This window comes from Exiguobacterium sp. UBA5002 (assembly GCF_002396765.1).
GTDB lineage: Bacteria > Bacillota > Bacilli > Exiguobacteriales > Exiguobacteriaceae > Exiguobacterium_A.
Genome location: NZ_DGYQ01000021.1, coordinates 493 through 95,794, shown reverse-complemented (window position 1 = coordinate 95,794; position 95,302 = coordinate 493). Strand labels below are relative to the sequence as shown.

Sequence of the window (95,302 nt, the reverse complement as noted above, 5' to 3'; positions counted from 1 at the left end):
TGGACACGAACGGGAATCGATCTACTGGCACATATACGAGGATATGCTGCATCTGGTATCCGCCCCTTTCTATTAAGCGGAAGTTATATGGTTCCACCGGTCTTCCTGACGCAATCGACAGGACATGATATCGTCCTCATCAATGAAGTGATCGGTATCGGGGAAATTGCCATCAACGATCATCGGTCGACACAACCGACAGCCCATGAACTCGCACGATTAGCGTCAGAAGCCCGAATTGCCGGCATGGTCAAAGGCGTGTCGGGAACGATGAACGTCCATATCGGAGACGGGAAACAAGGACTCGATCTATTACATGAAGTGATTGACACGACTGATATCCCCATCGGACAATTCCTTCCGACGCATATCAACCGGAGTGAACGTATTTTTGAAGCGGGACTCGCCTGGGCGAAACGAGGAGGAAGGATCGATTTCACGACGTGTACGACGGAAAGCTTCATTGCGGAAGGCGAAATTCCAGCAGGACAGGCTGTCGCCCGTGCTTTAGCAGCAGGAATCCCACCTGAACAGATTACGATGTCGAGCGATGCTGGTGCCAGTCTTCCGGCATTTGATGATGCAGGTCGTCTAGTTCGGATTGATACAGGAAAGCCTTCTTCTCTGATACAAGCCGTGCGCGATGCAGTGGCGCATGGTGTTGCTTTTGATCAGGCAATCACGACGATCACGCGACATGTCGCGGATGCATATGGTATACCGGGCGGGCGAATAGCGGTCGGAGAACGAGCGGATCTGTTACTGATTGATGACGCTTTGCAAATCGATACGATTCTTGCGAATGGTCATGCTATAATGGTTCAGAAAAAATGGCTAATACCAGAATGACGGAGGGATAGACGTGTCAAAGAAAACAAAACGTAAAAATACGAAAAAACCGCAATCCAAGGCGAATTGGATTACAGCGGGAGTCATCGGCTTAATCGTATTGGTGGGAGGATTACTTCTTGTCTTCACGGATCGAGAAGATTCTGCATCGAAGAACGGCAACCTAACGGCTACAGAAGTCGCAAATAAAGTAAAATCCGGTGATGAATTCTATACGTATTTCTATCAAACGGGTTGTTCCCACTGTGAAAAAGTAAAACCATATCTCGTCCCGCTTGGTGAAAAACAAGATATCCCATTCGAACAGATCGACCTTGCTGTCGAACAGTCGGCTTGGGATACGTTTGGTATCGAGGGTACACCGACTGTCGTTCACTTTAAGGACGGTAAGGAAGTTGGACGTGTCGCAGGTGAGCAAACGGAAGACAGCTATAAAGAGTTCTTCGCTGGAAAAGACGTAGAGGACTCAAAAGAAGAATCATCTGGTGATCTCAATGATTAAAAAATGGTTTTACTCTCGTGTGTTCGAATTAAATGGACACCCGCTTGTTGCCAAACAACTGAAACGTTTTGCGGTGAGCCGTATCAGTCGTCCGTTTATCCGTCCGTTCGTTCAGGCATACGATTTAAATATGACAGAAGCGACTCAGAATTTAGAAGCGTATTCGAGTTTACATGACGTTTTCATTCGTCATGTCAAACCGGAAATGCGACCGATTGATCAATCAGAAGGCGCATTCGTCAGTCCGTGTGACGGTGTGCTATCCGTCGTTGACGACTTGACGGCTGATAGCCGCTTTACTGTCAAAGGACAATCGTATACGGTATCTGAGTTACTCGGCTCCCATCACGAGGCACAGCAATATGTTGGTGGACGTGTGATGATCTTTTACTTAAGTCCGCAAAACTACCATCGTGTTCATGTGCCGATGGATGGAACAGTCCGGACGAGCTATACGCTCGGTCGCGATTCAGCACCGGTGAATGAGATTGGTCTTACCCATGCGCTTCGTCCATTGACGCGGAATTACCGTCGCGTGACGCGCATCGTCCAAGGAAAACATGCACTTGAACATGTCATGGTCGGCGCACTGAACGTCAACTCGATCGTGCGGACGAACGAGTCGAAGGACCTTCGTCGTGGGGATGAGTTTGGATACTTCTCATTCGGTTCAACGGTCGTCCTGATTTGTCCGAAAGATGCATTGACGTTAGACAGTCAGGCGGTTGGACCAGTTTTAATGGGGCAGCGCCTCGGACAATGGCATTCATGAAAGCGAGACGCCCGTTTTGGGCGTCTCCTTACGTTTAGGAGGAATGAATCATGCCGGCACTGGCATTAGCAGAAATCGGAAGTACACAGGTCCAAACGTATATCGCACTCATCATTTTTTTAGTGACCTATGGCTTCATCATCAGTGAAAAAGTAAGTCGGGCAATCGTCGCCTTGCTTGGAGCGCTCGCGATGGTCATCATCGGTATTGTGGATCTTGAAACCGCATTGTTTGAATATATTGAATGGGGAACGATCGTCTTATTGATCGGCATGATGATTCTCGTCACGATTGCCAACCAATCTGGATTGTTCGAATACATCGCAATCCGCGCTGCGAAGACGACGAAAGGTGATCCGATCAAGGTACTGATTCTACTGTCCGCATTGACGGCACTTGGATCTGCATTCCTTGATAACGTCACGACGGTTCTATTGATCGTTCCGATCACGTTTTCGATTACGAAGATACTTAAAATCGCGCCGTTTCCATTCTTGCTCGCAGAAGTCCTATTTGCGAATATCGGTGGGACGGCGACCTTGATTGGGGATCCACCGAATATCATGATTGGTGCCGCAAATCCACATTTGACGTTCAATGCCTTTTTAGTGAATCTTGCACCGATCATCCTCGTCATCACGGTCGTGACGATCGGCATCCTGTATTTCATCTTCCGGAAGCAGTTGCATGTCGAAGCGGAAGATCGACAAAAACTGATGGAAATCGATGAGAAGAGCTATATCGTTAGTCGAAAATTGGTCACGCGAAGTAGTATCGTTCTCGTCAGTACGATTGCGTTGTTCGTGTTACATCCGCTGCTTGACCGGATCGGACTCCATCTCGAAGCACCAGCGATTGCGATTCTTGGAGCGACGGTTCTGATGTTGCTGACGATTGAAAATGATCATCAGCTCGAAGGGATTTTTGCCCGCGTCGAATGGACAACGATCTTCTTCTTCGCCGGACTGTTCGTGCTCGTCGGCGGGATCCAAGAAGCGGGCATCATCCGCTACCTCGCTGAAAAGACGATTGATTTGACAGGTGGCGATATTCAGACGACAGCGACTGCTGTTCTTTGGTTGTCTGGTATCGCCAGTGCGACGATTGATAACATCCCGTTCGTCGCGACGATGATTCCACTCATCAATGATGTAGCTGCTGGAATTGGATTATCATCAGCAAATGCGAAAGTGGACGTGTTATGGTGGTCCCTCGCACTCGGTGCCTGTCTCGGTGGTAACGGGACATTGATCGGTGCATCGGCGAACGTCATCGTCGCGGGTCTCGCGACACGACAAGGTGAAAAATTTACCTATATGCGCTTTTTGATTTATGGAGCACCGATCACGATCGTAACGTTGATTCTATCGCAACTCTATCTGTGGATTCGATATTATTAAGAAAACGGAAGGTGGACCTTCCGTTTTCTTTTGTGCGTCGCTCTTACTACCTGATTGTGCTATAATCGAACGATAAGAGCATAACTGTTTCTTAAACTTAACTATAGAGCTAGACCATTATCTGGAGGTTTTATTCTTGTTCAAACGACTTTATCCGAAACATTTCGTGGCTTCGATCTACGATATCGACCTTGAAATGCTCAAACGAAACGGTGTCAAAGCGATTTTGACCGATCTTGATAATACGCTCGTCGCATGGAATATCGCAGATGCTCCAGACGAATTGGTTGCTTGGCTGGATATGGTGAATAATCAATATGGTTTCGACGTCATCATCGTATCGAACAATAACGGAGACCGCGTCAAGAAGTTCGCGGATCCACTCGGATTGCATTATATTGCGCCTGCTCGAAAACCGCTTCCTATCGGGTTTAAACGAGCATTGACGGAATTCGGTTATCATGCGAAGGAAGTTGTCTTCTTAGGAGACCAACTCTTTACGGATGTACTCGGTGCAAACTCCGTTGGAATCGAAGTCATCCACGTTCAACCTGTCGTTAAGACGGACGGTGTCGTCACGAAATTCAATCGCCTGATGGAACGTGTCATTTTCCGCCGGATGAAACGCAAAGGAATCTATAAATTGACACAACGCGTCAAGGAAGATCCTTCTGCACTGGAGCATCCGATCGAAACACTTCGTCAGGATAAGCAACAATAACCCTGTCAGATCGGTAGATGAAAGGGAAGGCAGCAGTCGCAACATGTACGGCGAGAGGTCGGAAGTTACGCTCTTGGAGTAGCGAGCAGGGCGCTACGGTGAAAAGAGAAGGGATATCGTTCCCGCATGCGGCTCAACATAATATGATCGAAGAAATCCACTGCGCTGGCTGTGGTGTCGCCATTCAAACGGAAGACACGAAAGCACCAGGATACGCACCTAAATCTGCACTTGATCGTGAAATGGTCATTTGCCAACGTTGCTTTAAATTAAAGCACTACAATCAAATTCAAGATGTATCGTTATCGGACGATGATTTCGTTAAAATCTTAGACGGAATCGGTCAAAAAGATGCACTTGTCGTTAAAATCGTTGATATCTTCGATTTTAATGGAAGCTGGTTACCGGGATTACATCGGTTCGTCGGTAAAAACGACGTTTTACTCGTCGGGAACAAAGCCGATTTATTACCGAAGTCACTCAACCCGAACCGTCTCATGAACTGGATGCGTCAAGCATCGAAAGAACTTGGATTACGTCCAGTCGACGTTCATCTGATCAGTGCGAAAAAAGGGCACGGAGTCGATGAACTCGCTGAAAAAATCGATTATTATCGAAAAGGTCGCGACGTCTATGTCGTTGGTTGTACGAACGTCGGGAAATCGACGCTGATCAACCAAGTCATCAAACGCTTCGGCGAAGAAGATGAAGCCGTCATCACGGTCAGTCACTTCCCAGGAACGACACTAGACTTGATCGACATTCCACTCGACGATAACTGTAACCTGTATGATACACCGGGGATCATCAATCATCATCAGATGGCTCACTATGTTGATGCAAAGGACTTGAAGCTGATCACACCGAAAAAAGAGATCAAGCCACAAGTCTTCCAAATCCATCCGCAACAGACACTCTTCTTCGGAGGTCTTGCACGATTGGACTATATGGAAGGGAACAAGCGTTCATTCGTCATCTACATGTCGAATGAATTGAAAGTTCACCGGACGAAGCTTGAAAAGGCAGACGATTTATACGCGAACCATAACGGTGAGCTGTTGTCTCCGCCAAACGAAAAGACGCGTGAGATGCTACCGCCGCTTGTCCGTCATGAATTCAGCCTCCGCGACAACATGAAGACGGATATCGTCTTCAGTGGACTCGGGTGGGTTGCGGTTCACGGAAAAGGTGGACGTGTCGCTGCTTACGCCCCGAAAGGTGTCGCTGTATCCTTACGTGAGGCGCTCGTCTGATGCGCTTTGCCGTCATCGGTCATCCGATTGCCCATTCACTTTCACCTGAGCTGCATACAGCTTGGCTGGAAGCGGCTGGGCTTTTCGGCTGTTATGACCTCATCGATGTAACGGAGCAGCAATTGCCGCAAATCATTACGAAATTACGCACACATCAGCTAGACGGAATCAATGTGACGATTCCACATAAAACAGCAATCATTCCGTATCTGGATCGACTAGAGCCGGCAGCTCAAAAAGCAGGCGCCGTGAATACGGTATATCGGCAGGATGGGCAGTTGATTGGTGCGAATACAGATGGAATCGGATTCGTCCGCGCGTTGACAGAACGTCGTCCGTCATTTCAAAAGACGCTCGTTCTTGGTGCGGGCGGTGCGGCGCGAGGCATCATTGCTGCGTTGCCCGGAGATGTGACGATCACGAATCGTACAGAAGAACGCTCTAAGGCAGTTGCCGATGAATTCGGAGCAACCGTTCTACCATGGCAAGAAACATTTGATTTAACGAGTTACGACGTCATCATCAATACGACTTCTGTCGGGATGGCGCCACATATCGAGGCACGTCCGATCGAATTGACGGAGACGCACGCCTTGATTTGTGATATTATTTATCGACCGACGCCGACCCGTCTATTGCGTGAAGCGACCGAAAAAGGTCTTGACACACTTGACGGCGTCCCGATGTTCGTCTTACAAGCGGCTGAAGCATTTGAACGCTTCACCGGACAAGCACCTGACCTTGCACTTGGCGAGCAGGTGATACGAAAGCAATTGGAGGAATTTTAATCATGTTAACAGGTAAACAAAAACGTTTTTTACGCGCGACAGCTCACGACTTAAACCCGATTTTCCAAGTCGGTAAAAATGGAGTCGGAGAAGCGATGTGCGCTGATTTGATGGATGCGCTCGAAAAACGGGAACTCTTGAAAGTACAAGTATTGCAAAATTGTGCGGACGCACCGAAGGATGTCGCACAAGAACTCGTCGCAGGAACGAATGCTGAACTCGTTCAAGTCATCGGAAAAGTCATCGTTCTCTATAAAGAATCAAAAGAGAACAAGACGCTCGAATTGCCACGATGAAAATCGGACTGATGGGCGGAACGTTCGATCCTCCGCATATCGGTCATCTCCTGATTGCCGAACAAGCGCAGGAACAACTCGAACTCGATGGGGTCTGGTTCGTACCAGCGAATGTGCCACCGCATAAACAACGTACAGTCACAGACGCAACCAAGCGTTTACGCCTTGTAGAAGAAGCAATTGCATTGAATCCGGCTTTTTCCGTCTCGGCAATTGAGTTTGAGCGGAAAGAGCCTTCCTATACGTATGATACGATTCGTGCACTCAAGCACCGGTACCCGGAGCATGAGTTTCTATTTCTCATTGGAGCAGATTCACTCGTGAGTCTCGATACGTGGTATCAAGCCGAACAGTTATACGAGGAAGTCGTCTTTGGTGCCGTCGCTCGACCGGGCAGTCGGTATCTGATTCCGCGTGGTGCCCATGTGAAAGCGGTCGATATGCCATTGCTAGAAATTTCTTCGACGGATATCCGGCAACGGGTCGCGCGTGGACGGAGCATTCGCTACCTTGTACCGGAAGCCGTTCGACAACGGATTGAGGAGTGGAATCTATATGCGCCTTGAAGAAGCACGTCAAATCATTGAGCGTACGTTGCCTGAGCGACGCTATGTGCACACATTAGGTGTCGTTGAGACAGCACGACACTTGGCTCTTAAATATGGTGTTGACGAAGAAGAAGCAACACTTGCTGCTATGCTTCATGATTATGCGAAATACCGCGATACGAATGAGATGCGTTCGATTGCCGTTGAATTGAATCAACGGGTTTTACTCGATTATGATGACGAACTGCTTCATGCGCCAGTAGGTGCGGAGCTTGTCCGTCGAGAACTTGGTCTTGATTCAGACGTGATTTATCAAGCGATCGCAAATCACACGACGGGGGCACCCGGTATGCCGTTGCTCGATCAAATCATCTTCGTCGCGGATGCGATTGAACCAAATCGCAGTTATCCAGGTGTCGAAGCGCTTCGTGAAGTAGCGGAGCAGGATTTGACGGACGCCGTCATCGCAACACTCAGTCAGACGATTCATTTTTTATGTAAAAAACAAGCCATCATCTTTCCGCGAACGATTGAGACCTATAATGCCTTCGTCGCGGCCAAACGAAAGGGGACCGTCCTATGACAGTCGAACAAGAACTACAATTAATCGTAAATGCCATCGACGATAAACGCGCTGAAGATATCGTCGTCCTGAATATGTCGAGCATCTCACCAGTTGCCGACTACTTCGTCATCTGTGAAGGGAATTCAGAAAAACAAGTACAGGCAATCGCACGTGAACTCAAAGAAGTCGCGCACGAACATAACCTGCCGATCAAACGTCTCGAAGGATTCGATGCGGCACGTTGGGTGTTAGCGGATCTTGAAAACGTCGTCGTTCACGTCTTCCACCGTGACGATCGTGATTACTATAATCTCGAAAAACTCTGGGCAGATGCTCCAAAGGTTGAAGTCGAGGTCAACTAATGGCATACGAACAGTTCGCCTACATCTATGATGAATTGATGCAAGACGTCCCGTACGATCAATGGATCGACTGGGTCAAAGCATACGTTCCGACTGGCAGTACGATTGCTGATATCGGATGTGGAACGGGTACGGCGACGCTTGCATTAGCGGCACACTATGAGATGCTCGGAATCGATTTATCGGAAGAGATGCTCGAAGTCGCGCAGGAAAAAGCGATGGAAGAGGGATTACGCATTCAATTCTGGGCGCAAGACATGCGCGAAATCGAATTGCCGACACCTGTCGATGCCGTGACGATCCTATGCGACTCCTTGAACTATCTCCGGACGGAAGAGGATGTCAAACAGACGTTTACACATGTAGCAGCAATCCTCAAAGAGGGTGGACGTCTCTTATTTGATACACACTCTCCATACAAGATGGAAACGTTGTTCAATGGAAAGACATATGCGACACATGCGGAGCAAAGTTCGTATATCTGGTTCGCGGATCCTGGTGAAGCACCGCTTTCTGTCGTCCATGAACTGACTTTCTTCATCGAGGAAGAGGACGGTCGCTACGAGCGTGTCGATGAAACGCATCATCAGCGGACATATCCTCCAGCACAGTACGTGACGTGGTTACGCGACGCCGGATTCCGGGTTCTTGCGGTCACAGGCGATTTTGGACCGGATGCTCCTTCTGAGACAGCCGAGCGGATTTTCTTCGTTGCTGAAAAAATGTAAAAGTGATCTCATCCGTCTTCTTTAAGCGATACACGTTCGTGTTGCTTGAAGGAGACGGATTTTTTGTTCGTCAAACAGATGCTAATTCAAAGTAACGGTATGGATGATATGACCTTTATCCGACATAACACACCGTATCATGTTGTAAAAGAGTGGTTAGTGCGTATTCCTTCGTTTCCTGAAGTCCGTAGCGACCTGTTAGAGTCGTGGAAAAAGGAGGGATTCGTCTTGACCGTTCCACGTTTGCAACAAATCGCAGGTCTCGTCGTCGTCCTGCTACTCATCATTTTATTATTCGTACCATTACCCTCTTGCTCGAATGAAGCGATGGTCGATCAACCGTCCTTAACGGATAAACAACAAGAGGCAAAAGCAGAGCCAGTAGAAAAAGATACCTCGATTCGTGACAAACTCATCATGGTCGACATAAAAGGGGCGGTAGAAGCACCTGGACCCTATCAATTCCACCTCGGTGATCGAGTGAAGGATGCAATCGAAAAAGCAAAGACGACTGAGAAAGCTGACATTCGACAAATGAATCTCGCGGCACGTCTCATTGATGGACAGGAAGTCATCGTGCCGGTAAAAAAGACGAAAGATCAGCCGAAACCAACGAAACGCTCAAAAGCAGAGATACCAAAAGGACTGATTGACCTCAATGCGGCAACGGCGGAACAGTTGATGGAGGTTCCGGGAATCGGTCCTGCCAAAGCAGAAGCGATCTTAGCCTATCGTGAGGAGAAGGGAGGATTTGCGACGTATGAATCACTCGGAGATGTAAAGGGCTTTGGGGAAAAGACGTTAGAATCGCTTAAATCCTACCTGATCGTCTACTGATGCCGCTTCATGCGCTGTTCGTTCTCTTACTCATTGTCGCCATTAAAGAATCGATCTGGTGGTTAGTAACGCTGATGCTATTTACTGTCATGAAGTCATGGTCTTTTTCAATCGGTCGTCTTTTCTTTTTGTTCATTCTGAGTTGTCTATTCATCGGAATGGGTCATCTGTCACCTGAACCGCACGACGTCTCGTCTGTTGACATCTTATCAGGTAAGCGTAATGGGGATCGAATTCGCTATGATGCGGAGAGCAACGGTCAATCGATTCTATTGACGGCAACGATTGCAGAAGATGAGACAGGATACGAACGAATCGGTTACTCCTGTCACGTCGATACGGAACCGCTCGATGTCCGTCAACAATCGAATGCGGGAGGTTTTGACGAACTGCAATTCATGCATACGAATCGTTACGCTGGAAAGTGGGAAGTCCGTTCGTTTGATTCCTGTCATCCGACACTTGGATATGCGGCAGAAGGAAGACGGGTACGTGAAGCATGGTTGAAACGGATAGAAGACTTGTTACCACAAAAGCAAGCATTCTACGTCGAAGCACTTGTATTTGGTGAGGATCGATTAATGGATCAAGTGACGCTCGAACGGTTTAAGAAATTCGGCTTATTACATGCGATCGTCATCTCAGGATCACATATCGCTTTTTTAGTGTTTAGTCTGCTGTACGTCTTACGAAAAATCAGAATGACAAAAGAAAAACGACTTGATATCGTTCTGATCTTACTGCCGATTTACGGATGGTTGACGGAGTGGAGTCCACCGGTCACGCGAGCTGTGCTCGTCGCGATGATTCTGTTGCTCGGTCGTCGTTTCCACAAACCGTTAGATCCGGTCGAGGTCATTGCGGGGGTCGCAGCTTTTCAATTAGCGATTCAACCAACTGTCATTTACGATATCGGATTTCAATTGACGGTCGGACTGACGCTTTTTCTTGTGATGTCGAGACGACTCATGGGTTCGGTTCGTCGTCCTTGGAACTGGCTGCTTATCAGTGCTTGGGCACAGATTGGAACACTCCTCTTTTTACAGGGGATTGAACAGACGACGGTTTCAATTTGGTCGCCATTCTTGAACTTATTGATTGGTGGCTGGATTGAATGGGTGATTCTGCCGGGATCGTTCATTCTGGCGACGCTTCCATTTTTACCGCTCAGTTCGACGTTTCAGATCGCGCATCAGTACGCGATTCAATGGATGGACCAAGCGTTACGACTGGCGGAGGATCTACCGTTGGCGATGGTTGCCGTTCCAGCATTTTCTCCGATCGTCTTGACAATCGTCGTTGTCGGAACAGTAATCGCTTGGTATATTGCTGAGCGGAGATGGTGGGGGCATGCTCTACCGTTGATCCTTTTACTTACGGCATGGGGCTACACGGAGTGGCACGCACCTGAACAGATCACTTTTTTAGATGTCGGGCAAGGCGATAGTATCGTGCTTGAGAAAGCAGGAGAGACATTCGTCGTAGACACAGGTGGTGTTTATCAGCAAACGACACATCCACTGCTCCGTCCGTTCGATCCGGGTAGTCATATCGTCGCGCCCTTTTTATTCACACGAGGAGAAGCAGAAATCGATGGTCTCATCGTGTCGCATGCTGATCACGATCACGTCGGTGGACTTCTAGGATTACTGCGTCAAGTTCGCGTGAAAACCATTTATTTAGGTGCGTATGACAACATGGATGAGAAGCGAAACGATTTGATTCGTTCGATCGAAGCAACTGGGACGCGTGTCGAGTTCGTTCAAAAGGGGCAAACGATTCGTCCTTGGTTACATGTACTTGCACCGACTGGACGAGAAGAAGAAGAGAACGATCGGTCTATTATATTACTTGCACAGGTTGCCAAACAACGTGTTTTACTGACGGGTGACGCTGGCCTAGCAATCGAGGACGAATTAAGCGTTGGACCAATCGATATTCTAAAAGCAGGTCATCATGGTTCGAACACGTCGACCGGTGAAGAACTCTTGCAGAAGACGAATCCGAAGATTGTCATCTTATCAGTCGGACGAAAAAATCGATACGGGCATCCGCATCCGGACGTGCTTGAGCGGATCGGGACAGATCGGATCGTCTTTCGAACGGATGAGGACGGGAGTGTAACTTGTTCTTCAGCGGGCTGTGAACCTATGATAAAATAAAAAAACAGCAACCCCCCAAGGTTGCTGTTTTACTGATTATAGACTTAAGAACTTAATTGCGACACCGATGATGAACAAGACTGCGAAGAAGCCGAATGATGCACCAAAACCAACGGCAGAGTCGAGCGCATCGTTGCGTTTTGATTGAATATCGTTCTCGAACGCATTTTCACTTGGTGGGCGTACTGAATGTGCCATGCTGCATTCCCCCTTAATAGATTCCGCTTCTAGTATAGCGGAATAAAAGAGGATTATCTATGATGAAGTTAAGAACAAACTGTGAAATGTGGTGGGAATGATGAAAACTCCTTGGCTCGTCAACGGAAAATTAGCGAATTTATACTTATTATATGGAACAGAACGACACTTGTTAGAAGAATGGGAACGTGAAATCGTAAAAGCGGCTCTTCCGGACGGAGAACGCTTTGATTATATGAAAATCGATTTGAACGACCAACCGCTTGATGCGGTACTCGATGAAGCGGAGACGGTACCCTTTTTAAGCGACTACCGTGTCGTCGTTGCAAAACCTGCAACGTTTCTGACAGGAGCGAAAGATAAAAAACAACATAATCTCGAACGGTTAGCAGATTATATCCTACAACCGGCAGACTACGCGGTCGTTGTCTTGATCGTCGAAGCAGAAAAGCTCGATGAACGAAAAACCGTCGTCAAACGATTGAAGGAGCGCGCGACGGTACTAGAGGCAAAAAAACCGACGACCGAAGAGTTGTTCCGCTTCGTTCTGGATGCTGTCAACGACAAAGGATACCGGATGGAACGTCCGGCAATCGAGCGACTCATTTTCTTGACTGCTGAGATGTGGGGAACATTAGCCCATGAACTTGAGAAGTTGATGTTGTTTGCAGGGGACCGACCAACAATCGAAATCGAGGATGTCGATTTGCTTGTTCCGCGGACATTAGAGGACAACGTCTTTCAATTAACGGACTACTTGATGAAGCGTCAACTCGAACCAGCGATCCGCTTGATTCGCGACCTTGAAAAACAAGGACAGGAAGTGTTGGCTCTCCTTGGACTGATGGCACGCCAATACCGGATGATGTTGCTGTCGAAACGATTAGCAGAACAAGGATACGGAGAACGACAAATCGCATCAAAAGTCGGAGCTCATCCGTATGCGATCAAATTGGCACTCCAGTCTGCCAAACGGTTTACGTTTGCGCAGCTCGAGCAAGCACTCATCGCCATCACGACGACAGATGAAGGTATGAAAACAGGACGCGGTGATAAGAAGATTCTATTCGATGCGTTGATCGTTCGCTTAGCGACGCTATAAGAGGAGGCAGACGATGATGGAAGTCCAGATCATTACAGCAGAAGAGGTCATCCCATTACGGCATGATGTGTTACGTCCGCATCAACCACGTGAAGCATGTATCTACCCAGACGATGCCTTGCCATCGACGTTTCATCTCGGCGGGATAAAAGCACAACAAATCGTTGCAATCGGTAGTTTCTCGGAACAATCGCATGCACAAGCGCCGGGAGCGACGTATCAGCTTCGTGGTATGGCGTCGAGTGAAGAGGTGCGTGGTGAAGGGTATGGTCGGGCGCTGATCGAAGAAGCCCGTCGTCTATTGAAAGAACGACAAGTGACAGCATGGTGGTGTAACGCCCGCGTCACGGCACTTCCTTTTTATGAGCGTCTTGGACTAGAACGTGTTGGAGAACCGTTCCTCATTGAAGGGATCGGTCTTCACTATGTCATGATCGATCGTCTAGACGACAAGTAAGACAATAAAAGGATCGACTCGAAAGTCAGTTTTCACAAAGATAAAAGTGGCAGATGAGTATTCTGCCACCTTTATCTCGTGACAAAAAGAATGACGCGTTTCACGCCACTCCTACAGGAAAAAGCGCATCTTTGCGCTGTCAGAGACAAACAAGACCCGCTTTCCTGCTTGAATAAGGCAGGAAAGTTGGCTTGTGTCTCGCCTGAGGAAAGGGCGTGAACTGACGCGTCATTCTTTTTTGAGCCAACCTTTTTTAAATCCTATAAAAAAATCGCCACTGGAGAACCCTCCTAGTGGCGACCCATCACCGTATTCTTCGGAAAGAATTAAAGTGCGTTTACGAGTTTAGCGAGACGTGATTTGTCACGACCAGCTTTGTTGCTGTGGATGAGACCTTTAGCAGCAGCTTTGTCGATTTTTTTAGAAGCTGTAGCGAAAGCAAGGACCGCTTGGTCTTTGTTACCTTCAGCTGCGAAAGTTTCGACTGCTTTAATCGCTGAACGCATTGCCGATTTACGTTGTACGTTAGCGACGCGGCGTTTTTCAGCTGTTTTAACGCGTTTGATTGCTGATTTAATGTTAGCCATGGATGATTCACCTCCAATAAAACTCATTCGAGATTTATATTCGCATATCTGCAGTTATCGTTCAACAGAACAAACACAATTGTAGCAAACGTTTTTCTTAAAAGCAATACGACGTCTAGGGAATCTTCACATTTTGTTTTTCGGGTAAAACAAAACGAGATAGTACAGTGAAGCGCTTTTTGGTATAATGAACCGTATGTACGTTTGAAAATAAGGTAAGGTGACTCTAAACATGACGAATGAAGACCGTTTAAAGCGGCAGAAGAGTATTCGTAACTTCTCGATCATTGCCCATATCGATCACGGGAAGTCGACACTCGCTGACCGAATTTTAGAAAAAACTGGCGCGTTGACATCGCGCGAAATGAAAGATCAGACACTTGATGCCATGGATCTTGAACGTGAGCGTGGCATCACGATTAAACTCAACGCTGTTCAATTGAAGTATACAGCAAAAGATGGGGAAGACTACATTCTTCACCTCATTGATACACCTGGACACGTCGACTTCACATATGAAGTCTCGCGTTCACTTGCAGCTTGTGAAGGGGCTGTCCTCGTCGTCGATGCGGCGCAAGGAATCGAAGCGCAGACGCTTGCGAACGTTTACTTAGCACTCGACAACGATCTCGAAATCCTTCCGATCATTAACAAAATCGATTTACCTTCTGCGGATGTCGAACGCGTCCGTCAAGAAATCGAAGATGTCATCGGACTCGATGCGTCTGAAGCCGTTCCGACATCCGCGAAAGCCGGAATCGGGATCGAAGAAATTTTGGAGCAAATCGTCGAGAAAGTACCAGCGCCGACGGGTGATCCGTCTGCACCACTCGAAGCATTGATCTTTGACTCCTATTATGACGCTTACCGTGGTGTCGTAGCATCGATTCGAATCGTCAACGGAACAGTTAAAGTCGGCGATAAGATTCGGATGATGTCGACAGGCAAGGACTTTGAGGTTCTGGAACTTGCCGTTGCCACACCAAAACCATTACGTCAGCAAGAATTGACGGTCGGTGATGTTGGGACGTTGTCTGCTTCGATCAAAACGGTCGGCGACGTACGTGTCGGGGATACGATTACGCTTGCGAAACAGCCGGCTACTGAAGCACTGCCAGGATACCGTAAGATGAATCCAATGGTATACTGTGGACTCTATCCAATCGATGCTGCGAAATACAACGATTTACGAGAAGCGCTTGAAAAACTACAACTCAGTGACGCGGCGCTTGAGTTCGAACCAGAGACATCACAAGCACTCGGATTCGGATTCCGTTGTGGATTCCTCGGGATGCTCCACATGGAAATCATCCAGGAACGCATCGAACGTGAATTCAACATCGATATGATTACGACGGCACCATCGGTTATCTATCACGTGACGACGACAGCGGGTGAAGTCTTGCACGTCGATAACCCATCGAAGATGCCGGATCAGCAAAAAGTCGAATTCATCGAAGAGCCGTTCGTTAAGGCTGCTGTCATGACACCAAATGACTACGTCGGTGCGATCATGGAGTTGTGCCAGAAGAAGCGTGGGACATTCGTTGACATGCAATATATCGATACGACACGTGTCAAAATCACGTATGAGTTACCGTTATCTGAGATCGTCTACGACTTCTTCGATCAGTTGAAATCGAGTACGAAAGGGTATGCGTCACTTGATTATGAATTGATCGGCTACCAACAGTCGCGTCTCGTCAAGATGGACATCCTGCTCAACAACGAGAACGTCGATGCGCTCAGCTTCATCGTTCACCGTGACTTTGCGTACGAACGCGGGAAAGTCATCGTTGATAAGTTGAAAGAATTGATTCCGCGGATGCAGTTCGAAGTGCCGATCCAGGCCGCTGTCGGAACGAAGATCGTTGCTCGTTCGACGATCAAGGCATTACGGAAGAACGTTCTCGCGAAATGTTACGGGGGAGATATCTCTCGGAAACGGAAGTTGCTCGAGAAGCAAAAAGAAGGTAAGAAACGCATGAAGATGGTAGGCTCAGTAGAGGTACCGCAAGAAGCCTTCATGTCCGTTCTATCCATGGACGAAGATTAAACAGGTGGGGGGCGCTTGCGTCCCCTTTTTGGTTTTTATAGAGAAAGGATGAGGCGAAATGGGAATACGCGCCGCATATGTCCACATCCCTTTTTGTGAACATATTTGTTATTACTGTGATTTCAATAAAGTCTTTTTAAAGAATCAGCCCGTCGATGAATACCTCGATGCGCTCGAACGCGAAATCGAACTGACCTTGAAACAATACCCGACGGATCATCTCGAGACGATCTTCATCGGTGGCGGCACACCGACCGCTTTAAATGAACCACAGATGCAACGGTTGATGGAAATCATCCAGAAACACTTGTTGCCCCTGACAGGCGATGATTTAGAGTATACGGTCGAGTCGAATCCGGACGGTGTATCAGAAGAGAAGCTCGATATCATGAAGGCGGGCGGTGTCAATCGCGTCAGTTTTGGTGTCCAATCGTTTGATGACGGTTTGCTCGAACGCATCGGTCGGACGCACCGGGAAGCGAAAGTCGCGCAGACGCTCGACGCAGCAGCGAAGCGGTTCGATAACATCTCCGTCGACTTGATGTTCGGCTTACCGAATCAGACGCTCGATCAGGTCCGCTACGACGTCACGCGGGCACTTCAATTACCGATCACGCATATCTCCTCTTATTCGTTGATTTTAGAACCGCACACGGTCTTTGCGATTCAAGAGCGAAAAGGAAAGTTACCGCTACCGACGCAAGATCTCGAGGCAGAGATGTATCAAGTGATGATTGATACGATCGAAGCAGGTGGATATGCGCAGTATGAGATCTCGAACTTCGCGCAAACAGGAAAAGAGAGTCGTCATAATCGCGTCTACTGGGAAAACGATGAGTACTACGGATTCGGTGCAGGATCACACAGCTACATCAATCAGACGCGTCGTGCGAACATCGCACCAATTCCGCACTATATCAAGGCGGAAGGGTTACCGGTTCGAAAAGAGACGCCGTTGACGAACGTAGAGCGGATGGAAGAAGAAATGTTCCTTGGACTTCGAATGAAGGATGGCGTATCACTCGAACGTTTCCAGACGAAATATGGAGTAGCGTTTAAAGATGTGTTTGGTGAAGTCATGAAACGTTTATTGCCAAACGGTCTCGTCGAACAGACGGAGACACATATCCGTTTAACGCCTGCTGGGATTCCGTTAGCGAACGAAGTCTTTGCGGAGTTCATCGGTGAAGCGCAGGTTCAATGAATCTTGAATAAATGAAAAGAAGCGGTGTTCCCTTAAAAAAAAGGAATACCGCTTCTTTTCATTTTTTGGATTTCCTTAAAAAATAGGCAGTCGTTCCGATGACCGCGATGAACAGCCAGACAAAGACTCCTGCCATTGCCAATAATTCAATCATCCGATTCATCCTTTCCGTTCTTTGTTTCACTGTATCGCAGAATGGGAAACTGTTCAAAGGGTCACGCAATTCGGTTGACATCGGACGGACAATTCCTTATAGTAAAAGATGTAATTAGCACTCGTTAAAAGTGAGTGCTAACAAAATAAGGTGGTGAAGAAGGTGCTGACGGATCGTCAATTGTTGATTTTACGTGCAATCGTCGATGATTACATCAAGACTGCTCAACCCGTCGGCTCACGGACGCTCTCCAAGCGAGACGACGTGACGTTCAGTTCCGCGACCATTCGTAACGAGATGGCGGACCTCGAAGAGATGGGTCTGATTGAAAAGCCACACACTTCCGCAGGACGGATTCCTTCCGAACTCGGATATCGTTTTTATGTCGACCATCTGATTCGTCCGGAAAGCATCACACCAAAAGAAGCGCAGGCATTGAAATCACTCTTTGCCCATTCCGTGAATGAGAATGATCGGTTGATTCGGCACACAGCAGACCTGTTGAGCGATTTAACCCATTACACGACGCTTGTACTTGGACCAAAAGAAGAAGGACAACGCTTGCATCATCTGGAATTGATTCCTCTTGCCGAAGGTCGTGTCGTCATCGTTCTCGTCACGGAGACGGGACATGTCGAACACAAGACCTTGCAATTGAGTCAAGCGTTGTCCCAGGAAGCAGCGAGCCGACTGATGGAACGTCTGAATCAGACGTTACGCGGTACGCCGCTCTCAGCCTTGCGCAGTCGTCTGCTCGAGGAAATCCGTCGCTTCCGTTCAGAGCATTCTGAACAGACGGTGTTGCTTTCGAAGGCACTTGATCTCGTCTTGACGGATCAAGAGGAGCGACCGTTCATCTATCTGGGCGGGAAAGCCAACATGTTCGATCAGCCTGAATTTCAGGACGTCGCAAAACTACGACCTGTTCTCGAGTTGATCGAACAGCAAGAAGCCGTTCTCGACTTCCTACGACCGAATCTCGATAATCAAATCCTGATCACGATCGGGAGTGAGAACAATGTGGATGCATTAAAAGATTGTAGCGTCATCCGGGCCCATTATTCGGTCGACGGTGTCTCGATCGGGACACTCGCCTTGATCGGACCGAAACGGATGGATTACAACCGGGGAATCAACTCGATCATCCATCTACTTCAAGCATTCCAAACCGAATTGCATAAGAACAATTTGGATTGAATATAGAAAGGGGCTCGATTCAGAGTGGAAGAAAAAGAACAGAATCAAAACCTCCAACAAGAAGAAAACGTGACAGAGCCGACTGAAACCGTCGAAGTCACAGAAGAAGAAGTCATTCAAGCGGATCTCGTCGAAGACGAGAAACCAGACTTCGAAGCACAACTCGCAGAAGCAAAAGCTTCAGAATTACGCCTCCGTGCGGATTTTGAGAACTTCAAACGCCGCAACCGTGTCGAAGCAGAGAATCGCGCGAAGTATTCTTCACAAGCGATCGTCGAAAAGCTATTGCCACTCGTCGATAACTTGGATCGTGCGCTCCAAATCGAGACGGAAAACGAAGAAACGAAATCCGTCTTGACGGGTGTTGAGATGGTGAAACGTCAACTCGTCGAAACGCTTCAAAATGAAGGCGTCGTCGAGATTCCAGCTGTCGGTGAAGCATTCGATCCGAACTTACACCAAGCAGTCGTTCAAGAAGCGAGCGAAGAACACGAATCAGGTGTCGTCATCGCTGAATTCCAAAAAGGGTACAAATTGCACGATCGTGTGATTCGTCCGAGTATGGTTAAAGTAGCTGAGTAATCAGCTTGCAATTTATTATTCCAATCATTGAAAGCGAGGAAATAGATCATGGCAAAAATCATCGGTATTGACTTAGGTACAACGAACTCATGTGTTGCAGTAATGGAAGGTGGCGAACCAGTCGTCATCGCTAACGCAGAAGGAAACCGTACGACACCATCTGTCGTCGCATTCAAAAACGGCGAGCGTCAAGTAGGGGAAGTCGCAAAACGTCAAGCGATCACGAACCCGAACACGATCATGTCAATCAAGCGTCATATGGGTACGGACTATAAAGTAGAAGTTGAAGGCAAAGACTACACACCACAAGAAGTCTCTGCGATCATCCTTCAAAAACTAAAAGCGCAAGCAGAAGACTACCTCGGTGAAAAAGTCACAGAAGCTGTCATCACAGTACCTGCTTACTTCAACGATGCAGAACGCCAAGCGACAAAAGACGCTGGTACGATTGCTGGTCTTGATGTAAAACGGATCATCAACGAGCCTACAGCGGCAGCACTCGCATACGGTCTCGAAAAAGGCGAAGATCACACGATCCTCATTTATGACCTTGGTGGCGGTACGTTCGACGTGTCGATCCTTGAACTCGGTGATGGCGTCTTTGAAGTTGTTTCAACTGCTGGTGACAGCCGTCTTGGTGGAGATGATTTCGACCAAAAAATCATCGACCATCTCGTAGCAGAATTCAAAAAAGAAAACGGCATCGATCTTGCTCAAGATAAGATGGCGCTTCAACGTTTGAAAGATGCAGCTGAAAAAGCGAAAAAAGACCTTTCAGGTGTTTCTTCAACACAAATCAGTCTTCCGTTCATCACAGCTGGCGCATCAGGTCCACTTCACTTGGAAATGACACTTTCACGCGCGAAATTCGACGATCTTACAGCAGATCTCGTTGAACGTACGATGGAACCAACACGCCGTGCTATGAACGATGCAGGTCTGACACCAGACAAAATCGACAAAATCATCCTCGTTGGTGGTTCGACTCGTATTCCTGCAGTTCAAAAAGCAATCCAAGACTTCACTGGTAAAGAATCGTTCAAAGGGGTTAACCCGGATGAAGTCGTTGCCCTCGGTGCAGCGGTTCAAGGTGGCGTGTTGACAGGAGACGTTAAAGACGTCGTTCTTCTCGACGTAACTCCACTCTCACTCGGTATCGAGACAATGGGTGGCGTGATGACGAAATTGATCGATCGTAACACAACGATCCCAACTTCGAAATCACAAGTCTTCTCGACTGCAGCAGACAGCCAACCAGCTGTTGACATCCACGTCCTCCAAGGGGAACGTCCAATGGCAGCAGATAACAAAACACTTGGTCGCTTCCAATTGACGGACATTCCACCAGCACCACGTGGTGTGCCACAAATCGAAGTTAAATTCGACATCGACGCGAACGGTATCGTTAACGTTTCTGCGAAAGATCTCGGAACGAACAAAGAACAGTCGATCACGATCCAATCATCAAGCGGTTTGACTGAAGCGGATATCGAGCAAATGGTCAAAGATGCAGAAGCAAACGCGGACGCAGACAACAAGCGTAAAGAAGAAGTCGAATTACGCAACGAAGCAGACCAACTCGTCTTCGCAACAGATAAAGCAATTAAAGACCTCGGTGAGCAAGTCGCTGACGCTGATAAAGAAAAAGCAGAAGCTGCAAAAGAAAAAGTAACAAAAGCTCTCGAAGGAACAGACATCGAAGCAATCCGTTCTGCAAAAGACGAATTGTCGACAGTCGTCCAAGAGTTGACACAAAAAGTCTACGAGAACATGGCACAGCAACAAGCTGGCGCTGAAGGCGCACAAGCTGGTAGCCAAGACGACGACGTCATGGACGCTGAGTTCGAAGAAGTCGACGAGAAAGACAACAAGTAATTCATCCGACCGATTTTTCGGGCGCTAGAGAGAGCCAAAGCGTATCCGCGCTTTGGCTCTTTCCATGTCGCACGAAGTTCGGTAAAATCAAACAGTATGAAATGAATCGGAATAGAGAGAGGAAGACTGCACGTGGAAAAACGCGATTATTATGAAGTACTAGGCGTCGCGCGCGATGCCTCATCAGCGGAAATCAAACGCGCGTACCGTAAGCTTGCCCGGACGTACCACCCAGACGTCAATAAGGAAGCCGATGCGGATGCAAAATTTAAGGAACTATCGGAAGCGTATGAAGTGTTATCCGATGACAATAAACGAGCACGTTACGACCAATTCGGTCACCAAGATCCATCACAAGGTGGCGGTGGATTCAGTGGAGCAGAAGGATTCGGCGATATCTTTGACATGTTCTTCGGTGGCGGACGTCGTCAAGATCCAAACGCACCACGTAAAGGACAGGATTTACAATACGTCGAGGAAATCGACTTCATGGAATCGGTCACAGGCGTCGAGAAGACGATCACGATTCCAGTCGAAGAAGATTGCGGTACTTGTCATGGTTCAGGTGCTAAACCAGGAACACATCCGGAAACATGTAAACGATGCGGTGGTTCGGGGCATATCAACGTCGAACAAAACACGATGTTCGGTCGTGTCGTCAACCAAACGACATGTTCGACATGTCATGGCCGTGGACAAATCGTCAAGGAGCCATGTGAAACATGTCGTGGAGCCGGTCGCGTTCGTAAAAACAAAGATGTCCGTGTCAAAATTCCAGCAGGGATCGACAATGGGCAACAAATCCGCTTAGCAGGAAAAGGGGAAGCCGGTGTCAACGGTGGACCAGCGGGTGACTTGTATGTCGTCGTTCGTGTCGCAGCACATGAATTGTTCGAACGTGTCAACGATCATATCGTCATGGATATGCCACTGACATTCGCGCAAGCAACACTTGGCGATGAGATCGAAGTGCCAACTGTTCACGGTAAGGTCAGTCTGAAGATTCCAGCCGGAACACAGACAGGATCACGATTCCGTCTCCGCGGAAAAGGGATGCCGAACGTTCGGTCCGGTCACCATGGCGACCAGTACGTCAATGTCGTCGTCATTACACCGAAGAATCTGACGGAACGTCAAAAAGAACTCTTACGGGAATTCAATGAAATTAGCGATGAAAAAGGTGTCGAAGAGCAACACGAAGGTGTCTTCAGCCGGATCAAGACATTCTTTACAGGGTGATCACTACAGAGGAGCGTGACAAGAAATGAAATGGTCAGAGATCTGTGTCCATACGACACAAGAAGCCATCGAAGCAGTTTCAAACATCTTACATGAAGCGGGAGCAAGCGGAGTCGTCATCGAGGACGTCGAAGATTTCGAGATGATGTCCCACCGCGAAGATAACTTCGGTGAAATTTGGGATGAGACGAAACGAGACGAGTATCCGACACAAGGTGTACTCGTGAAGGCGTATCTTGCAGAAAGCAGCGATTTGACGGACACGATCAAAGGCATCGAACATGACATCCAACAGTTGACGAACTTCGGTCTGTCGATTGGCACGGGTGCTGTCACGCTGACTCAAGTAGATGAAGAAGATTGGGCTCATTCATGGAAACAATTCTATAAGCCAGTCAAGATCAGTCGCCATTTGACGGTCGTCCCGATGTGGGAAGACTACACGCCACAGCCGGATGAAAAAATCATCGAGCTCGATCCAGGTATGGCATTCGGAACGGGAACACACCCGACGACGGTTCTCTGTATTCAAGCGATTGAGAACTACTTGCAAGAGCAAGACCGTGTCGTCGATGTCGGAACGGGATCCGGTGTCCTCGCGATTGCAGCAGCGAAGCTTGGAGCAAAGGATGTCTTTGCACTCGATTTAGACGAAGTCGCTGTCAAATCAGCGACGGAAAACGTCGCTTTGAACGAAGTCAGTGAGCAGATCACGGTTCGCCAAGGCGACTTGATGAAGGAATTGAGTGAGCCGGTCGAGTTGATCGTCGCGAACATCTTAGCGGAAGTCATCCTCCTTTTCGTCAAGGATGCCTATACTTTGACGTTACCAGGTGGTCATTTCATCGCTTCCGGTATCATTAGTCAGAAGAAGGATATGGTCGTCCAAGCGATGCAAGAAGCAGGATTTACGATCGTCGAGACGACGAAGCTTGAGGACTGGGTCGCGATCATCGCGAAACGGGAGGCGTAAACACATGCAACGGTATTTCGTCGAGCCCTCGATGCGTCAGGGAGATGTGTTTCATCTCCCGAAAGACGACGCACACCATATGAAAAACGTCATGCGGATGGAAGTCGGCGGAGAGATTCTCGTACTCGACGGGACAGGTCTTTACCGGTGCCGTCTGGAAGCACTCGATAAACAAGCGGCTTCTGCCCGGATCGAAGAGACTCTACCGATCGAGACGGAATTACCGATTCGTGTGACGATCGCCCATGGATTGCCAAAAGGCGATAAGATCGAACTCGTTGCCCAAAAAGCAACGGAACTCGGGATTCATCACCTACGGATTTTCGAAGCCGACCGTTCCGTCTCGAAATGGGATCAAAAGAAGGTTCCGAAAAAGATTGAACGACTCGAAAAAATCGTCAAGGAAGCAGCGGAACAATCGTACCGTGCCCACTTGCCGACAGTCGACTTCGTGGCGTATGATGAAGTCTTACAGGATGCATCGAACTATACGGCTTGTCTGGTTGCCTATGAAGAATCAGCAAAACAAGGGGAGGCCTCCGTCCTCGCTACGACGCTTGCTGGGCTGCAAGAGGGTGATTCCCTTCTTGTCGTCATCGGACCTGAAGGTGGGTTCGCTGAAGCAGAAATCGCACGTTTGACGGATGCCGGTTTTAAAAAAGCCGCTCTAGGGCGCCGCATCTTACGGACGGAAACGGCACCATTTTATGTCCTTTCCGCTGTCTCGTATCATTTTGAATTGAAAGGGTGAACGAAATGGCAACTGTTGCCTTTCAAACGCTTGGCTGTAAAGTCAACCATTACGAAACAGAAGCTGTATGGCAACTGTTCAAGGACGCTGGATACGCACGCGTTGATTTTGCTGATCATGCGGACGTGTATGTCGTCAATACATGTACGGTCACGAATACCGGAGATAAGAAAAGTCGCCAAGTCATCCGACGGGCGATTCGCCAAAATCCGGATAGTGTCATCTGCGTAACGGGTTGTTATGCTCAAACGTCTCCTGCTGAGATCATGGCGATTCCTGGCGTCGATGTCGTCGTCGGAACACAAGATCGGCATAAAATGATTGGATACATCGAACAATTCCGTGAAGAACGCATGCCAATCAATGCGGTCGGAAACATCATGAAAGCCAAAGTCTATGAAGAACTGGATGTACCGGCCTTTACGGACCGGACACGGGCTTCGCTGAAAATTCAAGAAGGTTGTAACAACTTCTGTACGTTCTGTATCATCCCATGGGCGCGTGGTCTCATGCGGTCTCGTCAACCGGAAGATGTCTTGAAGCAAGCACAACAGCTCGTTGATGCGGGTTACAAAGAAATCGTCTTGACGGGAATCCATACAGGTGGATACGGTGAAGACTTGAAAGACTACAACTTAGCGAAACTACTTAAAGCACTTGAATCCGTTAATGGACTTGAACGCTTACGGATTTCGTCGATCGAAGCGAGTCAAATCACGGACGAGGTACTCGATGTCCTGAAGGACTCACCGATCGTCGTTCGTCACTTGCACGTTCCGATCCAGTCTGCATCCGATACGGTCCTTCGCCGGATGCGTCGTAAATATACGATGGCGGAATTCGGAGAACGGATCACGCGTCTGAAGGAAGTCCTGCCTGACTGTGCGATCACGTCGGATGTCATCGTTGGTTTCCCAGGCGAGACGGAAGAAGAGTTCATGGAAACGTTCAACTTCATCAATGATCATAAGTTCAGTGAATTGCATGTCTTCCCGTACTCGAAACGGACGGGAACACCGGCTGCGATGATGGACGATCAAGTCGAGGAATCAATCAAAGAAGAACGCGTCGCGCGTTTGATTGCCTTATCGGATCAACTCGCGAAGGAATATGCTTCGAAATATGAGGGAGAACTGCTTGAAATCATTCCGGAAGAATTTTCGGAAGAAGCAGGCGGTCGTCTCGTCGGTTACACGGATAACTATCTACGTGTCGCAATCGAAGGCGATGAGTCAATGATCGGACAACTCGTTCGTGTCAAAATCACGAAAGCGGGCTATCCGATGAACGATGGTCAATTCGTCCGCATCATGCAGACACTTAAAGACGCTGCAGTCTAATCGAAAGGGCAAAGGGAACCCCTGGTTTTCTTTGCCACTTTTTTTGTTTTCATTTCAGGAATGCGCTACACTGAATACAGTTCAATTAAGGAAAGAGGACATCATTCATGCGAATCAACAAATTCATTAGCGAAACGGGCTTTTGCTCAAGGCGTGCTGCCGATAAATTAGTCGAAGCAGGTCGTGTAACGATCAACGGTCTGACAGCAGAACTCGGCTCGCAAGCTGAAGAGACGGACGTCGTCGAAATCGACGGTCAGCCGCTCCAAACGAAGCCAAAACCTGTATACATCGTCTTAAATAAACCAGTCGGCATCACGTGTACGACAGAGCTTGACATCGAAGGAAACATCATCGATTTCGTCAACCATCCGAAGCGGATTTTCCCGATTGGTCGTCTCGATAAAGATTCAGACGGCTTGATTCTTTTGACGAATGACGGTGATGTCGTCAACCGGATCCTTCGAGCAGAAAACAATCACGATAAGGAATATATCGTGACCGTTGATGCACCAATCACGGATACGTTCATTCAAGGTATGGCGAGTGGTGTCGACATTCTCGGTACGACGACGAAGGAATGTATCGTTGAGCCGCTCGAGACACGGACGTTCCGGATCATTTTGACGCAAGGATTAAATCGTCAGATTCGCCGTATGTGTAAAGAGTTCGGCTATCGGGTCAAACGTCTGCAACGCGTTCGGATCATGAATATCGAGCTCGGCGATTTACCGATCGGTTCTTGGCGTGATTTGACAGAAGAGGAATTACGCGAATTGTTTACGACGCTTGATGGGCAATAAGGTTCAATGAAAGTCGCCACCCGGCGGCTTTCTTCTTACATAAGGGGGATGACCGTGGATAAACGGGGTATGAGTGCGACATTCGTCGCCTACGTGATTGGTGGACTGTTGCCGATCTACAAAGTATTTGCTGCTGGTATTCCAGCATGGACGGTCGTTTCAATTCGGATATTGAGTGCGTTCATCTTCGTGACGTTGTTACTACGCCTGACGAAGAAATTCCAATTCGTTCGTCAATTATGGCAAAACAAACGCCAGCGCTATACCGTGCTTGCGGCAGGGCTCGTATTAGGTGGGAACTGGTCGCTCTATCTGTATGCCATCGGGGAAGGCTATATCGTTGAGTCGTCACTCGGGTATTACATCAATCCGCTCGTCAGCGTCTTGTTCGGCCTGATCTTTTTTAAAGAACGATTGACGCGTCCGCAAGTGATCGCGATTTTATCAGCAATCACCGGTGTGATGATTTTAACGCTCGGTTATGGTCAATTTCCGATCATCGCCTTCTCACTTGCCGTTTCGTTCGCGTTTTACGGTGTACTAAAGAAAAAGGCAGCAGCCGAACCATTATCCGGATTATTTTTAGAGACACTCGTCACGCTTCCGTTCGCTCTCTTGACGCTTGGTGTGACAGATAGTCAACCGCTTGCGATGCCGACGAGTGCATTGATTGCGATCATCATGCTCGGAATCGCAACAGCAATCCAATTGATGTTATTCGGATACGGAATGCCGAAAATCCCGTTTGTCTACGTCGGGATTCTCCAATACATTGCCCCGACGCTGACGCTGCTCCTTGGAATTTATCTATTTAATGACGTCTTTACGACGATTCACTTCATCGCTTTCCTGTTCATTTGGATTGCTGTTGCTCTCTTTACGATCAGCGGTTTATCGGCAGGAAAGATGCGAATGAAGAAGGTATCATAATGAAAGAAGGGATTACGTGAATCTACCAGGATTCTTTGCGACACTTGTCGCGTATATCATTTGGGGACTCTTACCGCTCTACTGGAAGATGCTCGCCAATGTACCGAGTGAAGAGATACTGGCTCATCGCATCATCTGGTCATTCTTATTTCTGCTCATCTTATTATCATTTCAAAAAGCACTTGGGAAGTGGAAGACGGCGCTGCGCGATCCGTTCACGCGCCGACTCTTTTTCTTAAACGGACTGATCATAAGTCTGAACTGGTTCATCTATATCTGGGCCGTCAATCATCAATTCATTGTCGAAGCGTCGCTTGGTTATTACATCAATCCGCTTGTCAGCATCGTCTTTGGTGTCTTCTTCTTTCGCGAAAAGCTTTCACGGATCGAATGGATCTCGATTGTTCTTGCAACGATCGGTGTCTTGATTTTGACGATTGGCTACGGCGAGTTTCCGTGGATTTCGATCGCGCTTGCCTTAAGCTTCGGCTTTTATGGCGTCGTCAAAAAGCGACGACCGCTCGAATCAACGGTCAGTCTGACGCTCGAGACGATGGCGCCGCTTCCGCTGGCTTTGATTTTCCTAGGGTATTGGCAAGTACAAGGGACGTCTTCGATGACCGAATCTGTCGGTACGACGACCGGACTTATCTTGACCGGGATCGTCACCGCTGTTCCACTTTTGTTATTCGGATTCGGGGCACAACGGATTCCATTCACGTGGGTCGGGTTCCTCCAATTCGTCGCACCGACCTTGTCACTTGGACTCGGTGTATTGCTCTATCACGAGCCGTTTACTAAAACGCACATGGTGGCGTTTACATGTATTTGGACAGCAGCGATCGTCTTTACGCTCAATGGTGTCTGGATTCGGAAAAAACAGCTCCGAAAAGTCGCGTAAAAAGATAGAAGTCTGACCTCTTGCGTGATAGAATAAAAACAGAGTCTAAGGGATACCCTTAAGGAGGACAACAAACATGAATTTAGCAGGAATGATCGACCATACGGCACTGAAGCCAGAAACATCACGTGCTCAGATCGAAACACTCTGTAAAGAAGCATTAGAATACAAATTTGCAAGCGTCTGTGTTAACCCAACATACGTCGCGCTAGCAGCAGAACTCTTAAAATCAGATGATGACGTCAAAGTATGTACAGTCATCGGCTTCCCACTTGGAGCAAACACACCAGAAGTGAAAGCATTCGAAACAAAAGATGCGATCCAAAACGGTGCAACAGAAATCGATATGGTTCTCAACATCGGTGCGTTAAAAGATGGCGACCTTGAGTTAGTAGAACGTGACATTCGTGCGGTTGTCGAAGCGGCAAACGGTACACTCGTTAAAGTCATCTTCGAAAACTGCCTTCTTACAAAAGAAGAAATCAAAACAGCTGCTGAACTTTCAGTTAAAGCAGGTGCTAACTTCGTGAAAACATCGACTGGTTTCTCAACAGGTGGTGCAACTGTCGAAGACATCCGTCTCATGCGTGAGACAGTTGGTCCTGACATCGGTGTTAAAGCATCTGGTGGCGTTCGTGACTTCGAAGGTGCAAAAGCAATGATCGATGCAGGTGCATCACGCATTGGTGCATCAGCAGGAATCGCAATCGTTACAGGTGGTACATCTGATAGCGATTACTAAGAATATCTGACATGTCCCTCTTTTTTAGAGGGGCATTTTTTTGTTATGGGACTATTCTGAATTTAAATTTTGTATTAAGAAGTCAGACATCGCTTCCGATAATCAGATGTAGAATGTCGGAAGGATGTGGAATGAATGAAACGGTGGAGCGGAATCATACTGGCATCGACACTTAGCCTCGCAGGGTGCGGCAGTGTCATTGATGATCCAGAACGGGCAGTCAAGGAGCGAAAAGAAATGGCAGTCGTCTTGTCGGACGTTGGTCTTGGCGATCAATCATTCAGCGATGCGGCGATGAGCGGTATGGCGTTGTTACGGGAGAAGGAAGGTTGGTCAATCGATTACCGAGAGTTGAACGAAACGAAGACCTATAAAGTAGCATTCGAAGTGTTGGCGAAAAAGAAACCGACCGTCATCGTCGGACTCGGATTCATGGGGCAGACGGATCTTGAAACGGTTGCAAAAAAATATCCGAAACAACAATTCGCCTTGATTGATGCTGTATCGACGTTACCGAACGTACTCTCGGTTACGTTCAAAGAGGACGAAGGAAGCTATTTAGCGGGTGCGGCTGCAGGTATCCAAACGAAGACGAATACGATTGGTTTCGTCGGTGGGATGAAGTCGCCGCTGATCGAGAAGTTTGAAAAGGGATACATAGCTGGCGCTAAAGCCGTCAATCCAAAAACGAAAGTACTCGTCGAATATGCAGAGGACTTTGCAGCTCCGGAAAAGGGACGGACGCTCGCAAACGAAATGATGCAGAAAAAGGCAGACGTATTATACGCAGCTGCTGGATTGACGGGAAGCGGTGTCCTGGAGGCAGCGCAAACGAAAGGAAAAAAAGCGATTGGTGTCGATAGCGATCAAACCCCGATCGCACCTGACGCTGTCATGACGTCAATGCTAAAACAAGTTGATCTTGCGATTACGAAAATCGGACAAGGTGTGGCTGCGAAGGGTCTACAGTCCGGACAAGTCGTCCTGGGTGTCAAAGAAGGGGCAATCCAGTTGGCGCCAATCCGAAACACGAACTTTACGGACGGGGAACGAAAAAAATTAGAGCAGCTACAACAAGACGTGCTCGAAGGTAAGGTGACGATCCAATGACGTTACGGAAACGATTTTTACTCTCCACGTTAGTGACGATTTTGAGTGTCGTCATCTTGATGGGATGGACCTTGTTCCAACTGCGTCAAATTCAGTCCTACAACGAAGATTACGGGAAACAACTCGTTGAGATCTCAGAGCTTGAAACGAAGCTCTTATACGAACAGGCAGCATGGAACCGACTGGCAAGCCAACCGTCTGAAAGTCAGGCGGAGCAAGTACAGGCACTTAGTAAAAAGAACGAACAAGCCTTGAATCAGCTACAGAAGACATATTTGATTCCAGCATTTCAAGAAGAGTTGAACCGGGCGGATATGAAATACAAGACGCTCGCTGCGAAACGGACGGAACTGACGGACGCAATGAATCCGATTGAGATTCGTTCCCATGCCGCACGAATCGAAGGTGTCCTCAGTGATCTCTACACGTTACATACGAAAAATGGAGAGTTTTATGATGTCTTACAACGTGAAGCGAAAGACGAGACATTGAATTTGACACGGACCGTATTGATTGCGACATTCATTCTCCTGATTGGTCTTGCGTTATACAACTGGTACTTCGCACGTAGCATCACACGACCGATCAGCCGTGTCGTTCGGACAGCAGAACAGATTTCGGACGGAGACTTATCGCAGGAATTAGTCGTATCCGGTCGAAAAGATGAGATTGGTCGACTCGAGACAGCGGTTGCGCAGATGCAAGGAACATTGCATGAGGTCATCGGAACGATCAGTCGTTCGTCGAATACGATTCGTCAGATGAGTACGGAAGCAACGACAGAGAACGCAAACATCGTTGAAGTTTCTGGCAACATGACCCATGCGATCAATGAAATGGCAAGTGGTACTCAAACGGTGTCGGACGATATCCAGACGACAGTCAGTACGATGTCCGATATGCAACAGCTCTTTGAAGAGAGTGAACAACGCGCGCAAACCGCTTATGCAGAAGGACAGGCGGCCGATCACGTGATGGTTCAAAGTAGTTCCGTCATGGAACAGCAAGCACGGTCACTTCGCGCGTCAACAGAACAAAATCGCGAACTTGGTCAGAAACTGGAAGGTTTCTTAGAACAGACGCAACAAATCGAACAGATGGCGCAACTCGTCGCCGGAGTTTCCGCGCAGACGAATTTATTGTCACTCAATGCGGCCATCGAGGCGGCACGGGCTGGAGAAGCCGGTCGTGGATTTGCCGTCGTGGCAAGTGAAGTTAAAAAGTTAGCGGATGAGACAAATGAGGCGACGCGTTCGATCTTCTCACTCGTTCGTTCGATTCGTCAGGACGGGGCTGTCTTACAAGAAGCACTTGTGCAAGCGGAGCGGGAGCAGACGAATCAGGTCGAGAACTTTACGCACGTCCAGCAAGCTTTTGGTGAGACACGTCAAAAGGTAGCAAGTGTGACGGAAACGCTCGATTACGTGACGAAACAACTCGTACATTCGAAACAGCAAGCCCGCCATGTCGTTGGTCAAGTCAGTACAGTCAGTGGTGTCATGGAAGAACTTGCAGCCGGAAATGAAGAGATCGCTGCTTCGATGCGTGATCAACAGGCCTCGTTCGAACAGATTCATCAATTGATGCAAGAACTCGAATCGACGACGACGTCGCTTGACAGTCAGACACATCAATTCAAAATTTAATGAACACAGCAAAAAGTGCACGCCTTCTTGGGAAGAGAAGGCGTGCACTTTTTCTTGAATCGACTTAGAAGAAGCTTTCTGGATCGAGCTCATTCGTCCGTCCATTCGCATCATACTGGTATCCACCATCGTGGATTTCAAAATGCAAGTGTGGACCAGTCGAGTTACCGGTGCTTCCGAGAACACCGATTTGCTGTCCTTGTTTGACTTGTTGTCCCTGTTTAACGTTTAAGGCATTCATATGGGCATACACGGTCGTATATGTTTTCCCGTCGATATTATGAGAAATATAGACGTGGTTGCCGTAAGGACCACCTGAACTTGCTAAGATGACTGTCCCGCTTGCAGATGCAACGATTGGCGAGTTGAGTGGACCAGCGAAGTCGGTTCCGTTGTGGTACGCATAACCATTACTTCCGCTTGCTGCACCCATTCCTTGCGAAACAGAACCTTGAGCAGGTTTGATGAATTTACCTTTTGCTTTTGAGATGACTTTCGTGCTGGCTTGACTGACTGATGCTGGTGCTGCGGATTGTTTCGCGGCTTTTGCGGCAGCTGCCTTTGCTGCTCGTGCTGCTGCTTTTTCAGCTGCTTCCTGTGCCTTCAGTTGGGCCGATGCCTCTTTCAGGCTGAGGATGTTGGATTCGATTTTTTTCTTTTGCGACGTCAAACGTTTCAACAGTGCTGTGCGTTTTTGTTTTTCTTGTTTTAGTTCACGTTGTTTCTTTTTTAAAACATTACGATCTTCAATCAAGTCTTGGCGTGTCTGCTTCAGTTCTTCTTTCGCAGCTGCCAGTTCCTTTTTGTTTGATTCGTAATCTTTTAACAAAGAAGCATCGCTTTCCGCAATCGTATTGAAGGCATTGAAACGGCTAATCATATCACCGACATCTTTTGCACCGAAGACGGCTTCAAGTAGAGGGGCATTATCGGCTTTAGACTGACGAACCGCCAGACGATCACCGAGCATTTTTTCTTGTTTCTTGATTTTCTTTTGCAACTTCTCAATCTTATCTTCTAATCGAGCAATCTGTTTCGTGTTTTCGTCGATTTTCTTTTGATTCTCGACGACTTGTAATGTCAGCCCGTTAATCTGTTGATCCAGGGCGTAGACTTGTTGCTGTGCTTTAGATAATTGATTATTTTTTTGAGACAACGCCTCGCGTTGCTTCGATTGTTGTTGCTGGTTTTGTTGTTGCTTTTCTTTATATGAACTTGCCGCGTCGACGGGAGTTGTCGTCATGAGCGGACTTGCGAGTAAAGTGAGTGTCATGAGCGATAGCCCGAGTGACTTTCCGAAAGGTCGTTTCATAAACTAAGCGTCATTCCTTTCCCTTGTAAAGTGTTACCTTTCCCACTCTAACAAGAAAATCGGAAAATCCACTTTACAATTCTTTTAAAAAAATACAAGAGAAGCTAGCAGAAAGTATGAAGAATTTATGAAAATAATGATGCGTGAACAGAAGGATAAATAGAAAATGTTGATATGAAGGGAAAAATCATTGTGTAATTGATTGATTTCCGAATGATGTCAGAAGATATATTTTTGTAACATCGTATAAATAGAAGGTTTATTAATGTTTGAAAAAGGTATAAATATAGTTTTTATAAAATGAAAAAGTGCCCCGAAAGGCACTCCATCCGCATCATTCTTCATAAATCATCTTTCGTGTCATCCCACCGTCTAGGATCAATGTTTCGCCCGTCAAGAAGTCGTTATCTGGATGCGTTAGATAAAGAGCTGCACGTGCGACATCACTTGGTTTTCCGACGCGACCAGCTGGATGCTGACTATGGTCTTCAGGTGATAATTCTTGATAGTCACCGGTTTCGATCCAACCCGGAGCAATCGCGTTGACAAGAATTCCGTCTTCCCCGAGTGAGACAGCAAGTGCATGGGTCAGTGCAAAAATGCCACCTTTCGTCGATGCATACGATTCTGTATGCGGTTCCGACATGAAGGCGCGTGTCGAAGCGAGGTTGACGATCCGACCACCACTTTTACTTTGTTTTAAATAGGGTGTAGCCGCCTTGGTCGTTAAAAAGATACTACGCAGGTTCGTATGATGAACCCGATCCCATTCCTCAAGCGATAATTCAAGTAGCGGTTTTCGGATCATGATACCGGCATTATTAATGACAATATCGATGCGACCAGTATGTTCAATCGCTTTCTCAATCAACAGTTGAACGTCTTTTTCGTGTTGGATATCGAGGTGATAGAAGTAAGCCGTCCCTCCATCTTCTTCGATTTGTTGGACCAGTTCGTCTCCTGTCATCTGATCGATGTCAGCAAGAACGACATTTGCGCCATGCGCAGCGTAGGTGCGGGCGAGTTCTGCACCAATTCCATTCGCGGCTCCCGTAATGATGACGGTTTGATTAACATGATTCATAAAAATCATCCTTTCTGTAACGCTTCTCTCCCTTTTTTACCGTTCCATCATATCCTGAAACCTGACAGGATTATCATCCGTAGGAACAGGGAAATAGAAAAGCGTTGAAGTTACTTTAGAATGGGGGAAAATAGGAATGAAATTCTCGAATCAACAATTAGAAAAACAACAAAATCAATATGCCGAAGATGCAAAAGATTATATCGATCGCCCGAAAAAGACGAACTCGCTGTTACAACGAGCAACTGCAAAGGTAAACGGTAACTCTCGTTTGTCCGTCGTCTTCTCACCGTTGACGTTGTTCGTCGATATGATTCGCGCGTATCAGTCAGGTGAATATCGCAACATTCGTCGTACAACGATCTTAAAAGTAATCGGCGCGTTGATTTACCTCGTGTCACCGATTGACCTCGTACCTGATTTTGTACTCGGATTCGGTTTCGCAGACGATATCGCGGTCATCCTCTTCGTCACGAAAACAGTCTTCGAAGAATTGACACGTTTCAGCGACTGGCAGGATGAACAACAAAAGCGTCGTACACAACCAGTACAAAGTGAGGACGCGTATTAATTAAATTAGATGATCCGAGCGACTTCACACCAGAAGTCGCTCTTCTTTGTCCACAAAGAGCCGTTTCCTGTACGCCTTCTTGAAATTTCGATACACTAGAAATAGTTGGTAAAGAGAGAGGAGGGACGAAGATGGGACATCACTGGATGGAATCATACGGTTATATTGGAATCATGATGACGCTCATGTTTCCATTCATACCGAGCGAAGTACCGCTCGCGTATGCCGGATATCTCGTGCATACCGCACAGGCGAATCTTTTATTCATGTTGTTCCTCGCTGTAGTGAGCTTCGTCATTAGTCAGAACCTCTTCTTTACGATTGGTCAGTTCGGGAGTGAACGGTTATTGAATCGTTTGTTCAAATGGTTTCGGATTTCGGAAACAAAAATGCTTCAGTTTCAGACACAAATGGAGACGAAGGGACGCTATATCCTTCTTCTGTCTCCAATGTGGCGGATCGGATTTGCAATTGGTGCCGGTCTGACTGGTGTTTCACGCTGGACGTTTACCGTCGTGACGACGATTTCCTTTTTCCTTTGGTCAGCGATCTTCATTTGGGGCGGGAAAGCCGTCGGGCATGAATGGCGAAAATTGCACCATCTCAATCATCCAATCGTTTGGATTGGTTTAGGTGTGTTGATTACGGTTGGCTACTTGATTCAAAAAAAGAAAAAAGCAAAAAAAGAGATCTAAAAGGAGTGGGAACATGGCAATTATCTTATTCGATATTGACGGTACATTGATCGATTCAACGGAACAGATGACAGAAGCAATCCATCGGGCGATGGAGGACATGCCGCATCTTCCAAAACCTTCTCAAGCAAGTGTACAAGCAAGCTATGGTTTAGCAGGAAGTGCCTTTTGGCGTAAGGCGATTCCGGAAGCCTCAGAAGAGGATATTCGGTTGATTCGTAAAAAAAGACATGGTCATCTAGAAGTGACGATGGCAGAACAGAACGTCTTGTTCGACGGAATTCGATCTTTATTAGAAGCGCTAGTGTCTGCGGGACATACCATTTCAACTGCGAGTAATTGTGGCAACCACTATCTAAACCTTGTGCTGGATAGCCAAGACATTCGTTCGTTCTTCACGAGTCCGAAATGCTTGGAATCCGTCAACGGGAAAGAAAAGGCGGATATCTTGCGAGCGCACCGTGAGGAGTTTGGGGAAGAGTCCTACTGGATGATCGGGGATCGGTCTTCCGATGTTGAAGCGGCCCGTAAGGAAAAGATGCCGGTCGTCTTATGCCAGTACGGTTTTGGAACACAATCCGAGTGGGATTCGGCGGATCATGTCATCGAAACACCGCTTGACTTACTATCAGTAATCAAATAAATGTACTAAAAAGCCAAGCTCGATCCGTCTATTTTTTAGACGGTCGGCTTGGCTTTTTTTGTGCTAAAAGAGCGATTACGATGAACTTACTCGAAATCCAGTCGGTATGGCTCTGCACTCATCCATGGACGGAATCTTCGGAAGAGTAGGTGGAACAATAGACAAAGTATGACCGGTAAGACGATGAATAATCCCAAAACGAATGTCATGTTAAACACTGTCCAGCCTCCTGACATCAGATGTAACGCATTGATCGGACCGATTAATCCAGACATTCCGAAACCGGCACTGAACGGTGTACCTTGGACGCCGAGCATTCCTGCTAGTGCGCCAAGGATAGCAGCACTACACATGACAGGAAGAATCATCAAGGGATTACGGATGAAGTTCGCCATCTGGATTTTAGGAGAACCAAGAAAGTGAGCAATCGACGTTCCGCGCGAATTGGCCTGCCATCCGGCAATTGCAAGACCGAATCCGGCGGCACAGACGCCTAGATTTGCAGCTCCGGCGGCAACACCCGACAAACTGATGGCTGTAGCAATACCGACCGTTGAAAGCGGAGAGACGATCAGTACGGAAAAAGTAATCGCAATCAGAATACCCATTAAGACAGGTTGAAGTGCTGTAAAGTCTGAGATGACATGTCCGATCGCTGTCGTGATCCGTGTCACGAACGGATACGTCAATACACCAATCCCACCGGCACCGACAATCAAAATCGTTGGCATGACAAGCACCGTATACGTCTTGAAACGTTCACCGATCAATAAGACGATTGCCGTCGCAACAGCTGCCGTCAGTCCGGCATTGATGACGTCACCCGTACCGACGAAGACGAACGTCGCATCTGCACGAGTCGCAACACCTGAGCCAACGACCGTCGCGAGTCCAATCGAGGTGGTGGCAATCGGTGTCACTTTAAATTGCATGGCTACGGCAACACCAATCACCATCGGCAAAAGGCGCATCGCGAGTGTGGTGGCATCTAAAACATGTTGGGCTCCGGACGCATATGGCAACAATGCCTTAGCGAGTTCACCGAGTAGTGCTCCTGGAATAAGGGCAACGAGAATTCCGATACTGAGTCCGTTTAAAACATGAACGGCAAATTGACGTGGCTGACGCAAAATAGATGAATCCATACAAGTCCTCTCCTTATGTAACGCTTTTGTGCATAACAGTATAAAAGTTATGAATTGTGTTTTATCTTACGGTAAGAACAGAAGGACGTCAAGGAAAAGTTAGAAAATTCCAAACAAGCAAAGGATTCGTCTTTCAGAAACGGAATTGTTACAGTGAAGAAGTATATTGAATGAGGAGGTCATGAATCATGTCAGAACAACGTATCGTATTAGCAGCACGACCAGACGGAAAACCAACAGGGGAAACATTCCGCTATGAATCATTTGAGTTAGCAGAGCTGAAGGAAGGACAAGTCGCATTAGAGTCACTCTATATCTCGGTCGATCCATACATGCGGGGTCGTATGAACGATGCACGTTCTTATTCGCAACCATTTGAGATTGATGAACCGATTCACGGAGGTGTCGTAGCACGTGTCATCGAGTCTAAAAGTGAAGGTCTCAAGTCAGGTGATGTCGTTGTCGGGATGCTCGATTGGGCAACAAAAGCAGTCGTCGATGCGAAAACCGTTCGTAAAATCGATGAGCAGATTGCACCGATTTCAACAGCACTCGGTGTTCTCGGAATGACAGGGATGACAGCGTATTTCGGATTGCTTGATATCGGGAATCCACAACCAGGGGAAACGGTCGTCGTATCGGCAGCAGCGGGGGCTGTTGGATCGATCGTTGGTCAAATCGCTAAAATCAAAGGCGCACGTGTCGTCGGAATCGCAGGAAGTGACGAAAAGCTACAACACTTAAAAGCAGATCTTGGTTTTGATGAAGTCATCAATTATAAAACGGAAGACATCCGGGAAGCGTTAGACCGGACATGTCCAGACGGCATCGATGTCTACTTTGAAAACGTCGGTGGGGAAATCGGTGATGCAGTCCTGGATCGACTCAATCCATTCGCACGGGTACCAGTCTGCGGTGCCATTTCCGGTTATAACGCACAACAGGACATTGGTCCACGTGTTCAATCGAAATTAATCATCGCGCGTGCGCGCATGCAAGGTTTCTTAGTGGGCGATTATGGCAAACGATTCAAGGAAGCGGCTGAGCAGCTCGGTCAATGGGTTAGTGAAGGGAAGTTACAATACGAAGAGACGATCTTTGAAGGATTCGATCGTGTACCAGATGCTTTCCTCGGATTGTTTGATGGGTCGAACACGGGGAAACTATTAGTAAAAGTGAAGTAAACATGCCAAAAGAGGTTGCGGAATCATTTCCGCAACCTCTTTTTCTATGGCGTAAGATTCATGAATCTTTTCGATCGCGCTCGAGCTCTTCAGGATCAGGATCCGGATGTTGTGTCTCCGCAGGCTTGATGCCGGGATCGGATGTCTCAGCTGGATCAGGATCCGGGTGAAGACCAACGTCTGCCTTTTCATCTGGTAAATCTGCCTTTTCATCTGGTAAATCATGATTTTTTTCGTTTAACATGTCCAGTCATCTCCTTTTATCAGTACGTAGTAATGTTTCCCCGTTTTTTAAATACAAAACAATCAGGGTGCATAGGATTCGTTTTTGAAAACATGTGAATGACTTCCACGGACAAGAAAGCGAAAGTGGTCGATTTCCTAGGAAATACAGGTTGACTGAAATGGAATGTAAGGAAAATCCAAAAAAGCTTCATGAAGTCTTTACAAAAACCTTGCAAGTCCTTCAAGTAGACTTTGAATTGCTTCCGTAGACTAAGAAAGAGTTGAAAAGAGGAAGGGTGTTTACGTGTGAGTGATCAAAAATGGAAACGACAAATCATGCAACAACTGAACTGGGTCCGCGAAGAGAAAAAACGGCTGACGAGCGCGACGACAGCAAGTAAAGAGGCACTCGAAAAACTCCGTCAGTTAGAGGTCTTGCGACTGCCGACGGTTCGAACTTCTAATAACACGACGACACGTTACCGACAAAATAGCCAAGCATCACTGCTGAACCAATTGGATGTATCGGAGATTCCGGTCCGGACGACGACGCGTTACTATGAAAAGCGACCAATCGAGATGGCGATTGTTTGCTCGGAATTCATGTACGCCTATTATGAAGATGCCGTCCACCTTCATTACGTCAATACGCATACATTTGAAGAAGTTTTCGAGCGCGAGATTGATCTCTTTTTAGTCGTCTCTTCATGGAAGGGATTACGAGGAGACGATTGGAAAGGTGTCGCCACACCGAATTCAAAAAAACGCCAACGGTTGCTTTCGATGATGCAGGAAGTCAAAGCTAAAGGAATTCCAGTCGTCTTTCAATCGACGGAAGATCCGAGCAACCATGAACGGTTTCAAGACGTGGCTCAAGCTGCCGATTATGTCCTGACTTCAGATGAGGCGATGATTCCTGAATACCGCGTCTTATGTGGACATGACCGGATCATGGCGATGCCGTTTGGTGTCAATCCATTGATTCACAATCCGATTGGAGCAACGCGTAGCCGAAAGAAGGGCGTTTTATTTGCCGGTAGCTGGATGGCGAAATATCCGGAGCGTGTCAAAGACACGGAGATGTTGTTTGATGGGGTGATGCAATCCTCGCACGAACTCGATATCGTGGACCGGAATTATCATCTCGATTTACCAGCCTATCAGTTTCCGGAACGCTATCAATCACGGGTCGCACCAGCGATTCCTTATGATGCCTTACAACAAGTCAGTAAATGTTATGACTGGGTCTTGAACCTGAATAGCATCAAATACAGCAAAACGATGTGTGCCCGTCGCATCTATGAATCACAAGCACTCGGGAATTTAATCCTGTCGAATTACAGTATCGCCGTCAACAACGAGTTTCCGAACATCTTCACCGTGCATGACGCACAGGAGGCGACAGCGATCGTGGAACGTACGTCGCAAGAAGAGATCGAGCGGTTACGAGCAGAAGGGCTTCGTGCCGTCATGACGGAACATACAGTCTTCGAACGGATGGATCAGATTCTAGCGTTCATTGGACGAGTACCTGAGACACGGAAACATCGCTTATTGATCGTCGTTGCCCAAGATGGAGAAGCCATCCGTGACGTGATCAATCGACAAAGTCTCACACCGGACGAAATCGTCTCAGCGGATGCGCTGACGGAGCAAACATACAATCAAGCCGATCTCGTGGCTTGGATGGATGGAAAGGAATCTTACGGCGAATATTATCTTGAGGACCTCGTGAATGGTTTTAAATACAGTGATGCGATCATCGTCCGAAAAGGAAGCGAGCATCCGTATCATCTACAAGAGATGAGCGGTAGCCGGAACGGCGCGATCGTCTGGCGGTCAGCTATCGGATATGACATGTTCCAGGCAGATGAACTGAACGGAAAAACGCTGTTGCTCGATCAATTTGAGTGGAACGAGCAGGCAGTAGCTCCGACGAATCAGATTCCGCAACTGTCGGTCGTCGTTCCAATCTATAACAATGGAAAACACCTCACGTATAAATGTTTCGCCAGCCTTACACGGATGGATCGATTCATGGAGTCGGAGATTTTACTCGTAGATGATGGATCAACGGATGTTGCGACACGTCAAGCGGTAGAGCGTCTCGCACGACGCCACGGAAATGTCAGAACCTATTTCTTCGAGACAGGCGGAAGCGGTAGTGCTTCACGTCCGCGCAACAAAGGTGTCGAGATGGCGCGGGCTGACTACGTGACGTTCCTTGATCCGGATAACGAGGTGCTCAGTGATCGCTATGCCTTTTTGCTTCAGGAACTAGAAAAAGATCCATCACTTGATTTTGTGGCAGGGCACATGAAAAAGCTTGCCGAGAAGACGAGCATCATCGCCTTACCGACGATTCGTAAACAGGGACGAACCGTTTGTGAGGATCCGAAAGCTTTTCTATTGAAACATCGGTTTGCGGTACAAAGCATTCAAGCACTCGTCGTCCGTCGTACCTTCTTGCTTGAACATCAATTGGAACAGGTCGTCGGTGCGGTCGGTCAGGACTCCTTGTTCTTCCAAGAATTGATGCTTCGCGCGAACCGTGTCTTACTCGTCAATCGAGTTATCCACTATTACTATGCAGCCGTTGCAGGATCAACCGTGAATGCATTGACGGTGAAGTTCTTCGAACGAAGTGTCGTCCGAGAGCGGGCACGCGCTGAGAAATTCGCTCGTTATGGAGTGCTAGAGGAATACAAGGAAACTCGATTCGAACATTTCTTTGAGCATTGGTATCTTGTCAAGTTACGCTACTGCAGTGATAAGGATTTCGCACCGAGTGTCGCATTGTTACGTACGATCATCAGTTTCTATGAACCGATCACGTTGACGAACCCGTTGATTCGTCGATTCATGGAGCTTGCAGATCGCCAGGAGACGGATCGAATTCAACATCTATTACTCGAGGAGGTGCAGAAATGACGGCATCGATGAAAACTGCACGACCAAAAGATCAAATCCGGGCTGCCTACTACGATCAGTTAGGCGGTGGATTCGGTAAAAAAGTCCGCGCACGTGTGCACTGGATTGTTCGACAAGCAAAAGGGGAGCACATTTTAGATATCGGTTGTTCAGGTGGAGTCGTCCCGATTTTGCTCGGACGCGAAGGGAAACATGTCGTCGGGATCGATGTATTACCGGAAGCGATCATCGAGGCCAAACAAGCGTTACTGGAAGAACCGGTATCCGTAAAAGAAAAGGTGGAATTACATGAAGCGAATGTCATGACGTACACACCTGACATTCAATTCGATACAGTCTTGATGACGGAAGTACTGGAACATATCGGAGAGCCGGAGCGCTTTATCGCCCGTGCCGTCTCCTTCATCGCACCAGAAGGACGACTCGTCATCACAGTCCCATTTGGAGTGAACGATTATGCGGATCACAAACGGACGTATTATTTAAACCGACTGCTTGAACAGTTAACACCCTTCGGTAAAATCGAGACAGTCGAGCGGATTGATAAGTGGCTAGGGATCACGATTCAAGTCTATCCGGAACCTCGAGAGGGTCGAGCGATTTTACCAGCGGAAGTCGAATGGCTAGAAGACGCTTTTGAAGAGGTGGAGCGATTGCATCTCGCAACGATCATTGATTTAAAGCGCAAGCAACAGACTCTAGAACGAAAAGTTCAGCGGTTAGGGGAACAAGCAGATGTAGTAGAGCAGGCACAAGCAGAATCGTTACGTCATGAACAGCAATTACAGGAACAGCGTGAACAATACAAGATGCTCGAAGAACAATATGCCGCACTGCTTGATCGGTTCGAAGGGGCATTGGTGACAAATCTGGAATTGCTGGAGGCGAATGCATCATGGAAATCAAAATACCGCTCACTCGCGCGATCAAAGCTCGGAAAAATCGTCGTCCGCTACTGGAAGTTCCGACGTCAACTCAAGCAGCGCCGGAGTCGTCGATGAACGTCTTGATGATTTGTCAAAATTTCTATCCGGAAATCGGGAGTGCGGCAAACCGAATGAAGAATATCTTCAAGCGGATGGAACAAGCGGGAAGTGACGTCCATGTGCTGACGTCAGAACCGCTCTATCCGACGGCAGAACTTTATACGGATTCAATGTTCTGGGATGAGCCGAGCTTGGATACGGCACATGTAACCCGTATCCAACCACGTGACGTCCGGGCGACGAACAATTTATGGCGGCGCCTTCGCTTGTTCGTGGAACAATTCGTGCTCGCCGTAAAAGAGGTGCGACATGACCCGAAATCCTACGCCTACATCTATGCGACGACACCATCCATCTTCATGGGACTCGTCGGGGTCGTCGCGAAACATGTCAAAAAGGCGCCATTGATTCTCGATGTACGCGATTTATGGCCGGAGTCGCTGATTGGCGTCGGCATCACGAATTCGCGTTTGTTATTGACTCCGCTCTACTGGCTTGAAAAGTGGATGTACCGTCAGGCAGATCAATTGGTCATTAATAGTGAAGGGTTTCGATCGTACATTGAAGGGCGTGGTGTCGCACCGGAAAAAATTCATTACATTCCGAACTCGATCGAGGAAAACGAGTGGTTAATCAAACGGCGAAAAGTGTCGGAACAAGTACGTGTCGTATATACGGGGAATATCGGACTCGCGCAAGATGTGTTTTTGTTGCTTGACGTCGCACAGGAACTTCAACAAGAGCAGGATATCTGCTTTCAAGTCGTCGGTTACGGTTATCACAAGCAAACGTTCGAACGACTCGTCAAGGAACGTGGATTGACGAACATCGAGTTTCTTGACGCGATGCCGCGTTGGGATGCGTTGAAACAACTGGCAAAGAGTGACATCGCCTTTGCGACACTCGTCGAAAGTACAGCATTCGATACGGTGACACCCGGTAAAATAATTGACTACATGGCGATGGGGTGTGCCATCGTCGGAGCGGTATCCGGACACGCAGCGCATGTCATTGAAGAGGCAGGAGCTGGTTATGTGTCTGTCCAGCGGAAAAAAGAGGAGATCGTCAATCATATTCTCGAGTTATCACGAAATCCAGAGAAACGTGCAGCGATGGGACGCGCAGGTGTGGCATACGTCCAACACCATTTTGATTGGGAACAAAATGAACAGCGCTTGTTCGAAGCCATCGAACGAACACAGGCGCGAAAGGCGGTCGCAGAATGAAGCGCATTGGAATGTTTGTTTGGAATCCCTTTACGAATGACGCCCGAGTCTTACGTGAATGTACGGCACTCGTCGAAGCAGGGCACCGCGTGGACCTATACTGTCTCAATGACGGCACACTTCCAGAAGTCGAATACCCGATGTCAGGGTTTCGCGTCATTCGAATCGACCGGACGCCACCTTTTGCGAGGTGGCTCCCGTTCTTTCGCAAACGGAAAAAACGGACCCTTGTCATCGGCGTGATGGGTGCGCTTCTTGCGCCATGGCTGATTCCCGTGATACTCGTGCTCTTTTTACTCACGCGAAGTCGGTTCATCCGTTACGCCCTGTACAACAGTTTCGGCATTCTGCGTATGACACGTGCTGCTAGGAAGCATGATTATGACGTCATGCATGCGAACGATGTCAATACGTTACCACAAGCGATTGGGGCGGCGCGTGGGACGAAAATCGTCTATGATTCGCATGAAGTCCAGACCGATCGGACAGGATACGGAAGCATGCAAGGGAAATTAGAACGCTGGTTGCTTCGATTCGTCGACCAGACGATCGTTGAAAATGATACGCGTGCGGATTACCACCAAAAGTTATACGGAACACGACCGTCTGTCTTGCACAATTATCCGTTTTACGAACCGATTGTTCCGCAACCGCGACCGTTACGCGAAGAGTTAGCACTCGCTCAAGATGAGCCGATTTTGTTGTATCAAGGCGGAATCCAAGAAGGACGCGGACTAGAGCGACTCATTGAAGCGATGCCGTTCATCGATCGAGGAACATTGATTTTCGTCGGGGACGGAAAATTAAAAGGAAAACTGATGCAACTGGCTGCCCAATCATCGGAAAAGTCTCGCATTCGCTTCATTGAGAAGGTTCCGCTTGCTGAACTACCAAGTTACACGGTAGCGGCAACGGTCGGCTTTCAAGTCCTCCAGAACGTCTGTTTCAATCATTATTCTGCTTCTTCGAACAAACTATTCGAATACATGGCGGCGTTGATTCCTGTCATCGCAGCTGACTTACCAGAAATCCGTCGTGTCGTCGAAACAGAAAGAGTTGGATTAATCGTCGATGTCGAATCGCCGCAGAGTATTGCTACAGCAGTCAACCGTCTAGTGAAGGATGAGAGCTTGCGACGGGCGATGCAGGAGCGAGCAAGCGTAGCAAGGACACAATACAACTGGGAGCAAGAAAAAGGTCGACTTCTTGCTGTCTATGATTCGATTTTCATGGAATCTGACGCAAAATAAGAGAAATAGTCAACGACTCGAAGGGAAATCCACGTGCAATGAAGGCGGATTCCTGACGAGTCGTTTTGTTTCATTCAAATAGACACGAAGGATTCGCGAAAGCTTCATAAGATTTACAAAAACAATAGAAAACGCTAGAAATGTAAGGTCTGTGAAGAATGGTTTAAGAGATGGTTAGAAGCATTGGAAAGCAAAGGAAATGTCGTTATGGTCTAGTTACAGCCAAGCCACAGACCGTTCGTTGGCTAGTATGACTAACTCGATGGAGGAATGACAAAATGAAACTTTGCACAATCGGACTAGGATATATTGGATTACCTTCTTCTGCGATGTTCGCGGATCATGGCACGGAAGTCGTAGGTGTCGACATCGATCCACAAATCGTCAATCTTCTGAACACGGGAACGATTCATATTGAAGAACCAGGACTCGAGGATGTCATCAAACGGGTCGTCGCGAACGGAAAATTCCGAGCGACACTTACGCCAGAACGAGCAGATGTCTTTTTAATCGCCGTTCCAACTCCTAACTTAAACGATACGTATAAATCGTGTGATTTGAAATATGTCATTTCAGCGGTTAATAACATGCTGCCATTCCTTGAAAAAGGAAATGTCGTCATCGTCGAATCGACGATTGCGCCACGTACGATGGATGATCATGTCCGTCCATTGATTGAAGAAGCCGGATTTACGATCGGTGAGGACATTTATGTCGTCCATTGTCCCGAGCGTGTCTTGCCAGGACAAATCTTACATGAACTTATCCATAATAACCGAATCGTCGGTGGATTGACGCCAGCGTGTGCGGAGGCAGGGGCTGCCGTCTACGAAACATTCGTTCAAGGTGAAATCGTCCGGACTGATGCGAAGACAGCCGAAATGTCGAAGTTGATGGAGAATACGTTCCGCGATGTCAACATTGCTCTCGCAAATGAATTGACGCAAGTATGTCATCAGCTAGAGATCAACGTCTTAGATGTGATCGAGATGGCGAACATGCACCCACGGGTGAACTTGCATCATCCGGGACCGGGCGTTGGTGGTCACTGTCTCGCAGTCGACCCGTACTTCATCGTCGCAAAAGCCCCATCGCTTGCACGCATCATTCATACGGCACGACAAACGAACGTTCAGATGCCACAATTCGTTGCCGAACAAGCAGCGCGTCTCGTCGGTTCGCGTGTCCGTCCGAAAATCGCTGTCTTTGGTGTCACGTATAAAGGAAACGTCGACGACATGCGCGAGAGTCCAGCTGTCGAAGTCATTGAACAATTGCTCGACCGTGGACTTGACGTTGCTGTCTGTGATCCACACGTCGAACGCTCGATTTCGACACGTTTCGAACTCGTCGATGAGCTGGAAGCGATTCAAGGCGCTGATCTAGCACTCGTCTTAGTCGATCATGATGAATTCAAACAATTCGATTCACGTCGTCTCGCAAACTACATGCGGACGCCGTTACTCTTCGATACGAAAGGGATCGTCAATGAGCTCGACGTTGTCAAAGTCCTGAACTTCGGTAATTTGCATACGTACCGCGTGACGGAAGTGGATGCGAAAGCGATATGAACGCGTTACGAACGATTGGGGGAGAGTTGAAGGATCATCTATATCTGATCTTTCGGCTCTCGCTTTATGAAACAAAGAGTCAATATAGCATGCAATACCTTGGTTGGTTTTGGGAGATCATGACGCCGCTTCTCCAAATCGGTGTCTACTGGGTCGTATTCGGCTTCGGGATTCGTGGTGGGCATCCAGTCGATGGAATTCCGTTCGTCTTTTGGCTCGTCAGCGGATTGATTGCTTGGTTCTTTATCAGCAGTACGATTCCAAGTGGTTCCCGGTCGATTTATGGTCGAGTCGCGCTCGTCTCAAAGATGCATTTTCCATTGAGTACGATTCCAGCGTACGTCATCTTGGCGCAATTCTATCGCCACTTAGCGATGATTGCCTTAACGATCATTTTAGGATGTGCCTTCGGTTACTTTCCGGGATGGCATACGCTTGAACTCTTGTATATCGTACCGGCGGGTGTCGTGTTCCTCTATGCGGTCTCCTTATTGTTGTCCGCGCTTGCAACGATGATTCGAGACGTGCAAAACATGGTGACATCTGCCATTCGGATGTTGATGTATTTAACGCCAATCATGTGGATTCCGCCAGATCACTCGTTATTCAAGATGTTGTTGATGCTAAACCCACTCGTTTATTTGATTGAGGGGTATCGCTCAGCACTCATCGGAACGGGCTATCTGCTCGATCATATGTGGTATGGCGTGTACTTCTGGTGTATGACGCTCGCAATCTTACTTGTTGGAGCATCGATTCACATTCGATTCCGACGCTATTTCATCGATTACGTATAGGAGGGAGAACGATGGGTCATGTCGTGTTTGAGAATGTATCGAAACGGTACATGCTCTATGCCCGACCGATCGACAAGCTAAAAGAAGTGTTGTTCGGTAAGGTGAATGGAAAATCGTTTTATGCTCTGAAGAACGTCTCCTTTTCTGTGGAAGAGGGAGAAATCGTCGGTGTCGTTGGCATTAACGGAAGTGGGAAATCGACACTATCGCATCTGCTTGCTAACGTGACACCACCGACGTACGGTCGGGTCACGTTGGGTGGGAAGTCAGCCTTGATTGCCATCTCTAGTGGATTGAATAGTCAACTGACAGGGCGAGATAACATTGAATTAAAAGGGCTGATGATGGGCTTGACGAAACGCCAAATCGAGACGATTACTCCAGAAATTTTAGAGTTCGCTGATATTGGGGAGTTCATCGATCAGCCAGTCAAGACATACTCGAGCGGCATGCGAGCTCGGATTGGTTTTGCCATCTCGATTCATATTAATCCAGATATCTTGATCATCGACGAAGCGCTCTCAGTCGGAGACCAAACGTTTACTGAAAAGTGTCTCGATAAGATGCGTGAATTCCGCGATCAAGGGAAAACGATTTTTTTCGTCAGTCATTCGCTCAGTCAGGTAAAGAGTTTCTGTACAAAAATCCTTTGGTTGGAATACGGGGAAGTACGTCTATTTGGTCCGACGAACGAAACGTTGGCTGAATACAATAAATATCTATATTGGTACAAACAGTTATCAAAAAAGCAAGCCTCCCATTACGTAGCTAAGAAACGAACGGAACGGATCGGTTCCGTGGATCAACAGATGATGGGCGAGACGATTGAACGATCGTCATGAAATGAGATAGGGGATGAAGTAAATGAAACGTGTCATGCTTGTATTCGGAACACGACCAGAGGCGATCAAAATGGCGCCGGTCGTCAAAGCACTTGAAAATCGTCAGGACGTCGAACCAATCGTCGTCGTTACAGCACAACACCGAGAAATGCTCGATCAGGTCCTTGAACTATTCGAAATCACTCCGGACCATGACTTGGATTTGATGCGTCCGCGTCAGACGTTAGAGGAAATGACAGCGCGTATCCTAAACGCGATGCGTCGTGTCCTCGAAAAGGAACAGCCGGATCTCGTCCTTGTCCATGGGGATACGACGACGACGTTCGCTGCTTCTTTAGCGGCGTTCTATCAACAGATTCCAGTCGGTCATGTGGAAGCAGGACTACGGACATATGAAAAGTATGCGCCGTTCCCAGAAGAGATGAATCGTCAATTGACAGGTGTGCTGGCGGATTATCATTTTGCACCGACTGAACAGGCTGCCATGAACTTACGTGCTGAGAACAAGCAGACACCGATCATCGTAACCGGCAATACGGTCATCGATGCGTTGAAGACGACTGTATCATCGACATATACGCATCCTGTCCTAACACGCCTCGAGAAGTCGGGACGAAAACTTGTCTTGCTGACCGTTCATCGCCGTGAGAATCATTTACAACTGGCAACGATTTTTGATGCGATTGAACGGTTAGCAAATGATCATCCGGAAATCGAAATCGTCTATCCGGTTCATCCGAATCCGGTCGTACTAGAAGCGGCAGCTCGCCTGAAACATCATCCGCGGATTCAATTGATCGAACCACTTGATGTCTTTGATTTCCATAACCTTGCAGCGCGCGCTTCCTTCATCCTGACAGATTCAGGCGGGATTCAAGAAGAAGCACCTTCACTCGGTGTTCCCGTTCTTGTCTTACGGGAGACGACGGAACGACCTGAAGGCGTCGAAGCAGGAACCTTGAAACTGGTTGGTACGAATCCAGAGCGCATCTATGCGATGAGCCATCAATTATTGACGGACGAAGTGTTCTATCAATCGATGGCACAAGCGGCGAATCCTTATGGCGATGGACAGGCAGCAGAGCGAATCGTCGATGCGATCATGAGTGAGGTACCCGTATGAGTCAACGTATTCCTCCAGCGATTTATCAATTCTTTCCATTCGGAACGCAGGAAAAAATTTTGCTTGAGGATGCTACAGATGGTGTCTATTTTGATTTTCAAGAAGCGACGGCAGACGACAAATTGTACATTCAGTTGTTTGATCAAGGATTTCAACATCCGCCTTCAAAGTTATACCGAACAGACGCCACGATTACAGGAGATCTCATCGAGGTGACCTGTCATTTCGAAGTCGATGCACCGTGTGTCGTTCAGTTATTCAAGATGCAGTATGGACAGAAGAAACGGATGGGGTCGGAAACGGAAACCGTCACACTGATGAATGAAACAGTCGTTCAGGTACAGATGAAACGAGTACCAGGAGCGAAGTATTTCAAAGTGGCATGGAAGTTCTTGCAAGAGGGGAGCTTCCGGGTCCATCTCCGGGACATTCAGATTGTGCAGCATGTCACGGCAGGGGAGGAAGCGACGTATGCTATTTAGTTCGACGATATTCTTATTTCTGTTCTTACCGACTGTCTTGATCGTCTATTACCTACTACCACGTAGCTTCCGAAATGGTTGGCTGCTAGTGACGAGTCTATTCTTTTATGCATTCGGGGAACCACGCTTTGCACTGCTGATGTTACTGAGCGTTACGATCAACTATTTCTTCGCCTTGTTCGTCGATCTGTATCGACAGCGAATCGGCGTCAAATGGATCATGTTTAGTATGATTGCAGTCAATTTAGGATTACTCGGCTGGTTCAAGTACAGCGGATTTTTCGTTCGTTCGGTCAACGAGACATTCGGATTAGGATGGTTCGTACCAGAAGTCGTCTTGCCACTCGGTATCTCGTTCTATACGTTTCATGCGATGAGTTATGTCATCGACATCTATAAAGGGAAGGAAGCGGTGCAAAAGAATCCGCTTGACCTCGCCCTTTATATCGCGTTCTTCCCCCAACTCGTCGCGGGTCCGATCGTTCGTTATAACACGATTGCGAGTCAAATCGAATCACGAGAAGAGACAGTTTCCGATTTTGCCCGAGGGGTTCGTCGGTTTACGATCGGCTTAGCTAAAAAACTGATTCTTGCCAATGGATGTGGTCAGGTCGCGGATGCCATCTTCAATATGAAAGATCTCTCGATGGGGCTTGCTTGGATTGGCATTATCGCCTACGCCTTACAAATCTATTTCGATTTTTCAGGATATAGTGATATGGCGATTGGACTAGCTTTGATGTTTGGATTTCATTTTCTTGAGAATTTTAACTATCCCTACATTTCAAAGTCCGTTTCTGAATTTTGGCGTCGTTGGCATATTTCGCTCGGATCGTGGTTCCGGGATTATGTCTACATCCCGCTTGGTGGAAATCGTGTCTCACCGTGGTTACAGTATCGCAACTTAGCAATTGTCTGGATGCTGACGGGTCTTTGGCATGGTGCTAGTTGGACGTTCGTCGCGTGGGGAGCGTATTACGGAATCTGGATCATGCTCGAGAAAGCATTTCTCGGGAAATGGTTGGAGAAAACGCCAGTCTTCTCGACCGTTTGGACACTCGTACTCGTGTTGGTCGGTTGGGTATTCTTCCGTTCCGAGACGTTCCCGGAAGCCGTTACGTACATTCAAGCGATGTTCGTACCAGATGTGATCTGGGATGAACGCGCGAGCTACCAGCTTGTCCAAAATGGTGTTCTACTGCTTGTCGCGTGCATCGCAGCGACACCGATTCCGAAAATCATCGGAGAGCGATTAGTTGTGTCACTCGGAAGAATTGGTACGACGATGCAGTATGGATATGCGATGTTGCTACTATTTTTGGCGACATCAGCACTTGTTGCAAGTACGTTTAATCCATTCATCTATTTCCGCTTCTAAAAAGGAGGTCTACTGATGGCACAGCCACTTGAAACAGAAAATAAGCAGGGACAAAAACGGACGACTTCTTTTGAACGGATCATGATGTGGGTGACGACGATCAGTTTTTTACTCATCTTGTTAACGATTGGTATTGGTACGATCGTCCGAGAAGACCGTGTGCGTTCTCAGCTAGAAAATCGTACACTCGCACAATCGGTCGATCCGACGATCGAAGGAATCGCGACTGGAAAAGACATGCTGAAGATGGAGACGTATTTCACGGACCAACTACTTTTGCGAGGGACGTTCGTTGAGATGCAGGCGCTACTATCGAAGGATGTCTTCAGACAGCCTTTTCGTAATGGAATCTATACAGCTAAAAATGGCTATATGATCGAACCGAGTGCCTCGACTCAAGTCCAGATTCCAAACGCGTTTCAGCAATTCGTGCAAGAAGTCGATCGACCCGTCTATATGGCGCTAGCTCCATCGAAGACGGTCATTGCTGAACGCGATCAGTTGATCCCATCGTATGTTGCTTCGAATGCACGGACACGTTACGCAGGAATGATTCGTGACTTCAAGGCTGCGGGGATGACGAATTTGTCACTTGATCAATTAAAACTAACGGACTACTTCAAGACGGACCATCACTGGAATATCGACGGAGCAGCGTCAGCATATCAGACGATTACGAAGGGGATGGACTTACGACCAGTCATGCCATCAAAAGCAAATCGTAAAGAAGATGAGCATGCCTATTATGGTTCATTAGCGCGAAAGACGACGCTTGCGTATGCGACGTCTGGTGATCAGTTAGCCTATTATGAACCAGCATTTTTCAAAGGAATCAATGTCTGTTACGACGGTGCATGCGATCGCCCAGTCATTGATGAATCCTTCGTTCAGCAAGAGGGAGATTACGTCGATCGGTATGAAGTATTCTTGCGCGGGAATCATGGCATCATGTCGATGAAGGAGCAGACGAAGAATGATCGACCAACGATTCTCGTCTTAAAGGATTCATTCGCGAATCCAGTCTTACCGTTCCTTGCTAAAAGTGCCAATCTCGAAGTCGTCGACGTTCGTTACGTCCCAAAATCATTCGATGTGTCGCAGTTCGCTAAACAAAAACAAGTCGACTCCGTGTTGTTCCTGCATAACTCGAACATTGCTGGATTGATGAAGACGTATGAAAACACACTATGAAGGAGTTCATGACATGAGATCCCGAATGGCGAAAAGAAAACCACGCCTTGTTTGGCGCGTATTGAGTGCGCTCCTACTAGGGTTCGTTCTGATTGCTAGTGCATCAGCTGGTTTAGCTTTTTTAAAAGTGAAGCAAACGGCAGACGCGTTCTTAACACCGTTAGATGGAGAGCAACCTAAGCCACTCGAATCGATGAAGCCGGTTAATGTCTTGTTACTGGGCGTGGATGAACGGAAAAATGATAAGGGACGTGCCGATGCCATCATGCTTCTTTCATTCAATCCAAAAACAAAACAAGCGACTTCCCTGTCCATTCCAAGAGATATGCAGGTAACCGTGCCGTCTGGCGAAAAGACTAAAATTAATCATACCTATGCCTATGGGGGGGTGAAAGAGACAGTCGAAACGGTGGAGCAGACGTTTGAGACCGATATTCCTTATTATGCGAAAATCAACATGGATGGATTGATTGAGTTGGTCGATGCTGTTGGGGGTGTCACGGTCGACAATCCATCTGCCTTTAGTTGGAACGACCGTCGTCTTCAAAAGGAGTATGATAAAGGGAAAATTCATCTGACGGGTCTTGAAGCGAGTGGTTATGCTCGGATGCGAAAGCAAGATCCACTCGGCGATATGGGTCGACAAATTCGTCAGCGTCAAGTGCTAGAAGCAGTCGGAATGAAGCTTGCTGGACCACAGTTGTTGACGCAACTCGAAAAGATCACGGATGTCATGAAAAACAACTTTACGACGAATATCGGACTTGATGTCGCAGCGCAGCTAGCACAGGAGAATCAGCGTGGGTTCGAACAATTGAAGCCGCTGAAAATCGAGGGAGAAGGATATATCGCAAGTGATGGTGTCTGGTATTTCTTTGCATCGGACGAATCAATGGAACAGACGAAGCAGACGATCGCTAAACTTCTCGCACGATCGTAAGTCATAATTAGTATTACCATCAAATAAACAAGGTTGAGCGTCTCTAGCAAATGATTGTGGAGGCGCTTTTTCCTATCTTTCTCTTAAGTAACGCATCATTCTTTTTGAAAAAAGTGCTTGGTTCAAAAGTCTTATTTTCGATCAAATCGATGAAATAGGCTTTGACAGGACTTGTAAACGGATGCAAAATGAAAACGATTACATACCAAAAGGAGATGGCTACCGTATGAAACGCATGAGATTCGTTTGTATCGTTGCGCTAACGTTTGCACTGATATTTAGTGGACTCTCTTTATCCGGTCAAGCACTGGAAAAAGGGAAGTCGACATTAGTCATCATTCACTACAAGGAAGACCCGAATGCCACAAAAGATTGGAATCTATGGTTATGGGCAAATGGGCCGGATTATTTTCCGAATAAAGCCCACGCTTTTAACGGTGAGGATGCTTACGGAAAAATCGCAGCTTATGAATTTCCAGTTGATCAGCCGGAAAAAATCGGCTTCATCGTTCGAGATGACAACTGGAACAAGGATGGGGGATCTGAGAATGATCGCTTCATTACGAAAGACATGATTAAAAATGGTGTTGCTGAAATTTGGATCGAGTCGGGAAGCAAGGACATCTCGACAGTCAATCCAAGCAATGGAGCAGATGTCGAAAAAATTGATACGAACATCCACTATTACCGGTATGACAATGATTACGAAAAGTACGGTGTCTGGTCTTGGCCGGAAGAGCAAGATGGCAAGCGTTTCGAGTTCGATCAGCAGGATGAGTTCGGTACCATTGCCAAGGTAACGCTCGATAACCCAACGAAAGCACGTCTTGCAGGCGTCATTCCTCATCTTGAGGGTTGGTCGGAAAAAGACGGAGCTGATCGTTTCTTTTATGCAGGGGCGAAAGACATCTGGTTGATTGAAGGGGATCAGACGGTATACTACAGCAAACCGGAAATTGATCGCACACCGAAAATCACAAGCTTTTTAGCAGATGACTTCCGGATGATGACATTAAAAACGAATGCACCGCTGACGGAAGAAGACTTAAAGGCATTTACGTTTGAAGGCGTGACGAATCCAGTCGTGTCAGCAATCGATGCCAAAACGGTAAAAGTCGAAGTCACTTTAGATATCGATTTAGCAAAAGTCGTCCGAGCATCTCATCCTGTTTTTGGAGAAGCAATTCTTGAAGCAGGTAAAGTGCTCCGTTCGAAAGCATTCGACCAAAAGTATGCCTACGATGGAAAACTCGGTGTCGACTATCAAAAATCGAAGACGACGTTTAAAGTCTGGGCACCGACAGCACAAGCCGTCGAGCTCGAATTGTATCGCTTACCAAAACAAGAAGCTGCTACGACAAAAGATATCACGCGCGAAATCAAGATGGAACGAACGGATCGTGGTGTGTATCAAGTAACAGTCAAGGGCGATCTTGACGGTGTCGGATACACATACGAAGTCAAACACGCCAAAGAATCAACGCGTGCTGTTGATCCGTATGCGACAGCAGTCGCCGTCAATGGCGACCAAGGTGTCGTCGTCGACTTACGCGAGACGGATCCAAAACGCTGGACGAATGGGAAAATGCCACTTCGCCATGCGACAGACGCGATCATCTATGAATCACACGTCCGTGATTTATCGATGTTTGATGTGACGAACTCAGGTTACGATTCAGGTATCAAACAAAAAGGGAAGTATCTTGGCGTCATCGAGCCAGGTACACGTTTGACGAAGGATGGTAAGAAAACGAAGACGAAGACGGGACTTGATCATCTGAAGGAACTTGGCATCACGCACGTTCAGTTCATTCCAGTCTATGATTTCAACACAGCGTCCGTCGATGAGACGAACCCGCTTAAATCGTACAACTGGGGTTATGATCCGAAGAACTATAATGCACCAGAAGGTTCGTATGCGACAAACGCCTATGATCCAAAAGTCCGAATCACAGAAATGAAGCAGATGATTCAAGGACTACATGACAATGGACTTCGTGCTGTCATGGATGTCGTTTACAACCACATGTTTGACGCAAAGGCATCAAACCTTGATAAAATCGTTCCTGGTTATTACTACCGTTATACAGAAGGCGGCGATTTAGCGAACGGAACGGGTGTCGGAAACGATACAGCGTCTGAGCGTCAAATGATGCACAAATTGATCGTTGACTCGGTCTCCTACTGGGCGAAAGAATACCACTGGGACGGATTCCGCTTTGACTTAATGGGTATTCACGACGTCAAGACGATGAATGCTGTTAAACAGGCGACAAAACGAATTGATCCGTCGATTCTCGTATTCGGAGAAGGGTGGAGCCTTGGAACACCGCTTCCAGATTCAGAGAAGGCCAACCAAACGAATACAAAACAAATGCCAGGAATCGGACATTTCAATGACAATCTACGCGATGCGCTCAAAGGTAGCGTCTTCATCGATTCAGATGCTGGTTTCATTAACGGAACAACCGGTCTTGAAACGCGCATCAAACGCGGAATCGTCGGAGAGATTGCTTATGACAAAGAGATTCAAGGATTTACGCAAGAACCAGATCAAGCCATCACTTACGTTGAAGCACATGATAACCATACGCTTTGGGATAAGTTGAACCTGACGAATCCACAAGACAATGACGCAACGAAGACAAAGATGCATCGTTTGGCTTCAAGTATCTTGTTGACGTCACAAGGAACGACGTTCATCCATGCAGGGCAGGACTTCATGCGGACGAAGGGCGGAGACCATAACTCGTATAAATCACCGGATTCTGTCAACCAGCTCGACTGGAAACGGAAGATGGACCGTCAACAAGACTTTGATTATATGACAGGATTGATCGAGTTACGTAAAAAGAATCCAGTACTTCATTTAGCAACAGCAAAAGACATTCGTCGTTACCTGACGTTTGAAACAGCACCGGCACAAGTCATCGCTTATCGATTAGATGATGCTGCGCCACAACAAAAGGATGATCTCTACGTCATTCATAATGCGAATCGGACAGCAGTCGATATGAAGTTACCGACAGGGAAATGGAAGTTGCTTGTAGACGGTAAACAAGCAGGAACCAAAGCAATCCGTAAAGTATCAGGTACGGTTCGTGTCGAAGGACTTAGCTCATTCGTCTTATCGAAATAAGTGAACAGATAAAAAAGGACGTTCCGCAGTTGGCGGAACGTCCTTTTCGTCAGTCGAGAAACGTGCAATCAAGCGTAACGCTCATCCGTTTCTTCGTTCTCTTCTTCTTTCAGATTACCTTCTTCCGATTTCGAGACGATGACGGCACATGCTGCGTCACCAGTGATGTTGACGGCTGTCCGCATCATATCAAGAAGACGATCGACACCGATGATTAAAGCGATCCCTTCGACCGGTAGATTGACCGATTGAAGAACCATCGTCAACATGACGAGACCGACACCCGGTACACCGGCTGTTCCGACCGATGCAAGAACAGCTGTCAGGACGACAGTCGCAAGTTGACCTGGCGTCAAGTCAACAGCGTAGACTTGCGCGATGAAGACAGTCGCGACACCTTGCATGATTGCTGTTCCATCCATGTTGATCGTCGCACCAAGAGGCTGGACGAAACTTGAGACGGAACGCGGAACCTTCAACTCTTTTTGAGCCGTTTGCATCGCAACAGGAAGTGTTGCGTTCGACGAAGACGTCGAGAAAGCGAACAGCATGACAGGTGCGAACTTCTTAAAGAAGAAGAACGGGTTCATCTTCCCAAGAAGTGAAACAGTCGAACCATACGTCAATACGGAATGGACGAATAGTGACAAGATGACGACACTCATATAAAGTCCCATTGCTTTTAGCGAATCCCACCCTTGAGAACCGACGGCTGATGCGATCAAAGCAAATGCTCCGAGCGGTGCCATTTTCATAACAAGCGTGATCAAGTACGTCATTAAATCATTACCCTGCTCGATGAACGTCCGTAGTGTCGAGACTTTTTGACCGAGGAACGTGATCCCAAAACCGATAAAGACACTGAAGACGATGATTTGTAACATGTTGCCTTCTGCCATCGACGTGATCGGGTTCGTCGGGAACATACCGACGATTGTGTTGATTATGCTTGTATCTGGTAGATTTCCGTTATCATATTCAAGACCTTGCGTCTCGAAGTTACCGAACGTACCCGGCTTGATCAGTAATGACAAACCGAGAGCGATGACAATTGCGACAGCCGTCGTCGTCATGAAGTAGCCGATTGCCTTTCCGCCGACACGACCAAGCTCTTTTGGATTCCCGAGACCCATGACGCCGAGAGCGATCGAGAAGAAGACGATCGGTACGACGAGCATTTTAATCAGGTTCAGGAAGATTGTCCCGATGGGTTGTAAAGCATATTTATTCAATCCCTCATAAATCGACTTATCCGGTAAGGTTGCAAGAATGATTCCGAGGATCACCCCGAGAATCAATCCCCAGATGATGCGCTTTGCTTCTTTCATAAGTGATGTCACACTCCTTTATTTGATAATTGTCTATATTTTGACACATCATCACCCATTTTGACAAAACATTTTAAAAAATACATGATAGCGCTTACAAAAAAGTTTTTGGATTTTGATGCAGGAATGACTAGATTTTGTTGTCAAACGGATGCAACCATGAGAGGATAGAAAAGAACAAAAAGGAACAGCGTAGGGTATAGAAAAGTCGCTAGAATCAACTGTTGACCAAATTGTATATTCCTACTATAATGTTGTATGACGTGTCTGACACGTTTCCTTTAGTCGGTAATATCGGAGGGAGGGAAAACTAGTGGAAACTCGTGTACGTAAAAATGAATCACTTGAAGACGCACTTCGTCGCTTCAAACGTGGTGTTTCAAAAGATGGTACGCTTGCAGAAGTTCGTAAACGTAAACACTACGAAAAGCCAAGTGTAAAACGTAAGCTTAAATCGGAGGCTGCGCGTAAGCGTAAGAAGTTCTAACGTTAGAGAGGGTGTATCCTCATGAGTCTTCAGGAGCGTTTGACAGCGGATATGAAAGAAGCCATGCGTCTACGTGAAAAAGATCGTCTTACGACGATTCGGATGGTGAAATCATCGCTGCAAAATGAAACGATCAAACTCGGTAAGCAAGAATTGACGGACGAGGAAGAATTAACGATTCTTTCACGTGAAATGAAGCAGCGCAACGACTCCCTCCGAGAATTCGAAAGCGCTGGTCGTCACGATCTCGTCGAGAAAATTCAAGCAGAGATTGTCGTGCTCGAAGCTTATATGCCAAAACAGCTTTCCGAGGAAGAAGTACAGGAAATCGTCGACGCAGCTATTGCGCAGACGGGTGCCTCTGCTCCTTCAGATATGGGGAAAGTAATGGGTATCGTCATGCCACAGCTTAAAGGCAAGGCAGACGGTGCGTTAATTAATCGACTCGTCAAACAACGGCTCGCTTAATACATGAAAAAGGTGTCCTTCGGGGCACCTTTTTTGTCGTTCCTGTCACAATTAAAAGTTTCTTAATGAATTCAGAATAGTCATGAAACCTTTTTGTTTTGAAAGCGTATATAATTATAGTAACGAATCAAAGTGCAAAAGAAGCAGCTTCTGACACGAATGAAAAGGGGTGAACGTACGCATGACGTTTAGCTTAGGGATGATTTTGGCGGTCTTCATGATCGGGGTCCTCATGTTACTGGTCGAAATATTCGTCACAGGGTTCGGAATCTTTGGAGTCCTCGGAATCGGCGCTGTCCTTGCTAGTCTGATCATGGCAGGTGCTACAGTTGGTCAAGTAGGCATAGCGGTTGGACTTGCTGTATTTCTATCACTTGCGACCGGATACTGGGCATATCGCAGAATTAAATCGAATCAATCCTTATTATGGAGAGGTTTGATTTTGACAGATTCCACATCGTCTGAAAAAGGCTATCTTTCTCATCAAGACAAAGTGCAACTGTTAGGACAAGAAGGAGTCAGTCTGACACCTCTCCGTCCGTCAGGAACAATTGAAATCGACGGAAATCGAATCGATGCCGTTACGGAAGGGACCTTCATTCAAGCGGGGGAAACGATCGTCGTAAAAGAAGTGACGCATGGACGCGTCATTGTTAGAGTCCAACATACGAAGGAGGAGTCCCACACATGACACCTGAATTATTGACTGTATTACTCATATCCGGAGGAATTTTAATTTTCCTCGCCATCTTCTTCACGCTCGTTCCGATTCCACTTTGGATTAGCTCGCTCGCAGCGGGAGTGCGCGTATCGATCTTTACATTAGTCGGGATGCGTCTTCGTCGAGTAACACCGTCTAAGATCGTCAATCCGTTGATCAAGGCGGTTAAAGCGGGATTGAACTTGAATACGAACCAACTGGAAAGTCACTTCCTTGCCGGTGGTAACGTTGACCGCGTCGTCAATGCCTTGATTGCAGCACATCGTGCGAATATCGAGTTGAGTTTCGAACGCGCAGCGGCGATTGATCTTGCTGGTCGTAACGTTTTGGAAGCTGTTCAAATGTCGGTTAACCCGAAAGTCATCGAAACACCATTCATCGCCGGTGTGGCGATGAACGGGATTGAAGTGAAAGCGAAAGCCCGGATCACGGTACGTGCGAACATCGATCGTCTCGTCGGTGGTGCTGGGGAAGAAACGGTCATCGCACGTGTTGGTGAGGGTGTCATCTCAACAATTGGTTCGTGTAATGACCAAAAAGAAGTACTTGAGAATCCAGAGATGATCTCACGGACGGTTCTTGCAAAAGGACTCGATTCGGGTACGGCGTTCGAGATTCTCTCGATTGATATTGCAGATATTGATATCGGTAAGAATATCGGTGCGGTTCTGCAGACGGATCAAGCAGAAGCAGATAAGAACATTGCGCAAGCGAAAGCCGAAGAACGTCGCGCAATGGCGATCGCAAGTGAACAAGAGATGAAATCACGTGTTGAAGAGATGCGTGCGAAGGTTGTCGCTGCTGAAGCGGAAGTGCCGCTTGCTATCGCTGAAGCGATGCGTGACGGTAACTTTGGTGTAATGGATTATGCGAACTACTTGAATGTGACAGCAGATACGAAAATGCGCCAAGCAATCGGTGGGCAATCATCACCAAATGACTCACAATAAAGGGTGAGACGGTATGGATATCATATGGGTCGGATTGATGATCGCATTCGGTGTCATCTCCGTCATCTCAAAAGCAGCAGATAAAAAACCGAAGCAGACGAACCGAACTCCTTCAAAGGAGTTCGGTGAATATGTGAAGCAAATGACCGAACAGGTCGATACGATGCGACAAGAGACGGTACCTCCACCTGTCGTTCGTAAAAAAACACCCGCGAAGAAACAACCGGGGGTAACGCAAACGAAAGCGCGACCAGTTCATGAACGAACGGAATTGCAACAACGTTTGGACCAACGTCAAAAGCAACATTCGAAAAAAGGGATGTCCTCATCGACGATTGGCGAAATCAAAGATAGCGTAGCAGATGGTGCCATTGGATCGTCTAGTCGTTCAGCATCAGCAACGACGATTTCAAAAGATGAAATGCGACGTGCCATCGTTTGGAGTGAAGTTCTTGGTGCGCCTGTTTCTAAGCGCAAACGCTAATATTTGTATAGTGAGTCGATCCTACGAAACGCGTAGGATTGACTCTTTTTATTTCCTAAAAGGTGGGAACGGGTTTTTCTTTCCATCTTTTCGGCGGAAGTGCTAAAGTGGAAGAGATTAGATATGAAGCGATGACAACTTGTTATCCATGACTAGGAGGCCATTCACAACGTGATATTCAACGAAAGAATCCCATTTGCATTTTCGAATTCAGAACAGATTCAAGCATTCGTCGGTCCGAATGATGCAGTCTTACGTACGATGGAAGCAGAACTTGACGTTCAGCTGACGCATCGAGGAGATGAACTGTTGGCACAATCCGAACAGGAGCAGTCTGTGATCTTAGCAGGACAGGTCGTAGGCGTCTTGAAACAACTTGTGAATCGCGGAGCTGTTTTAACAGAGCGTGACGCGACGAGCGCCATTCAACTCGCACGTCAAGATCGTGTGGATGAACTGCTAGAACTTTACGATACGGTCATTCATACGAATCATAAAGGAAAACCACTTCGTGCAAAGACACTCGGTCAAGCACGTTACGTTCGGGGAATCGACCGCTGTGATTTGACATTTGGTATTGGGCCAGCGGGAACCGGAAAAACGTATCTTGCTGTCGTGATGGCGGCAAAAGCGTTAAAAGAAGGTCACGTCAAACGACTCGTCCTGACGCGTCCGGCAGTAGAAGCAGGAGAAAATCTAGGATTCCTTCCAGGGGATCTTAAAGAAAAAGTCGATCCCTATCTACGTCCTCTGTACGATGCGCTACATGACGTGCTTGGTGTCGAACATACGGCTCGTCTGCTTGAACGTGGTGTCATCGAAATCGCACCGCTTGCTTACATGCGAGGACGGACGCTTGAACATGCTTTTGTCATTCTCGATGAAGCGCAAAATACGACACGGGAACAAATGAAGATGTTCCTGACGCGTCTCGGATTCCATTCGAAGATGATTGTTACGGGCGATTTAACACAAGTCGATCTTCCGCGTGGAAAAACATCTGGTCTACAAGAAGCGTTACATTTGCTCGGTAATGTCAAAGGGATTCATTTTGAGCACTTTGGCTCAGCTGATGTCGTACGTCACCCACTTGTCCGGAAAATCGTTGATGCTTATAGTCAGGATTTGACCTAAGCCGTTACGGAAAAAGAGGGAAAAGGGGGAGATGATATGCGCAAGGTTGGGGTCTGGGTTGGTCTTTTGACAGTAGTATTCTATCTCATCGTATCGACGATGATGTATGTCAGCGTTCGACCAGAAGCCTTGTCCGCAGAACCATTCTCAATTGCAGAAGAAGATATTCGGTCACCCTTGACGATGGAGGACCGGGTCGCAACAAATCAAATCAAGGAAAATTCGGTTGCTGCAATCGAGAGTCAGTATACGATCAAACAAGAGTATGCAGCACAGCAAATTGATAAAGTGGAACAACTTTTTGCTAGTTTGTCCGGTATTAAAAAAACAAATGAGATCGGTAAAATCAAACAGCGTCTGCGTGGAACGGAGGCGGCGACACTGTTGAAGGATGATGAGTTACGCTTGCTTGTGACGTCGACGACAGCACTTCGGAATACGACACGTGACGTCGTCATTACAGCGATTGAAGAAGCGATGCGTCAACGTATCTCGTCCGATGGTGGTGAAGTAGCAGAAGCACGTGAGAATGCGCGGACTGATATCGAACGTTCGCCGCTCTCCTTCTCATTAAAAGCAGTCGCTAAAGCGCTGACCGATCAACTGATCGTGACGAATTACGTCTATGATCCGGAAAAGACGGAACAGCTTCGTAAGCAGACGAGTGATAAAGTCGAACCGGTCATCATTTCAGAAGGTGAAGTGATCGTCAAACGAGGCGAAGTGATTTCGCAAGATGCTTACCGCCAGCTACAACTCGTCGGCTTGATTTCTGACCGTCAGTCGTTGAAACCGTTACTTGGAGCGATGCTTGTCAGTGCATTGATGACTGCTTTCCTATTCGGCTTCATTCATCGCTCGAAACTACGGTATGCACAGATGGGGCGGATCCGGTTGTTTGGGCTTGTCTACCTCGTCGTCAGCTTACAATTGCTTGTCATGTATGGCATGGCCTTTTTAGCAGACGACATCAATCCTGCACTTTACTTACTCACACCGACCGCTTTTGCTGCGCTTGTCCTGCGCAATTTATTGAACGAACGGATTGCATTATCGAGTTCTCTTTTTACGGCGCTTGCTGGAACGTTCTTCTATAGTACGAATCAAAACTTCAGCTTCAATATCGCGATCTATTTGTTAGTCGGTGGTTTAGTCGCAACGTTTTTCCTACAGTCCAGTTTGTCACGTCGTCGTATTTTCATGAGCAGTATTTCGATTGCCGGAGCAAACATCGCGATTTTCTTTGCATTCGTTCTATTACGTAGTGGCACATTCGAATTACGTGAAACATTGACTTTAGTCGGTTTTGCGATTTCTAGTGGGATCTTGAGTGCCATTCTTGCGATCGGGTTATTGCCGTTCCTCGAAATGACATTTGGTATCTTAGCACCGACGCGTCTGCTCGAACTGTTGAACCCGACGCATCCCTTGTTGAAGAAACTCTTGGTCGAAGCGCCAGGAACGTATCATCATAGCATGATGGTCGCGAACCTAGCAGAAACAGCCTGTGAAGCAATCGGTGCAGATGGGTTGCTTGCGCGAGTCGGTGCCTACTATCATGATTTAGGAAAAACACGACGACCACTTTATTTCATTGAAAACCAGCATGGACGCAATCCGCATGATCGATTGACGCCGGAAGAGTCGGCACGTGTCATCTTGGCACATACAGAGGATGGTGTTGAATTGCTCGAAAAAGCAAAACTCCCGGCAGCGATCATCGATATTTGTCGCCAGCATCATGGAACATCGTTGCTCCGATATTTTTATGTCAAGGCAGCAGAACAAGGTGAAGTCGATGAGGATACGTTCCGTTATACAGGACCTAAACCACAAACGCGTGAAGCGGCAGTCATCATGATCGTCGACTCGATTGAAGCGGCTGTTCGTTCAATGAAAGCTCCTTCGGAAGAAGGAATTCGGGACCTAGTCGCGAAAATAATTCGTGAAAAGATGATGGACGACCAATTTGCGGAATGTGACATCACGACACGTGAGATTTATCGCGTCGGTGAAAGTGCGTGTCATACCTTATCCGGTTTGTTCCATGAACGAATCGAGTATCCAGAATTAAAGAAAGAGGCAACGAAATGAACATTTATATGACAGACGAAAATAATCGTCTAACGGAAGAACAACGACAGCTTGTCGAATCGATTTTGATTTACACGGCGGAACAAGAAGAAGTCGATCCGAACAGTGAGTTGTCCGTGACTTTCGTCTCAAACGATGAGATTCAAGAGATTAATCGTGAATGGCGTGGGAAAGATCAGGCGACAGACGTCATTTCCTTCGCGATGGAAGAACTCGGAGAAGATGAAATCGATTTTGGATTATTGGAAGATGAACCAGTCGTCCTCGGTGATTTGATCATTTCCGTGGAACGATGTCGCGAACAGGCGGCTGAATATGGCAATCATTTCGAGCGTGAACTCGGTTTTCTCGCCGTCCATGGTTTCCTCCACTTACTCGGATATGATCACATTGAAAAGGCAGATGAGGAAATCATGACGAAGCGACAGGAGGAAATCCTGCATCACTTCGAGTTATACCGGGGCACATTGTGAAAAGCTGGTGGCAACCCTTTCGACATGCCATGAACGGATTGTGCCAATCGATTCGAGAAGAACGGCATATGAAAGTTCACGTGACAGTTGGCGCCATCGTATTACTTGTCGCCTTTTTATTACCGTTGACATCTGTCGAGCGAGCGATTCTTTTTCTGACGGTCGGGATCGTCATAAGTGCCGAGATGTTCAATACAGCGTTTGAGCGCGTCGTGGATCTCGTGACGCAGGAGTGGCATCCACTGGCAAAAGCAGTCAAAGATATCGCGAGTGGTGCTGTTTTAGTGTTGGCGCTTACATCTGTTGCGATTGCGCTATGCATCTTCATCCCATATTTGGTACAATAAGAATCCGGCCTTTTTGGCCAATACCGTTCCTAAAAAGGGGATACTCACATGAAAACAGAACAATTACTCGAACAAGCTAAACGTGCACGCGAAAAAGCGTATGTTCCATATTCAAAATTCCAAGTCGGTGCTGCTCTCTTGACGAAAGACGGACAAGTCTTCCATGGCTGCAATATTGAAAACGCAGCGTATGGTCTTTGTAACTGTGCAGAACGGACAGCGATCTTCTCTGCGTGGGCACAAGATGCGCGCGAGTATGCAGCGATGGCTGTCGTTGCGGACACAGAAGGACCGGTCGCACCGTGCGGACAATGCCGCCAAGTGTTATCAGAGATGTGTGATGCGGATATGCCAATCTATTTGACGAACCTTAAAGGGGATGTCACAGAAACAACAGTGGGCGCCCTCTTACCGGGAGCATTCACGAAAGGAGATTTACATGTTTAAAGAAGGATTCAAATCGGGCTTTGTCTCGATCATCGGACGCCCGAACGTCGGAAAATCGACATTCCTCAACCGTGTCATCGGACAAAAAATTGCCATCATGTCTGATAAACCACAAACGACGCGTAATAAGATTCAAGGTGTCTATACGACAGAAGATGTTCAGACGATTTTCATCGATACACCTGGGATCCATAAACCAAAACATAAACTCGGCGATTTCATGATGAAGGTCGCGACGAACGCATTGCGTGAAGTCGATGCGATCTTGTTCATGGTCAACGTGACGGAACCAAAAGGAAAAGGTGACGACTTCATTATTGAAAAATTGAAGGAACTCGATACACCAATCATTCTCGTCATGAATAAAGTCGATTTGATTCATCCGAATGATATTCCACCGATCATCGAGTCGTACAAAAATGAACTCGAGTTCGCGGCAGTCGTTCCGATTTCGGCGCTACAAGGGAATAATGTCGGACCGTTACTTGAAGAAATCGCAAAAATTCTACCAGAAGGACCGATGTATTATCCAGCGGATCAAGTCACTGACCACCCAGAGCGCTTCATCATCTCAGAGATGATTCGTGAAAAAGTCTTGCAAAAGACACGCGATGAAGTACCACACTCGATTGCCGTCGCGATTGATCAAATCAAGACACGTGAGAATGGAAACATGGTGGATGTCCATGCGACGATCTTGATCGAGCGCGATTCCCAAAAAGGAATCATCATCGGTAAACGCGGAGCACTTCTAAAAGAAATCGGCTCTGAAGCACGAACGGACATCGAGATGTTACTCGGGACGAAAGTTTACCTGAACTTGTGGGTCAAAGTCCAAAAGGATTGGCGCAACAAGGCCGGTCAATTGCGTGAACTCGGCTTCCGCGATGATGAGTATTAAGCGATGATCGATAAGGCGGAAGGGCTTGTATTACGAACGGTCGTATATGGTGAATCGAATAAGATTGTCACGCTACTGACACGTGAATACGGCAAGCTCGCCGTCATGGCGCGAGGAGCGAAGAAGCCGGGTAGCCGTTTTAACGCGGCTAGTCAGCCTTTCGTCCGAGCTGTCTATATCTATCCACGTTCACGGGGTCTCGGTCAGTTAAAATCAGCAGACGTCATTACAAGTCATGCGCATATTCGGCAAGATGTCGTGTTGATGGCTTATGCGATGTATCTATTGGAGCTTGCGGATAAAGCGCTTGATGAACGGGTGCCGCAACCGGCGCTGTACGATTTATTCGTCGAAGGACTAGAGGCGATGGATGAAGGACTAGATCCTGACGTCGTTTCTTTCATCATCGAATTGCGTCTGTTGCGTCATCTAGGCATTGCTCCACATTTGAATGGCTGTACGATTTGCGGGAGTGCTGAAGCACCATTCGCTTTTTCGTTACATCATGGCGGTCTACTCTGTCGCCGGCATCGCCATGAGGATGAACATGCTGTCTATATGTCAGAGGCAGTTGCGAAGATGCTCTATGTGTTTTCCGTATATGATTTCTCACGGATTGGTACCGTGACGGTAAAGCCAGAAACGAAGCGTCTATTGCGTCAAATCATGGATGCTTATATGGAACGCTACAGCGGATTACGTCTGCGTTCAAAACGTGTCCTCGACCAGTTGATTGATTTCGGCAATGATTGACAGCAACAAGCGGGTTCGGTAGAATGAATGCGGAAGAAGTAACTAAATGAACACGATGACGAAAAGGAGTACCGTCTTTTTTCTCAATCAAGCGATTCCAGGGTGGTGTGAGCTGGGAGTGAGAGGGGCGCGAACGGCGTTTCGGAGTGTTTTTTTGTCAAAAAGAGTGGCATGCGATGCATGCAAGTAGGGTGGAACCGCGGGCTCGTCTCGTCCCTATGTGCAACGATTGTTGTACATAGGGGCGTTTTTTGCGTTCCTTAATCATTTCGGAGGTGAAAGTCGTGAAGATGACAGTACAAGACATGATCTTGACATTACAAAAATTTTGGGCAGAACAAGGCTGCTTGACGATGCAAGCATACGACGTAGAAAAAGGAGCCGGTACGATGAATCCGATGACGTTTTTACGGAGTCTCGGACCGGAACCGTGGAACGTTTGTTATACAGAACCATCACGCCGTCCGGCTGACGGTCGTTACGGGGAAAACCCGAACCGTCTGTATCAACACCATCAATTCCAAGTCATCATGAAACCGTCACCTGACAACATTCAGGAATTGTACTTACAAAGTCTCGAGTTGCTCGGTATCAACCCACTCGAACATGATATCCGTTTCGTAGAGGATAACTGGGAGAACCCAACGTTCGGTGCTGCAGGTCTCGGCTGGGAAGTGTGGCTGAACGGAATGGAAATCACGCAGTTCACGTACTTCCAACAAGTCGGTGGAATCGAGTGTAATCCAATCGCAGTAGAGATCACTTACGGAATTGAGCGTCTCGCGTCGTATATTCAAGACGTCGAGAGTGTCTTTGATCTCGTTTGGACGGATGGCTTCAAATACGGTGATATTTTCTATCAACCAGAGTTCGAACATTCGAAGTATACGTTTGAAACATCTGATGTCGCGTTACTCTTCACGTTGTTCGATCAATATGAAAAAGAAGCAAATCGTGCCTTGGACGAGAACCTCGTTTTCCCGGCATATGATTACATCTTGAAATGTTCGCATACCTTTAACCTTCTCGACGCGAAGGGAGCAATCTCTGTTACGGAACGCACAGGATTCATCCATCGTGTCCGGAACATGTCGCGCCGTTGTGCGCAAAGTTTCATCGAAGAACGGGAACGTCTTGGCTTCCCATTGATCAAGTCGAAAGCAGGTGAGTCACATGCATGAATTATTACTTGAAATCGGTTTAGAAGAAATGCCGGCTCGATTCGTCCTTCAATCGGAAACACAACTCAAGGAACGCGTGACGCGTTTTCTTGAAGAAGCACGGATTGAGTTCGCGAGCGTTGAATCCTTCTCGACACCACGCCGTCTTGCAGTGTATGTCAAAGGTCTCGCAGCACGTCAAAGCGACCTCGAAGAGACATTAAAAGGACCAGCAAAACGCATCGCGATGGATGAAGACGGTAACTGGACGAAAGCAGCCGAAGGATTCGCGCGTGGTAAAGGGTTAACGACGGATGATCTTTTCCTTGGAGAAGAAAAAGGAGTCGAATACCTTTATGCGACACGTAAGGAAGTCGGACAAGCGACAGCTGATCTACTTCCTGGACTAAAACAAGTCGTCGAAGCGATGACATTCCCGAAAAACATGCGTTGGAGCACACAATCGTTACGTTACATGCGTCCGATTCGCTGGTTGATTGCCCTGCTTGACGATCAAGTCATCCCGTTTGAAGTCGCATCCGTCGAAACAGGTCGGACATCGCGTGGACATCGTTTCCTCGGGCAGGACATCACAATCCTGCGTCCGAACGCGTATGTCGAAGCGCTCGCAGGAGAAAACGTCATCGTCAGTTATGAAGCACGTCGTCAATTGATCGAAGAACAAATCGCAGCGCTTGCGGCACGCGAACAATTCGAAGTGCCGATTGATGCGTCTTTACTTGAAGAAGTCACGAACCTCGTCGAGTATCCGACAGCCTTGTTCGGTGCATTCGATGAAGCGTATCTTGAGTTACCAGAAGAAGTCTTGATCACGACGATGAAAGAACACCAACGTTACTTCCCGGTCAAACGTGACGGTGCGTTGCTCCACTATTTCGTCACGGTACGAAACGGAAACACAACACATCTTGAAAACGTCGCACGCGGAAACGAAAAAGTCATCCGTGCTCGTTTGGCCGATGCGCAGTTCTTCTATGAAGAAGATAAAAAAGCAGATATCGATGAACAGGCGAAACGTCTTGATAAAATCGTCTTCCATGAAAAATTAGGAACGACAGGCGAAAAAGTCCGTCGCGTCCGTCAGATGGCGCTCGCACTTGCAGATCGTGTCGGTGCGGACAAAACACGTGTTGAACGTGCAGGACAAATCTATAAATTCGATCTGGTCAGTCAAATGGTCTATGAATTCACAGAATTACAAGGTCTGATGGGTGAGCGTTATGCGAACATGAAGAATGAGGATCCGGAAGTTGCGGCTGCGATTCGTGAACATTACATGCCACGCTTCGCGGGTGATGCAAGTCCGGAGACACCGACAGGAACACTCTATGCGATTCTTGATAAGATGGACAGCGTCGCTGGATTCTTTGGCGTCGGTATGATTCCGAGTGGATCAGCGGATCCGTACGCATTGCGTCGTCAAGCACAAGGGATTGTTCAAATCTTATCAGATCGTAAGTTGAATCTGACATTGACTGAACTGATTGCCTTCGTCGTTTCAGAACAGGTGGCAGCAGGTCTTTATGCGAAGGATGCCGAAGAAGTTCAAGCTGCATTACAAGACTTCTTTGCACAACGCTTGAAATACCGTCTATCGGAAATGAACTTCCGTCATGATGTCGTCGAAGCCGCTCTTGATCATACGTTGACAGTCGAAGCGAATGAGCAGCGTGCTGCGATGCTTGAAAGTGCGACGAAAAAAGAATCGTTCAAGAAAACGGTCGAACAACTCAGTCGTGTCTTAAACATCTCGAAAAAAGCAGAAGACGTCACAACTGTTAATCCAGCGCTCTTTGAAAATGATGCGGAACGTGCGTTGCATGAGGCGATTGAGAAAACCTTACCAGAGGTAGATCAAGCCATCGCGTCACTTGATTATGAACGAGCGCTTGAGGCACTTGAGGCAACCGTTCCGTCGATCACAGCATACTTTGACGGTACGATGATCATGACGGACGACGAAACAGTCCGTACGAACCGTCTTAGCGAAATGAAACGATTTGCGCAAGCAATCGAATCAGTCGCCCGGTTCAATGCACTTACTTTAGCGTAAAGAAAAAGGACGGATGAGCCGATGAAGTTAAATGAACGGCAAAAAAAGATACTCCAAATCGTCAAAGAGAATGGTCCGATCACGGGAGAGCAGATTGCTGCAGCGCTCTCCCTGACACGGGCGACATTACGACCCGATTTGTCGATTTTAACGATGACCGGCATGTTAGAAGCGCGTCCACGTGTCGGCTATATGTACGTTGGAAAGAAAAATGCGTCCATGCTTCATGAGAAACTCGATACATTGACCGTCGGTGAATTCATGTCGTCGGCAAAAGTCATTCATGAAGGAATGACCGTATACGATGCGATCGTTCACTTGTTCCTAGAAGATGTAGGTTCTCTGTTCGTCGTCAGTAAGGACCATGCGTTAGTCGGTGTGTTGTCACGTAAGGATTTTCTACGTGCGGCAATCGGTAATCAAGAGTTAGACTCGTTACCGGTCAACATCATCATGACACGGATGCCGAATTTGACGGTCTGTGAAAAAACGGAGACGTTGATTGGTGCCGGCATGAAACTGATTGAAAAGCAGATTGATTCAATGCCGGTCGTCGAAGAGGAGAACGGCGTCTTGAAAGTCGTTGGTAGAATGACGAAGACGAACATGACGAAAGTGTTGGTCGCTTTAGCACGTGATGAAGAAATTTAAGGAGGGTTCCTGATGCGTCAACGGATTTATGTCGTGAGTGACTCTGTCGGAGAGACGTGTGAACTCGTCGTCCGCGCAGCTGCAATCCAATTCCCGGAACAAGCCATCGAAACGGTCCGCATTCCGTTCGTCGATGATGATCAAGTCATTTATGACTTGGTTCTTCATGCGAAAGAAGAACAAGCGACGATCGCTTTTACGATCGTCCATGCGACCCATCGTCGTCTGCTTGCAGACACGGCGCGTGCCCACGGTGTAAAAGCGATCGATCTACTTGGCCCATTGCTTGACACGATGGAAGATCGTTTGCAGATGCAACCGAAAGAAGAACCCGGATTGATCTATCGTTTAGATGAGGAATATTTCCGGAAAATCGAAGCGGTCGAATTTGCTGTTAAGTATGACGATGGACGTGATCCAAAAGGCATCAAGCGTGCGGATATCGTCTTAATCGGAGTGTCGCGTACATCAAAGACACCACTTTCGCAGTATCTGGCTTTGAAACGATATAAAGTAGCGAACGTACCACTCGTACCGGAATCGATCCCGCCAGCAGAGCTATTCGATATTCCAAAAGAAAAATGTTTTGGACTACTCATCTCACCGGAAAAGTTGATCGACATCCGAATGGAACGCCTGCGTTCATTAGGACTCAAACCAGAAGCAGCATACGCGCAGATGGACCGAATCAACCGGGAACTCGAATACGCACGGAATTTATACGAACGAATCGGTTGCCAAGTCATCGATGTAACGAATAAAGCAGTCGAGGAAACGGCGAACCTGATTTTGACCGGGATCTCCGGGAAAGCGCATGACTAGTCAAGCAGTCAGGAACATAGTATACTTGTTTAGCTGATAAATGAGATAATGCCCTTTTTCTAATGAAACGGAACGAGTCATCGTTCCGTTTCATTGCGGGTATGGTCATGTAAGGATAAGTTCTCAAGGAAAGGGGAGAGGACGGAATGAAGCGAATTCCTGATGAAATCGTCGATCAGGTCCGCCAAGCAACGGACATCGTCGAATTGATTTCAGAACGTGTAGAATTAAAAAAACAAGGGAATCGATATTCAGGGCTCTGCCCGTTTCATTCTGAGAAATCACCTTCCTTTTCTGTTTCTCCTGATAAAGGGATGTACTACTGTTTTGGATGTGGTGCAGGTGGAAACGCGATCACTTTCGTCATGGAAACAGAAGGAATGAGTTTCAAGGAAGCCGTCTCTAAATTAGCTGATCGAAATGATGTCACACTTCCGGAACTAGAGCCGGACCGATTCGAACAATCGGAATCGACACCGGAACAGGAAAAGAAGTTCCGGATGCGCGAGGCACATCGGATCGTCACCGAGTTGTATCATGAGGTGTTGATTCAAACGGAAGCAGGCGACGCGGGACGAATCTATTTAGAGAATCGCGGTATCCGTGAAGGTGCGATGCGTGAGTTCCGACTTGGGTATGCACCGGATCAAGATCGTTTTACAGTGGATTCCTTGGCACGACGTGGGTTTGATTTAGATGAGATGGTCGAAGCGGGATTGATTTCAATCGGACGCGATGGCGATTATCGAGATCGATTCAACGGTCGAGTCGTATTCCCTATCTCCGATCGTGATGGCACGATCGTCGGATTTAGTGGACGTTCGATTGATGGTCGTGATCCGAAGTACGTCAATACAGCGGAAACACCTTTGTTCAATAAAAGTGAACTGTTATTCGGATTCGCTCAAGCGCGAGGGGCAATGCGTAAAATCAAACAAGTTGTTCTCGTTGAGGGAAATCTTGATGTTGTGCGTGTCGCTCAAGCGGGTATACCTTATACGGTAGCTTCTTTAGGAACAGCCTTAACACCGGTTCATGCACAAAACCTAGCACGTATCGTCGATGAAGTCATTATTTGTTATGACGGAGACAAGGCAGGACGCGCTGCGACGTTAAAAGCCTTACAGTTGCTTGAAGCCGTTGCCGTCGACTGTTCCGTCATCCGTTTACCGGATGGCGAAGACCCGGATTCCTTCATTGGGAATCAGGGCGAAGAGACGTTTTTACAATGGATCGAACAAGAACGGGTTTCGAGTCTTGAATTCAAATCTTTTTATTTTCGACAAGGAAAAAACTTGCGATTAGAAGGAGAACGCGTTCGATATATTGAAACTATGCTTGAAGAGATTGGTCGAACATCCAATCCGTTGTTACGGGATATATATTTAGGGAAACTTTCCGAGGAATTTAAACTTTCGAAAGACTCCCTGATCGCACAAGTGCGTCCAACCGTTCAACAACCGAAGAGAGAACAAATCGTTTCCGATCGCCCAGCTGCTCTACCGACAGCACCTCCTGACCGAACGTTCGCGAACTGGAAAAAGGCAGAACGCTTCTTGCTTGCCTACATGATCCGTTCAGAAGAAGTATGTCTTGAAGTGCGAGAGCAACTAGGTGTCCAATTCAATGATCCGGCACACCAATTGATTGCCGGCAAGCTATATGAATTTTACGGAGCAGGTACGCAAGGAAGTCCTGATCGTTTTTTGACGATGTTGCACGACGCCTCTTTGCAACGAATCGTAGCGGATTTAGAGTTCATGCTGATGCCTGAGTATGATCCTGACTTACTCAGTCACTACATTCGTGCCGTCCAAAATGAACAGCAACGTCGGTTGTTAGAAGAAGAAAAGTCACGATTGAATCAACAAACAGATATCCGTGCTCAAGCGGAGCTGATGCAGGCGATCATAGAACGGAAGCGTCGTTTAAAAGATCGATGACCTGCTGCATGATGTGGAAGGAGTGTATGGTTCGATGGCAGAAAAAGCAAGATCAGAAGCTGAATTACTCCGTCTCGCGAAAGAGGAACTTATCGCGCTCGGACATAAAAATGGTGAATTGTCACACCAAAAGATTGAAGACAAACTAAGTTCGTTCGAATCAATGGATGCTCAACAATTCGAGGAATTCCTCCAGTTGCTTGAAACAGAAGGTATCAAGGTCAATAATGACGGCACAGGAGATGAGAAAGAAGAGGCGGATCTAAACGATTTGTCTGTTCCTCCTGGTGTCAAGATCAATGACCCTGTCCGGATGTATTTAAAAGAAATCGGACGCGTTGATTTGTTGAATGCAGAAGACGAAGTTGAACTCGCGAAACGAATCGAACAAAACGATGAAGAAGCAAAAAAACGATTGGCGGAAGCAAACTTACGTCTCGTCGTTTCGATTGCGAAGCGTTATGTCGGACGCGGTATGTTGTTCCTTGATTTGATTCAAGAAGGCAACATGGGTCTGATCAAAGCGGTCGAGAAATTCGACTATACGAAGGGATATAAATTCTCGACGTATGCAACATGGTGGATTCGTCAAGCAATCACACGCGCGATTGCTGACCAAGCGCGGACAATCCGAATTCCGGTTCACATGGTTGAGACGATCAATAAATTGATTCGTGTCCAGCGTCAACTCTTGCAAGATCTTGGACGTGAACCATCACCGGAAGAAATTTCGAAAGAGATGGAAATCACGCCGGAAAAAGTCCGTGAAATTCTTAAGATTGCGCAAGAGCCGGTTTCTCTGGAGACTCCAATCGGGGAAGAGGATGATTCACATCTCGGAGATTTCATCGAGGACCAAGATGCGACGGCACCACAAGATGCTGCAGCATACGAACTCTTGAAAGAACAACTCGAAGATGTGTTAGATACACTGACGGATCGTGAAGAAAACGTTCTTCGTCTTCGTTTCGGACTCGATGATGGTCGGACACGGACACTTGAAGAAGTTGGGAAAGTATTTGGCGTTACACGTGAGCGGATTCGTCAAATCGAAGCAAAAGCACTTCGGAAGTTACGTCACCCGAGTCGTTCAAAACGCTTGAAAGATTTCCTTGATTAATTCAAAGTGTGAAGAATATATGAAATTTTAGTGGGAAGGAAGAAAAAAGTTTCGTTTTTTTCTTCCTTCCCTGTTTTTTTTACAGTAGAATAGTAACGGGGAATACCATTCAGTCACCAACTTGGTTGGGTATAGAATATGGGGGGAATCCAAATGCGTAATCCATTAGTACCGTTCGCGGCGATCGCAGTCATCGCCATCATCGCTATGATTTCATTGTCTTACTTTGGGGTCGATCAGGTGAAGGAAGCTCGCAAAGGGCCGTCAACTGCAGAAATGAAGCCGGAAGACTTGTTTGCATCTAAAGGATGTACAGGATGTCACGGTGGAAACTTAGAAGGCGGAACAGGTCCGAACTTAACAAAGATCGGCGCGAAGCTGAAAGAAGATGAAATTAAAGACATCGCAATGAATGGTAAAGGGCAAATGCCTGGCGGTCTTGCGAATGACGAAGAAGCAGCTGTTCTAGCCAAATGGTTAGCTGCTAAGAAATAAGAACAAGGGCATCTATCTCGTCACGAGATGGATGTTTTTTTTGTGGTGTATGGTATCTTTTTTAGCGCAAATCCGCTATTTTTAAAAGAGAGTTTTTCGGAAAATAGGAAGGATGAAGATGATGCAAATGAACGTCGTATTGGATCAACGACTCCAAAAAGTCGTGTCGTATATTCCACAAGGAGCAATCCTCGCAGATATTGGATCAGATCATGCATTCGTACCATGTTTTTGTATCCAGCAACATAAAATTGAACGCGCGATTGCAGGAGAGGTGAATGAAGGACCGATGGAAGCGGCAAAAGGACAAGTGGCGCTTGTCGGTCTCGAATCACAGATTGATGTCCGTTTAGGAAGTGGCTTATCGGTTTTAAAGCCGGGTGAAGCAACGGCGATCACGATTGCGGGAATGGGGGGAACGCTGATTGCCTCAATCCTTGAAGAAGGGAAAGATCGATTGTCGGGAGAGGAGCGCTTGATTCTTCAACCGAATGTCGATGCAGTCGATGTCCGGAAGTGGTTGCTGACGAATTCATATGCGTTATTGTCTGAAGCGATCGTCGAGGAGAACGGAAAGATCTATGAAATTCTCGTTGCAGAACGTGGAGATGAAACACTTTACTCAGAGGACGAAACAACACGTCAGTGGGAATTGTTCTTTGGACCACAGTTAATGCGGGAACGTGCACCAGAATTCATCGAAAAATGGCAGACTGAAAAACAGAAGCGGGAGTATATCCTAGCTCAGATGAAACAAGGACAAGCAACGGAAGTTTTATCTGAAAAAATCGAAGCCATCGAACGATTGATTCAAAAGATGGAAGAGGTGACGAACTAATGGCGAATGGGAACCATGTCATTGAGCAGTTTGAAGCATTTGCTCCGAAAAAATTCGCACTCGAAGGTGATCCGATTGGTCTACAAATCGGAACATTGAACAAGGACGTCAAACGTGTACTCGTGACACTTGATGTCTTGGAGTCTGTCGTCGATGAAGCGATTGAAAAGAAGGTCGATCTCATCATCGCACATCATCCACCGATTTTTAGTAAGTTAGCAAATGTAACGGATCGTTCTGCAACAGGACGGATCGTCACCAAATGTATCAAACACGATATTGCGGTGTATGCTGCGCATACGAACCTTGACGTGACACCAGGTGGGGTCAATGACTGGATGGCAGATGCACTTGGTCTTGAGTCTTGTGAAGTACTAGCACCGACGTTTGAAAACACGCAATATAAACTAAGTGTCTTCGTACCGACTGAGGCTGTAGAGCGCGTTTCAACAGCCCTTGCACAAGCGGGAGCAGGAAAAGAAGGGGACTACAGTGATTGTCAATTCCACGTCGATGGAACGGGTCAATTCCGACCGTTGACGGAAGCTACCCCGTATATTGGTGAAGCAGGGCGACTCGAACGCGTCTCAGAAGTCCGAATCGAGACGATCGTCACGGAACTGAATCAGAAACAAGTCATTCGAGCGATGAAACAGGCTCATCCATATGAGGAAGTCGCCTATGATCTCATTCGTCAAGAACGCCCGGCAACATCACTTGGTCTCGGACGGATTGGTCGGTTACCGGAAGCAATGACGTTACGGGAATTTGCAGAGCATGTTCGCGATGCGTTTGGAGTACAAAACTTACGCTTCGTTGGAGACGAATCACGCCACATCCAAAAAGTAGCAGTCCTTGGTGGTGACGGCAATAAGTATGTCTCGACTGCAGCATTTGCGGGAGCAGATGTCCTTGTGACAGGCGATCTCTATTTTCATGTGGCGCATGATGCGATGGCACTTGGACTAGCAGTTGTCGATCCGGGACATCATGTGGAGTCGGTCATGAAGGAAGGCGTCGTCAACGAATTGAAGCGTCGATTCGAACAGAAAAAAATCGACGTCGAGCTGCTGATTTCAACAGCGAATACAAATCCGTTTCAGTTTTTATGATGAATCGATGGAATACGTCGATACTACCGTCGTCGTATTTAGTAATAAAAAAACCGAGTCGCGATCCTCATTCGCGACTCGGTTTTGCTGTATCGATTGTTATGATCAAAGTACTTTGACTTTAGGCAAGATGCGTCGTAATTCAAGGAACGGTGTCTTGTCATGCGTACTGATATCAGCAGGATCATATTGTTGTAGAAAATCAATGACCTTTTTCGTGATCGGTGTTGGTGTTGATGCACCTGAAGTGACACCAACTTGAGTCACACCCTCAAGCCAAGTCAAATCAAGTTCTGTCAAATCACCAATCCGATGTGCTGGAGTTCCAGCGATGTCAAAGGATACCTGAGCCAAACGATTTGAGTTGTTTGAACGCGGGTCACCGACGACGATGACGAGATCACAGTCTCCTGCTTGATCTGCTACCGCTTCTTGTCGGACTTGTGTTGCGTTACAGATTTCATTGTGTACTTCCACATGCGGATATTTTTTCCGAACGTGTTCCATCAAAGCTTGGACATCCCATTGACTCATCGTTGTCTGGTTCGTGACGATGATTTTTTTATGAGCAAGCTGAGGAGGAAGTTCATCGATATCTTCGACTTTTTCGATGAGGTGAACATGTTCCGGCGCTACGCCGACGGCACCTTCAGGCTCCGGATGACCATGTTTCCCGACGTAGATGACTTCGTAATCATCTGCGACGACTTGACGAATCAAGTCGTGGGTACGCGTTACGTCAGGACACGTCGCATCGACGACGTGTAAGTTCTTCTCTGCAGCACGAGCATAAACAGCAGGTGAAATACCGTGTGCTGTAAAGATGACCGTTCCCTCTTGAATCGTCTCTAAGGCTTCGAGGCGATCAGGACCATCAACAGTGATGACGCCCATGTTTTCGAACTCACGTGTGACGTGAGCATTGTGGACGATCATCCCTAAAATATGGATCGGACGTGGCAAATCTTTATTCAATGCCGCTTGTTGTGCAAGTTTCATTGCATCGACGACACCGTAACAATAGCCGCGGGGGCTGATTTTTTTTACTAGCATAGTTATGGATTCTCCCTTTGTGAAAAAGAATGATTAGTTAGAGTGTACCATTGATTGAAGCTGAATGAAAATAGAGGAGTCTGTTTCATCCACAGAACATGCTATACTAATGAAGTTGTCAATTATTCAAAAGGGAGGCGAAGGGATGGAGTCTAAGAAAATGATGCGGTCGTATTTTTTTCAAATCACCGCTGTCTTATTCATCCTGATTTGTCTTGTCATTTCAGCGCTTGCCTTCACTGCGGACCGGGTCACGATTTCCCGAGTCGAACAACAAACAGAAAAACAGAGTGAAAAAAGTGTTGAAGTCTCTGGGAATGCGATTCGCGACAATGTCGGGAATTTGCATGAAGAAATCATGAGCTTGCAGTTGAATGTCAAAAACCCTAAAAAGTTGAGTCGGAAAATTGAGGAGTCTAAATTGTTAGACATTGATACAGGGTTTAAAAGTCTCTTTTATTTTGACCGAAAGACGAAACAAATCACCTGGTTCTCAAGCGATGATCGTCGAGTGGAGAATAGTACCATCCTAAAAGACGATGATTTTGTGCAAACGTTGACGAGTACGGATTTTCATATGAGCAAGCTATATACAATGGAGTCAGATGCTGTCACGTACATGTTCATCCCGATTCGAGACGGCAATGAGCGTGTCGGAGTCTTTGGTGGTGGATTAAGCATCATGAATTCGATTGTTTTTCGAAATTCACTTGAATCGTTCGACGATCAGACCATTGCTTACCTTTTCAATAGTAAAAAACAATTGTTAGCCACATCCAGTAATCTCGTGACAGATGAAGAGCGCGTATTATCGAGAAGTGTGGTTGACCGTGCTTTTAAATCGCTAGAACCTTCCGAGATTTTTAGTACGAATCAAGATATGTATTACTTTGCGAAAGATTTAAAAGTGACGGATTGGAAAATACTCGTTCGAACGCCGCGAAATGTTTTTTATGAACCGGTCTATACGACACGACAACAATATTTGATCATCGCGGCTTTAACGCTTGTCCTCAGTCTAATTGTCGGCTATTTGATGTCGAAGCAGTTGACCGCGCCGATGCTTGAACTTGTGAATAAGATCGAGAAAAGCACCTCGCCCAAACCGATCGTTCTTGAGCGAGCGGGATCTAATGAGGTCAAGACACTCGTTGCCGCCTATAACGAGTATGCACAACGGATGGAAAATGCGCGTCTTGAGCAATTGAGTCAGCAACAAACGATGTTACATCAAGAAAAATTAGCATCACTCGGTCAATTAGCAGCCGGGATCGCGCATGAAATCCGTAATCCATTGACGCCTGTCAAGATGACCTTACAGTTGTTAGCGGCGGAAAAAGATCGTGATCCTGAAATGCTTGTGCTTGCCTTATCAGAACTCGATCGGGCGAATGGTATGATTCAAACGATGCTCGATCTGTCAAAAGGTGAGAACAATGCGCTTCGAAAAACGACGATTGATATGAATGATTTAATGAAGAAATTGACATATATCCTCGAAGCTGAAGCGCATCATTACGAGGCGGACTGCAAGATTTATACACCATCCTTTATGCCGAAGATTTATGCGTCAGAAGAGGGGATCTTGCAGATTTTAGCAAACTGTGTCCGAAATGCCCTACAAGCTGTTGCGTTTAAAGGACCGGACGGCATATGTCATCTGCATGTCCATGTCTATCCAGAAGAGGTCGTCTTCATTGTTCAGGATAACGGAATCGGTATGGACGGAGATCAAATCGAACATGTCGGTCAAGCGTTCAAAACATCGAAAGTCGACGGAAATGGACTTGGGATCTTCATGTCGAAACAAATCGTCCGTGATCATAAAGGGAAAATGATCTTTGATAGTAAGCCGGGCGTCGGTACGACGATTCAAGTTCACTTGCCACGAAAGGAGCAAATGGAATGAAATTCAATAAGGCCTGGTTATTCGTCCTGATTGTCTGGATTTCATCCGTTCTGTTCATTTCCAACTTGTTCGTCAATCCAGATCCTAGTCCACAACGTCATCTCGTTGGATTTACGATCGTGAATGATAAGCATGAGTTCGCACAACGGCTCGTCGATGCGTTCAAGACACAAGCCAAACTGAATAAATACGAAGCGGTCGTCACGACTTCCCATAACTCACGCATCAATGAACGGGAGCAGATTCAAGAGTTCATTCGGATGAAAGTCGATGCGATCTTCGTGACGACACTAGATGACGTCTATATCGCTAATGCATTAGAAGAAGCGGCTCGTGCCGGGATTCCGGTTTTTGCCATCGATCGATTAATCCGCTCCGATGCAGTCGTCAGTTCAATCACTTCAAATAATCAATTGATTGGGGAACAACTTGCATCATTCATTAAACACGAACGTATCAAGCAGACGGGACGAGCTACCGCCAATATCATTGAAGTCGCAGGGACAGCAAACGTCAATACAACCAATGAACGACACCGAGGATTTTTGACTGGTCTTGAGCGTGAGCCGGAACTTCAGATTGTCGAATCCGTTAATGGGGATTACGACCCCATCACTTCAGAAAAGGTCATGACGCAGGTGATTGAGTCAGGAATTCCGTTTGATGCCGTCTATTGTCATAATGACGATATCGCGCTCGGTGTCCTCGAAGCATTGAAAAAAGCAGGCATCAAAGGAAAAATAATTGTCGGCATAGACGGGAATCGTGCTATATTAGAAGCTGTTGACATGAAATCGATGGATGCGACGGTCGTCCAGAGTGCTGATGAGATGATGAAAGTCGCCTTCAGTGCATTGAAGCTTCATACGAAAAACAAAAAGATTCCAACTCGTTTTTATACGTACTCCTATCTGTATGACGGTAGTAGACCCATAACCATGTTGAACTAATCGAGAGGCAGAAGCCTCAGCAAATAAGGAAAGGACGGTGTCAATTCATGAATGGATTCAGCCATTATCAATTACACCCGTTCGTCATCGAAGCACTCGATGACGCCCGCATCACAAAACCGACCGACATTCAGTCGCGGATCATCCCAGCTGCAGTAAAGGGACGCGATATCATCGGTCAATCACAAACAGGAACAGGAAAAACGTTATCGTTCCTTCTTCCAATCGTTCAAAACGTCGATCCAAAGCTTCAAGAATTACAAGCCATCATCGTTGCTCCAACGCGCGAACTTGCATGGCAAATTCATGAAGAACTGAAATCGTTACTCGTGAAGGAACCAGACTTCATCAAGACGAGTCTTATTACAGGTGGAATGGATCGCGAACGTCAAATCGGTCGTGTGAAAGTCTCACCTCAAATCGTTATCGGAACACCGGGACGTATTTTAGACCTATTCAAAGAACAGGCTTTAAAACCACATTTCGTGAAGCACTACGTTATCGATGAAGCGGATCAAATGCTCGACATGGGCTTCTTGCCAGAAGTTGACCGGATTGCGCAAGCTCTTCCAGAACAGCTTCAGATGATGGTCTTCTCAGCAACGATTCCTGAGAAATTGCAACCGTTCTTGAAAAAATACATGAACAACCCGCGTTATGCGCATGTGGATCCAAAACAACAGACAGCGAAGAAAATCGTTCACCATACGATTCCGGTCAAGCATCGTGAGCGCTCACAATTGACGTTGAAAGTCGCGAAAGCGCTGAATCCGTATATCTGTCTAATTTTTACGAATACAAAAGCAGAAGCAATCGAAGTCGAAGCTTTGTTCCTAGAAGCAGGACTGAACGTTGGTTCCCTTCACGGAGATCTTCCGGCACGTCGTCGTAAACAAGCCATCAAAGAAATCAACGATGCGAAGTATCAATACGTCATCGTGACGGATCTTGCAGCACGCGGAATTGATATTTCAGGTGTGTCACACGTCATCAACCATGGTATTCCAAAAGATTTGGACTTCTACGTCCACCGTGTCGGTCGGACAGGTCGCGTCGATCAAGATGGATTGGCATACACATTGTTTGAAGATCACGAGAACGGTATGATCAATCGTTTAGAGGACCGTGGCATTCAATTCACGAACGTCGATGTCAAAGGCAGTCAAATCGTCGAGGTCAAAGAACGTCGTCGTGCGAAGCCGCACATGAAAACTGCTGTCTCGAAGACAGCGCATAGCCGTCTGTCGGGTGAAGCAGCAAAAGCGAAAAAGCGCGTTAAACCAGGTTATAAGAAGAAGCATCAATATAAGTTGAAAGAAACAGCAAAACGTGAACGCATCAAAGAACAACGTGGTGTCGGTCGCGCGCAACGTAAAGAAAACGCACGCAAATCAAAATAACTCCATTGATGACACCCGTGAAATGAAAAAACATTTTTCGGGTGTCTTGTCGTTTTCAAGATTTGGTACACTGTAAAAAGAGAAAGGTGGAAAAGAACATGAAAATAGGTTCACACGTCTCCGTTTCGGGGAAAAAAATGCTGTTAGGTGCAAGTGAGGAAGCGGCATCTTACGGTGCAACGACGATGATGGTCTATACAGGAGCACCTCAAAATACACGCCGTAAGCCGATGGAAGAGTTACGGATTCAAGAAGCATTGCAACATATGAGTGCTAATGGAATAGAGGAAATCGTCGTGCATGCGCCGTATATCATCAACTTAGGGAATACGACGAAACCCGAGACATTCGAACTCGCTGTTTCGTTTTTAGCAGCAGAAATTAAACGAGCAGAAGCGCTTGAAAAGGCGCAACACATCGTATTACATCCTGGTGCGCATGTCGGTGCTGGGGAAGAAATCGGAATCAAACGGATCGTCGAAGGACTCAATGAAGTACTGACAGGTGACGAACAGGTCAAGATCGCGCTTGAGACGATGGCTGGAAAAGGATCGGAAATCGGAAAAACCTTCGAGGAACTTGCTCAAATCATCGAAGGCGTCACACATCATGATCGTCTGTCCGTCTGTCTCGATACATGTCACGTGCATGATGCAGGATACGATATCGTGCACGACTTAGATGGTGTTCTTGAACAATTCGACCGGATCGTTGGACTGGATCGTCTTGGTGTCATCCATGTAAATGACTCAAAGAATATCCGTGGTGCTCGAAAGGACCGTCATGAAAATATTGGTTTCGGTGAGATTGGATTTGATGTCTTACATCGTGTCGTGCATCATCCTGCTCTAGCACATTTACCGAAAATCTTAGAGACGCCATACATCGGGCTCGATCCAAAGAAAAAAGTGGCACCGTATAAACAAGAAATCGATATGTTACGTTCGGGTGCGTTTGATGCAGACTGGCGTCTACCGATTCTAGGAGCACCAGTCGAATAACTCATAAAGGGGTGTCTGTGATGTGTCATATACTCGTCGTTGATGAGACTAGTTTTGCGATACGACAAGCTGTTGTCCACTACTATGAAACAAAGGAACCGTTTTATTTGCCGGCAGAACTGGTAGAGGGAGAAGAGGTGTTTCTTGCGACGACTGACGGTATCATGGCGTATGCTGAAGCCTTGTTCACCGAGTATACGACACGTCCAGAAGATCCATTTTGGTTGACGAATGCTGACGACTCGGAAGGGTCATATGTGTGCCTTGATCTCATCAGTGTGGATTTACGTCATCCCTTACTTGGACGACCACTCGATCAACTTGGTCTTAAAACTGGACCGGTCGAAGGCGTGTTTCGCACGCGTCTGCTTGATTCATGGCAGTATGGGTATTTCGAAACGGATGTACTGACACTCGAACAATCTAAACAACGTCGAATCGAGCGCTTCAAGGAGCGAAATCATCTGGAACAAGTCGCGCGTCAATGTATGCATTGTGAAGATTCTAGGCAGTCGATACTGGAATGGCATTTGACACCAGAAGGATATCAGACGGTTTGCCCGACCTGTCACCGATGGTTACATCAACAGATGCTTCATGCGGTGGATACGGCAGCAGCAACGGAAGAGAGTGAGTAAAATCTTTTCCTATTCAAGCAGAGCTCGCACGATCGACATTTAATCATTAAAACTATAAAAAGAATCAAAAAACAGTTCTCTTTTCTGCGCTGGCAGCAAAGAGAACTGTTTTTGTTTGGATTAGAAAAAGCGTTCTACTAAAAATAGATAGATTTTCATCCCAAGGAAGACACCGAAGATTCCGACGACGGCTGGAAAAACAGGTGGGGCAGGAATCGGCAGTTTCAGTGCGGTAAACACGACGCCGCAGATGACGCCGGCGAGAAGGGATAATAAGATTTGCTGAAGCATACATTTCGTCCTTTCTGCTGTAAATCAACATTTGAAGTAGAGTACGTAGTAAAACATGACCAACATCATGTAGCATTTTGATCAAGAATGACTTTGTCCTCTTTCTTTTCGATTGTGATCCACTTTTGTGTTAATGGTGTTGTAAAACTAGGTTTTTGTTTGAGTTTGCCGCTCGTATAGTCTTGAATCAGCAACTGGGATTCACAGCTCTGTTTTCCGTCCTTCACGTAATGATAAGATCCATCCGCTGCCTGTTCACGCGACTTCACATTATCAGCAAGGGCGAGGGCGAGACAATCCTTTAGATATTGTTTATGTTCTTCGTCCATGATCGGGAACAAGATTTCAATCCGTTTTCGCATGTTGCGTGTCATCCAGTCAGCGCTTGACCCATACATCAAATCCTGCCCGTTGTGATGGAAGTAGAAGATGCGTGAATGTTCCAAATAACGATCAACGATCGAGATGACGCGAATGTTCTCCGAAACACCTGGAATGCCAGGACGCAGACAACAGACGCCACGAACGATAAGTTCGACTTGTACACCGGCGCGCGATGCCTTATAAAGACGTAAAATGATGTCTTTCTCTGTTAAACTATTCATCTTGGCGACGATTCGACCGTTTCCGTGTTTTTGATGATGATGGATTTCTTCATCAATCAATGACAGGAACTTCTCAAGCATCGCGTTCGGTGAAGTTTGGATGACGTTCCATTCCGGTTGTTCCCCGTATCCGGACAACCAGTTGAAGAAGTTTGTCGCATCTTCGGCGATTTCTTCTCGAGCGGTCAGTAATCCGACGTCCGTGTATAGTTTCGCCGTCGAATCATTATAGTTGCCGGTGCCAAGATGGGCGAAACGCTGAATCTTTCCTTCGTGGAGTCGGACGACGAGCGTGATCTTCGAGTGCGTCTTTAAATCACTATATCCGTAGATGACATGAGCGCCGGCTTTTTCTAGCTGCTTTGCCCACTCGATGTTCTTCGCCTCGTCGAATCGAGCTTTGAGTTCGACGAGGACAGTGACCTGTTTCCCGTTCTCGGCTGCTGTTTTTAAGGCTTTAATGATCGGTGAGTCACCAGATACGCGGTAAAGGGTTTGTTTGATGGCAAGGACGTTCGGATCATTCGCCGCTTGGACGATGAACCGGACGATCGGATCAAACGTATGATACGGATGATGCAAGAGATAGTCGCGTTCGAGTAATTGATTGAACAGATTTTTTGAACTATCGAGTGCGGGTGGGTCGACCGGCATGATCGTTTGATAGATCAAATGATCATATTCAACACCGATTTGACTGTAGAAGGCGAAGGAGAACGTCAAATCAATCGGACCATCCACAGCAAAGATATCGCGTTCCTGCAAATCAAGTACATCGCGTAGCATGTTGACTAGTTCAGTATTGATGGCAGCTTTTTGGACTTCAAGTCGAATTGCTACCCCCCAACGCCGTTTTTTTAATTCCTTTTCGATTAACTTCAATAAATCGTGTGTCCCTTCTTCGTGAAACGGAAGGTCGGCATTTCGGGTGATCCGAAATGGCATGGCAGACAACACGCGATAGCCTTTAAATAAACTGTCAATGAAGGCGATGATGACGTCTTCGAGTAAGATGACAGCCGTCGTCTCGTCATCTTCTACCGGTAAATCGACGAATCGCGGTAAAACAGCAGGTACTTGTACGAGTGCCAAATTTCGTTTCGTCCCGTCTTCTGCTTCAAGAACCGTTGCGATGTTAAGTGATTTTGAAGACAACATCGGGAACGGACGATAGGCATCGACAGCAACAGGCGTGAGTACCGGAAAAACTTGTTCACGGAAAAAGGATTTTACATAGGTCGTTTGTTCTGAAGTCAGGGCGTCGTATTTTAAGAATGTAATGCCTTCATCGGATAACGTCTGATTGATTGCTTGAAATGCTTCGTATTGCCGATCGACTAACTCTTTTGTTTTCAACGCGATCGCACGTAACTGTTGTTTAGGTGTCATCTGTTGTTTATTTTCCGGTTTATTGAACCCGGCGAGCACTTCATCCTTTAAGCCACCGACCCTTACCATATAGAACTCGTCTAAATTGGAACTAAAGATACCGAGAAACTTAAAACGTTCCATTAATGGATTGCGTGTGTCAAAAGCTTCAGCCAGTACACGTTCGTTGAACTGGAGCCAGCTGAGCTCACGATTGTTGAAATGTTCCGGTATGTCGAGCTTCATGAAGGAAGATCTCCTTTCGTTTCGAAGGTAATCGTACAATCAATGATTCGTTCCAGGTGTTTCTTTTGTTTTTCGGCTTTTTCGACTTCAAATCCATAATCGTGATCGCCTGTATCGAGGACGAATTGGAGTTGGTCCTTTTTAAGGAACAGTTCCAAATGATCGACAGCTTTTCGTTCCGTCACGTCGAGGGCATGGCTTAACTTGAGTAAAGAACCGAGTAAGTCGAAGCGGTCCAGTGATTCTTCCGTGAACCATTCTTTAAACGGCTTTGCGAATTGTTGCATCCGTTTCGCTGAAGAATAGGAGCTGACAAGGGAGAGCGCAACGCGATCCTTGTGCGTCATGCCATTCATTTCGGTGTTCGTCAACAAATAAAACGTTTGGTCTGATCGCGTATCCGGATTAATGTATTGACCGCAATAAAACAAACGACTTGCGGAATCGAGGAGGCGTAAATCGGACGCTCGTTCTGATACCAGGTCTAACGTGACGAGTTGACGGTACATCGATTTAGCAAGTGTTCCGATATACGACGCACGATCACGATTGACCTTATAATCACTTTCAAGCTGATAGAGGCTCTGCTCACGTACGTTTTCAATCCGGCGGTATGCTTCGTCCTGCACGTCGAACTCGTAAACAAGACCTTCACGAAGACCGAGATTGCTCATGATGAATTCTTCCGCTTCGATGTGTTGAGCTAACCCTTGGATCGCAATCAATGCCGGCAGGAAAATATCGATTCGATCCTTTGATAACCCTTCGATTTTCGATAGCTGTTTCGCTGATTTCCCTTCCAGATCATCGACCATCTTCGCGAGTTCCTTCGCCTTGATTTGATATTGATGAACGCTCCGAAGCGGATAATCCTGATTGGATTGATGGATACGAACGAAGTTTCGGGCAGAACCACCGACACCGATTAAAGGAAGCTTTTTATCACTTAGCCATGGTATCGATTCGAATTGTTCCCGTAAGAATTTCACCAACTTCTTCTTATCACTTGCACTAAGTGTCTCGTCGGAAACGAATTGCCGTGTCAATGTGACGGCGCCAAATGGAAAGCTATGATACGCTACCATCTCGCGATTTTCGATCAAGGTGACTTCCATGGAACCACCGCCGATGTCGACAGAAAACCCATCTGTCAGGAAGGTAGAATTGATGATAGCAAAATAACCATAGTATGCTTCTTGTTCGTCTGTTAGAACCTGAATGGAAAAAGGTGTGTTTTCAGTAACGGATTTAACAATTGCTTCTCGATTCGTCGCATTACGAATAGCAGCGGTCGCGACGCAAATCGTCTCTTCGACCTCATGGGTGACACCGACTTCGTAAAATCGATGTAACGTTTCTTCGAGTAACGAGATGCCTGCGTCGTCAAGTGCTCCGTCTTTATTGATATGAGCAGATAAACGCGCGACGACTTTAATGTTAATCTTCTCGATGTAACGACCAGAAGCGATCGGATGGAAGATGACATAACGAATTGAGTTGGAACCGATATCGATGACTGCAAGTTCTTGTTTCAAGTGACCTCGACTCCTCTCTGCGATGCGTGCATTAAAAGATTTCCCTTCCTGAACAAGCCGGAAACAGCTAGTTTCTGTCTTTATTGTACCTTGATTTTTTTCAAAGGAGGATAGGAAGTTGCTAGAGTTGCACCAATAATTAGCGAACGCTATAATAAGACAGTTGATTAAGACGTAATTATTCCGTTTTACGAAAACGGAAGGAGTGAAAATAAATGGAAACACCAATCATCGAGATTGATCAAGTCAGTTATGATTATCCAGATCGCCGGGTATTGAATCAAGTTTCGTTTCAGGTTCAACAAGGACAATTCTTAGCAATCGTCGGGGAAAATGGATCTGGGAAATCGACGCTGATCAAATGTATCTTAGGTTTATTGCAACCGAAAGGAACGATTCGCTTATTCGGACAACCCCAATCGCAATTCAATGAATGGTGGCGAATCAGCTATGTCTCGCAAAAAGCAGCTTCGTTTAACTCGGGTTTCCCGGTAACTGTCGCAGAAGTCGTCGAGATGGGGTTGTATGCTAAAAAAGGACTTTTTCGTCGTTTGTCACGCGATGATCGAGACAAAGTACGGACTGCCCTTGAAACAGTCGGGATGTGGGAACGCCGTGATTCAAAAGTCGGCGACTTGTCCGGCGGTCAACAACAACGCGTCTTCATCGCGCGTGCGCTCGTCAACGATCCAGACTTAATGATTTTAGATGAACCAACTGTTGGTGTCGATCAGCGATACGTGAAAGAATTTTATGAAATTCTTGAAGAACTGCGTCGAGATAAACGGCGAACGTTCGTCCTTGTGACACATGATATCCATTTCGTCAGCAAACTCGTCACGGATGTCATTCATTTGGTCGATGGACGCTTAGGTTGTAACTGTGGCATTAAAGAGTATTGGGAACTAGATGAACAGACGATCCGCTCCCTCTATCCAGTTCCGGGACGTGTCCTCGTTCACGAAGGGAAGAGTGTCCAATGATCGAAGCATTCATGACGTTGAAATTTTTACAGTATGCTTTAGTAGCTGCCATTTTAATTGGATTCACGGCCCCATTGATTGGCTCGTTCGTCGTCGTCCGGCGGATGAGCCTGATCGCAGATGCACTTTCGCACGTCACGTTAGCTGGGATTGCACTCAGTCTCTTGATTTCTGGTATGGTCGCGCAATTAGCGGACTTAAATCCACTGTACTTAGGAATCGTGACGTCGGTCATCGCGGCATTGACGATTGATTGGTTGCGCGCTAAATATAAGCATTTTCAAGAACTCGCGATTCCGATCATCATGGCAACAGGGATGGGGCTCGGTGCGACATTCATTAGTCTTGCGAACGGCTTTTCAATGGATCTCGTCTCCTTCTTATTTGGAACGGTTTCGGCTGTTGCCTTAACGGATGTGTACACGATTCTTATCGTGACGGTCGTGGTCGTCATCTTCGTCTTTGCCTTTTATAAGGAATTGTTGTTCCTCTCATTTGACGAGGAACAGGCACGTGTCTCGGGAATTCGACTTCGTTTAGTTCACATTCTCTTTATGATCGTCGTTGCGCTTGTGATCGCGATTAGTATGCGAATCGTCGGAATTTTACTTGTCTCAAGCTTAATCACGTTGCCGGTTGCGGCAGCACTTCGAATTGCCAAAAGTTTTAAGACGACGATTTTTTTAGCTATCATCTTCGGTGAGATTGCAACAGTACTTGGACTCATCCTGGCTTATCAGTTTGATTTAGCACCCGGCGGAATGATTGTCCTACTTGCCGTGCTCGAACTGATCATCGTCATGCTGTTAGAACGTTTTTGGATAGGAGGTAAAACACATGAAGACGAACATCGAACAAGCGCGTGAACGAATGAAGGCTTCGGGGTTTAAAATGACGCCGAAACGTCTGGATTTGCTATCGTATCTGTTTGAAGTGAATCGGTATGTCAGTGCGCGGGAAGTGGCAGAAGCTCTCCGGACGTCTCATCCTTCGTTAAGTTATGATACGATTTATCGAAACTTGAATGATTTTTCGGAAATCGACTTATTAGAAGTGACGGAATTAGACGGTGAGATGAAATATCGGGCTGCTTGTGCTTCCGGTCATCACCATCATCATTTGATATGCCGAATCTGCGGCAAGACGGAGACGTTGAATGTCTGCCCGATGGAGTGGATTTCACCCGCTCAAGAGACTGGTTTTGAAGTCGAAGATCATAAATTCGAAATCTATGGACGTTGTGCGAATTGTCAACGCTTGACGTCTTAAATAGAAGGGAACGTCCATTCGGGACGTTTCTTTTTTGTTTTTATACGACTAGTCCTGATTAAAACGGGAATAGTCGAACAGAGGTGATGAGATGATGATTTATGATACACAGGAAGCACGACAAATTGATGAGTGGGCACGGACATCTGGGCTACCGCTCGAGGTGTTAATGGAGCGAGCCGGAAGTCAGATCGCAACACAGATTAAAACGCGCCATTCGAAGGCAGAACGAATACTGATTTTGTGTGGAACCGGTAATAATGGTGGGGATGGTTATGTCATTGGTCGCGAACTGATACGTGACGGATTCGATGTCACGCTATTCACTCCGTTTGGAAAGAGTCGTTCGGATAGTGCGGCGATGCATACTCATTATGCAGAAGCGTTCGGACTTGTAGCCGAAAAACCATGTGGTCGATATGATGTCATTTTGGATGCCTTATACGGTACTGGATTTGATCCAGGTCGGATTAATCCGGAATTCGAGGCGCAGTGTGCATTCGTATCGGAACAAAAGCAGCAAGGAGCACGCATCTATGCAATAGATGTTCCGAGCGGTGTGCCGACGGACCATACTATAGGATTCAAAGAGATAGCGATTCGAGCAGATGCGACATTTCAATTGCATGCGATGAAACGATCTACCTTTTTGATACGGACGGCACCGTTTTATGGAGAATCAGAAACGCTAGATATCGGATTACCGGCTTTTGGTGAATGGCGCGTCTCACCTAAGGATCTGGCTTCCTTGTTTAAGCGGGAACCATACGGTCACAAGGGGACATACGGAACGGCATTATTGATTGGAGGAAGTGACACGATGCCGGGATCCATCCAACTCGCGACGCGGGCAGCCTTAAGAACGGGAGTCGGTAAACTACAAGTCGCGACGACGTCACTTGCGAAACAGGGGATCATCGTTCAAGCACCGGAAGCGATGGTCATGGACCAGACGTTACCGGCGATTCAGAACGTGCTATCTTCCATATCAGCAGTTGGAATCGGTCCTGGTTTATCGCAAGAAGTAGCCGAAACATGGGTGGATCATCTACTTGAAAGTGATCTACCGGTAGTGTTAGATGCCGGAGCACTAATAAAAGAAAGTTACCCAGAACGAACCGCGCCGATCATCGTCACACCGCATATTGGCGAATTCGCTCGGATGACGAATCAGACTGTTGCAAGTATTCAAGATGATCTATTCGGTCAAGCAACTGAGTATGCCGTCTTGCATCAAGTAACTGTCGTTTTGAAATCCCATGTCATTTTAATCGCTAAACCAGATGGAGGTGGGTTTGTCATCTCTGGTGCATCGAGTGGTCTCGCAAAGGGAGGGAGCGGGGATACCTTGTTTGGAATTTTAACGAGTCTCCTTGCGCAACATCCATCAGGAGATGTCGAAAGAACGCTAGCGCTAGGAGCAGAGTGGTATGCGCGTGCTTCAAAACAAGTTGAACGACGATTACATCCAAGTAGTTTGTTAGCAACGGATGTCATCGAAGAGTTAGGACGATTTGGGTTATAGGACAATAATTGTTAGAGAAAAGTCTTCCGCGACACGTATGAGGGAAGACTTTTCTTTTTAGGAAAGAATTGACACGTTCGATACGATAGGAGTATCATCAAGCGATGTCGAAACCTATATACGAAAAAACTAATGGAAAGGAGGGAGATACATGGAGGACATTGTTCGGAAACAACAATGGTGGATCGGAAATTTTGCCCTTTTCATGATGCTTGTTGGCGCTTTAATCATTTATACGACGACGGAAGAGACGATAAAGAATGCATATTTAAGTCGTTCTGTCATTATTTCATTTTTAGTCCTCATGGGGATTTTTATTTTTTATATCAGTCGTCGTAAGATGGACGTGGTGTTGCAAACCCACTTATTGTCCTTGATGTTGCTCGTTGTTCCAATCACTTCGATTAGTTTTTTACCTTATGCGGCGGTCACCGTTTGGGTTAGCAGTTTTTTGTTTTTAATGATCGCTTTGATTTCGTATCAACGAATCATGATGTGGTACGCCATCATCATTGCCATCGCAACTAGTTTTTACGTCATGTGGAATGCCGATACCGTGACGGTGAAAATTGATCCGACTGATCATTATGGACGAATTGGCATGATTATAATTGGTGTTTCAATCGCCCTTGTCATCAATCACTTGCATATCCGTAATTTAAATCGTTTGAATGATTTGGCGATACAACTACACGATACGGCACGCTGTGACGAAGAAACAGGTATTTTGAATCGTCAAGGATTGAACGAAGTCGATTTCCCAAGACCTGAAAAACAGCTCATTTTTGTCGGGATTCATTTAGAAAATTATTATGAGTTGGCACGGTATTTTGGAGAAGACATTCAGTCACAAGTGTTACGGGCATGTATCGAACGGCTCAAGCGAAAACTACCTCCATATCAAGCTTTTGCTCGAATCGAAGCAGGAACGTTATTGATCGTCATGGAAAAGCCGGACAAGGTGGCATGTAAGGAAGTGATGGAAAAATTAAGTCAAGAAATTTCCATACCTTACGAAATCGAAGGGCATCATGTCTACGTCAACATATCCATCGTCATCGATAATGGAGAAGGGGCGACGGACAATCGGAAGCGTCGAGTACAGCAGTTATTGACTGCGCTACAGGAAGCCGCTCAACAAAATGAACGTGTGATGTGCATTGACCAAGCCTGGCGAAAGGATCAAGAATTGCGAGTCAAAGCAGCACAATCATTAGCACAGGCTAATATTGAAACGGACTTTCACCTCGTCTATCAATTGCAGTACGATGTTCGATCAGAGCAATTCATTGGTCTTGAAGCATTGGTTCGCTGGAAGACCTCGTTGCAAGGAGCTGATCGACCATCCGTCTTCATCCCGATTGCTGAAAAAAGTGACTTGATGATTCGTCTAGGAGAATGGATTTTTGAGGAAGGGTGTAAGACGCGTAAAGCATTGATCGGTCTCGTTCCGGATGAATTTACCTTATCGGTTAATGTATCGCCACGACAATTGACGAGTGAGTCATTCATGCCATTCATTGAACGAACGCTACTCAAGTATGCACTAAAGCCGCAACAGATTAAGATCGAGATCACGGAAAGTCAGTCGCTTGATTTTGAGAGTCAATCGATTCATCGAGCGCTCAAACGCATCAAAACACTCGATTTTCCAGTTTCTCTTGATGATTTCGGGACTGGTCATGCCTCGTATCACGTCCTCGAACGTTTATTACCGTTACGTCAATTAAAGATTCCAAAGCAATTCATTGAACAAATCGGAGCATCAGAGAAACGACAATCAATTCTTGAGTCGATTTTTCAATTGAGTCAGTCGATGCATGTCGAATGTATCGTCGAGGGGGTAGAGACGGGAGAAGAAGTACGCATTGCCAAAGAAATCGGGATTCATTTGTTCCAAGGCTACTTCTTCGCTAAACCGGTACCACTCGAAGAAATCATCTGTCTACTACAAAAAACGAATGAAGGAACGATTCATTAATCCCTAAAAAGCCACTTCAGTCCGAACCTTTCGGAGAGAAGTGGCTTTTTCATACAGTATTTATGATTGGTACAGTCGATATTGATTTCGGCCTTGTGTTTTTGCTTCATACAAAGCAATATCTGCTTGCTTGAAGACCGTTTCAGCGGGATGATGATGAGCGTAAGCAATTCCAGCAGATACCGTGATCGATACAGCGTGATCCTGCATGACAAATGGCGTTTGTTGAACGGCTGCCACGATTGTTTCTGCTAAATGAATAGGTTCGTAAAGGTCACAATCTGGAATGATGACGATGAACTCTTCACCGCCATATCGACCAACTGTAACAGGTGCGGGACAATGTTCATTCAATACAATCGAAAAATGGCGCAAGACGGCGTCGCCGCCGGCGTGACCATGCGTGTCATTCACACTCTTGAAGTGATCTAAGTCAAACAAGATGACGCCCCAAGAAGCTCTGTTTTTTTCAAGCGTCGTGACCTTTTCCAAAATGACATGTCGATTCGCAAGCCTTGTTAATTGATCGGTCGAAGCGAGATAGGATTGATAAGAGTAAAGAACAAAATGTTGTTGCAGGAGTAGTGACAAACGATAAAACAAAACGGCTCCGCCAATCGTTAAGATGAAATAAGGAATATAAATCGTCCTCCAGGCATCTACAGGGGAATTACTCGTAATCAGTCGCCAAAGAACAAGTAGAGAACCGACTGTCACGATGGCGGTAAAAAAATATCCTTGCCGTGTAATGAACCGACGACAAATAAATGACAGCATCAAAAAACCGAGTAGCGTTATGACAGAACTAAGTAGGACATTTATAGAATCGCCATTATCGATCAAAAAACGATAAATCAAAAGCATTAATCCCGTCACTGTGATACTGATGTTACCACCGAATAAAGCGGATAAAGCGAGAGGTAACAAACGCAAGTCAATCAGTGCGCCGTTTAAATCGATCGCATGATGCATAAGAAGAATACCGGTGATCCCATTAGCAAAACCAAAATACAGCCGAGTAGACATCATCGAGTCGGGTTGAATCGGTAAACGATCACGAAGCAGATAAAAGGCGAATGTAGAAACGAGAAAAATAATACAAATATTAACAAAAAAAGATATTCACTGTAGCAAGCATCATGAAGCACTTCCTAGTATAAAATTTAAAACGAAAATCATTGTAAGATATCTCAGAGTTCAATAACATGAAAAATGGAAAAAACAGCCTAATCGGCTGTTTTTGAACTGCTCCCTGTCAAGTAGACAGGACAAATAATAAAAATCTCTTAAACGGCTTGAGCTCTGTATTCTAACGGAGCCAAGCCGTTTAACCGTTGTTGGTACCGTTCTTCATTATAGAAATGAATATATTTCTGGATTGCGAGTCGGAGTTCGTCGAAC

91 protein-coding genes and 1 pseudogene are annotated in these 95,302 nt (G+C 46.8%); 79 read left to right on the top strand and 13 right to left on the bottom strand.

Annotated features, from left to right (window positions below):
• The 14 genes from B4C70_RS05810 to B4C70_RS05745 form a co-directional block, all read left to right on the top strand.
• Positions 1–849: amidohydrolase family protein (locus tag B4C70_RS05810; protein WP_290777486.1), on the top strand; the 849-nt coding region annotated here is incomplete at its 5' end.
• Positions 850–862: 13 nt separating this feature from the next.
• A complete protein-coding gene (locus B4C70_RS05805) occupies positions 863–1,351 on the top strand; it encodes a thioredoxin family protein (protein ID WP_290777484.1) in 489 nt (162 codons plus the stop codon).
• Positions 1,344–2,123, top strand: a complete 780-nt coding sequence (locus B4C70_RS05800; protein ID WP_290777493.1) for a phosphatidylserine decarboxylase — start codon at positions 1,344–1,346, stop codon at positions 2,121–2,123. The genes B4C70_RS05805 and B4C70_RS05800 overlap by 8 nt, the downstream gene beginning before the upstream one ends.
• 50 nt (positions 2,124–2,173) lie before the next feature.
• Entirely contained in the window at positions 2,174–3,523 is a 1,350-nt protein-coding gene (locus B4C70_RS05795) for an ArsB/NhaD family transporter (protein WP_290777482.1), read from the top strand.
• 136 nt (positions 3,524–3,659) lie between these two features.
• Positions 3,660–4,244: a YqeG family HAD IIIA-type phosphatase gene (locus tag B4C70_RS05790; protein ID WP_023467420.1), complete on the top strand. Its 585-nt coding sequence runs from the start codon at positions 3,660–3,662 to the stop codon at positions 4,242–4,244.
• 143 nt (positions 4,245–4,387) lie between these two features.
• Positions 4,388–5,497: a ribosome biogenesis GTPase YqeH gene (gene yqeH, locus B4C70_RS05785; protein ID WP_023467421.1), complete on the top strand. Its 1,110-nt coding sequence runs from the start codon at positions 4,388–4,390 to the stop codon at positions 5,495–5,497.
• Positions 5,497–6,285 (top strand): shikimate dehydrogenase, encoded by a 789-nt coding sequence (gene aroE, locus B4C70_RS05780; protein ID WP_058265063.1) that lies wholly within the window; start codon positions 5,497–5,499, stop codon positions 6,283–6,285. Before yqeH ends, aroE begins: the two co-directional genes overlap by 1 nt.
• Positions 6,286–6,287: 2 nt before the next feature.
• Entirely contained in the window at positions 6,288–6,581 is a 294-nt protein-coding gene (gene yhbY, locus B4C70_RS05775; RefSeq protein ID WP_023467424.1) for a ribosome assembly RNA-binding protein YhbY, read from the top strand.
• Positions 6,578–7,147, top strand: a complete 570-nt coding sequence (gene nadD / locus B4C70_RS05770) for a nicotinate-nucleotide adenylyltransferase (RefSeq protein WP_290777480.1) — start codon at positions 6,578–6,580, stop codon at positions 7,145–7,147. Before yhbY ends, nadD begins: the two co-directional genes overlap by 4 nt.
• On the top strand, positions 7,137–7,712 hold the full coding sequence (gene yqeK / locus B4C70_RS05765) for a bis(5'-nucleosyl)-tetraphosphatase (symmetrical) YqeK (RefSeq protein ID WP_023467426.1): 576 nt from the start codon (positions 7,137–7,139) through the stop codon (positions 7,710–7,712). Before nadD ends, yqeK begins: the two co-directional genes overlap by 11 nt.
• Positions 7,709–8,056: a ribosome silencing factor gene (gene rsfS / locus B4C70_RS05760; RefSeq protein ID WP_023467427.1), complete on the top strand. Its 348-nt coding sequence runs from the start codon at positions 7,709–7,711 to the stop codon at positions 8,054–8,056. Before yqeK ends, rsfS begins: the two co-directional genes overlap by 4 nt.
• Positions 8,056–8,784, top strand: a complete 729-nt coding sequence (locus tag B4C70_RS05755) for a class I SAM-dependent DNA methyltransferase (RefSeq protein WP_290777478.1) — start codon at positions 8,056–8,058, stop codon at positions 8,782–8,784. The genes rsfS and B4C70_RS05755 overlap by 1 nt, the downstream gene beginning before the upstream one ends.
• 228 nt (positions 8,785–9,012) lie before the next feature.
• Positions 9,013–9,621: a helix-hairpin-helix domain-containing protein gene (locus B4C70_RS05750; RefSeq protein ID WP_290777477.1), complete on the top strand. Its 609-nt coding sequence runs from the start codon at positions 9,013–9,015 to the stop codon at positions 9,619–9,621.
• Positions 9,621–11,783 (top strand): DNA internalization-related competence protein ComEC/Rec2, encoded by a 2,163-nt coding sequence (locus B4C70_RS05745; protein WP_290777475.1) that lies wholly within the window; start codon positions 9,621–9,623, stop codon positions 11,781–11,783. Before B4C70_RS05750 ends, B4C70_RS05745 begins: the two co-directional genes overlap by 1 nt.
• Before the next feature lie 36 nt (positions 11,784–11,819).
• Here B4C70_RS05745 and B4C70_RS05740 read toward each other — a convergent pair whose 3' ends face one another.
• Entirely contained in the window at positions 11,820–11,981 is a 162-nt protein-coding gene (locus tag B4C70_RS05740) for a YqzM family protein (protein ID WP_023467431.1), read from the bottom strand.
• 100 nt (positions 11,982–12,081) lie between these two features.
• On the opposite strand from B4C70_RS05740, the gene holA reads away from it, so the two are divergent.
• Positions 12,082–13,083: a DNA polymerase III subunit delta gene (holA, locus tag B4C70_RS05735; protein ID WP_023467432.1), complete on the top strand. Its 1,002-nt coding sequence runs from the start codon at positions 12,082–12,084 to the stop codon at positions 13,081–13,083.
• A 13-nt stretch (positions 13,084–13,096) separates the two neighbouring features.
• Positions 13,097–13,540 (top strand): GNAT family N-acetyltransferase, encoded by a 444-nt coding sequence (locus tag B4C70_RS05730; protein ID WP_290777473.1) that lies wholly within the window; start codon positions 13,097–13,099, stop codon positions 13,538–13,540.
• A gap of 326 nt (positions 13,541–13,866) precedes the next feature.
• On the opposite strand, the gene rpsT is transcribed toward B4C70_RS05730, so the two are convergent.
• Positions 13,867–14,127: a 30S ribosomal protein S20 gene (rpsT, locus tag B4C70_RS05725; RefSeq protein ID WP_023467434.1), complete on the bottom strand. Its 261-nt coding sequence runs from the start codon at positions 14,125–14,127 to the stop codon at positions 13,867–13,869.
• A gap of 232 nt (positions 14,128–14,359) precedes the next feature.
• Between rpsT and lepA the strand changes: the two genes are divergently transcribed.
• The 15 genes from lepA to B4C70_RS05650 all read left to right on the top strand — a co-directional run bounded on the left by lepA (position 14,360) and on the right by B4C70_RS05650 (position 31,630).
• A complete protein-coding gene (gene lepA / locus B4C70_RS05720; RefSeq protein WP_023467435.1) occupies positions 14,360–16,183 on the top strand; it encodes a translation elongation factor 4 in 1,824 nt (607 codons plus the stop codon).
• Positions 16,184–16,241: 58 nt separating this feature from the next.
• Positions 16,242–17,387, top strand: coding sequence for a radical SAM family heme chaperone HemW (gene hemW / locus B4C70_RS05715; protein ID WP_290777471.1), 1,146 nt, complete (start codon positions 16,242–16,244; stop codon positions 17,385–17,387).
• Positions 17,388–17,703: 316 nt separating this feature from the next.
• Complete coding sequence (gene hrcA / locus B4C70_RS05710; protein ID WP_064300341.1) at positions 17,704–18,738, top strand: heat-inducible transcriptional repressor HrcA; 1,035 nt, start codon at positions 17,704–17,706, stop codon at positions 18,736–18,738.
• Between the two features lie 24 nt (positions 18,739–18,762).
• Positions 18,763–19,320: a nucleotide exchange factor GrpE gene (gene grpE / locus B4C70_RS05705; protein ID WP_023467440.1), complete on the top strand. Its 558-nt coding sequence runs from the start codon at positions 18,763–18,765 to the stop codon at positions 19,318–19,320.
• Between the two features lie 48 nt (positions 19,321–19,368).
• A complete protein-coding gene (dnaK, locus tag B4C70_RS05700; RefSeq protein ID WP_290777468.1) occupies positions 19,369–21,195 on the top strand; it encodes a molecular chaperone DnaK in 1,827 nt (608 codons plus the stop codon).
• Positions 21,196–21,327: 132 nt separating this feature from the next.
• The gene (gene dnaJ / locus B4C70_RS05695) at positions 21,328–22,434 is read left to right on the top strand and encodes a molecular chaperone DnaJ (RefSeq protein ID WP_290777466.1); all 1,107 of its coding nucleotides are present in this window, start codon (positions 21,328–21,330) and stop codon (positions 22,432–22,434) included.
• Between the two features lie 25 nt (positions 22,435–22,459).
• Positions 22,460–23,407 (top strand): 50S ribosomal protein L11 methyltransferase, encoded by a 948-nt coding sequence (gene prmA / locus B4C70_RS05690; RefSeq protein ID WP_029341002.1) that lies wholly within the window; start codon positions 22,460–22,462, stop codon positions 23,405–23,407.
• A gap of 4 nt (positions 23,408–23,411) precedes the next feature.
• Positions 23,412–24,158: a 16S rRNA (uracil(1498)-N(3))-methyltransferase gene (locus B4C70_RS05685; protein ID WP_214854793.1), complete on the top strand. Its 747-nt coding sequence runs from the start codon at positions 23,412–23,414 to the stop codon at positions 24,156–24,158.
• A gap of 5 nt (positions 24,159–24,163) precedes the next feature.
• Positions 24,164–25,498, top strand: a complete 1,335-nt coding sequence (gene mtaB, locus B4C70_RS05680; protein WP_023467445.1) for a tRNA (N(6)-L-threonylcarbamoyladenosine(37)-C(2))-methylthiotransferase MtaB — start codon at positions 24,164–24,166, stop codon at positions 25,496–25,498.
• Between the two features lie 107 nt (positions 25,499–25,605).
• Positions 25,606–26,301 (top strand): 23S rRNA pseudouridine(2604) synthase RluF, encoded by a 696-nt coding sequence (rluF, locus tag B4C70_RS05675; RefSeq protein ID WP_290777463.1) that lies wholly within the window; start codon positions 25,606–25,608, stop codon positions 26,299–26,301.
• A 54-nt stretch (positions 26,302–26,355) separates the two neighbouring features.
• Positions 26,356–27,231: an EamA family transporter RarD gene (gene rarD / locus B4C70_RS05670; protein WP_290777461.1), complete on the top strand. Its 876-nt coding sequence runs from the start codon at positions 26,356–26,358 to the stop codon at positions 27,229–27,231.
• 16 nt (positions 27,232–27,247) lie between these two features.
• The gene (gene rarD, locus B4C70_RS05665) at positions 27,248–28,132 is read left to right on the top strand and encodes an EamA family transporter RarD (RefSeq protein ID WP_290777459.1); all 885 of its coding nucleotides are present in this window, start codon (positions 27,248–27,250) and stop codon (positions 28,130–28,132) included.
• Positions 28,133–28,208: 76 nt separating this feature from the next.
• A complete protein-coding gene (gene deoC, locus B4C70_RS05660) occupies positions 28,209–28,874 on the top strand; it encodes a deoxyribose-phosphate aldolase (protein ID WP_023467449.1) in 666 nt (221 codons plus the stop codon).
• Between the two features lie 135 nt (positions 28,875–29,009).
• Positions 29,010–29,984 (top strand): BMP family lipoprotein, encoded by a 975-nt coding sequence (locus B4C70_RS05655; RefSeq protein WP_290777457.1) that lies wholly within the window; start codon positions 29,010–29,012, stop codon positions 29,982–29,984.
• Positions 29,981–31,630 (top strand): methyl-accepting chemotaxis protein, encoded by a 1,650-nt coding sequence (locus tag B4C70_RS05650; RefSeq protein WP_290777455.1) that lies wholly within the window; start codon positions 29,981–29,983, stop codon positions 31,628–31,630. The genes B4C70_RS05655 and B4C70_RS05650 overlap by 4 nt, the downstream gene beginning before the upstream one ends.
• A 64-nt stretch (positions 31,631–31,694) precedes the next feature.
• Here B4C70_RS05650 and B4C70_RS05645 read toward each other — a convergent pair whose 3' ends face one another.
• Positions 31,695–32,942 carry a murein hydrolase activator EnvC family protein gene (locus tag B4C70_RS05645; protein WP_058704808.1) on the bottom strand — a complete coding sequence of 416 codons (1,248 nt, stop codon included), beginning with the start codon at positions 32,940–32,942 and terminating at the stop codon, positions 31,695–31,697.
• A 334-nt stretch (positions 32,943–33,276) separates the two neighbouring features.
• Positions 33,277–34,026 (bottom strand): SDR family NAD(P)-dependent oxidoreductase, encoded by a 750-nt coding sequence (locus B4C70_RS05640; protein ID WP_290777451.1) that lies wholly within the window; start codon positions 34,024–34,026, stop codon positions 33,277–33,279.
• 136 nt (positions 34,027–34,162) lie between these two features.
• Between B4C70_RS05640 and B4C70_RS05635 the strand changes: the two genes are divergently transcribed.
• The 3 genes from B4C70_RS05635 (at position 34,163) to B4C70_RS05625 (ending at position 35,935) form a co-directional block, all read left to right on the top strand.
• Positions 34,163–34,597: a YkvA family protein gene (locus B4C70_RS05635; protein ID WP_029341012.1), complete on the top strand. Its 435-nt coding sequence runs from the start codon at positions 34,163–34,165 to the stop codon at positions 34,595–34,597.
• Between the two features lie 131 nt (positions 34,598–34,728).
• Positions 34,729–35,292: a DedA family protein gene (locus B4C70_RS05630; RefSeq protein WP_290777449.1), complete on the top strand. Its 564-nt coding sequence runs from the start codon at positions 34,729–34,731 to the stop codon at positions 35,290–35,292.
• Between the two features lie 13 nt (positions 35,293–35,305).
• Positions 35,306–35,935 (top strand): HAD family hydrolase, encoded by a 630-nt coding sequence (locus tag B4C70_RS05625; RefSeq protein WP_290777447.1) that lies wholly within the window; start codon positions 35,306–35,308, stop codon positions 35,933–35,935.
• A gap of 86 nt (positions 35,936–36,021) precedes the next feature.
• Here the strand turns inward: B4C70_RS05625 and B4C70_RS05620 are convergent, their stop codons facing one another.
• Entirely contained in the window at positions 36,022–37,080 is a 1,059-nt protein-coding gene (locus B4C70_RS05620) for a PTS transporter subunit IIC (protein ID WP_290777445.1), read from the bottom strand.
• Positions 37,081–37,268: 188 nt separating this feature from the next.
• On the opposite strand from B4C70_RS05620, the gene B4C70_RS05615 reads away from it, so the two are divergent.
• Positions 37,269–38,264 carry an NADP-dependent oxidoreductase gene (locus tag B4C70_RS05615; protein WP_223041452.1) on the top strand — a complete coding sequence of 332 codons (996 nt, stop codon included), beginning with the start codon at positions 37,269–37,271 and terminating at the stop codon, positions 38,262–38,264.
• Positions 38,265–38,322: 58 nt separating this feature from the next.
• Here B4C70_RS05615 and B4C70_RS05610 read toward each other — a convergent pair whose 3' ends face one another.
• A complete protein-coding gene (locus tag B4C70_RS05610) occupies positions 38,323–38,508 on the bottom strand; it encodes a hypothetical protein (protein WP_290777442.1) in 186 nt (61 codons plus the stop codon).
• A 287-nt stretch (positions 38,509–38,795) separates the two neighbouring features.
• Between B4C70_RS05610 and B4C70_RS05605 the strand changes: the two genes are divergently transcribed.
• From B4C70_RS05605 to pulA, 13 genes and pseudogenes are all read left to right on the top strand, one after another.
• Complete coding sequence (locus B4C70_RS05605) at positions 38,796–41,420, top strand: glycosyltransferase (protein WP_290777440.1); 2,625 nt, start codon at positions 38,796–38,798, stop codon at positions 41,418–41,420.
• Entirely contained in the window at positions 41,417–42,421 is a 1,005-nt protein-coding gene (locus B4C70_RS05600) for a class I SAM-dependent methyltransferase (RefSeq protein ID WP_290777438.1), read from the top strand. The genes B4C70_RS05605 and B4C70_RS05600 overlap by 4 nt, the downstream gene beginning before the upstream one ends.
• On the top strand, positions 42,316–43,632 hold the full coding sequence (locus B4C70_RS05595) for a glycosyltransferase family 4 protein (RefSeq protein ID WP_290777436.1): 1,317 nt from the start codon (positions 42,316–42,318) through the stop codon (positions 43,630–43,632). The genes B4C70_RS05600 and B4C70_RS05595 overlap by 106 nt, the downstream gene beginning before the upstream one ends.
• A complete protein-coding gene (locus B4C70_RS05590; RefSeq protein WP_290777435.1) occupies positions 43,629–44,882 on the top strand; it encodes a glycosyltransferase in 1,254 nt (417 codons plus the stop codon). Before B4C70_RS05595 ends, B4C70_RS05590 begins: the two co-directional genes overlap by 4 nt.
• A 278-nt stretch (positions 44,883–45,160) precedes the next feature.
• The gene (locus B4C70_RS05585) at positions 45,161–46,453 is read left to right on the top strand and encodes a nucleotide sugar dehydrogenase (protein ID WP_290777433.1); all 1,293 of its coding nucleotides are present in this window, start codon (positions 45,161–45,163) and stop codon (positions 46,451–46,453) included.
• Positions 46,450–47,250 carry an ABC transporter permease gene (locus B4C70_RS05580; protein ID WP_290777431.1) on the top strand — a complete coding sequence of 267 codons (801 nt, stop codon included), beginning with the start codon at positions 46,450–46,452 and terminating at the stop codon, positions 47,248–47,250. Before B4C70_RS05585 ends, B4C70_RS05580 begins: the two co-directional genes overlap by 4 nt.
• 11 nt (positions 47,251–47,261) lie before the next feature.
• Positions 47,262–48,002 (top strand): annotated as a pseudogene (gene tagH, locus B4C70_RS05575) (teichoic acids export ABC transporter ATP-binding subunit TagH); the annotation flags it as partial.
• Positions 48,003–48,114: 112 nt separating this feature from the next.
• Positions 48,115–49,215, top strand: coding sequence for a non-hydrolyzing UDP-N-acetylglucosamine 2-epimerase (gene wecB / locus B4C70_RS05570; protein WP_029341024.1), 1,101 nt, complete (start codon positions 48,115–48,117; stop codon positions 49,213–49,215).
• On the top strand, positions 49,212–49,697 hold the full coding sequence (locus B4C70_RS05565; RefSeq protein WP_029341025.1) for a hypothetical protein: 486 nt from the start codon (positions 49,212–49,214) through the stop codon (positions 49,695–49,697). Before wecB ends, B4C70_RS05565 begins: the two co-directional genes overlap by 4 nt.
• Positions 49,687–51,075, top strand: coding sequence for an MBOAT family O-acyltransferase (locus tag B4C70_RS05560; protein ID WP_029341026.1), 1,389 nt, complete (start codon positions 49,687–49,689; stop codon positions 51,073–51,075). Before B4C70_RS05565 ends, B4C70_RS05560 begins: the two co-directional genes overlap by 11 nt.
• A gap of 15 nt (positions 51,076–51,090) precedes the next feature.
• Positions 51,091–52,266, top strand: coding sequence for a DHHW family protein (locus B4C70_RS05555; protein ID WP_029341027.1), 1,176 nt, complete (start codon positions 51,091–51,093; stop codon positions 52,264–52,266).
• A 13-nt stretch (positions 52,267–52,279) separates the two neighbouring features.
• Positions 52,280–53,206: an LCP family protein gene (locus tag B4C70_RS05550; protein WP_069940370.1), complete on the top strand. Its 927-nt coding sequence runs from the start codon at positions 52,280–52,282 to the stop codon at positions 53,204–53,206.
• A gap of 226 nt (positions 53,207–53,432) precedes the next feature.
• A complete protein-coding gene (gene pulA / locus B4C70_RS05545; RefSeq protein WP_290777423.1) occupies positions 53,433–56,345 on the top strand; it encodes a type I pullulanase in 2,913 nt (970 codons plus the stop codon).
• A gap of 68 nt (positions 56,346–56,413) precedes the next feature.
• Here pulA and B4C70_RS05540 read toward each other — a convergent pair whose 3' ends face one another.
• Positions 56,414–57,673: a dicarboxylate/amino acid:cation symporter gene (locus tag B4C70_RS05540; RefSeq protein WP_290777421.1), complete on the bottom strand. Its 1,260-nt coding sequence runs from the start codon at positions 57,671–57,673 to the stop codon at positions 56,414–56,416.
• 313 nt (positions 57,674–57,986) lie between these two features.
• Here B4C70_RS05540 and rpsU point away from each other — a divergent pair, with 313 nt between their 5' ends.
• From rpsU to B4C70_RS05435, 21 genes are all read left to right on the top strand, one after another.
• Entirely contained in the window at positions 57,987–58,160 is a 174-nt protein-coding gene (rpsU, locus tag B4C70_RS05535) for a 30S ribosomal protein S21 (protein ID WP_012369719.1), read from the top strand.
• 21 nt (positions 58,161–58,181) lie between these two features.
• The gene (locus B4C70_RS05530) at positions 58,182–58,628 is read left to right on the top strand and encodes a GatB/YqeY domain-containing protein (protein ID WP_023467485.1); all 447 of its coding nucleotides are present in this window, start codon (positions 58,182–58,184) and stop codon (positions 58,626–58,628) included.
• A gap of 181 nt (positions 58,629–58,809) precedes the next feature.
• The gene (locus tag B4C70_RS05525; protein WP_290777419.1) at positions 58,810–59,319 is read left to right on the top strand and encodes an NfeD family protein; all 510 of its coding nucleotides are present in this window, start codon (positions 58,810–58,812) and stop codon (positions 59,317–59,319) included.
• Positions 59,316–60,299: a flotillin-like protein FloA gene (floA, locus tag B4C70_RS05520; protein ID WP_023467489.1), complete on the top strand. Its 984-nt coding sequence runs from the start codon at positions 59,316–59,318 to the stop codon at positions 60,297–60,299. The genes B4C70_RS05525 and floA overlap by 4 nt, the downstream gene beginning before the upstream one ends.
• Positions 60,300–60,312: 13 nt before the next feature.
• A complete protein-coding gene (locus B4C70_RS05515; protein ID WP_290777417.1) occupies positions 60,313–60,783 on the top strand; it encodes a hypothetical protein in 471 nt (156 codons plus the stop codon).
• A 171-nt stretch (positions 60,784–60,954) separates the two neighbouring features.
• Positions 60,955–61,917, top strand: coding sequence for a PhoH family protein (locus B4C70_RS05510; RefSeq protein ID WP_023467492.1), 963 nt, complete (start codon positions 60,955–60,957; stop codon positions 61,915–61,917).
• Between the two features lie 36 nt (positions 61,918–61,953).
• On the top strand, positions 61,954–64,011 hold the full coding sequence (locus B4C70_RS05505) for an HD family phosphohydrolase (protein ID WP_290777415.1): 2,058 nt from the start codon (positions 61,954–61,956) through the stop codon (positions 64,009–64,011).
• The gene (gene ybeY, locus B4C70_RS05500) at positions 64,008–64,484 is read left to right on the top strand and encodes an rRNA maturation RNase YbeY (protein ID WP_290777413.1); all 477 of its coding nucleotides are present in this window, start codon (positions 64,008–64,010) and stop codon (positions 64,482–64,484) included. Before B4C70_RS05505 ends, ybeY begins: the two co-directional genes overlap by 4 nt.
• 29 nt (positions 64,485–64,513) lie before the next feature.
• Positions 64,514–64,831 carry a diacylglycerol kinase gene (locus B4C70_RS05495; protein WP_285801479.1) on the top strand — a complete coding sequence of 106 codons (318 nt, stop codon included), beginning with the start codon at positions 64,514–64,516 and terminating at the stop codon, positions 64,829–64,831.
• A 48-nt stretch (positions 64,832–64,879) separates the two neighbouring features.
• Positions 64,880–65,278 carry a cytidine deaminase gene (locus tag B4C70_RS05490; RefSeq protein WP_023467498.1) on the top strand — a complete coding sequence of 133 codons (399 nt, stop codon included), beginning with the start codon at positions 64,880–64,882 and terminating at the stop codon, positions 65,276–65,278.
• Positions 65,271–66,179: a GTPase Era gene (gene era, locus B4C70_RS05485; protein ID WP_023467500.1), complete on the top strand. Its 909-nt coding sequence runs from the start codon at positions 65,271–65,273 to the stop codon at positions 66,177–66,179. Before B4C70_RS05490 ends, era begins: the two co-directional genes overlap by 8 nt.
• Positions 66,180–66,182: 3 nt before the next feature.
• Complete coding sequence (gene recO / locus B4C70_RS05480; RefSeq protein ID WP_214854844.1) at positions 66,183–66,932, top strand: DNA repair protein RecO; 750 nt, start codon at positions 66,183–66,185, stop codon at positions 66,930–66,932.
• A 290-nt stretch (positions 66,933–67,222) separates the two neighbouring features.
• The gene (gene glyQ / locus B4C70_RS05475) at positions 67,223–68,113 is read left to right on the top strand and encodes a glycine--tRNA ligase subunit alpha (RefSeq protein ID WP_029341034.1); all 891 of its coding nucleotides are present in this window, start codon (positions 67,223–67,225) and stop codon (positions 68,111–68,113) included.
• Positions 68,106–70,166, top strand: coding sequence for a glycine--tRNA ligase subunit beta (glyS, locus tag B4C70_RS05470; RefSeq protein WP_069940376.1), 2,061 nt, complete (start codon positions 68,106–68,108; stop codon positions 70,164–70,166). Before glyQ ends, glyS begins: the two co-directional genes overlap by 8 nt.
• Positions 70,167–70,187: 21 nt before the next feature.
• The gene (locus tag B4C70_RS05465; RefSeq protein WP_047396404.1) at positions 70,188–70,817 is read left to right on the top strand and encodes a helix-turn-helix transcriptional regulator; all 630 of its coding nucleotides are present in this window, start codon (positions 70,188–70,190) and stop codon (positions 70,815–70,817) included.
• Positions 70,818–70,829: 12 nt separating this feature from the next.
• Positions 70,830–71,639, top strand: coding sequence for a pyruvate, water dikinase regulatory protein (locus B4C70_RS05460; RefSeq protein WP_047396410.1), 810 nt, complete (start codon positions 70,830–70,832; stop codon positions 71,637–71,639).
• Between the two features lie 146 nt (positions 71,640–71,785).
• The gene (gene dnaG, locus B4C70_RS05455; protein WP_214728127.1) at positions 71,786–73,582 is read left to right on the top strand and encodes a DNA primase; all 1,797 of its coding nucleotides are present in this window, start codon (positions 71,786–71,788) and stop codon (positions 73,580–73,582) included.
• Positions 73,583–73,616: 34 nt separating this feature from the next.
• On the top strand, positions 73,617–74,702 hold the full coding sequence (gene rpoD / locus B4C70_RS05450) for an RNA polymerase sigma factor RpoD (RefSeq protein WP_023467512.1): 1,086 nt from the start codon (positions 73,617–73,619) through the stop codon (positions 74,700–74,702).
• Between the two features lie 153 nt (positions 74,703–74,855).
• Positions 74,856–75,197: a cytochrome c550 gene (gene cccA / locus B4C70_RS05445; protein ID WP_029341040.1), complete on the top strand. Its 342-nt coding sequence runs from the start codon at positions 74,856–74,858 to the stop codon at positions 75,195–75,197.
• A 121-nt stretch (positions 75,198–75,318) separates the two neighbouring features.
• On the top strand, positions 75,319–76,035 hold the full coding sequence (locus tag B4C70_RS05440) for a tRNA (adenine(22)-N(1))-methyltransferase (RefSeq protein ID WP_285801478.1): 717 nt from the start codon (positions 75,319–75,321) through the stop codon (positions 76,033–76,035).
• Entirely contained in the window at positions 76,035–77,147 is a 1,113-nt protein-coding gene (locus B4C70_RS05435; protein ID WP_214728125.1) for a Nif3-like dinuclear metal center hexameric protein, read from the top strand. Before B4C70_RS05440 ends, B4C70_RS05435 begins: the two co-directional genes overlap by 1 nt.
• A 105-nt stretch (positions 77,148–77,252) precedes the next feature.
• Here the strand turns inward: B4C70_RS05435 and B4C70_RS05430 are convergent, their stop codons facing one another.
• Positions 77,253–78,200 (bottom strand): 4-hydroxy-3-methylbut-2-enyl diphosphate reductase, encoded by a 948-nt coding sequence (locus B4C70_RS05430; RefSeq protein WP_029341043.1) that lies wholly within the window; start codon positions 78,198–78,200, stop codon positions 77,253–77,255.
• Positions 78,201–78,345: 145 nt separating this feature from the next.
• On the opposite strand from B4C70_RS05430, the gene B4C70_RS05425 reads away from it, so the two are divergent.
• The 5 genes from B4C70_RS05425 to B4C70_RS05405 all read left to right on the top strand — a co-directional run bounded on the left by B4C70_RS05425 (position 78,346) and on the right by B4C70_RS05405 (position 84,098).
• Positions 78,346–80,109, top strand: a complete 1,764-nt coding sequence (locus B4C70_RS05425; RefSeq protein ID WP_290777404.1) for a two-component system sensor histidine kinase NtrB — start codon at positions 78,346–78,348, stop codon at positions 80,107–80,109.
• A complete protein-coding gene (locus B4C70_RS05420) occupies positions 80,106–81,059 on the top strand; it encodes a sugar ABC transporter substrate-binding protein (RefSeq protein WP_290777402.1) in 954 nt (317 codons plus the stop codon). Before B4C70_RS05425 ends, B4C70_RS05420 begins: the two co-directional genes overlap by 4 nt.
• A gap of 47 nt (positions 81,060–81,106) precedes the next feature.
• Entirely contained in the window at positions 81,107–82,459 is a 1,353-nt protein-coding gene (locus B4C70_RS05415) for a DEAD/DEAH box helicase (protein WP_064300313.1), read from the top strand.
• Positions 82,460–82,557: 98 nt separating this feature from the next.
• Entirely contained in the window at positions 82,558–83,460 is a 903-nt protein-coding gene (locus B4C70_RS05410; RefSeq protein WP_290777400.1) for a deoxyribonuclease IV, read from the top strand.
• 20 nt (positions 83,461–83,480) lie between these two features.
• The gene (locus tag B4C70_RS05405; RefSeq protein WP_290777398.1) at positions 83,481–84,098 is read left to right on the top strand and encodes a hypothetical protein; all 618 of its coding nucleotides are present in this window, start codon (positions 83,481–83,483) and stop codon (positions 84,096–84,098) included.
• A 120-nt stretch (positions 84,099–84,218) separates the two neighbouring features.
• Here B4C70_RS05405 and B4C70_RS05400 read toward each other — a convergent pair whose 3' ends face one another.
• The 3 genes from B4C70_RS05400 to B4C70_RS05390 form a co-directional block, all read right to left on the bottom strand.
• The gene (locus tag B4C70_RS05400; RefSeq protein WP_023467523.1) at positions 84,219–84,389 is read right to left on the bottom strand and encodes a XapX domain-containing protein; all 171 of its coding nucleotides are present in this window, start codon (positions 84,387–84,389) and stop codon (positions 84,219–84,221) included.
• Positions 84,390–84,454: 65 nt separating this feature from the next.
• Positions 84,455–86,608, bottom strand: coding sequence for an RNA degradosome polyphosphate kinase (locus tag B4C70_RS05395; protein ID WP_290777396.1), 2,154 nt, complete (start codon positions 86,606–86,608; stop codon positions 84,455–84,457).
• On the bottom strand, positions 86,605–88,143 hold the full coding sequence (locus B4C70_RS05390; RefSeq protein ID WP_290777394.1) for a Ppx/GppA family phosphatase: 1,539 nt from the start codon (positions 88,141–88,143) through the stop codon (positions 86,605–86,607). Before B4C70_RS05390 ends, B4C70_RS05395 begins: the two co-directional genes overlap by 4 nt.
• A gap of 215 nt (positions 88,144–88,358) precedes the next feature.
• Here B4C70_RS05390 and B4C70_RS05385 point away from each other — a divergent pair, with 215 nt between their 5' ends.
• The 5 genes from B4C70_RS05385 to B4C70_RS05365 all read left to right on the top strand — a co-directional run bounded on the left by B4C70_RS05385 (position 88,359) and on the right by B4C70_RS05365 (position 93,901).
• Complete coding sequence (locus B4C70_RS05385) at positions 88,359–89,126, top strand: metal ABC transporter ATP-binding protein (protein ID WP_035409184.1); 768 nt, start codon at positions 88,359–88,361, stop codon at positions 89,124–89,126.
• Complete coding sequence (locus B4C70_RS05380; RefSeq protein WP_035409182.1) at positions 89,123–89,992, top strand: metal ABC transporter permease; 870 nt, start codon at positions 89,123–89,125, stop codon at positions 89,990–89,992. Before B4C70_RS05385 ends, B4C70_RS05380 begins: the two co-directional genes overlap by 4 nt.
• Complete coding sequence (locus B4C70_RS05375; protein ID WP_035409180.1) at positions 89,964–90,395, top strand: Fur family transcriptional regulator; 432 nt, start codon at positions 89,964–89,966, stop codon at positions 90,393–90,395. The genes B4C70_RS05380 and B4C70_RS05375 overlap by 29 nt, the downstream gene beginning before the upstream one ends.
• 91 nt (positions 90,396–90,486) lie before the next feature.
• Positions 90,487–91,920 (top strand): NAD(P)H-hydrate dehydratase, encoded by a 1,434-nt coding sequence (locus B4C70_RS05370; RefSeq protein ID WP_290777392.1) that lies wholly within the window; start codon positions 90,487–90,489, stop codon positions 91,918–91,920.
• Positions 91,921–92,071: 151 nt separating this feature from the next.
• A complete protein-coding gene (locus tag B4C70_RS05365) occupies positions 92,072–93,901 on the top strand; it encodes a bifunctional diguanylate cyclase/phosphodiesterase (protein WP_290777390.1) in 1,830 nt (609 codons plus the stop codon).
• Between the two features lie 60 nt (positions 93,902–93,961).
• Here B4C70_RS05365 and B4C70_RS05360 read toward each other — a convergent pair whose 3' ends face one another.
• Positions 93,962–94,927, bottom strand: coding sequence for a diguanylate cyclase (locus tag B4C70_RS05360; protein ID WP_349678012.1), 966 nt, complete (start codon positions 94,925–94,927; stop codon positions 93,962–93,964).
• 260 nt (positions 94,928–95,187) lie between these two features.
• Positions 95,188–95,302 (bottom strand): IS3 family transposase (locus tag B4C70_RS05355; RefSeq protein WP_290777490.1); only part of this gene is annotated, 115 nt, incomplete at its 5' end.

What these genes read in the sequence shown, in the direction of transcription:
- B4C70_RS05385 (WP_035409184.1), top strand. Translation starts at nt 88,359, where the DNA reads ATGGAAACACCAATCATCGAGATTGATCAAGTCAGTTATGATTATCCA.
- B4C70_RS05540 (WP_290777421.1), bottom strand. Translation starts at nt 57,673, where the DNA reads ATGAAAGAAGCAAAGCGCATCATCTGGGGATTGATTCTCGGGGTGATC.
- recO (WP_214854844.1), top strand. Translation starts at nt 66,183, where the DNA reads ATGATCGATAAGGCGGAAGGGCTTGTATTACGAACGGTCGTATATGGT.
- B4C70_RS05630 (WP_290777449.1), top strand. Translation starts at nt 34,729, where the DNA reads ATGGGACATCACTGGATGGAATCATACGGTTATATTGGAATCATGATG.
- B4C70_RS05685 (WP_214854793.1), top strand. Translation starts at nt 23,412, where the DNA reads ATGCAACGGTATTTCGTCGAGCCCTCGATGCGTCAGGGAGATGTGTTT.
- B4C70_RS05375 (WP_035409180.1), top strand. Translation starts at nt 89,964, where the DNA reads ATGAAGACGAACATCGAACAAGCGCGTGAACGAATGAAGGCTTCGGGG.
- B4C70_RS05495 (WP_285801479.1), top strand. Translation starts at nt 64,514, where the DNA reads ATGAACGGATTGTGCCAATCGATTCGAGAAGAACGGCATATGAAAGTT.
- B4C70_RS05505 (WP_290777415.1), top strand. Translation starts at nt 61,954, where the DNA reads ATGCGCAAGGTTGGGGTCTGGGTTGGTCTTTTGACAGTAGTATTCTAT.
- B4C70_RS05460 (WP_047396410.1), top strand. Translation starts at nt 70,830, where the DNA reads ATGCGTCAACGGATTTATGTCGTGAGTGACTCTGTCGGAGAGACGTGT.
- B4C70_RS05620 (WP_290777445.1), bottom strand. Translation starts at nt 37,080, where the DNA reads ATGGATTCATCTATTTTGCGTCAGCCACGTCAATTTGCCGTTCATGTT.
- B4C70_RS05755 (WP_290777478.1), top strand. Translation starts at nt 8,056, where the DNA reads ATGGCATACGAACAGTTCGCCTACATCTATGATGAATTGATGCAAGAC.
- B4C70_RS05490 (WP_023467498.1), top strand. Translation starts at nt 64,880, where the DNA reads ATGAAAACAGAACAATTACTCGAACAAGCTAAACGTGCACGCGAAAAA.
- B4C70_RS05435 (WP_214728125.1), top strand. Translation starts at nt 76,035, where the DNA reads ATGGCGAATGGGAACCATGTCATTGAGCAGTTTGAAGCATTTGCTCCG.
- rsfS (WP_023467427.1), top strand. Translation starts at nt 7,709, where the DNA reads ATGACAGTCGAACAAGAACTACAATTAATCGTAAATGCCATCGACGAT.
- B4C70_RS05585 (WP_290777433.1), top strand. Translation starts at nt 45,161, where the DNA reads ATGAAACTTTGCACAATCGGACTAGGATATATTGGATTACCTTCTTCT.
- B4C70_RS05405 (WP_290777398.1), top strand. Translation starts at nt 83,481, where the DNA reads ATGTGTCATATACTCGTCGTTGATGAGACTAGTTTTGCGATACGACAA.
- B4C70_RS05625 (WP_290777447.1), top strand. Translation starts at nt 35,306, where the DNA reads ATGGCAATTATCTTATTCGATATTGACGGTACATTGATCGATTCAACG.
- B4C70_RS05650 (WP_290777455.1), top strand. Translation starts at nt 29,981, where the DNA reads ATGACGTTACGGAAACGATTTTTACTCTCCACGTTAGTGACGATTTTG.
- B4C70_RS05655 (WP_290777457.1), top strand. Translation starts at nt 29,010, where the DNA reads ATGAAACGGTGGAGCGGAATCATACTGGCATCGACACTTAGCCTCGCA.
- dnaK (WP_290777468.1), top strand. Translation starts at nt 19,369, where the DNA reads ATGGCAAAAATCATCGGTATTGACTTAGGTACAACGAACTCATGTGTT.
- B4C70_RS05530 (WP_023467485.1), top strand. Translation starts at nt 58,182, where the DNA reads ATGAGTCTTCAGGAGCGTTTGACAGCGGATATGAAAGAAGCCATGCGT.
- B4C70_RS05515 (WP_290777417.1), top strand. Translation starts at nt 60,313, where the DNA reads ATGGATATCATATGGGTCGGATTGATGATCGCATTCGGTGTCATCTCC.
- B4C70_RS05525 (WP_290777419.1), top strand. Translation starts at nt 58,810, where the DNA reads ATGACGTTTAGCTTAGGGATGATTTTGGCGGTCTTCATGATCGGGGTC.
- pulA (WP_290777423.1), top strand. Translation starts at nt 53,433, where the DNA reads ATGAAACGCATGAGATTCGTTTGTATCGTTGCGCTAACGTTTGCACTG.
- holA (WP_023467432.1), top strand. Translation starts at nt 12,082, where the DNA reads ATGAAAACTCCTTGGCTCGTCAACGGAAAATTAGCGAATTTATACTTA.
- prmA (WP_029341002.1), top strand. Translation starts at nt 22,460, where the DNA reads ATGAAATGGTCAGAGATCTGTGTCCATACGACACAAGAAGCCATCGAA.
- deoC (WP_023467449.1), top strand. Translation starts at nt 28,209, where the DNA reads ATGAATTTAGCAGGAATGATCGACCATACGGCACTGAAGCCAGAAACA.
- hemW (WP_290777471.1), top strand. Translation starts at nt 16,242, where the DNA reads ATGGGAATACGCGCCGCATATGTCCACATCCCTTTTTGTGAACATATT.
- B4C70_RS05420 (WP_290777402.1), top strand. Translation starts at nt 80,106, where the DNA reads ATGAAATTCAATAAGGCCTGGTTATTCGTCCTGATTGTCTGGATTTCA.
- ybeY (WP_290777413.1), top strand. Translation starts at nt 64,008, where the DNA reads ATGAACATTTATATGACAGACGAAAATAATCGTCTAACGGAAGAACAA.
- B4C70_RS05415 (WP_064300313.1), top strand. Translation starts at nt 81,107, where the DNA reads ATGAATGGATTCAGCCATTATCAATTACACCCGTTCGTCATCGAAGCA.
- B4C70_RS05560 (WP_029341026.1), top strand. Translation starts at nt 49,687, where the DNA reads ATGCTATTTAGTTCGACGATATTCTTATTTCTGTTCTTACCGACTGTC.
- yhbY (WP_023467424.1), top strand. Translation starts at nt 6,288, where the DNA reads ATGTTAACAGGTAAACAAAAACGTTTTTTACGCGCGACAGCTCACGAC.
- B4C70_RS05430 (WP_029341043.1), bottom strand. Translation starts at nt 78,200, where the DNA reads ATGCTAGTAAAAAAAATCAGCCCCCGCGGCTATTGTTACGGTGTCGTC.
- B4C70_RS05745 (WP_290777475.1), top strand. Translation starts at nt 9,621, where the DNA reads ATGCCGCTTCATGCGCTGTTCGTTCTCTTACTCATTGTCGCCATTAAA.
- B4C70_RS05795 (WP_290777482.1), top strand. Translation starts at nt 2,174, where the DNA reads ATGCCGGCACTGGCATTAGCAGAAATCGGAAGTACACAGGTCCAAACG.
- B4C70_RS05580 (WP_290777431.1), top strand. Translation starts at nt 46,450, where the DNA reads ATGAACGCGTTACGAACGATTGGGGGAGAGTTGAAGGATCATCTATAT.
- B4C70_RS05595 (WP_290777436.1), top strand. Translation starts at nt 42,316, where the DNA reads ATGGAAATCAAAATACCGCTCACTCGCGCGATCAAAGCTCGGAAAAAT.
- B4C70_RS05730 (WP_290777473.1), top strand. Translation starts at nt 13,097, where the DNA reads ATGATGGAAGTCCAGATCATTACAGCAGAAGAGGTCATCCCATTACGG.
- dnaG (WP_214728127.1), top strand. Translation starts at nt 71,786, where the DNA reads ATGAAGCGAATTCCTGATGAAATCGTCGATCAGGTCCGCCAAGCAACG.
- B4C70_RS05645 (WP_058704808.1), bottom strand. Translation starts at nt 32,942, where the DNA reads ATGAAACGACCTTTCGGAAAGTCACTCGGGCTATCGCTCATGACACTC.
- B4C70_RS05425 (WP_290777404.1), top strand. Translation starts at nt 78,346, where the DNA reads ATGGAGTCTAAGAAAATGATGCGGTCGTATTTTTTTCAAATCACCGCT.
- era (WP_023467500.1), top strand. Translation starts at nt 65,271, where the DNA reads ATGTTTAAAGAAGGATTCAAATCGGGCTTTGTCTCGATCATCGGACGC.
- nadD (WP_290777480.1), top strand. Translation starts at nt 6,578, where the DNA reads ATGAAAATCGGACTGATGGGCGGAACGTTCGATCCTCCGCATATCGGT.
- B4C70_RS05615 (WP_223041452.1), top strand. Translation starts at nt 37,269, where the DNA reads ATGTCAGAACAACGTATCGTATTAGCAGCACGACCAGACGGAAAACCA.
- yqeH (WP_023467421.1), top strand. Translation starts at nt 4,388, where the DNA reads ATGATCGAAGAAATCCACTGCGCTGGCTGTGGTGTCGCCATTCAAACG.
- B4C70_RS05635 (WP_029341012.1), top strand. Translation starts at nt 34,163, where the DNA reads ATGAAATTCTCGAATCAACAATTAGAAAAACAACAAAATCAATATGCC.
- B4C70_RS05590 (WP_290777435.1), top strand. Translation starts at nt 43,629, where the DNA reads ATGAAGCGCATTGGAATGTTTGTTTGGAATCCCTTTACGAATGACGCC.
- glyS (WP_069940376.1), top strand. Translation starts at nt 68,106, where the DNA reads ATGCATGAATTATTACTTGAAATCGGTTTAGAAGAAATGCCGGCTCGA.
- B4C70_RS05380 (WP_035409182.1), top strand. Translation starts at nt 89,123, where the DNA reads ATGATCGAAGCATTCATGACGTTGAAATTTTTACAGTATGCTTTAGTA.
- B4C70_RS05440 (WP_285801478.1), top strand. Translation starts at nt 75,319, where the DNA reads ATGCAAATGAACGTCGTATTGGATCAACGACTCCAAAAAGTCGTGTCG.
- rpsT (WP_023467434.1), bottom strand. Translation starts at nt 14,127, where the DNA reads ATGGCTAACATTAAATCAGCAATCAAACGCGTTAAAACAGCTGAAAAA.
- B4C70_RS05610 (WP_290777442.1), bottom strand. Translation starts at nt 38,508, where the DNA reads ATGTTAAACGAAAAAAATCATGATTTACCAGATGAAAAGGCAGATTTA.
- B4C70_RS05600 (WP_290777438.1), top strand. Translation starts at nt 41,417, where the DNA reads ATGACGGCATCGATGAAAACTGCACGACCAAAAGATCAAATCCGGGCT.
- wecB (WP_029341024.1), top strand. Translation starts at nt 48,115, where the DNA reads ATGAAACGTGTCATGCTTGTATTCGGAACACGACCAGAGGCGATCAAA.
- B4C70_RS05740 (WP_023467431.1), bottom strand. Translation starts at nt 11,981, where the DNA reads ATGGCACATTCAGTACGCCCACCAAGTGAAAATGCGTTCGAGAACGAT.
- cccA (WP_029341040.1), top strand. Translation starts at nt 74,856, where the DNA reads ATGCGTAATCCATTAGTACCGTTCGCGGCGATCGCAGTCATCGCCATC.
- floA (WP_023467489.1), top strand. Translation starts at nt 59,316, where the DNA reads ATGACACCTGAATTATTGACTGTATTACTCATATCCGGAGGAATTTTA.
- B4C70_RS05565 (WP_029341025.1), top strand. Translation starts at nt 49,212, where the DNA reads ATGAGTCAACGTATTCCTCCAGCGATTTATCAATTCTTTCCATTCGGA.
- mtaB (WP_023467445.1), top strand. Translation starts at nt 24,164, where the DNA reads ATGGCAACTGTTGCCTTTCAAACGCTTGGCTGTAAAGTCAACCATTAC.
- B4C70_RS05410 (WP_290777400.1), top strand. Translation starts at nt 82,558, where the DNA reads ATGAAAATAGGTTCACACGTCTCCGTTTCGGGGAAAAAAATGCTGTTA.
- B4C70_RS05800 (WP_290777493.1), top strand. Translation starts at nt 1,344, where the DNA reads ATGATTAAAAAATGGTTTTACTCTCGTGTGTTCGAATTAAATGGACAC.
- B4C70_RS05395 (WP_290777396.1), bottom strand. Translation starts at nt 86,608, where the DNA reads ATGAAGCTCGACATACCGGAACATTTCAACAATCGTGAGCTCAGCTGG.
- B4C70_RS05360 (WP_349678012.1), bottom strand. Translation starts at nt 94,927, where the DNA reads ATGTCTACTCGGCTGTATTTTGGTTTTGCTAATGGGATCACCGGTATT.
- B4C70_RS05365 (WP_290777390.1), top strand. Translation starts at nt 92,072, where the DNA reads ATGGAGGACATTGTTCGGAAACAACAATGGTGGATCGGAAATTTTGCC.
- yqeK (WP_023467426.1), top strand. Translation starts at nt 7,137, where the DNA reads ATGCGCCTTGAAGAAGCACGTCAAATCATTGAGCGTACGTTGCCTGAG.
- B4C70_RS05370 (WP_290777392.1), top strand. Translation starts at nt 90,487, where the DNA reads ATGATGATTTATGATACACAGGAAGCACGACAAATTGATGAGTGGGCA.
- aroE (WP_058265063.1), top strand. Translation starts at nt 5,497, where the DNA reads ATGCGCTTTGCCGTCATCGGTCATCCGATTGCCCATTCACTTTCACCT.
- glyQ (WP_029341034.1), top strand. Translation starts at nt 67,223, where the DNA reads ATGACAGTACAAGACATGATCTTGACATTACAAAAATTTTGGGCAGAA.
- rluF (WP_290777463.1), top strand. Translation starts at nt 25,606, where the DNA reads ATGCGAATCAACAAATTCATTAGCGAAACGGGCTTTTGCTCAAGGCGT.
- B4C70_RS05640 (WP_290777451.1), bottom strand. Translation starts at nt 34,026, where the DNA reads ATGAATCATGTTAATCAAACCGTCATCATTACGGGAGCCGCGAATGGA.
- B4C70_RS05550 (WP_069940370.1), top strand. Translation starts at nt 52,280, where the DNA reads ATGAGATCCCGAATGGCGAAAAGAAAACCACGCCTTGTTTGGCGCGTA.
- rpoD (WP_023467512.1), top strand. Translation starts at nt 73,617, where the DNA reads ATGGCAGAAAAAGCAAGATCAGAAGCTGAATTACTCCGTCTCGCGAAA.
- B4C70_RS05465 (WP_047396404.1), top strand. Translation starts at nt 70,188, where the DNA reads ATGAAGTTAAATGAACGGCAAAAAAAGATACTCCAAATCGTCAAAGAG.
- B4C70_RS05555 (WP_029341027.1), top strand. Translation starts at nt 51,091, where the DNA reads ATGGCACAGCCACTTGAAACAGAAAATAAGCAGGGACAAAAACGGACG.
- B4C70_RS05400 (WP_023467523.1), bottom strand. Translation starts at nt 84,389, where the DNA reads ATGCTTCAGCAAATCTTATTATCCCTTCTCGCCGGCGTCATCTGCGGC.
- lepA (WP_023467435.1), top strand. Translation starts at nt 14,360, where the DNA reads ATGACGAATGAAGACCGTTTAAAGCGGCAGAAGAGTATTCGTAACTTC.